This is a genomic window from Ruegeria sp. CH11 (assembly GCF_056537105.1).
The window spans coordinates 109,562-220,305 of record NZ_JBQFQX010000006.1 but is presented as its reverse complement, the minus strand read 5'-3'; the positions used below and the strand labels follow the sequence as shown (position 1 = coordinate 220,305).

At 58.8% G+C, this 110,744-nt stretch carries 115 protein-coding genes and 1 tRNA gene (2 of these 116 running past the window's edge); 61 read left to right on the top strand and 55 right to left on the bottom strand.

From position 1 onward, the window contains the following. Together ACR0LX_RS12215 and ACR0LX_RS12210 are read left to right on the top strand one after the other, a co-directional pair. Positions 1–155 carry the 3' portion of a GntR family transcriptional regulator gene (locus tag ACR0LX_RS12215; protein WP_480572483.1) on the top strand. The gene continues 556 nt to the left of window position 1, outside the view, so only the last 155 of its 711 coding nucleotides appear in the window; its start codon lies off the left edge, out of view; it ends in the stop codon at positions 153–155. 12 nt (positions 156–167) lie between these two features. Next, on the top strand, positions 168–1,265 hold the full coding sequence (locus ACR0LX_RS12210) for a Gfo/Idh/MocA family protein (RefSeq protein WP_480783949.1): 1,098 nt from the start codon (positions 168–170) through the stop codon (positions 1,263–1,265). Positions 1,266–1,343: 78 nt separating this feature from the next. Here the strand turns inward: ACR0LX_RS12210 and ACR0LX_RS12205 are convergent, their stop codons facing one another. From ACR0LX_RS12205 to ACR0LX_RS12185, 5 genes are all read right to left on the bottom strand, one after another. After that, the gene (locus tag ACR0LX_RS12205; protein ID WP_480783948.1) at positions 1,344–1,814 is read right to left on the bottom strand and encodes a putative molybdenum carrier protein; all 471 of its coding nucleotides are present in this window, start codon (positions 1,812–1,814) and stop codon (positions 1,344–1,346) included. Between the two features lie 143 nt (positions 1,815–1,957). Next, on the bottom strand, positions 1,958–4,135 hold the full coding sequence (locus ACR0LX_RS12200) for a xanthine dehydrogenase family protein molybdopterin-binding subunit (protein WP_480783947.1): 2,178 nt from the start codon (positions 4,133–4,135) through the stop codon (positions 1,958–1,960). Positions 4,136–4,140: 5 nt separating this feature from the next. Then, the gene (locus ACR0LX_RS12195) at positions 4,141–4,605 is read right to left on the bottom strand and encodes a (2Fe-2S)-binding protein (protein WP_480783946.1); all 465 of its coding nucleotides are present in this window, start codon (positions 4,603–4,605) and stop codon (positions 4,141–4,143) included. 28 nt (positions 4,606–4,633) lie between these two features. Then, positions 4,634–5,476, bottom strand: coding sequence for an SDR family NAD(P)-dependent oxidoreductase (locus ACR0LX_RS12190; RefSeq protein WP_480783945.1), 843 nt, complete (start codon positions 5,474–5,476; stop codon positions 4,634–4,636). Positions 5,477–5,499: 23 nt separating this feature from the next. Continuing rightward, positions 5,500–6,312: an SDR family oxidoreductase gene (locus ACR0LX_RS12185; protein WP_480783944.1), complete on the bottom strand. Its 813-nt coding sequence runs from the start codon at positions 6,310–6,312 to the stop codon at positions 5,500–5,502. A gap of 160 nt (positions 6,313–6,472) precedes the next feature. Here ACR0LX_RS12185 and ACR0LX_RS12180 point away from each other — a divergent pair, with 160 nt between their 5' ends. The 3 genes from ACR0LX_RS12180 (at position 6,473) to ACR0LX_RS12170 (ending at position 10,107) form a co-directional block, all read left to right on the top strand. Further along, positions 6,473–7,366, top strand: a complete 894-nt coding sequence (locus ACR0LX_RS12180) for an AraC family transcriptional regulator (protein WP_480783943.1) — start codon at positions 6,473–6,475, stop codon at positions 7,364–7,366. Between the two features lie 150 nt (positions 7,367–7,516). After that, positions 7,517–8,905 carry a bifunctional enoyl-CoA hydratase/phosphate acetyltransferase gene (locus ACR0LX_RS12175; protein WP_480783942.1) on the top strand — a complete coding sequence of 463 codons (1,389 nt, stop codon included), beginning with the start codon at positions 7,517–7,519 and terminating at the stop codon, positions 8,903–8,905. Beyond that, on the top strand, positions 8,902–10,107 hold the full coding sequence (locus ACR0LX_RS12170) for an acetate/propionate family kinase (RefSeq protein WP_480783941.1): 1,206 nt from the start codon (positions 8,902–8,904) through the stop codon (positions 10,105–10,107). Before ACR0LX_RS12175 ends, ACR0LX_RS12170 begins: the two co-directional genes overlap by 4 nt. Before the next feature lie 17 nt (positions 10,108–10,124). Here ACR0LX_RS12170 and ACR0LX_RS12165 read toward each other — a convergent pair. After that, a tRNA-Arg gene (locus ACR0LX_RS12165) sits at positions 10,125–10,201 on the bottom strand. A gap of 831 nt (positions 10,202–11,032) precedes the next feature. Beyond that, on the bottom strand, positions 11,033–12,718 hold the full coding sequence (locus ACR0LX_RS12160) for a tryptophan halogenase family protein (RefSeq protein WP_480783940.1): 1,686 nt from the start codon (positions 12,716–12,718) through the stop codon (positions 11,033–11,035). A gap of 407 nt (positions 12,719–13,125) precedes the next feature. Here ACR0LX_RS12160 and ACR0LX_RS12155 point away from each other — a divergent pair, with 407 nt between their 5' ends. Together ACR0LX_RS12155 and rpsD are read left to right on the top strand one after the other, a co-directional pair. Then, positions 13,126–13,629, top strand: a complete 504-nt coding sequence (locus tag ACR0LX_RS12155; protein WP_480783939.1) for a hypothetical protein — start codon at positions 13,126–13,128, stop codon at positions 13,627–13,629. Between the two features lie 206 nt (positions 13,630–13,835). Beyond that, positions 13,836–14,456 carry a 30S ribosomal protein S4 gene (rpsD, locus tag ACR0LX_RS12150; RefSeq protein ID WP_058275494.1) on the top strand — a complete coding sequence of 207 codons (621 nt, stop codon included), beginning with the start codon at positions 13,836–13,838 and terminating at the stop codon, positions 14,454–14,456. A 132-nt stretch (positions 14,457–14,588) separates the two neighbouring features. Here the strand turns inward: rpsD and ACR0LX_RS12145 are convergent, their stop codons facing one another. Continuing rightward, positions 14,589–15,050 carry an Lrp/AsnC family transcriptional regulator gene (locus tag ACR0LX_RS12145; RefSeq protein WP_480572530.1) on the bottom strand — a complete coding sequence of 154 codons (462 nt, stop codon included), beginning with the start codon at positions 15,048–15,050 and terminating at the stop codon, positions 14,589–14,591. Between the two features lie 102 nt (positions 15,051–15,152). On the opposite strand from ACR0LX_RS12145, the gene ACR0LX_RS12140 reads away from it, so the two are divergent. The 4 genes from ACR0LX_RS12140 (at position 15,153) to ACR0LX_RS12125 (ending at position 19,478) form a co-directional block, all read left to right on the top strand. Beyond that, positions 15,153–16,568 carry an aminotransferase class V-fold PLP-dependent enzyme gene (locus ACR0LX_RS12140; RefSeq protein ID WP_480783938.1) on the top strand — a complete coding sequence of 472 codons (1,416 nt, stop codon included), beginning with the start codon at positions 15,153–15,155 and terminating at the stop codon, positions 16,566–16,568. Between the two features lie 65 nt (positions 16,569–16,633). Next, the gene (gene hisC / locus ACR0LX_RS12135; RefSeq protein ID WP_480783937.1) at positions 16,634–17,719 is read left to right on the top strand and encodes a histidinol-phosphate transaminase; all 1,086 of its coding nucleotides are present in this window, start codon (positions 16,634–16,636) and stop codon (positions 17,717–17,719) included. Then, positions 17,716–18,630 carry a prephenate/arogenate dehydrogenase family protein gene (locus ACR0LX_RS12130; protein ID WP_480783936.1) on the top strand — a complete coding sequence of 305 codons (915 nt, stop codon included), beginning with the start codon at positions 17,716–17,718 and terminating at the stop codon, positions 18,628–18,630. The genes hisC and ACR0LX_RS12130 overlap by 4 nt, the downstream gene beginning before the upstream one ends. A 2-nt stretch (positions 18,631–18,632) precedes the next feature. Beyond that, positions 18,633–19,478 carry an extensin-like domain-containing protein gene (locus tag ACR0LX_RS12125; RefSeq protein WP_480783935.1) on the top strand — a complete coding sequence of 282 codons (846 nt, stop codon included), beginning with the start codon at positions 18,633–18,635 and terminating at the stop codon, positions 19,476–19,478. Here the strand turns inward: ACR0LX_RS12125 and ACR0LX_RS12120 are convergent. After that, positions 19,475–20,476: a DUF2125 domain-containing protein gene (locus ACR0LX_RS12120; RefSeq protein ID WP_480783934.1), complete on the bottom strand. Its 1,002-nt coding sequence runs from the start codon at positions 20,474–20,476 to the stop codon at positions 19,475–19,477. The two genes, ACR0LX_RS12125 and ACR0LX_RS12120, sit on opposite strands and share 4 nt — an antisense overlap. 67 nt (positions 20,477–20,543) lie before the next feature. On the opposite strand from ACR0LX_RS12120, the gene ACR0LX_RS12115 reads away from it, so the two are divergent. From ACR0LX_RS12115 to ACR0LX_RS12105, 3 genes are all read left to right on the top strand, one after another. Further along, complete coding sequence (locus tag ACR0LX_RS12115) at positions 20,544–21,074, top strand: gamma-glutamylcyclotransferase (protein ID WP_480783933.1); 531 nt, start codon at positions 20,544–20,546, stop codon at positions 21,072–21,074. A 69-nt stretch (positions 21,075–21,143) separates the two neighbouring features. Continuing rightward, on the top strand, positions 21,144–22,322 hold the full coding sequence (locus tag ACR0LX_RS12110) for a biopolymer transporter ExbB (protein ID WP_480572551.1): 1,179 nt from the start codon (positions 21,144–21,146) through the stop codon (positions 22,320–22,322). Between the two features lie 3 nt (positions 22,323–22,325). Then, positions 22,326–24,026 carry a peptidoglycan -binding protein gene (locus tag ACR0LX_RS12105; protein ID WP_480783932.1) on the top strand — a complete coding sequence of 567 codons (1,701 nt, stop codon included), beginning with the start codon at positions 22,326–22,328 and terminating at the stop codon, positions 24,024–24,026. A gap of 4 nt (positions 24,027–24,030) precedes the next feature. Here ACR0LX_RS12105 and ACR0LX_RS12100 read toward each other — a convergent pair whose 3' ends face one another. The 3 genes from ACR0LX_RS12100 to gloB all read right to left on the bottom strand — a co-directional run bounded on the left by ACR0LX_RS12100 (position 24,031) and on the right by gloB (position 27,997). Next, positions 24,031–24,639, bottom strand: a complete 609-nt coding sequence (locus tag ACR0LX_RS12100; RefSeq protein WP_480783931.1) for a DJ-1/PfpI family protein — start codon at positions 24,637–24,639, stop codon at positions 24,031–24,033. Positions 24,640–24,730: 91 nt separating this feature from the next. After that, positions 24,731–27,055: an ATP-dependent Clp protease ATP-binding subunit ClpA gene (gene clpA, locus ACR0LX_RS12095; RefSeq protein ID WP_480783930.1), complete on the bottom strand. Its 2,325-nt coding sequence runs from the start codon at positions 27,053–27,055 to the stop codon at positions 24,731–24,733. 174 nt (positions 27,056–27,229) lie between these two features. After that, positions 27,230–27,997, bottom strand: coding sequence for a hydroxyacylglutathione hydrolase (gloB, locus tag ACR0LX_RS12090; protein ID WP_480783929.1), 768 nt, complete (start codon positions 27,995–27,997; stop codon positions 27,230–27,232). A gap of 61 nt (positions 27,998–28,058) precedes the next feature. Here gloB and ACR0LX_RS12085 point away from each other — a divergent pair, with 61 nt between their 5' ends. The 8 genes from ACR0LX_RS12085 to ACR0LX_RS12050 all read left to right on the top strand — a co-directional run bounded on the left by ACR0LX_RS12085 (position 28,059) and on the right by ACR0LX_RS12050 (position 35,208). Next, a complete protein-coding gene (locus ACR0LX_RS12085; RefSeq protein ID WP_480783928.1) occupies positions 28,059–28,793 on the top strand; it encodes a class I SAM-dependent methyltransferase in 735 nt (244 codons plus the stop codon). A gap of 311 nt (positions 28,794–29,104) precedes the next feature. After that, positions 29,105–29,665, top strand: a complete 561-nt coding sequence (locus tag ACR0LX_RS12080) for a F0F1 ATP synthase subunit delta (RefSeq protein WP_480783927.1) — start codon at positions 29,105–29,107, stop codon at positions 29,663–29,665. After that, positions 29,666–31,204 carry a F0F1 ATP synthase subunit alpha gene (gene atpA / locus ACR0LX_RS12075; RefSeq protein ID WP_480783926.1) on the top strand — a complete coding sequence of 513 codons (1,539 nt, stop codon included), beginning with the start codon at positions 29,666–29,668 and terminating at the stop codon, positions 31,202–31,204. It abuts the gene before it with no gap. Between the two features lie 12 nt (positions 31,205–31,216). Then, a complete protein-coding gene (locus ACR0LX_RS12070) occupies positions 31,217–32,092 on the top strand; it encodes a F0F1 ATP synthase subunit gamma (protein ID WP_010441762.1) in 876 nt (291 codons plus the stop codon). A gap of 20 nt (positions 32,093–32,112) precedes the next feature. Continuing rightward, the gene (gene atpD / locus ACR0LX_RS12065; protein ID WP_170693105.1) at positions 32,113–33,537 is read left to right on the top strand and encodes a F0F1 ATP synthase subunit beta; all 1,425 of its coding nucleotides are present in this window, start codon (positions 32,113–32,115) and stop codon (positions 33,535–33,537) included. A 12-nt stretch (positions 33,538–33,549) separates the two neighbouring features. Beyond that, positions 33,550–33,960: a F0F1 ATP synthase subunit epsilon gene (locus ACR0LX_RS12060; RefSeq protein ID WP_480783925.1), complete on the top strand. Its 411-nt coding sequence runs from the start codon at positions 33,550–33,552 to the stop codon at positions 33,958–33,960. A 119-nt stretch (positions 33,961–34,079) separates the two neighbouring features. Then, the gene (locus ACR0LX_RS12055) at positions 34,080–34,430 is read left to right on the top strand and encodes an H-type lectin domain-containing protein (protein WP_480783924.1); all 351 of its coding nucleotides are present in this window, start codon (positions 34,080–34,082) and stop codon (positions 34,428–34,430) included. 85 nt (positions 34,431–34,515) lie between these two features. Then, positions 34,516–35,208 carry a nitroreductase family protein gene (locus ACR0LX_RS12050; RefSeq protein WP_480783923.1) on the top strand — a complete coding sequence of 231 codons (693 nt, stop codon included), beginning with the start codon at positions 34,516–34,518 and terminating at the stop codon, positions 35,206–35,208. Positions 35,209–35,305: 97 nt separating this feature from the next. Here ACR0LX_RS12050 and ACR0LX_RS12045 read toward each other — a convergent pair whose 3' ends face one another. Then, a complete protein-coding gene (locus ACR0LX_RS12045; protein ID WP_480572575.1) occupies positions 35,306–36,325 on the bottom strand; it encodes a ribose-phosphate pyrophosphokinase in 1,020 nt (339 codons plus the stop codon). Positions 36,326–36,433: 108 nt separating this feature from the next. Here ACR0LX_RS12045 and ACR0LX_RS12040 point away from each other — a divergent pair, with 108 nt between their 5' ends. Then, positions 36,434–37,036 carry a DsbA family protein gene (locus ACR0LX_RS12040; RefSeq protein WP_480783922.1) on the top strand — a complete coding sequence of 201 codons (603 nt, stop codon included), beginning with the start codon at positions 36,434–36,436 and terminating at the stop codon, positions 37,034–37,036. Positions 37,037–37,117: 81 nt separating this feature from the next. On the opposite strand, the gene ACR0LX_RS12035 is transcribed toward ACR0LX_RS12040, so the two are convergent. The 8 genes from ACR0LX_RS12035 to ACR0LX_RS12000 all read right to left on the bottom strand — a co-directional run bounded on the left by ACR0LX_RS12035 (position 37,118) and on the right by ACR0LX_RS12000 (position 44,323). Beyond that, positions 37,118–38,152: a threonine aldolase family protein gene (locus ACR0LX_RS12035; protein WP_480783921.1), complete on the bottom strand. Its 1,035-nt coding sequence runs from the start codon at positions 38,150–38,152 to the stop codon at positions 37,118–37,120. Beyond that, the gene (locus tag ACR0LX_RS12030) at positions 38,152–38,625 is read right to left on the bottom strand and encodes a YcgN family cysteine cluster protein (RefSeq protein ID WP_480783920.1); all 474 of its coding nucleotides are present in this window, start codon (positions 38,623–38,625) and stop codon (positions 38,152–38,154) included. Before ACR0LX_RS12030 ends, ACR0LX_RS12035 begins: the two co-directional genes overlap by 1 nt. Continuing rightward, positions 38,622–39,554 carry a bifunctional riboflavin kinase/FAD synthetase gene (locus tag ACR0LX_RS12025; protein ID WP_480783919.1) on the bottom strand — a complete coding sequence of 311 codons (933 nt, stop codon included), beginning with the start codon at positions 39,552–39,554 and terminating at the stop codon, positions 38,622–38,624. Before ACR0LX_RS12025 ends, ACR0LX_RS12030 begins: the two co-directional genes overlap by 4 nt. A 97-nt stretch (positions 39,555–39,651) precedes the next feature. Beyond that, on the bottom strand, positions 39,652–40,617 hold the full coding sequence (locus ACR0LX_RS12020) for a phosphatase PAP2 family protein (RefSeq protein WP_480783918.1): 966 nt from the start codon (positions 40,615–40,617) through the stop codon (positions 39,652–39,654). A 132-nt stretch (positions 40,618–40,749) separates the two neighbouring features. Beyond that, positions 40,750–41,193 (bottom strand): MaoC family dehydratase, encoded by a 444-nt coding sequence (locus ACR0LX_RS12015; RefSeq protein ID WP_170452686.1) that lies wholly within the window; start codon positions 41,191–41,193, stop codon positions 40,750–40,752. Positions 41,194–41,294: 101 nt separating this feature from the next. Further along, positions 41,295–42,170, bottom strand: coding sequence for an HAD family hydrolase (locus ACR0LX_RS12010; RefSeq protein ID WP_480783917.1), 876 nt, complete (start codon positions 42,168–42,170; stop codon positions 41,295–41,297). Positions 42,171–42,316: 146 nt separating this feature from the next. Next, positions 42,317–43,237, bottom strand: a complete 921-nt coding sequence (locus tag ACR0LX_RS12005) for a manganese-dependent inorganic pyrophosphatase (RefSeq protein ID WP_480783916.1) — start codon at positions 43,235–43,237, stop codon at positions 42,317–42,319. A 105-nt stretch (positions 43,238–43,342) separates the two neighbouring features. Beyond that, complete coding sequence (locus tag ACR0LX_RS12000) at positions 43,343–44,323, bottom strand: TraB/GumN family protein (protein ID WP_480783915.1); 981 nt, start codon at positions 44,321–44,323, stop codon at positions 43,343–43,345. Positions 44,324–44,451: 128 nt separating this feature from the next. Here ACR0LX_RS12000 and ACR0LX_RS11995 point away from each other — a divergent pair, with 128 nt between their 5' ends. The 6 genes from ACR0LX_RS11995 (at position 44,452) to ACR0LX_RS11970 (ending at position 50,330) form a co-directional block, all read left to right on the top strand. Continuing rightward, positions 44,452–45,126, top strand: a complete 675-nt coding sequence (locus ACR0LX_RS11995) for a DUF2161 domain-containing phosphodiesterase (protein WP_480783914.1) — start codon at positions 44,452–44,454, stop codon at positions 45,124–45,126. Positions 45,127–45,278: 152 nt separating this feature from the next. Further along, on the top strand, positions 45,279–45,566 hold the full coding sequence (gene groES / locus ACR0LX_RS11990; RefSeq protein ID WP_010441779.1) for a co-chaperone GroES: 288 nt from the start codon (positions 45,279–45,281) through the stop codon (positions 45,564–45,566). A 55-nt stretch (positions 45,567–45,621) separates the two neighbouring features. After that, entirely contained in the window at positions 45,622–47,265 is a 1,644-nt protein-coding gene (groL, locus tag ACR0LX_RS11985) for a chaperonin GroEL (protein ID WP_480572593.1), read from the top strand. A gap of 262 nt (positions 47,266–47,527) precedes the next feature. Then, on the top strand, positions 47,528–48,370 hold the full coding sequence (locus tag ACR0LX_RS11980; RefSeq protein WP_480783913.1) for a DMT family transporter: 843 nt from the start codon (positions 47,528–47,530) through the stop codon (positions 48,368–48,370). 38 nt (positions 48,371–48,408) lie between these two features. Further along, positions 48,409–49,182 (top strand): esterase/lipase family protein, encoded by a 774-nt coding sequence (locus ACR0LX_RS11975; protein ID WP_480783912.1) that lies wholly within the window; start codon positions 48,409–48,411, stop codon positions 49,180–49,182. Further along, positions 49,179–50,330: an alpha-D-ribose 1-methylphosphonate 5-triphosphate diphosphatase gene (locus tag ACR0LX_RS11970; RefSeq protein WP_480783911.1), complete on the top strand. Its 1,152-nt coding sequence runs from the start codon at positions 49,179–49,181 to the stop codon at positions 50,328–50,330. The genes ACR0LX_RS11975 and ACR0LX_RS11970 overlap by 4 nt, the downstream gene beginning before the upstream one ends. A gap of 63 nt (positions 50,331–50,393) precedes the next feature. Here the strand turns inward: ACR0LX_RS11970 and ACR0LX_RS11965 are convergent, their stop codons facing one another. The 4 genes from ACR0LX_RS11965 to ACR0LX_RS11950 form a co-directional block, all read right to left on the bottom strand. Then, complete coding sequence (locus tag ACR0LX_RS11965) at positions 50,394–51,461, bottom strand: 5-(carboxyamino)imidazole ribonucleotide synthase (protein ID WP_480783910.1); 1,068 nt, start codon at positions 51,459–51,461, stop codon at positions 50,394–50,396. After that, positions 51,461–52,219, bottom strand: a complete 759-nt coding sequence (locus ACR0LX_RS11960; RefSeq protein WP_480783909.1) for an NAD(P)-binding domain-containing protein — start codon at positions 52,217–52,219, stop codon at positions 51,461–51,463. Before ACR0LX_RS11960 ends, ACR0LX_RS11965 begins: the two co-directional genes overlap by 1 nt. Continuing rightward, positions 52,216–52,701, bottom strand: a complete 486-nt coding sequence (gene purE, locus ACR0LX_RS11955) for a 5-(carboxyamino)imidazole ribonucleotide mutase (protein WP_480572605.1) — start codon at positions 52,699–52,701, stop codon at positions 52,216–52,218. The genes ACR0LX_RS11960 and purE overlap by 4 nt, the downstream gene beginning before the upstream one ends. A gap of 64 nt (positions 52,702–52,765) precedes the next feature. After that, on the bottom strand, positions 52,766–52,990 hold the full coding sequence (locus ACR0LX_RS11950) for a YdcH family protein (protein WP_480572607.1): 225 nt from the start codon (positions 52,988–52,990) through the stop codon (positions 52,766–52,768). Between the two features lie 162 nt (positions 52,991–53,152). Here ACR0LX_RS11950 and ACR0LX_RS11945 point away from each other — a divergent pair, with 162 nt between their 5' ends. The 3 genes from ACR0LX_RS11945 (at position 53,153) to ACR0LX_RS11935 (ending at position 54,795) form a co-directional block, all read left to right on the top strand. Beyond that, a complete protein-coding gene (locus tag ACR0LX_RS11945) occupies positions 53,153–53,566 on the top strand; it encodes an Hsp20 family protein (protein WP_058275530.1) in 414 nt (137 codons plus the stop codon). A 5-nt stretch (positions 53,567–53,571) separates the two neighbouring features. Further along, the gene (locus ACR0LX_RS11940) at positions 53,572–53,796 is read left to right on the top strand and encodes a DUF1150 family protein (protein ID WP_480572609.1); all 225 of its coding nucleotides are present in this window, start codon (positions 53,572–53,574) and stop codon (positions 53,794–53,796) included. A 120-nt stretch (positions 53,797–53,916) separates the two neighbouring features. Further along, on the top strand, positions 53,917–54,795 hold the full coding sequence (locus ACR0LX_RS11935) for a PhzF family phenazine biosynthesis protein (RefSeq protein WP_480783908.1): 879 nt from the start codon (positions 53,917–53,919) through the stop codon (positions 54,793–54,795). Here the strand turns inward: ACR0LX_RS11935 and ACR0LX_RS11930 are convergent. The 5 genes from ACR0LX_RS11930 to trxB all read right to left on the bottom strand — a co-directional run bounded on the left by ACR0LX_RS11930 (position 54,792) and on the right by trxB (position 60,828). Beyond that, positions 54,792–55,640: a hypothetical protein gene (locus ACR0LX_RS11930; RefSeq protein ID WP_480783907.1), complete on the bottom strand. Its 849-nt coding sequence runs from the start codon at positions 55,638–55,640 to the stop codon at positions 54,792–54,794. The two genes, ACR0LX_RS11935 and ACR0LX_RS11930, sit on opposite strands and share 4 nt — an antisense overlap. Before the next feature lie 114 nt (positions 55,641–55,754). Further along, positions 55,755–57,470, bottom strand: a complete 1,716-nt coding sequence (locus ACR0LX_RS11925; protein ID WP_480783906.1) for a bifunctional sulfate adenylyltransferase/adenylylsulfate kinase — start codon at positions 57,468–57,470, stop codon at positions 55,755–55,757. A 198-nt stretch (positions 57,471–57,668) separates the two neighbouring features. Continuing rightward, positions 57,669–59,354, bottom strand: a complete 1,686-nt coding sequence (locus tag ACR0LX_RS11920) for an adenylate/guanylate cyclase domain-containing protein (protein WP_480783905.1) — start codon at positions 59,352–59,354, stop codon at positions 57,669–57,671. A 72-nt stretch (positions 59,355–59,426) separates the two neighbouring features. Next, entirely contained in the window at positions 59,427–59,885 is a 459-nt protein-coding gene (locus ACR0LX_RS11915) for an RES family NAD+ phosphorylase (protein ID WP_480783904.1), read from the bottom strand. Between the two features lies 1 nt (position 59,886). Further along, positions 59,887–60,828 (bottom strand): thioredoxin-disulfide reductase, encoded by a 942-nt coding sequence (gene trxB, locus ACR0LX_RS11910; RefSeq protein ID WP_480783903.1) that lies wholly within the window; start codon positions 60,826–60,828, stop codon positions 59,887–59,889. Positions 60,829–61,057: 229 nt separating this feature from the next. On the opposite strand from trxB, the gene ACR0LX_RS11905 reads away from it, so the two are divergent. Beyond that, positions 61,058–61,558 (top strand): Lrp/AsnC family transcriptional regulator, encoded by a 501-nt coding sequence (locus ACR0LX_RS11905; protein ID WP_480572623.1) that lies wholly within the window; start codon positions 61,058–61,060, stop codon positions 61,556–61,558. 133 nt (positions 61,559–61,691) lie between these two features. On the opposite strand, the gene ACR0LX_RS11900 is transcribed toward ACR0LX_RS11905, so the two are convergent. The 4 genes from ACR0LX_RS11900 to lgt all read right to left on the bottom strand — a co-directional run bounded on the left by ACR0LX_RS11900 (position 61,692) and on the right by lgt (position 65,904). Then, positions 61,692–62,474 (bottom strand): Hint domain-containing protein, encoded by a 783-nt coding sequence (locus tag ACR0LX_RS11900; RefSeq protein WP_480572625.1) that lies wholly within the window; start codon positions 62,472–62,474, stop codon positions 61,692–61,694. 723 nt (positions 62,475–63,197) lie between these two features. Then, the gene (gene pgeF, locus ACR0LX_RS11895; RefSeq protein WP_480783902.1) at positions 63,198–63,956 is read right to left on the bottom strand and encodes a peptidoglycan editing factor PgeF; all 759 of its coding nucleotides are present in this window, start codon (positions 63,954–63,956) and stop codon (positions 63,198–63,200) included. Continuing rightward, the gene (locus tag ACR0LX_RS11890; protein ID WP_480783901.1) at positions 63,953–65,020 is read right to left on the bottom strand and encodes a class I SAM-dependent methyltransferase; all 1,068 of its coding nucleotides are present in this window, start codon (positions 65,018–65,020) and stop codon (positions 63,953–63,955) included. Before ACR0LX_RS11890 ends, pgeF begins: the two co-directional genes overlap by 4 nt. Continuing rightward, the gene (lgt, locus tag ACR0LX_RS11885; protein WP_480783900.1) at positions 65,017–65,904 is read right to left on the bottom strand and encodes a prolipoprotein diacylglyceryl transferase; all 888 of its coding nucleotides are present in this window, start codon (positions 65,902–65,904) and stop codon (positions 65,017–65,019) included. Before lgt ends, ACR0LX_RS11890 begins: the two co-directional genes overlap by 4 nt. Before the next feature lie 97 nt (positions 65,905–66,001). On the opposite strand from lgt, the gene ACR0LX_RS11880 reads away from it, so the two are divergent. The 5 genes from ACR0LX_RS11880 to ACR0LX_RS11860 all read left to right on the top strand — a co-directional run bounded on the left by ACR0LX_RS11880 (position 66,002) and on the right by ACR0LX_RS11860 (position 69,207). Next, entirely contained in the window at positions 66,002–66,250 is a 249-nt protein-coding gene (locus ACR0LX_RS11880) for an accessory factor UbiK family protein (RefSeq protein WP_480572633.1), read from the top strand. A 321-nt stretch (positions 66,251–66,571) separates the two neighbouring features. After that, positions 66,572–67,072: a type III secretion system chaperone family protein gene (locus ACR0LX_RS11875; protein ID WP_480572635.1), complete on the top strand. Its 501-nt coding sequence runs from the start codon at positions 66,572–66,574 to the stop codon at positions 67,070–67,072. A gap of 38 nt (positions 67,073–67,110) precedes the next feature. Next, positions 67,111–67,926, top strand: a complete 816-nt coding sequence (gene proC / locus ACR0LX_RS11870) for a pyrroline-5-carboxylate reductase (protein WP_480783899.1) — start codon at positions 67,111–67,113, stop codon at positions 67,924–67,926. Beyond that, positions 67,919–68,257 carry a tRNA-binding protein gene (locus ACR0LX_RS11865; protein WP_480783898.1) on the top strand — a complete coding sequence of 113 codons (339 nt, stop codon included), beginning with the start codon at positions 67,919–67,921 and terminating at the stop codon, positions 68,255–68,257. Before proC ends, ACR0LX_RS11865 begins: the two co-directional genes overlap by 8 nt. Beyond that, on the top strand, positions 68,257–69,207 hold the full coding sequence (locus tag ACR0LX_RS11860) for a 2-hydroxyacid dehydrogenase (RefSeq protein WP_480783897.1): 951 nt from the start codon (positions 68,257–68,259) through the stop codon (positions 69,205–69,207). Before ACR0LX_RS11865 ends, ACR0LX_RS11860 begins: the two co-directional genes overlap by 1 nt. Here ACR0LX_RS11860 and ACR0LX_RS11855 read toward each other — a convergent pair. Beyond that, positions 69,204–69,782 (bottom strand): thymidine kinase, encoded by a 579-nt coding sequence (locus ACR0LX_RS11855; protein ID WP_480572642.1) that lies wholly within the window; start codon positions 69,780–69,782, stop codon positions 69,204–69,206. The genes ACR0LX_RS11860 and ACR0LX_RS11855 overlap by 4 nt on opposite strands. Positions 69,783–70,137: 355 nt before the next feature. Between ACR0LX_RS11855 and ACR0LX_RS11850 the strand changes: the two genes are divergently transcribed. After that, positions 70,138–70,599: a hypothetical protein gene (locus ACR0LX_RS11850; protein ID WP_480572644.1), complete on the top strand. Its 462-nt coding sequence runs from the start codon at positions 70,138–70,140 to the stop codon at positions 70,597–70,599. A 37-nt stretch (positions 70,600–70,636) separates the two neighbouring features. Here the strand turns inward: ACR0LX_RS11850 and ACR0LX_RS11845 are convergent, their stop codons facing one another. Continuing rightward, entirely contained in the window at positions 70,637–71,761 is a 1,125-nt protein-coding gene (locus ACR0LX_RS11845; RefSeq protein ID WP_480783896.1) for a beta-ketoacyl-ACP synthase III, read from the bottom strand. Positions 71,762–71,918: 157 nt separating this feature from the next. On the opposite strand from ACR0LX_RS11845, the gene ACR0LX_RS11840 reads away from it, so the two are divergent. The 3 genes from ACR0LX_RS11840 to ACR0LX_RS11830 are packed head-to-tail and all read left to right on the top strand — an operon-like array spanning position 71,919 to position 76,473. After that, the gene (locus ACR0LX_RS11840) at positions 71,919–72,386 is read left to right on the top strand and encodes a MarR family winged helix-turn-helix transcriptional regulator (protein ID WP_480783895.1); all 468 of its coding nucleotides are present in this window, start codon (positions 71,919–71,921) and stop codon (positions 72,384–72,386) included. After that, positions 72,383–73,420, top strand: a complete 1,038-nt coding sequence (locus tag ACR0LX_RS11835; RefSeq protein ID WP_480783894.1) for an efflux RND transporter periplasmic adaptor subunit — start codon at positions 72,383–72,385, stop codon at positions 73,418–73,420. The genes ACR0LX_RS11840 and ACR0LX_RS11835 overlap by 4 nt, the downstream gene beginning before the upstream one ends. An 11-nt stretch (positions 73,421–73,431) precedes the next feature. After that, positions 73,432–76,473, top strand: a complete 3,042-nt coding sequence (locus ACR0LX_RS11830) for an efflux RND transporter permease subunit (protein WP_480572651.1) — start codon at positions 73,432–73,434, stop codon at positions 76,471–76,473. Between the two features lie 19 nt (positions 76,474–76,492). Here ACR0LX_RS11830 and ACR0LX_RS11825 read toward each other — a convergent pair whose 3' ends face one another. Both ACR0LX_RS11825 and carB read right to left on the bottom strand, forming a co-directional pair. Beyond that, the gene (locus tag ACR0LX_RS11825; protein ID WP_480783893.1) at positions 76,493–76,903 is read right to left on the bottom strand and encodes a VOC family protein; all 411 of its coding nucleotides are present in this window, start codon (positions 76,901–76,903) and stop codon (positions 76,493–76,495) included. Positions 76,904–77,018: 115 nt separating this feature from the next. Further along, positions 77,019–80,363, bottom strand: a complete 3,345-nt coding sequence (gene carB, locus ACR0LX_RS11820) for a carbamoyl-phosphate synthase large subunit (RefSeq protein ID WP_480783892.1) — start codon at positions 80,361–80,363, stop codon at positions 77,019–77,021. A gap of 177 nt (positions 80,364–80,540) precedes the next feature. Between carB and ACR0LX_RS11815 the strand changes: the two genes are divergently transcribed. From ACR0LX_RS11815 to aspS, 4 genes are all read left to right on the top strand, one after another. Next, positions 80,541–81,668, top strand: coding sequence for an aminodeoxychorismate synthase component I (locus ACR0LX_RS11815; RefSeq protein WP_480783891.1), 1,128 nt, complete (start codon positions 80,541–80,543; stop codon positions 81,666–81,668). Continuing rightward, the gene (locus ACR0LX_RS11810) at positions 81,623–82,270 is read left to right on the top strand and encodes an aminotransferase class IV family protein (RefSeq protein ID WP_480783890.1); all 648 of its coding nucleotides are present in this window, start codon (positions 81,623–81,625) and stop codon (positions 82,268–82,270) included. Before ACR0LX_RS11815 ends, ACR0LX_RS11810 begins: the two co-directional genes overlap by 46 nt. Next, a complete protein-coding gene (locus ACR0LX_RS11805; RefSeq protein ID WP_480783889.1) occupies positions 82,267–82,938 on the top strand; it encodes a CPBP family intramembrane glutamic endopeptidase in 672 nt (223 codons plus the stop codon). The genes ACR0LX_RS11810 and ACR0LX_RS11805 overlap by 4 nt, the downstream gene beginning before the upstream one ends. Positions 82,939–83,017: 79 nt before the next feature. Continuing rightward, entirely contained in the window at positions 83,018–84,793 is a 1,776-nt protein-coding gene (aspS, locus tag ACR0LX_RS11800; protein ID WP_480783888.1) for an aspartate--tRNA ligase, read from the top strand. 187 nt (positions 84,794–84,980) lie between these two features. Here aspS and ACR0LX_RS11795 read toward each other — a convergent pair whose 3' ends face one another. Continuing rightward, a complete protein-coding gene (locus ACR0LX_RS11795) occupies positions 84,981–85,697 on the bottom strand; it encodes a response regulator (RefSeq protein ID WP_480783887.1) in 717 nt (238 codons plus the stop codon). 134 nt (positions 85,698–85,831) lie between these two features. On the opposite strand from ACR0LX_RS11795, the gene mce reads away from it, so the two are divergent. Together mce and ACR0LX_RS11785 are read left to right on the top strand one after the other, a co-directional pair. Continuing rightward, positions 85,832–86,236 (top strand): methylmalonyl-CoA epimerase, encoded by a 405-nt coding sequence (gene mce / locus ACR0LX_RS11790; RefSeq protein WP_480783886.1) that lies wholly within the window; start codon positions 85,832–85,834, stop codon positions 86,234–86,236. A gap of 9 nt (positions 86,237–86,245) precedes the next feature. After that, positions 86,246–86,521 carry a DUF1467 family protein gene (locus ACR0LX_RS11785; RefSeq protein WP_480572671.1) on the top strand — a complete coding sequence of 92 codons (276 nt, stop codon included), beginning with the start codon at positions 86,246–86,248 and terminating at the stop codon, positions 86,519–86,521. A 3-nt stretch (positions 86,522–86,524) separates the two neighbouring features. On the opposite strand, the gene ACR0LX_RS11780 is transcribed toward ACR0LX_RS11785, so the two are convergent. The 3 genes from ACR0LX_RS11780 to ACR0LX_RS11770 all read right to left on the bottom strand — a co-directional run bounded on the left by ACR0LX_RS11780 (position 86,525) and on the right by ACR0LX_RS11770 (position 88,186). After that, positions 86,525–87,223, bottom strand: a complete 699-nt coding sequence (locus tag ACR0LX_RS11780) for an EI24 domain-containing protein (RefSeq protein WP_480783885.1) — start codon at positions 87,221–87,223, stop codon at positions 86,525–86,527. Beyond that, positions 87,220–87,798 (bottom strand): nitroreductase family protein, encoded by a 579-nt coding sequence (locus tag ACR0LX_RS11775; protein WP_480783884.1) that lies wholly within the window; start codon positions 87,796–87,798, stop codon positions 87,220–87,222. Before ACR0LX_RS11775 ends, ACR0LX_RS11780 begins: the two co-directional genes overlap by 4 nt. A 139-nt stretch (positions 87,799–87,937) precedes the next feature. Next, the gene (locus tag ACR0LX_RS11770; protein WP_480572676.1) at positions 87,938–88,186 is read right to left on the bottom strand and encodes a hypothetical protein; all 249 of its coding nucleotides are present in this window, start codon (positions 88,184–88,186) and stop codon (positions 87,938–87,940) included. A 121-nt stretch (positions 88,187–88,307) separates the two neighbouring features. On the opposite strand from ACR0LX_RS11770, the gene ACR0LX_RS11765 reads away from it, so the two are divergent. The 4 genes from ACR0LX_RS11765 to ACR0LX_RS11750 all read left to right on the top strand — a co-directional run bounded on the left by ACR0LX_RS11765 (position 88,308) and on the right by ACR0LX_RS11750 (position 89,979). Then, positions 88,308–89,012: a M48 family metallopeptidase gene (locus tag ACR0LX_RS11765; RefSeq protein WP_480783883.1), complete on the top strand. Its 705-nt coding sequence runs from the start codon at positions 88,308–88,310 to the stop codon at positions 89,010–89,012. After that, positions 89,009–89,377, top strand: coding sequence for a YigZ family protein (locus ACR0LX_RS11760; protein WP_480783882.1), 369 nt, complete (start codon positions 89,009–89,011; stop codon positions 89,375–89,377). Before ACR0LX_RS11765 ends, ACR0LX_RS11760 begins: the two co-directional genes overlap by 4 nt. Positions 89,378–89,446: 69 nt before the next feature. Beyond that, the gene (locus tag ACR0LX_RS11755) at positions 89,447–89,698 is read left to right on the top strand and encodes a DUF6455 family protein (RefSeq protein WP_480783881.1); all 252 of its coding nucleotides are present in this window, start codon (positions 89,447–89,449) and stop codon (positions 89,696–89,698) included. A 29-nt stretch (positions 89,699–89,727) separates the two neighbouring features. Then, positions 89,728–89,979, top strand: a complete 252-nt coding sequence (locus tag ACR0LX_RS11750) for a DUF6455 family protein (protein ID WP_480783880.1) — start codon at positions 89,728–89,730, stop codon at positions 89,977–89,979. A gap of 69 nt (positions 89,980–90,048) precedes the next feature. Here the strand turns inward: ACR0LX_RS11750 and ACR0LX_RS11745 are convergent, their stop codons facing one another. After that, positions 90,049–90,291 carry a CDGSH iron-sulfur domain-containing protein gene (locus tag ACR0LX_RS11745; RefSeq protein ID WP_480572686.1) on the bottom strand — a complete coding sequence of 81 codons (243 nt, stop codon included), beginning with the start codon at positions 90,289–90,291 and terminating at the stop codon, positions 90,049–90,051. Between the two features lie 229 nt (positions 90,292–90,520). Here ACR0LX_RS11745 and ACR0LX_RS11740 point away from each other — a divergent pair, with 229 nt between their 5' ends. Both ACR0LX_RS11740 and ACR0LX_RS11735 read left to right on the top strand, forming a co-directional pair. Further along, positions 90,521–90,709, top strand: coding sequence for a hypothetical protein (locus tag ACR0LX_RS11740; RefSeq protein WP_480572688.1), 189 nt, complete (start codon positions 90,521–90,523; stop codon positions 90,707–90,709). Positions 90,710–90,822: 113 nt separating this feature from the next. Further along, on the top strand, positions 90,823–91,179 hold the full coding sequence (locus ACR0LX_RS11735; RefSeq protein WP_480783879.1) for a diacylglycerol kinase: 357 nt from the start codon (positions 90,823–90,825) through the stop codon (positions 91,177–91,179). Positions 91,180–91,185: 6 nt separating this feature from the next. Here the strand turns inward: ACR0LX_RS11735 and rimO are convergent, their stop codons facing one another. Continuing rightward, the gene (gene rimO, locus ACR0LX_RS11730; RefSeq protein ID WP_480783878.1) at positions 91,186–92,583 is read right to left on the bottom strand and encodes a 30S ribosomal protein S12 methylthiotransferase RimO; all 1,398 of its coding nucleotides are present in this window, start codon (positions 92,581–92,583) and stop codon (positions 91,186–91,188) included. A gap of 97 nt (positions 92,584–92,680) precedes the next feature. Here rimO and ACR0LX_RS11725 point away from each other — a divergent pair, with 97 nt between their 5' ends. Further along, positions 92,681–94,642 (top strand): AsmA family protein, encoded by a 1,962-nt coding sequence (locus tag ACR0LX_RS11725; protein WP_480783877.1) that lies wholly within the window; start codon positions 92,681–92,683, stop codon positions 94,640–94,642. 29 nt (positions 94,643–94,671) lie between these two features. Here ACR0LX_RS11725 and ACR0LX_RS11720 read toward each other — a convergent pair whose 3' ends face one another. The 4 genes from ACR0LX_RS11720 to ACR0LX_RS11705 are packed head-to-tail and all read right to left on the bottom strand — an operon-like array spanning position 94,672 to position 99,229. Continuing rightward, a complete protein-coding gene (locus ACR0LX_RS11720; protein ID WP_480783876.1) occupies positions 94,672–96,168 on the bottom strand; it encodes a phosphomannomutase/phosphoglucomutase in 1,497 nt (498 codons plus the stop codon). A gap of 15 nt (positions 96,169–96,183) precedes the next feature. After that, a complete protein-coding gene (kdsA, locus tag ACR0LX_RS11715) occupies positions 96,184–97,017 on the bottom strand; it encodes a 3-deoxy-8-phosphooctulonate synthase (RefSeq protein WP_480783875.1) in 834 nt (277 codons plus the stop codon). 6 nt (positions 97,018–97,023) lie between these two features. Further along, the gene (locus ACR0LX_RS11710; RefSeq protein ID WP_480783874.1) at positions 97,024–98,592 is read right to left on the bottom strand and encodes a KpsE/RkpR family capsule polysaccharide export protein; all 1,569 of its coding nucleotides are present in this window, start codon (positions 98,590–98,592) and stop codon (positions 97,024–97,026) included. Beyond that, positions 98,570–99,229 (bottom strand): ABC transporter ATP-binding protein, encoded by a 660-nt coding sequence (locus ACR0LX_RS11705; protein ID WP_480783873.1) that lies wholly within the window; start codon positions 99,227–99,229, stop codon positions 98,570–98,572. Before ACR0LX_RS11705 ends, ACR0LX_RS11710 begins: the two co-directional genes overlap by 23 nt. Positions 99,230–99,433: 204 nt before the next feature. On the opposite strand from ACR0LX_RS11705, the gene ACR0LX_RS11700 reads away from it, so the two are divergent. Next, positions 99,434–100,021: a uracil-DNA glycosylase family protein gene (locus ACR0LX_RS11700; protein ID WP_480783872.1), complete on the top strand. Its 588-nt coding sequence runs from the start codon at positions 99,434–99,436 to the stop codon at positions 100,019–100,021. Then, on the top strand, positions 100,014–100,802 hold the full coding sequence (locus ACR0LX_RS11695; protein WP_480783871.1) for an SseB family protein: 789 nt from the start codon (positions 100,014–100,016) through the stop codon (positions 100,800–100,802). Before ACR0LX_RS11700 ends, ACR0LX_RS11695 begins: the two co-directional genes overlap by 8 nt. A gap of 13 nt (positions 100,803–100,815) precedes the next feature. Here ACR0LX_RS11695 and yghU read toward each other — a convergent pair whose 3' ends face one another. Then, a complete protein-coding gene (yghU, locus tag ACR0LX_RS11690) occupies positions 100,816–101,691 on the bottom strand; it encodes a glutathione-dependent disulfide-bond oxidoreductase (RefSeq protein WP_480783870.1) in 876 nt (291 codons plus the stop codon). 246 nt (positions 101,692–101,937) lie between these two features. Between yghU and ACR0LX_RS11685 the strand changes: the two genes are divergently transcribed. After that, entirely contained in the window at positions 101,938–102,456 is a 519-nt protein-coding gene (locus ACR0LX_RS11685; protein WP_480572709.1) for a YHS domain-containing (seleno)protein, read from the top strand. A gap of 66 nt (positions 102,457–102,522) precedes the next feature. On the opposite strand, the gene ACR0LX_RS11680 is transcribed toward ACR0LX_RS11685, so the two are convergent. Both ACR0LX_RS11680 and metF read right to left on the bottom strand, forming a co-directional pair. Continuing rightward, positions 102,523–103,185: a DnaJ domain-containing protein gene (locus ACR0LX_RS11680; RefSeq protein WP_480783869.1), complete on the bottom strand. Its 663-nt coding sequence runs from the start codon at positions 103,183–103,185 to the stop codon at positions 102,523–102,525. Positions 103,186–103,328: 143 nt separating this feature from the next. Beyond that, positions 103,329–104,195, bottom strand: coding sequence for a methylenetetrahydrofolate reductase [NAD(P)H] (gene metF / locus ACR0LX_RS11675; protein WP_480572713.1), 867 nt, complete (start codon positions 104,193–104,195; stop codon positions 103,329–103,331). Positions 104,196–104,290: 95 nt separating this feature from the next. On the opposite strand from metF, the gene ACR0LX_RS11670 reads away from it, so the two are divergent. Next, positions 104,291–105,196, top strand: a complete 906-nt coding sequence (locus ACR0LX_RS11670; RefSeq protein WP_480783868.1) for a LysR family transcriptional regulator — start codon at positions 104,291–104,293, stop codon at positions 105,194–105,196. Between the two features lie 96 nt (positions 105,197–105,292). Then, positions 105,293–106,078: an inositol monophosphatase family protein gene (locus ACR0LX_RS11665; protein WP_480783867.1), complete on the top strand. Its 786-nt coding sequence runs from the start codon at positions 105,293–105,295 to the stop codon at positions 106,076–106,078. Positions 106,079–106,134: 56 nt separating this feature from the next. Here the strand turns inward: ACR0LX_RS11665 and bhcD are convergent, their stop codons facing one another. From bhcD to bhcA, 4 genes are all read right to left on the bottom strand, one after another. Continuing rightward, positions 106,135–107,100, bottom strand: a complete 966-nt coding sequence (gene bhcD / locus ACR0LX_RS11660) for an iminosuccinate reductase BhcD (RefSeq protein WP_480783866.1) — start codon at positions 107,098–107,100, stop codon at positions 106,135–106,137. Positions 107,101–107,185: 85 nt separating this feature from the next. Next, positions 107,186–108,349, bottom strand: coding sequence for a 3-hydroxy-D-aspartate aldolase BhcC (gene bhcC, locus ACR0LX_RS11655; protein ID WP_480783865.1), 1,164 nt, complete (start codon positions 108,347–108,349; stop codon positions 107,186–107,188). Positions 108,350–108,360: 11 nt separating this feature from the next. Beyond that, positions 108,361–109,332, bottom strand: coding sequence for a beta-hydroxyaspartate dehydratase BhcB (bhcB, locus tag ACR0LX_RS11650; protein ID WP_480783864.1), 972 nt, complete (start codon positions 109,330–109,332; stop codon positions 108,361–108,363). 10 nt (positions 109,333–109,342) lie between these two features. Then, the gene (gene bhcA / locus ACR0LX_RS11645; RefSeq protein WP_480783863.1) at positions 109,343–110,533 is read right to left on the bottom strand and encodes an L-aspartate--glyoxylate aminotransferase BhcA; all 1,191 of its coding nucleotides are present in this window, start codon (positions 110,531–110,533) and stop codon (positions 109,343–109,345) included. Positions 110,534–110,737: 204 nt separating this feature from the next. Between bhcA and ACR0LX_RS11640 the strand changes: the two genes are divergently transcribed. Further along, a protein-coding gene (locus ACR0LX_RS11640; protein ID WP_480783862.1) for an IclR family transcriptional regulator crosses the window boundary here: on the top strand, positions 110,738–110,744 show its start. Its footprint extends 815 nt past the window's final position; the window shows 7 of its 822 coding nt (coding positions 1–7); its start codon is at positions 110,738–110,740; the stop codon falls past the right edge of the window.

Below are 110,744 nucleotides of genomic sequence, written 5' to 3'. Positions count from 1 at the left end.
TGCCGGACTGGACCCCTGACAGCTTCACCAAACCCGCAGGTGAGATTGCGGGTTATATCGAACGTTTCAGCTGGTCCGAGAAATCCGAACCGGTTGAGTTCTCAAAAACATGGTTCGATCCGGATCGGGCCACCTATGTCCAACGTCTAAAGTAAAAGGAAGCGTGCATGACCCGGACCATCAATTACGGGCTGATTGGATGCGGCATGATGGGGCAGGAACACCTGCATAATATCGCCCTGCTGGAAGGCGCACGTGTGTCGGCGATCCATGACCCCGATCCCGGCATGGCGAAGGCAGCCAAGACGATTGCACCCGATGCCTATTTGGCGACTTCCGAGCAGGATCTTTTGGCCGTCGAGGATCTGGACTGCATCGTTATCGCCAGCCCGAACCATCTGCATGTGGATCAGCTTTGCGAAATAGCAGAGACGCGACCACTACCGTTATTGGTTGAAAAGCCATTGTTCACGGACCCGCAGGATGTTGCGCGGCTGGAGCAGGTACAGCGCAGCTACCCCTGTCCGATCTGGGTCGCCATGGAGTACCGGTACATGCCGCCCATCGCTGTGCTGATCGACAAGGCCGTCGTCACTGGCGGCATAAAGATGCTGTCGATCCGCGAACATCGTTTTCCGTTTCTGGAAAAGGTCGGCAACTGGAACCGCTTCAACCGCAACACTGGTGGCACCTTTGTCGAGAAATGCTGCCATTTCTTCGATCTGATGCGTCTGATTTTGCAATCAGACCCGGTGCGTGTCTCGGCAAGCGGTGGGCAGGCGGTCAACCACCTGGACGAAACCTATGCGGGCGAGACCCCCGATATTCTGGACCACGGCTATGTCATCGTCGATTTTGCCTCGGGCGCGCGGGCGATGCTGGAACTTTGCATGTTTGCCGAAGGGTCACGCTATCAGGAAGAGATTCTGGCCGTCGGACCCGAGGCCAGGATCGAGGCGCTGGTTCCCGGTCCCGGACGTTTTTGGCCGGACCATCTGGGCGAACCACCGGTTCCGCAGGTCATCGTCTGCCCGCGTAACCCCAAGGGCCCTGTTGCGGTCGATGTCCCCGTCGACCCCAGTTTGCTGGCCGCTGGAGATCACAATGGCTCGACCTATTACCAGCACGAAGGGTTTCTGGCTGTCGTACGCGGAGACAGGGCGCACCCAGAGGTGAGCTTGAACGATGGTCTTTGGGCCGTCAGGATGGGCCAAGCGGCGCAGCAGGCGATTATAACCGGCGAAACGGTGCATCTGACCGGCTGACTGAGCCAGGACGGTTCGAACAAACGGGGCAATTGCCCGGTGGGTCGGCCACCCGAATATGGAAGTTGCCTCAGTCTGTCACGGCCGCAGGCCAATCGGGCTGTTCTCGAGGATAGTGGTCACTATAGCCCCGATGTGAGGTGCCTCAGATTGTCGTGGGCCTGCAATGTTCAGGATCGAGATTTTGGTCTCGGACAACCATGCGGCGATCTGGTGGGTGCAGGCCGCAACTCCGGACGTGACATCGGCAACGAAATAGGGTTTGCCCAGTTCCTTCGCAAAAACAATAGTTTGGTCGGTGCCGGGGCTGGTTGAGCCATCGACGAATACAAGCGTCGCATCGCTGGAAGCGACATTCAGCCGGGTTCTTTCGGCCACGTTTGTCGACTGTGTTTCCTTCAGGCCGGTATAGCGGTCAGGAATTTTTCCATCTTCGTTGGTGCGACCCTTGGGAACCCAGCCGCCATAGGGCACACCGGTCTTGTAGGCGTATTCAAGCGCAGCCATGTCGACGCCCGTTTGACCGCCTGTCACAATTTTTGACACCATATGAACGGTTCCCACCCGCTAACGCAGTTTTCATCAGGATGTTAGCTGGTCAAGCGCGCTGATCCAATTGGGTGGGCACCCGTTCGTTCCCCGACGCGCGCAAATCCCCACCCCAATGCACAAAGCTTGGGGTGGGGGAGAGGTCAGGCGAAGGACACGCCGTTCTCGCTCATCGGAAGTTCCGACACCCGAAGATCCAACTGTGCAATCGCGTTGGCCAACGCGGGTGCGGATGGTGGCGTTCCCGGTTCACCGATCCCGGTTGGCGCTTCGGGTGAGGGCACGATATGCGTCTCGATCGCCTTGATGTCCGAGATGCGCAAGGGTTCGTAGTCCGGGAAGTTGGACTGTTCCACCGTACCGCCGTCCAGAGTGATCTGATCGCGCATGGCGTGACCGATCCCATAGCCGATGCCGCCTTCGATCTGGGCCTTGATCACGTCCGGGTTCACCGCAATCCCGCAATCAACAGCGGCGGTGACCTTTTCGATCTGAATGCCGCCTTCCGGATCGCCGGAAATCTCGACCACCTCTGCAACGTAAGAGTTGAAGGACTTATGCACGGCGATGCCCTGCACATTGCCCGCAGACGGGTTGCCCCAGTTGCCCTTTTCGGCGGCAAGTTTCAGAACGGCAGCCTTGCGCTGCTGTTCCTTTTCGTCGCCAAGATAAGACAGACGGAAGTCGACCGGATCGATGCCTGCGGCCTTGGCGGCCATATCCATCATGACCTCCATGACATAGGCGGTGTGCGTGTGCCCAACCGAACGCCACCACAGGACAGAGGTGGCCTTCGCCGTGTCCGTCAGCCCAACAGACATGCCGGGGATGGCATAGGGGTTTTCGGTGACACCTTCGACCGTGGTATGATCGATGCCATCCTTGACAACCATTGACTCGAACGCGGTGCCCTTCATGATCGACTGTCCGGCAACCTGGTGTTCCCAACCAACGATGGCGCCATCGCTGTTCAACCCCACGCGGACTTTGTGACCCGCTGCCGGGCGATAATACCCGCCACGAATGTCATCCTCGCGGTCCCAGACCAGTTTCACCGGACGAGAGCGGTCGGTCATGACAAAGGCCAGCGCAGCCTCGACCTGATAGTCCGCGTCGGGGGTTGCACGGCGCCCGAATGAGCCCCCGGCCAGCAGGGTCTTGATGTGGATCTTCTCGGGCGGAAGCTCGAAAATCTGCTGATAGGCCATATGAGGGCCGGTCGGCATTTGTGCGCCATCGTGAAGGACGATATCGCCGTCTGCGGTTTGCTCGATGGTACAGTTCAACGGTTCCATCGGGGCGTGGGCCAGTAGCGGGAAGTAGAAGGTCTTTTCAATGATCGTATCGGCACCATCCACTGCCGCGGTCACCGCGGCCTGGTCAGCCTTGTTTACATTGTAGACCGGATCGGCCGCGAGCGCCGCCATGATCTCGTCTCGGATTTCCTGAGACGAACGGGTTTCGGCGGCAGAAAGATCCCACTCGACCTCCAGCGCCTCGCGGGCCTGCATCGCCGCCCAGGTGTTTTCGGCATAGACCGCCACCCCGTGTTTGGTCGGTAGTGTCTGGGCCATGATAAAGCCCTTAACTTCTTTTGCGGCACTATCGTCAAAACCTGCGACCGTACCACCGCGTTGCGGTGTGCGCCGGACCATCACCACCATCTGATTGTCCAGATGCACATCCATGGCGAACTTTGCAGTGCCGTTCACCTTGACCGGGCTGTCCTTGCGGCGTGTGGCGGGGTTGCCGATGATCTTCCACTCGGACGGATCACGCAGGCGCGGCGTTTCGCTTGGGGCGATTTCTGCGGCTGCGGCAACGAACTCACCCAGCGGCGCGGACTGGCCGGACCCGGTGATCATCCCCTCCTGAATGTCCAGTGTTGCGGCATCGACACCCCATGCATCCGCAGCGGCTTTGATCAACATCTCGCGCGCTGTCGCTCCGGCAGAACGGTACTGAAGCCACGAGTTCGCAATAGCGGTCGAACCCCCGGTCCCCTGGAAGGGTCCCAGGAACAGATTGTTATAGACGCTCGGGTCAGACGGGGCGAATTCATAGCCGATCTGGTCCATCGTGACGCCCAGTTCTTCGGCAATCAGCGAGGTCAGGCCGGTTGCGGGCCCTTGACCCTTTTCAAAGTGCTTCACGATGGCGATGACGTTGCCATTGCTGTCGATCTTGACGAACGGGTTCAGCATTGCGTCGGCCTTGTCGGCCGCCGCCATAGCACCGCGCGCATTGGCACCAACATACAGGACCGCGCTGGCTGCGGCTGCGGTTTTCAGGAAACCGCGACGGGAAAGAGTGGTTGTCATGGGTCTCAGGCCTCCAATATCTCGGCTGCGCGCAGAACACCGGCGCGGATACGCTGGTAGGTGGCGCAGCGGCAGGCGTTGCCATACATGTATTCGTCGACGTCGTCGGCGGTCGGATTGGCGTTCTCGCGCAGCAAACCGACGGCATTCATGATCTGACCGGACTGGCAATAGCCGCACTGGACCACGTCCAGCTCAAGCCAGGCCTGCTGAACGGCTGCGCCGATCTTGTCCTGGTCCATAACCTCGATGGTTGTCACCTCGGCGTCTTCGACATCTTCGATATAGGTCTGGCATGACCGGACCGGTTCTCCGTTCACATGCACGGTGCAGGCCCCGCACGAAGCGACACCGCAGCCGAATTTCGTACCGGTCAACTTCAGTTCATCCCGGATCACCCACAGCAGGGGTGTGCCGGGTTCGGCCTCGACATTATGGGTCTGACCGTTCAGTTTGAGTGGAATTGCCATGGCGGTAGGGGCTCCCTTTGGCTAGTGGTTATCTGGATTTCTCGAATTCCGCGAAGGCGTCCACATAATCCGGATGCCAGCGCGATAGGGCAGGGCGGTTTTCCACGATGTCGCCCAACGCCCATGCGACGCGACGCTTGTCTCGTTCAGGTGTCACGTCGTTGTCCGGGCAGAGGATGTAGAAATCACCCTGCGACATATGGGTAATCAGGTGATCGACCGTCTGTTCCGAGGTCCAGGCCGCAGCCGGCTTTTCGGCAATGTGGCGCGCGATCATGCCGGTATAGGTAAAGCCCGGCACGAACAGGTGGGCCGAGATCGGCACGTCGGCCTGACGCAGATCATGGGCCAGTGCTTCGGTCAGCACTTTGATCCCGGCTTTGGACACGTTGTAGGCGGGGTTGCCGGGTGGCGTTGTGATACCCTGCTTTGAGCCGGTGTTGATCACTACGGCAGGGCGTGCGGCTTCGACCATCCGGGGCAGAAACGCCTGCACGCCGTTCAGCACGCCAAACAGATTCACCTCTATGATCTGGCGCCAGGCTTCGGGGCTCGCCCAACTGCTGCTGGGTTTGCCAATACCGGCGTTGTTCATAAGAACCGCTACGTCACCCGCTGCAAAGGCAGCGTCGGCCAAAGCTTCAACTGCGGCCGCGTCACTGACATCGGTTGGCTTAGTGAAAACCTCTGCGCCGTTCCGCGCAAGCGTCTGAACGCGGCTTTGAGCATTGTCCAAATCATCGCCCGGAAGGTCGGCAATCAGGACGCTGAGACCAGCTTGCGCGAACCGCTCAGCCGCGGCAAGACCGACGCCGCTGGCACCGCCTGTCACAACGGCAAGACCACCAGTTTCAATCGCTTGATCGTACATGTCATTACCTCCCTCCTAGGAAACTAGAGCCCCAGATTTTGCTTCAAGGCCCCGATGAAGGTTGCATCGTCTTGTGCTTTGCGGGCATCGAGCAGGGCATCGGCATCTGCCCCGGCCCGGTACCGAAGCCTGGGTGTGCCATCGGTCACGGCCTGCCAGATCACCTCGGCAACGACGGAGGGCTCGGAAGCGTCCTGCGCTTGTGACCACGCGCCAAAGAGGGCCTGCACGACGGGCTGGTACTCGGTCATGCTTTCGTCGTTGACCATGTCGAAGGACCGGCCACCGAAATCGGTTCGGATCATGCCCGGCTCGACAATCTTAACTTTGATACCCGCCGCTTCGAGTTCGAAATGCAGGGCCTCGGAAATACCTTCTACGGCGAATTTGATGCCGTGGTACAAGGTGCCCAGGGGAAATGTCATCTGGCCGCCGATCGAAGAAATGTTGACGATCGTACCGCTGCCCCGACGCCGCATATGGGGCAAAACGGCCTTGGTCGTTTCCAGTAGGCCGATGACATTGGTGTCAAACTGGCGGCGAATGCGGTCCATCGGGAACGCCTCGAGCGGGCCATAGGCCCCATATCCCGCGTTGTTCAACAGAGCGTCGATGGCCCCAAATGCTTCGATCCCCGCAGATACGGCCGACTGGATCGAGTCTGGGTCTGTGACATCCAGACGGGTGACCAGTATGTTGTCTGTACCGATCAGATCCTGTTCTTTGTCGGGGCTGCGCATCGTTGCGACAACATTCCAGCCCCTTGCAGCGAACAGTTTCGCCGTTTCTTTGCCAATGCCCGACCATGCGCCGGTGATCAGAATTGTCTGTGCCATGGGTAAGCCTTTTGCTGCCGTTGCACTAAAGGTAGCGCCTTGGACCGCAAACGCGCTGCCTTATCCTCCGAATGATCTGCCTATTCCTCCGGCGGGCCGGTGTCGGGACTTCACCCGGCACGCAATGCGGCTATATTTCCATGGAGGAGGAGCGCGCACGATGGTGTCAAAAAATCTGGTTGAGGATGTCTTTGATCTTGTGAAAACCAAGAATGCGCTGGGCGTCGGGTGCGAAACCGGTGTCGATGGGCTCTATGCGTTTGGAACGTTTGAGACCACGGAATGCGCCGCCGGTTTTTACGAACCGATCATGTGTCTGGTGCTGCAAGGCGCGAAAGAGGCGTATATCGGCGGTCGGGTTGTTCGATACAGCGGTGGCGATACATTGATCGTCAGCCACGCGGTCCCCGCCGAGGCGGCGATCAAGCAAGCAAGTCCCGAAGAACCCTATGTCGCACTGGCGCTGAAGCTGGATCTGGCATTGGCCCGCAGCCTTTATGATGAAATCGGCGATGTCGGCGAACCTGACACCAATACGCATACCTTGGCTTCCGCCGCGTCCGAGGAGGCGCTGATTGACGCCGTAACACGGCTGTTTCGACTGTCGCAGGACCCGGTTGAGGTGCGGGCCTTGGCCCCGCTGGTTCTGAAAGAGATTCACTTTCGTCTGCTACGGGCCCGCCACGGCGGCATGTTGCGCCAGTTGCTGAGGCATGAAAGCCCGGCAAGCCGGATATCCAAAACGATCGCTTTCATTCGCGACAACTACCGAGCGAGCATTCCCGTGACCGATCTTGCGGCAGAATCCGGGATGAGCCTGTCTGCCTTTCACGAACATTTCAAATCGGTGACGTCGACATCGCCGCTTCAGTACCAGAAAGAGCTGCGACTGCTCGAGGCGCGCCGCCTTTTGGTGTCCGGGAATGTCTCGGTCGCGTCGGTTGCTTATGATGTGGGCTATGAAAGCCCGACGCAGTTCAGCCGTGAATATTCGCGCAAATTCGGTTTGTCCCCAAGCGATCAGAAATCCAGCACAACCCTGTTGGCTGGATAGGACGGTCGCCACAGGTGGCCGCGGGGTTGCCAAAGATCGCGCTCGCGGAGCGCCGTTCATTCAGTTCGCGGGTTGAAACCTGTGGCAGAGGATGGTCTTCAGGGTCCATCGATCTCAGAAGAACCATCCACAGCGGCCGAGTGAATTGAGATGAAATACCACAACAAACCCTATGACCGGCTGAAGGTCGGTGACACCGCCGAATTGACCCGGATTTGCACTGAAGATGATTTTTATGTCTTCGCCAACAACTCGGGCAATCATAATCCTCTGCATCTGGCGACCGAGGACGGGGATGGGGACGGTATCGTCGAAGCCGTCGCACCCGCTTTGTTTATCGGCGCGCTTGTCTCGGCGGTGTTGGGCAATATCCTTCCAGGCGCAGGCACGCTGTACAAATCCCAGAACTTCGAGTTCGGCGAGCGTGCCCATGCCGGTGACGAACTGGTTTCCAAGGTCACGGTGACCGAGAAACGACCCAAGCGCGAGGTCGCCTTTGATACGATTGTGACCCGCAAATCGGACGGGGCCGTGATCGTCCAGGGTGAGGCCGTCGTGATCGCGCCGGAAAAAGAGATGGCCTTTGACGAGATCGACCTTCCGGGTCTGGTGGTTCAGCGTCATCGACATTTCGACGCTTTGCTGGAAAAATCGCGCCCCTTGGCTGCGATGCCAACAGCCGTTGTCGCACCCGAGGAGCCCAACTCACTGGGCGGCGCCCTCTTGGCGGCGCGTGAGACAATCATCGATCCTGTTCTGGTCGGCGACCCTGACAAGATCAAAGCCGCAGCGAACGGCATCGGAGCTTCGTTGCAGGGGGTCGAGATCATTCCGGCCAGAACGCATTTCGCAGCAGCGAGCATAGCGGTTGATCTCGTGGCTGACGGGCGCGTGAATGCCCTGATGAAAGGGCACTTGCATACGGATGAGCTGCTTCGCGCAGCTCTGCGACGCGACCGGGGGTTGCGGGCGGGTCGGCGCTTTACCCATGTATTTGTGATGGATATCCCAGGGCAGCCCTCTCCGCTGTTGGTAACCGACGCAGCGATCAATATCGAACCGGATCTGGCGACCAAAATCGATATCACTCAAAACGCGATCGACCTGGCCTTGTCGATCGGGCTGGACCAACCCAAAGCTGGGATATTGTCGGCGGTCGAAACCGTAAATCCTGCGATCAAGTCTTCGGTCGATGCCGCGCTTCTGTCAAAAATGGCCGAACGTGGGCAGATCAAGGGTGGTCTGGTCGATGGGCCGCTGGCGATGGACAACGCGGTCAGTCTGGCTGCCGCGCGCACCAAAGGCATCGTGTCCGAGGTCGCCGGGCAGGCCAACATACTGGTGGTGCCAAATCTGGATGCGGGCAACATGGTGGCCAAGCAATTGACGTTCATCGCCCACGCCGAAGCCGCCGGTGTCGTTCTTGGGGCAAAAGTGCCTATCATCCTGACCAGCCGTGCCGACGACGACAAAGCGCGGCTGGCCTCTTGCGCCGTGGCTGCGTTGCATCAGGCGCGCAGGGCCGGAGGTTCGGCATGAGCCATGTCATCACGTTGAATGCGGGCTCGTCGTCGCTGAAATTCGGGTTGTTTCAACTCGGCCCGGGCGATCCGGTTTCGCTTTGCTCGGGTCTTGTGGATCGGATTGGCACGCCGACCGCGCAAATCAAGGCCCAGGCCGCCGACGGCAGGCAGGTTGTCGATGGTGCATCAGAGCCAATTGGCGACCAGTCCGAGGCGCTTGAACGGGTGCTGAACATGCTCGTGGCGAAGTTCCCCGGCATGCATGTTTCGGCCGTCGGGCATCGCATCGTGCATGGCGGGCCTGATATTGATGGGCCGCTGCCTCTGACGGAAGACACTCTTGCCGCGCTGGAAAAGCTCTCTCCTTTTGCGCCTTTGCATCAACCGCACAACATTTCCGGCGTACGCGCGGCGATGGCACGTTTCCCCGACGCCGCTCAAATTGCTTGTTTTGATACCGCCTTTCACCGTCGCCACCCTTGGGTAAACGACGTGTTTGCGCTGCCGCGCGGCTTTTACGACAAGGGCGTGCGCCGCTATGGCTTTCACGGGGTCAGCTATGACTACATCTCGGGTCATCTGGCCGAGACCGCCCCTTTGATTCATGCAGGTCGCGTGGTTGTCGCCCATCTGGGTAATGGTGCGTCCATGTGCGCCATGGTGGATGGGCGGTCGGTTGGTTCGACCATGGGTTTCTCGGCCCTGGATGGCCTGCCGATGGGCACGCGCTGCGGCCAGCTGGACCCGGGCGTTCTGCTCTACCTGATGGATCAGGAAGGCATGAGCGCCGATGAAATCGCCGACCTGCTTTACAACAAATCGGGATTGCTGGGCCTTTCGGGCATGACCAACGACATGCGTATGTTGGAACAGGCAGACACAAGCGAATCTCGTCAGGCGATCAGCTACTACACCTTCCGGATACGACGCGAGCTTGGGGCCCTGACCGCAGTTCTGGGAGGGTTGGATGCCGTCGTCTTTACCGGTGGGATTGGCGAAAACTCGCGGCTGATCCGCGACCGGGTGTGTGGGGATATGGGGTGGTTCGGGATCGAACTGGACCCCGACGCCAATGCCGACAACAACCGTATCATCTCAACCAACCTGTCCCGCGTGTCTGTCATGGTCATCCCCACCAACGAAGAGCTGGTCATCGCACGGGCCGCCGCAGACCATCTATCGGCGCAAACGTGTCAGCAATCTGCAAAGGCCGATTGATCAATGAGCGCGGGTGGTGGCGGTCCCTGAAGGATTCGAACCCTCGACCGATCGCTTAGAAGGCGATTGCTCTATCCAGCTGAGCTAAGGGACCGTTCACCAACCCATACCTGCCGATTCCCAAGAAATAAACCCTTTACATTAAATTAGGTTCTTACTTCGAAAGACGCACCCCGCCTAACGTATGTTTTAATTTAATATCAATATTTTACGGGGCAAAAGCTGCCTGACAGCTGCTTTTGTGGCTTCAACGAATTCTTGAGAGAACTGGACCAAGTTTCCAAAGAACATGGCTTGAACAAATCCGAGCTTATTCGTGAGGCAGTAAGCCAATATCGTAGAGGAAATTTACTGATGGCTGATCAATCCAACATCGACAAAGCGCAGCCCATCGTCGCCAAGTTCAGCGAAGGCGTTGCAGAGGCCAACGACCATCAGTGGATGGCCTTCAAGAAATTGGCCGGGTAAATGCTTGCGAAGTACGCGTTGATCAAGTGGCGCAAATCGGCGAACCCGGAGCCCTTTGAATTCGCCAAGGCTATGGCCTCTTTGGCTTCCAGCCACGACGTCACGGGGAAGGCCTTCTATGACGTCTGCAATCTGGGGTCACCGTAGGCATTTGCCACGTATCGGCACAGCCTGATGGGAGGTATAGTTTGCCGACCTGCTGCTCTGGGATCGCGGCTTTGATGCTGATTGATTCAGCAAAGCCTAGGTATAGGCCCTTGTATTCCGGGCCCGAAACAACCGAAGACGACCGTCCGATACGTCAAACGGCGTAAAAACGGCGCAAACGGATCGAGATCGTGTTCGGCAGGCACAGGGATTGGCTGCGAGTGGCCAACCCGATACGACAGATGCCCAAAGGCCTTCCAATCTGCAGCCGCTCGCAGCACTCGCCCTATACTGGCTATGAGGACAGTGCTTAGAACAATTGCAAATCCTTTGCGCCGCTTTGGATTTCGGCAAGGTTCGGCATGTTCTGAACGATAACCGGTGCTGGTTTGACGCCAGGCATTGCCACTGTCGGTTTTGCCGAAACCGCTTTGCCAAAGGCTGGTCGCTCCAGTTCGCCCCTGATATCGCGCAGCAGTGTTTTATGATCGGGCATCGTCTTGAGTATCTGCGCAAGGTCCACCTTTGCGCCCTTCCACCACTGGAACCAGATCGGTTTCTTTAGCGGTCGAATGCGATCGCGAATGCCGGTGCCATAGCCGGTGTCATAGACCTGCTTGCCCAATAGAACCGTTTGATAAACACGGAAGTTGAACAGGGTCGCGAACTCGATATCGTGCTCCATTGGCAGGCGGTGCTGCCACAGTTCAAGGTTTTCGGCGAGCCGATCCGGTATCTTCATTTCGGTGCGCGCGTCGATCCAGTATTGATCATCCGTGCGGTTGCCCAGCCGATAGTGCAGACAGATGAAATCCAGAACCTCATCATAAAGCTTGTTCATCTGCCGATTGTATCTGTCGCGCAGCGCGGGCTCGATGTCCCGCGTGGGCAGATGTTCGGCGAACCAACGGATCGCATGGTCGATCATATGGATTGCGGTACTTTCAAGCGGTTCGATAAATCCGCCGGACAGGCCGATCGCCACGCAGTTCTTGACCCAGGCGTTGCGCACGCGCCCGATGCGCATCGGGATCACGCGCGGGGTCATTCCCTTACCGCTATCGCCCAGCCATTCAAGGTATTCGTCTGCCGCCTGATCATCCGTACGATGCGCGGACGAGTACACATAGCCAGTGCCCACACGGTTGTAGAGCGGCACCCGCCATGTCCAACCGGCGCCAAGCGCGGTCGAGCGTGTGACGCTTTCGATTTTCTCAGGGTCGGGATGCTCGATCTGCAATGCCATTGCGCGGTCGTTGGGCAGGTAGTCCGAGTAATCCATAAACGGCTCGCCAAGCGCCTTGTTGATGATCAACCCGCGGAAACCGGTGCAGTCTATGACCATCTCAATGTCGTGACGGCCTTTCCCCTCCAGCATCAGATGGCTGACATTGCCCTGTTCGTCCAGTTCGACCGATTGCACTTCGTCTTGAATATGCTCGACGCCGCGTTTGGTGCAGACCTTGGTCAGCATGCCCGCGAATTTCACGGCATCCAGATGATAGGCGTAGCCAAATCGTTGCTCGAACTCGGGCTGGCCGAGCTGCCGCGCGCCCTTGCACAGACGGGCCAGATCGTCATGCGGCGCGATGGATTGCGTAAAATCCCGGTCTCCGTTGCCGAAACGCAAGAAGTATTCTGCGGCCTCCAACCCTTCGAGCAGCTGACCATGCGCAAAGGGGTTCACGTAATCGATACGGTTGCCTTTGGCGTCCTTGTTCCAGTTGCAGAATTTCACCCCAAGTTTGAACGACGCGTTTGTTTCGCGGAAAAAATCGCGCTCTGAAATGCCAGCCTGTCTCAGCGTGACGGGCATACGCGGTACGGTGGCCTCTCCCACACCCACAGTCGAGATATTGGGGCTTTCGATCAGGCAGATGCGCGGGCGATCCTTGGAGGCCGAAGTGCGGGAAAACACCATCTCGAGGATCAGCGCGGTCATCCAACCCGCCGTTCCGCCGCCTACGATGGTGATTTTGCGCAAGCGATTGTTCATATTTTTCTGTCCCTGTTTGCTTAAGGGAATGTGCAGCTGCTGTCCCATTTTTTGGTTATTGGGATCGATTGCAGCTTTCCCTTTTGGCTAGGGGGAAACTATAGCAGCTTTCCCGCACCTCGCTAGGGCCTACGGCGACTTGGGAGGTCGGCTGTGGATTGGCCGCGTCAGATTGGTCGGACACGGTATCCGCTGCAATGTCACGACCGGATGGGCCGTATCCGGTAAGGGAGTGCCGATCTTTCTGTGACACGCCGCTACCACTTCATCCGGATGGGATTGTGACATTCGTTAACCTTTCAGCAACATTTTTGTGAACGCTGCATTTCGGTCTCTTTTCTGCCCATTTTTTCGTTGATAAACAGGTCACGTTAAAGGTGGGATGTTTAACAGTGCGGGCGAAAGAGATGAGAACCGGTGAAAGCGGTCGTGTAGCAGTATACTGGACCCAAACCGAACTGGATGGGCTTGAATCGGCCCCGTTGGCCGATCTGTCTGTTGGTGCGTCTTGGTCCTGGCGGGGGCCGGTTTCGAACCTGGCCGCGGCAGGTCAAATGGGTCTGGCGCATCTGCCAACCGAGAGCACAGGCCTGACGGTTTCCGGCGGCGCTGCATTTCAGCCCATTGAGGGCGCTATGACCGTGTATGCAACAATTGAGTTGTCAAATGGCGCGCAAAGCTTTGTTGCCGATCTGGTGCGGATCAAGGGTGATGAACGCGCGGTGTTGATCTTCGAGCATGGATGCCCCGCGCGCGAGCAGGAATTCTGGGTCAACTCGGTGATATTGGCTGCGGTTTCGGCGGGCTATCCGCAAGCGGATGAAACCGTTGTTTCCTTTCCCGGTCGTGGACGCAAACCCGATGCCGTGGATGTCCAACAGGATCAGGTCGCGGGCATCGCGGCCGAGTAGGTCTGCTCCCGGACCAAATCCCAACCCACAAACATTCTATTTCCGGTCGATTGGCGTGTTGACTCCGGCGCGCACGCGGCTATAAGCGCGGCTTCATTGGTGTTGGTGGCCCCCGCAAGGGGATGCCTGTCATGGGGGAAACCTCAAGAGGACAACGCCCTTCATAGTGGCCAGATATGGCCTCGACCTAACGAAGGAGATCAGCCGTGACCAAACGCACGTCTGCCAAGTACAAAATCGACCGCCGGATGGGCGAAAACATCTGGGGTCGTCCGAAATCCCCGGTCAACCGTCGTGAATACGGCCCCGGCCAGCACGGCCAGCGCCGCAAGGGCAAGCTGTCGGACTTCGGTCTGCAGCTGCGCGCCAAGCAGAAGCTGAAAGGCTACTACGGCGACCTGACCGAGAAGCAGTTCCGCCGCATCTACGCAGAAGCCGTGCGTGTGAACGGCGATACCGGTGAAAACCTGATCGGTCTGCTGGAGCGCCGTCTGGACGCCGTCGTCTACCGCGCCAAGTTTGTTGCGACCGTCTTTGCCGCACGTCAATTCGTGAACCACGGCCACGTCAAAGTGAACGGCAAGCGGGTCAACATCCCGTCCTACCGTGTCAAAGAAGGCGATGTGATCGAAGTGCGTGACAAGTCCAAGCAACTGGCTGTTGTTCTGGAAGCTGCTGCGCTGGCCGAGCGTGATGTGCCTGACTACATCGATGCGGATCACTCGAAAATGACCGCGACCTTCGTGCGCGCACCGGGCCTGGGCGATGTGCCTTACCCGGTTGTCATGGAGCCGAACCTGGTCGTCGAATTCTACGCGAAGAACTGATCTTCGCAGACCATCGAATACAAAGGGCCGCGCGTTCTGCGCGGTCTTTTTTTGTTCGGATGGCGCGTACCACCCCCATCGCGGCAGGCCGCGCGCCCACCCCAGGATATTTCTTGGCCAGATGCTTAAAGATCAGAGGGGCAGTGGCCGACCTTCGGCAATAGCCTCCATCGCGAAGTACGAGGTGACCGAATCCAGTTCGACCTTTTCGATCAGGCGCTGATAGACCCTGTCGTATGAGGCCATATCCTGGGTCACCACCTTCAACTGATAATCATAGTCGCCGCCGATCCGATGGAAGTCCACCACCTCGGGGATGGTCAGCACATGGCTGCGAAACGCCTGTAGCCATTCGGCTGAATGGTGGCGGGTGCGCAGCATGACAAAGACCACAAGGCTGAGCCCCAATTTCTCCCGCGCGATCCGCGCCGTCGAGCCCAACAGAACGCCATTGTCGTTGAGCGCTTTCAAACGTCGCCAGCAGGCATTCTGGGAGAGCCCGACCCGATCCGCCAACTCGCGTTGGGACAGGGTGGCGTCTGTCTGAAGCTCCTTCAGGATGCGTGTGTCAATTTGATCTAATTTTTGGTCCATATCTGATCATATGACACAAAAAACGAAATTCACAGGCAAAGAATGGTGAAGTTTTTGGATTCAAGATCAATCACATTGGTTCTGTAAGAAGGAGCCCATGTTATGACCTTGTCCAGATTTCGCGCAGACCTGATGGCCGCCGCTCATGATAGTGAACTGCGTGATGGATTGATCGGTGAAAATGTCCTGATCCCTGGTCTGCATGGGGACGTGCCGCTGGTCTATGCGGATTACGTCGCTTCGGGCCGCGCTCTGCGGCAGGTTGAGGACTATGTGGCCCAGCATGTGCTGCCGTTCTATGCCAACAGCCACACCGAAGCTTCTTACTGTGGGTCGTACATGACACGTTTGCGCCGCGAAGCGCGCGCAGAAATAGCCCGTATTGTTGGTGCGAGGGGAGAAGACACGGTGATTTTCACCGGGTCCGGCGCCACTGCGGGGCTCAACCGGTTGGTCAGTCTGATGGGAGTGAACGAGGCTGACCAGCCGGTTGTATTGATCGGCCCGTATGAGCACCATTCCAATATTCTGCCCTGGCGTGAAAGCAAGGCGACGGTCATTGAAATCCCGGAAGGCAAAGAGGGTGGGCCGGATCTGGCCGCGCTTGAGGATGCTTTGATCGCCAACGCGGCAGCGGATCTGGTGATCGGTTCGTTTTCGGCCGCGTCAAACGTGACAGGGATTATTACCGATCCTGATCCGGTTACCAAATTGCTCAAGGCGCACGGGGCTTTGGCTGTTTGGGATTATGCCGGTGGCGGTCCATATCTGCCGATTGACATGGGCCCGGAAGATGCGCGCAAGGATGCGGTCGTCGTGTCTCCGCACAAGTTCCCCGGTGGTCCGGGCGCGTCGGGCGTTTTGATCGTCAATGGTGCCGTTGTGCAGCGTACCTGCCCCAGTTGGCCCGGTGGTGGCACCGTTAGTTTCGTGTCGCCCTGGCGTCACGACTACAGTGAAGATCTGGCAACGCGTGAAGAAGCCGGAACGCCGAACGTCATCGGCGACATCCGTGCGGCGCTGGCCTTCATCGTCAAGGATGTCGTGGGCACCGACGAAATCGCGCGCCGTGAGGTTAAGTACAACCAGATGGCGTTGGAGGGTTGGAAAGACAATCCGCATCTGACCTTGCTCGGCGTTGAGTCCGCGCATCGCTTGCCGATCTTTTCGTTCCTTGTTCGTGACAATGCGGGACACCCCGTTCATCAGCAACTGTTTACCCGGATGCTCAGTGATATCTACGGCATTCAGGCGCGGGGCGGGTGCGCCTGTGCCGGGCCTTACGCACATCGCCTGTTGGGAATTGACCGCGAAACCTCGGAAGGGCTGCATGCGGATCTTATGGCCGGGGAAGAGATGAAGAAACCGGGTTGGGTCCGGTTGAACTTTTCATACCTGATGAGTGAGCAGACAGTGCAATTCATCATCGACAGTTTGAATGACCTGTCCTGCAGAACCGAAGAGTTTGCACCCTTCTACAACGCGGATCCGGCAACGGCGCGTTTCAAGGCGGCCTGACGGAATTGCCGCTTTTCTCAAGACGCTGAGACAGATATGAGGGGCTCCAATCAACGGAGCCTCTCATGACCAAAATCACCCCGCAACCCGGCATCATGGACATCGCGCTGTATCAGGGCGGACAGTCGCATGTGGCAGGGGTTGCGCAAGTGTTCAAACTAAGCTCTAACGAGAACCCCTTTGGTCCAAGCCCAAAGGCGATTGAGGCTGTCCGCAACAGCGCAGCCAATCTGCATCGCTATCCCAGCACCGATCACGCCAGCCTGCGTTCGGTGATCGGAGAAAAACACGGGCTCGACCCGGCGCGGATCATCTGCGGGGTCGGCAGCGACGAGGTGTTGCAATTTGTAGCGCAAGCTTATGCCGGGCCGGGGGATGAGGTCATCCATACCGAGCATGGATTTTCCATGTATCCCATCATCGCACGCATGGCGGGGGCGACACCTGTCATGGTGGCTGAAAGGGACCGGCACGTAGATGTCGATGCGATCCTTGCTGCTGTCACGTCACAAACCCGGATCGTTTTTGTCACCAACCCGGGCAACCCAACCTCGACAATGATCTCGGACGCGGAATTGACGCGTCTGGCCCAAGGTCTTCCGGGCAATTGCCTGCTGGTGATCGATGGTGCCTATGCCGAGTTTGTCGAAGGGTTCGACGGTGGTGCCGGACTGGCCGACCGTTTTCCGAACGTCATCATGACACGAACCTTTTCAAAGGTTTATGGTCTGGGCGGAATGCGCGTCGGCTGGGGATATGCCGCGCAGGATATCATCGACGTGCTGAACCGTGTGCGCCAACCCTTCAACCTATCGCTGACGGCTCTGGCTGCGGCCGAGGCGGCGGCGCAGGACGAGGAATATCTGAGCTACTGCCAGGCGGAAAACGCCCGCCTGCGCGTGTGGCTGGCGGGTGAGTTGGCAGGGATCGGCGTGCCATCGGATCCGTCCTGCACAAATTTCATCCTCGCTCGCTTTGCTGACAGGGCCGAAGCCGAAGCTTGCGATGACTATCTGAAAACGCAGGGTTTGATTGTGCGCCGCGTTGCAGGCTACAACCTGCCGAACGCCTTGCGGATCACCGTGGGCGATGAGGAAGCCTGCCGCCGTGTCGTCGCGGCGATCACCGCATTCAAAGGGGGCGCGGCATGAGCCAAATTTACGACCGTGTGGCGCTGATCGGGCTGGGTCTGATTGCATCGTCGATGTTCTGGGCGATCAAGCGAGCGGGACTGGCGGGCGAGGTCACGGGCTATGCCCGGTCCGAAGCCACCCGGGATACAGCCCGCCGGATCGGGCTGTGCGACCGGGTTTGCGATACAGCGCGAGAGGCCGTCGAGGGTGCCGATCTGGTCGTACTCTGCGTTCCTGTTGGGGCGATGGGGCCTGTGGCGAAAGATATCGCTCCGGTGCTGAAACCGGGCGCGACGGTTTCCGATGTGGGCTCGGTCAAGCGCCACGTGATCAAAGATGTCGGCCCGCAAATTCCCGAGGGTGTACATTTCATTCCGGCGCACCCCTTGGCGGGAACCGAGCATTCCGGCCCCGAGGCTGGTTTTGCGGAACTGTTCGACAATCGCTGGTGTCTGCTGGTTCCAGTCGAAGGAACTGACCCGGATGCCATCGCGCAACTGCGCGCGTTGTGGGAGGGATTGGGGTCAAATGTCGATGAGATGGACGCCGATCACCACGATTTGGTTCTGGCAGTTACGTCGCATGCGCCACACCTGATCGCATACACGATGGTGGGGGTTGCTGATGACTTGCGCCGGGTGACCGATACCGAAGTGATCAAGTATTCCGCAGCCGGTTTCAGGGATTTCACACGCATCGCGGCGTCGGACCCTACGATGTGGCGTGACGTGTTTCTGACCAACAAAGACGCGACGCTGGAAATTCTGGGCCGCTTCACCGAAGAGCTTTTTGCGCTGCAACGTGCGATCCGAACAGGTGACGGCGAGCAACTTTTCGACTATTTCACGCGCACGCGTGCAATCCGGCGCGGGATTATCGACGCCGGACAGGACACGGATGCGCCGGATTTTGGACGAGGAAAGGCATAGGCATGAGGGGCAGTCGGTGCGCAATCGTGGTTCTTGGTCTCAGCTTGTTGACCCTGCCCGCGCTGGCCGCCTCGCCCGAGACCTCTTTGTTTCCGGTCCCCAGACCCGTCGTAACCGCCAGTGTCATTACAGCTTCGGCAACCGTCCCGGTGCCTGCGGTGATCGTCAAACTGCGCCCACAAGTGCGTCCCGCGTCGCCACAAGAGGTTGCCGTGGCTGCGCGCCCGCTCGACCTGCCCTTGTTGGGGCCGGATGTTTCGCTGAAACCGATTTTGCGGCCCAAGACGCTCGAGCAGGAGGTTCTGTTCAAAAAGCGCAAGCTGCGCAAGGGCTCGGTCTGCGGGGATATCGCGATCCAGGGCAAGCCTGTGGGCAAAGTCACCAGCAAGGTGCGGGCCTGCGGGATCAAAGAGGCGGTCCAGATTACGTCCGTCTCGGGCGTTGTGCTTAGCCGACCGGCGACCATGGATTGCGGCACCGCTATCGCGCTGAATAAATGGGTCGACAAAGCGGTCAAGCCAACTTTCAAACGGCGGGGGCCGGTCGTCGAGTTACAAGTCGCCGCGCATTATGCCTGCCGCACCCGCAATAACCGCAAGGGCGCGCGCATTTCCGAACACGGTAAGGGCCGCGCGATCGACATATCCGCCTTCAAAATGGCGGATGGCGAGGTTGTGACGGTTCTGAGCGGGTGGCGTAAGAACCCCTCGCAGAAGCAGTTGAAAAAGATCTGGCGCGGGGCGTGTGGACCATTTGGTACGGTTCTGGGGCCGAATTCCGACCGCTATCACCGCGATCATTTCCATCTGGACACGGCCCGCCATCGCAGCGGGCCCTACTGCCGCTAACGCAGGATCAGCCGCGGTGCGGGCCCTAATGGCAGCGGACCCAATGCAACGTACCCGTCGCGAAAATTCAATTGCAGGTCCAGCGCCTTTGGGTTGCCCCCCAGCCCGGCCAGAAAGTTCAATGCGCGCGTCACCGGATCGACCGCCTGATCGGGCAGGGCGCCTGCCGCATTTGCCATGGCGATCATGTCGCGCCAGTTTTCGGCCTTGATTGCGATCTCTCCGCTTGGAATGCCTTGCGCGTCTACGTCCAGCGCGCCTGCTGCAAACAGGCGCAACTCGCCCCATTTCATTTCGGCCAGATTCAGATCGATCTTGGCCGGTTGCGGCCTGCGTTGCTCCAGCGCGCTCCGATCCCAGGGTTTGTCGAACGCAACCGTCATGTCCAGTTCCAGCGTCTCGAACGCTTGCGGCAGCGTGGTGGCAGATCGCATAAGCGCGCGTAGGTCGTCCCCAGGGGTAAACCCGTCAATTCGGGCTGAGATGTTGTAGACCTCGGGCAGGGCGGTCTGCTCCATGATCATGCCCAGGTTTTTGCCGCCTGCTTGCGCAACGCCATCCTCGGCCACGGACCAGGGGCCAGCGGTCAGCGCCATTTTCTCAAGCACCAACGCGACGCCCGGTTGCAATTGCAGCTCGGCCTGCATCTGGTTGGCCTGAATCGTGGCAGTCTGGTCGAAATAGGACAGGCGCTGTGGCGTATCTGCAAAGCGCAGAACCTGTCGGCCGGGCCAGATCGCCGGGCTTTCAAACTCGATCCAGTCAGCGCTCCAGGCGGTGCCGTTGACCGGATCGGCCAGCGCCGGGTTCATCAAACGCGTGATGTGGTGGGTCGGGTATCCGGCCGTTTCGACTTCTGAAAAGTCGGCCTGCCAGCCCAGTTCCTGCTGCTTGTCGAACCAACTGGTCAGCGCTGTGCGCAGACCGTAACCGGCAACAAACCAGTATGCGCTCCAGGCGACAGCAACAAAAATCAGTACTCGTATCAGTCGGCGCATGAGGAATGGCCCTTTTTCCTGCCTTGGAATTGATGTTTATAGGCGCAAACAGGCAAGGACCAGTGCAATGACGATGTGGGTATTCGGATATGGATCGCTGTTGTGGAATCCGGGCTTTCCGGTGGCTCGCAGCGAACATGCAACGCTGCATGGATATGCGCGGTCTTTCTGCATGAGCTCGATCCACCATCGCGGCACCGAAGAGTCCCCGGGCCTTGTACTGGCGCTGGACAAACAGGCCGATGCGCACTGCACAGGATTGGCGCTGTCGGTCGAGGCCGGGCATGAAGAGCGCACGTTGGATGAACTACGCGAACGCGAGTTGATTTCCTCGGCCTATCTGGAACGGATGCTGGATGTTCAGCTGAGTTCGGGCGAGGTCGTGAACGCGGTGACCTATGTGATCGACCCGCACCACGTCCAGTATTGCGGCGGTATGCCATTGGAAGAGCAGGCGCAGATCATCGCGCGCGCGGTCGGCGGGCGTGGTCCAAATACCGAATACCTCTACAATACCTCCGAACACCTGACCGAGATCGGCCTGCACGATCCGGACCTTGAGTGGTTGTCGCAACGGGTGCGGACAATAACCGCATAAACCCTTGGCGTCATCGCGGGGTTTTCGCTAGGTTTGGCCCAAAGCAGGCAAAAACCGGGAAACACGCGCATGGCGCAGGCACAGCAGAGCGCGAGACCGCATTTCTCGCATCCCATTCGTCAAATCCTGATGATGTTGATTGCAATCGGGCTGTCCGGTTTGGGTGTGTTTCTCGCGCTGCCCTACGTAATGCCCGTGTTCCAGGCGAACCTTTACCTGAACGGCTTCATCCTGCTTGTGTTCATCATTGGTGTTCTGGCCTGTTTCTATCAGGTGACTCAACTGATCGGATCGGTGCGCTGGATCGAGGCTTTTGCCGGCGGCGTTGAACGCGACGATGTGCGCCCCCCGCAATTGTTGGCACCGCTGGCCGCGCTGCTGCGTTCTCGGGGGGCCCGGTCGCATATCAGCTCTAGCTCTGGTCGGTCGATCCTGGATTCGGTGGCGGAACGGATCGAGGAAGAGCGTGAGATCACGCGTTATATCACAAATGTTCTGATCTATCTTGGGCTTTTGGGCACGTTCTTTGGTCTGGCCACCACGGTTCCGGCGATTGTCGACACGATCCGCAGCCTGAACCCGCAGGACGGTGAAGAAGGGCTGACCGTTTTCAACCGCCTGATGACGGGCCTTGAATCCCAGTTGCAGGGCATGGGCGTTGCGTTCGGCTCATCCCTGTTAGGGCTGGCCGGGTCATTGATCGTGGGGCTTCTGGAACTGTTCGCCGGTCACGGTCAGAACCGGTTCTACCGTGAGCTTGAGGAATGGCTGTCGGGGATCACTCGCGTTGGCTTTGGCGGGTCGGACGATGGCGGTGCGGAACTTGCCGTTCTGACCCCGGTTCTGGACACCATGGCCGAGCAGATGGACGCCCTGCAAGAGATGTTCACCGCGCAAGAGGCCGACCGCGCCGATGTCTCGGCCAAATTGGGGCAGCTTGTCGACGCCATCGGTGATATGAACCAGCGACAGGCGCAGGGTGAGGGCGTCACCGCCGCCCTGGAGCGTGTGGCACTGGGGCAGGATGCCTTGCTGGATCACATGCGCGATCACGGCGCGGGCGAGGGGATCGATGCCGAAAGTCGGATGCGCCTGCGGTCGATGGACGTGCAGTTGCTGCGCATCCTCGAAGAAATCTCAGCCGGGCGTCAGGACAGCATGAACGAGCTGCGCAAGGACTTCGAACTGTTGGTCAAGGCGCTGACCCTGCCACGCGGCGCGGTCCGCACCCCGCCGGAAGGAGAGTAAGGGATGGCCCTTTCCCGCCGCACCGGTCAACGGTTTCAGGGCTCGGTCTGGCCCGGTTTCGTCGATGCGATGACCGGCCTGCTGATGGTTCTGACCTTTGTGCTGACCATCTTCATGGTCGTCCAGTTCGTGCTGCGGGAAACCATTTCGGGTCAGGAAGACGAATTGACCGCGCTGTCTGATGAGGTGGCAGCCCTTGCCGGTGCGTTGGGGCTGGAAGAGCGGGAAAACAACCGGCTTCAGGCTCGGTTGGGGGCGCTGAACACGACTTTGACGCGGGTCGAGGATGATCTTGCGCAGGCGCAGGGCCGTATCACAGCTTTTGAAGCCGAAGTTGCGGCGTTGCTGGCCGATCAGGCGCGGGCACAAACTGATATCGCGGCGCTTGAGTCGCTTCGGGCAGACTTGCAGGCGCAGCGCGACGACTTGCTGACTGAACAAGAGGCGCTGAACCTGGCCCTGGCACAAAGCCGTAACGAGATCGATGCGCAGGCCGAGGCTGCCCGTCTGGCCGCCGCACGTCGTGAGGCGCTTGAGGCTTTGGTTGCCGATCTGGAAAGCAGTGATGCCACCCAGACCGCACAGATCGCCGAACTAGAGCAACAGCTTTCTGACGAAGAAGCCGCTCGGTTGGCCGAAGCTGCAGCAGCAGAAAACCTGCGTGACCGTTTGCAAAACGCCGATGCGGAACTGACCGCGATGACCCTTGCACTTGAGGCGCAGCGGCAAGAGGCCGAGGATACCTTGACCTTGTTGGCCGCTGCCCAAGCCGCCAAAGCGGAATTGGAGCGGCAGTTCGGCGAATTGAACCCCGAACAATTTAAAGCGCAGTTGCAGGCCGCGCTTGATGCGCAAACGCAGGCGCAGGCGGATGCCGCGGCACAGAGAACTCTGGCCGAAGAACGCGCCGCATTGCTGGCCGCTGCGCGCGATACTCTTGCCTCAGAGCAGGAAATCTCGACCAAGGCGCAACAGCAGACGGCCTTGTTGAACCAGCAGATGTCGGCACTACGCGGACAGCTTGGTTCATTGCAGGCGCTGTTGGATGACTATGAGGACCGGAATGAAGCGGCAGAGATCAGGATTCAAACTCTCGGGCAGGACCTGAACGCAGCACTGGCCCGCGCCGCGTCCGAGGAGCGTCGGCGCCGCCTGTTGGAAGAGGCCGAGCGTGTTCGACTGGAAGCCGAAGCCGAGGAGTTGGCCGGTCAAAACGAACAACTGACGGCGCAGGCGGAAGACCTGCAAAGGTACCGGTCTGAGTTCTTTGGCCGTCTGCGCGATGTGCTGGGTGATCAGGAAGGGGTTCGAATCGAAGGCGACCGCTTTGTCTTTTCCTCTGAGGTGTTGTTCGCCACTGGCTCGGCCGTTCTATCGCCAGAAGGGCAACTGGAAATCGCAAAGGTCGCCAACATCCTGCGCAGTGTTGCGGCAGAAATACCCGAGGGCCTGAACTGGGTGATCCGTGTGGATGGCCATACGGACAACGTGCCGCTGGGCGGATCGGGTCGCTATCGTGACAACTGGGAGCTCAGCCAGGGTCGCGCCTTGTCCGTCGTACGCTATATGGTTGATGCGCTGGGCATTCCGCCCCAGCGGCTGGCGGCCAACGGCTTTGGCGAGTTTCAGCCCGTAAACCCCGCCGATACGCCCGAAGCGCGTGCGCAAAATCGCCGGATCGAACTGAAACTGACCGAGCGATAGGCGTTCAAACCAGGCCATGAACCTTTGCAAATGGATCGTGGGCCTTGTCCTTGTGCCATGTGTATTCGCACCATGTCGCGACCTTGTCGGCGACGTTTGTACCGTGCATCAGGGCGATTGCACCCAGCGCCATATCCATGCCGGCCGAAACGCCGGATGATGTAAGGACGGGGCCGTCCTCGACCCATCTGGCCTGCGGAACCCAATCCACATCCGGCCCCTGTTCGCATACCCAGGAAAAGGCAGCCTTGTTCGTGGTGGCGCGTCGTCCATCCAAAACCCCGGCTTTGGCCAAAAGGGCGCTGCCGGTGCAGACGCTCAGGGTAAATTCCGCCTTTGCTGAACTGCGCGCAATCCATTCCAACAGGCGCGGGTTGGCGATTTCGCGACGCGTGCCAGCGCCACCTGGAACAAAGACAATGTCGTATGACCCGGGCGTATCCAAAGTCGCCTCGACGACGGCTTGAAGGTGCTGATTGCTGGCGACCGGACCTGCGGTTTCGGCGATCAGCTCTAGCGAAAAGTCATCCGGCAGAAGCCCGAACATCTCCATTGGGCCGAATAGATCCAACAGTTCGAATCCGGGAAAGATCAGGGCACCAATCTTGCGCATTCCAACTCTCCTTTCGGGAGCGAGGGTTTTGAATGAAAAGCGCCCGCCAACAGGGGTAGGCGGGCGCTTGCAATTTTGTGAGGCCGTCTGGTCAGTCCGCAGTCAGCAAGGGTGGCTTGTCGCCCGGAATGCGGGGCTGATCCGGGCCAAGGATTTCCAGATCCAACTCGCCTTTCTTGACCGAGACCCGAACAACACCACCTTTGGCCAATTTGCCGAACAGCAGTTCCTCGGCCAGCGGTTTCTTGATGTGTTCCTGGATCACGCGGCCCAAAGGACGCGCGCCCATCTTGTCGTCATAGCCCTTGTCGGCCAGCCATTCGGCGGCTTTGGGCGTCAGGTCGATGGTCACACCGCGATCCAGCAATTGCGCCTCAAGCTGCAGGACGAACTTTTCGACCACTTGCAGGATGACCTCTTTCGGCAGTGGCGCGAACGAGATCACGGCATCCAGACGGTTGCGGAATTCGGGCGTGAACATGCGCTCGATCGCGGCGGTGTCTTCACCCTCGCGACGATCCCGGGCAAAGCCGATCGCCGCTTTGGCCTGTTCCTGCGCGCCCGCGTTCGAAGTCATGATCAGAACCACGTTGCGGAAATTCACCGTGCGACCATTGTGATCGGTCAGCTCACCGTGGTCCATCACCTGCAACAGGATATTGAACACATCCGGATGCGCCTTTTCGATCTCGTCCAGCAGCAGAACACAGTGCGGATGCTGATCAACGCCGTCGGTCAGCAGACCGCCCTGATCGAACCCGACATAGCCCGGAGGCGCGCCGATCAGACGGGAAACCGCGTGTTTCTCCATGTATTCCGACATGTCAAAACGCAGCAGCTCCACGCCCAGCGTATCGGCCAGTTGCTTGGCGACCTCGGTCTTACCCACACCGGTCGGACCGGCGAACAGGTAGTTGCCGATGGGCTTTTCGGGCTCACGCAGACCCGCTCGGGCCAGCTTGATGGCGCTGGACAGCGCTTCGATGGCTTCGTCCTGACCAAACACCACCCGCTTCAACGACGCTTCGAGATCTTTCAGAACTTCGGCGTCGTTCTTAGTGACGTTCTTGGGCGGGATGCGGGCGATCTTGGCGACCACAGCCTCAATCTCTTTCACGCCAATCGTTTTGCGACGTTTGCTTTCCGCCACCAGATGCTGAGCGGCACCAGCCTCATCGATTACGTCGATGGCCTTGTCGGGCAGCTTGCGGTCATTGATATACCGCGCCGCCAGTTCCACAGCCGTTTTGATCGCATCGGCGGTGTATTTGATCTCATGATGCTCTTCGAAATAGGGTTTGAGGCCGCGCAGAATCTTTACGCTATCCTCCACCGAAGGCTCGTTTACGTCGATTTTCTGGAACCGACGGCTGAGCGCGCGGTCCTTTTCGAAATGCTGACGGAATTCCTTGTAGGTCGTCGAGCCCATGGTGCGCAGCTTGCCGCCCTGCAACGCAGGTTTCAGCAGGTTTGAGGCATCCATTGCGCCACCGGACGTGGCACCAGCCCCGATCACGGTGTGTATCTCGTCAATGAACAGAACTGCGTCCGGGTGATCTTCCAACTCGGTCACGACCGCCTTCAGGCGTTCTTCGAAATCGCCGCGATAGCGGGTGCCCGCCAGCAATGCGCCCATGTCCAGCGAGTAGATCGTGGTGTTCGACAAAACATCCGGCGACTCGCCAGCCACAATCTTGTGCGCCAGACCTTCTGCAATCGCGGTTTTGCCAACACCCGGATCACCCACCAGCAGCGGGTTGTTCTTGCGGCGGCGGCACAGCACCTGAATGCAGCGTTCCACCTCGGCGGAACGACCGATCAGGGGGTCCACATCGCCAGCACGCGATTTGGCGTTCAGGTCGACACAGTATTTACCAAGCGCGCTTTCTTTCTGTTCAGATTCAGCGGTGGTTGCCTGCGCCTCTTCTTCGACCTCGTCCGCGCCGGTCACCGGTCGGTTTTCGCCATAGGCCGGATCCTTTGCCACGCCATGCGCGATAAAGTTCACAGCGTCATAGCGGGTCATGTCCTGTTCTTGCAGGAAATAGGCGGCATTGCTTTCGCGTTCGGCGAAAATCGCCACCAGCACGTTGGCCCCGGTCACCTCGGTCCGGCCCGAGCTTTGGACATGGATCGCGGCACGTTGAATGACGCGCTGGAAAGCAGCGGTCGGCACAGCCTCGGACCCGTCTATATCGGTCACAAGGTTCGATAGATCCTCGTCAATAAATTCGACCAATGTGCTGCGCAATTCGTCCAGATCGACGCTGCATGCCTTCATCACCCGGATCGCATCGGGTTCTTCCAAAAGTGCCAGCAGCAAATGTTCCAGCGTTGCAAATTCGTGTCGCCGTTCATTCGCAGCCGCCAGGGCTGCGTGGATGGCTTGTTCCAATGTGCTCGAGAATGAAGGCACGCGGGTGCTCCTCTAAATTGGGCCGGAAGGGGGTCGAGTATCGGCCGGATCCCCATCCCAACCATGTCCTCATACTATTAGAGTTTGGTTGATCGTGGCCCGGCTTCAAGGGTTTTCTTGCTCTTGACAGTCACATTTCTTGTGACCGTGGCCGTGAACAGTGCGAAATATGCGCTAAAAGCGGTCTTTTCTGGCCCTGATTTCGGCAAAGACAGCGGCCGGATCGACATTTCCCAACCCCAATCGGGCTTGAATCTCTGGATTCTCGGCGCGCAAAAACGGGTTTGTTGCTTTTTCCAGTGCGAGAGTTGACGGCACAGTAGGCTCTCCGGCAGCTCTGGTCCGGTTGATATCGGCGACTCGATCCAGCAAGGCAGCATTGTCCGGATCGATCGTCAGCGCGAATTTCGCGTTCGATTGGGTGTATTCATGTCCCGAGCACACGATTGTCTCATCCGGGAGCGCCGCCAGCTTGCACAGCGATGCCCACATCTGCGCCGGAGTCCCTTCAAACAGGCGGCCACATCCCAGCGCCATAAGGCTGTCTGCGGTGAATACTGCATTTGATTGAGGCATATAGAACGCGATGTGGCCAATGGTGTGACCGGGTACGTCGAGAACCTCGACGGGTTCCCCACCGACATAAAATGTGTCGCCTTCAACGACCGCCTGATCCAGCTTTGGTAGCCGCGCTTCGTCGGCCTTCGCGCCAATCACCCGCGCTGGGTGCGTTTCCAGAATACCCGGCAATCCGTCCACATGATCCCAATGATGATGTGTCAGCAACACGTGTGTCAGGCGCCAGCCGCGGGCATCCAGCTCCGCTAGAATCGGCCCTGCCTCAGGCGCGTCGATCAATGCGGTCTCGCCGCTGGCGGCATCATGCGCCAGAAAGGCATAATTGTCGCTGAGGCAAGGAATGGTGACGATCTCAAGAGGCATGGCCTTTTGCCCTTTCGTTGCTAGACTGCGCCCAGCTAAGCCGATTGACCGGGTGTCCGCAATGCATCTTGATGTGCAGGATCTGAGGAATTTCTACTACCGCAGCACGTTGGGCCGTGCGGCGCAGGCAGCCATCCGCGGTCGTCTTGTCGATCTGTGGCCCGAGGCCAAGGGCCAAACCGTTGTCGGGTTCGGATTCGCGGTTCCGTTGCTGCGACCCTACCTTGCCGACGCGCGCCGTGTGATCGGGCTGATGCCCGGACCGCAAGGCGTGATGCCATGGCCTGCCGGAATGCCCAACGTGTCGGTTCTGACCGAAGAGACCCTCTGGCCGATTGAGACCGGCCATGTGGACAAGCTGGTTGTCATGCATGGGCTGGAGACGACCGAGCGGCCCAGTCAGTTGCTAGAAGAATGCTGGCGCGTGCTGGGGCCGGGCGGGCGGGTGTTATTCGTTGTCCCCAACCGCGCCGGTCTGTGGTCGCGATCTGACCGCACGCCGTTTGGATTTGGCCGTCCCTATTCAGCGACGCAGTTGGAAAGCCAGCTTCGAGAACACCATTTCCTGCCTGAAAACCATTGTTCGGCGTTATACCTGCCACCGTCCTATCGCCGCTTCTGGCTCAAATCCGGTGGGTTGATCGAGAAAACCGGACAGCGCTTGCCAACGGTCATGGCGGGCGGGGTTCTGATGGTTGAGGCCAGCAAACACATACGTCCTCGCAGTGGGAGCGTCACAAAAGACGCCGCCAAACGCCCAATAAAGGCGCTGGACGGGCTGTTGAAACCAGCCTGAATGACGTGGTGCCTTGATCTCAGATGCAAGGGGTAAATTGCGGGAAAAAGGTCACAGGAATCGCAAAAAGCTGCAGTTCGGTAACATTTTTCACCCATTCTGATCGGTGCAAAGGGACGCACTTTTCTTAACATGTTGAAATTAAACATTTTGTGGATAAATGCGCTGCCGCTATATTATATTGCTAGCTTGGTTCGGCTCTGCTACATCCCCGGTGATTTTGATCCCCGGCCTTCTGGACGGGGTTTCTTCACGCCCCCGAGGTGGCTGCGCGGGCAGTTTTCGGGGCCTAAAATATCGGAAGGGTGGACGTGTCCGAACCAGCTTCGATTTCCACTGGCATTGCCGAGCGCTATGCCACCGCGATCTTTGAGATCGCCAAAGAGAATAATGACCTTGCAGGTCTGGAAACCGGAATCAACGATCTGGCAGCAGCATTGGGCGACAGCGCCGAACTGCGCAACCTGATTGCATCGCCTCTGGTTTCGCGCGCCGAACAAGAAGGCGCGATCACCGCAATCGCTGACAAAATGGGTCTGCACGCGATCCTGCGCAACACGCTGGGTCTGATGGCGCAAAAGCGTCGTCTGTTTGTCGTGCCGCAACTGGTGCAGGTTCTGCGTGACATGTTGGCTGAGGAACGAGGCGAAGTGACCGCCGATGTTGCGTCAGCCAAGGCGCTGACCAAAACCCAACTGGATAAACTGTCCAAGACGCTGTCCGAGCGTGTGGGCAAGACCGTGACAATCAATGCGACCGTTGATGAAAGCCTCATCGGCGGTCTTGTCGTTAAAGTGGGCTCGAAAATGATCGACAGTTCGATCCGTTCGAAGCTCAACTCCCTACAGAATGCAATGAAAGAGGTCGGATAAATGGGAATCCAAGCTGCAGAGATTTCTGCAATCCTGAAGGACCAGATCAAGAATTTTGGTCAGGAAGCCGAAGTGGCCGAGATCGGCCGCGTGCTGAGCGTCGGTGACGGGATTGCCCGTGTATACGGCCTGGACAACGTGCAAGCCGGTGAGATGGTCGAATTCCCCGGTGGCATCATGGGCATGGCGCTGAACCTGGAAAGCGACAACGTCGGTGTCGTTATCTTCGGGTCCGACCGTGACATCAAAGAAGGTGACACTGTCAAGCGTACCAACTCGATCGTGGACGTTCCGATTGGCGACGAACTGCTGGGCCGCGTTGTTGACGGCCTGGGGAACCCGCTGGACGGCAAAGGCCCGATCAATGCGTCGAAGCGTGGCGTTGCTGACGTCAAAGCCCCCGGCATCATCCCGCGTAAATCTGTACACGAGCCGATGGCAACCGGCCTGAAATCGGTTGACGCGATGATCCCGATCGGCCGTGGCCAGCGTGAGCTGATCATCGGTGACCGTCAGACCGGTAAAACCGCTGTGGCTCTGGACACCATCCTGAACCAGAAAGTTTACAACGACGCAGCAGGCGACGACGAGTCGAAGAAACTGTACTGCATATACGTGGCGGTTGGTCAGAAGCGGTCGACTGTTGCGCAGTTGGTGAAGAAACTGGAAGAATCCGGCGCGATTGAATACTCGATCGTTGTGGCCGCAACCGCATCCGACCCGGCACCGATGCAGTTCCTGGCACCCTACTCGGCGACCGCAATGGCCGAGTACTTCCGTGACAATGGCCGCCACGCGCTGATCATCTACGATGACCTGTCGAAACAGGCCGTATCCTATCGTCAGATGTCGCTGCTGCTGCGCCGTCCGCCCGGACGTGAAGCTTACCCGGGTGACGTTTTCTACCTCCACTCGCGCCTGCTGGAACGTTCGGCGAAGCTGAACGAAGATTTTGGTGCTGGCTCGCTGACCGCTCTGCCGGTTATCGAAACCCAAGGCGGCGACGTTTCGGCGTTTATTCCGACCAACGTGATCTCGATCACCGACGGTCAGATCTTCCTGGAAACCGAACTGTTCTATCAGGGCATCCGTCCTGCTGTGAACACCGGTCTGTCGGTTTCGCGTGTGGGCTCCTCGGCTCAGACCGATGCGATGAAATCGGTTGCTGGCCCGGTGAAACTGGAACTGGCTCAGTACCGTGAAATGGCGGCCTTTGCGCAGTTTGGCTCCGACCTCGACGCCGCAACTCAGCAGCTGCTGAACCGTGGTGCGCGCCTGACGGAGCTGATGAAACAGCCGCAGTACTCGCCGCTGACCAACGCGGAAATCGTCTGTGTCATCTTCGCAGGCACCAACGGCTATCTCGACAAAATCGACGTATCTGACGTTGGCCGCTATGAGGCTGGCCTGCTGGCGCACCTGCGCGGCAAGCACGCTGACCTGCTTAAGTGGATCACCGACGAAGATCCGAAGATCAAAGGTGACGCAGCGGACAAACTCAAGGCAGCGATCGACGAATACGCCGCGACCTTCGCTTGATAGGGGGTTCCGATGCCTAGTCTGAAGGACCTTAAAAACAGGATCGAGTCGGTCAAATCGACCCGCAAGATCACCAAGGCCATGCAGATGGTCGCGGCTGCAAAACTGCGCCGCGCCCAGGAATCTGCCGAAGCCTCGCGCCCCTATGCCGAACGGTTCAATGCCGTGATGGCGGGGCTGGCGGCGTCGGTCGGGGGCAGCGACAGCGCCCCCAAGCTGCTCCGGGGTACGGGCAGTGATGATGTCCATCTGCTGGTTGTCATGACAGCTGAACGCGGCCTGTGTGGCGGCTTCAACGCGAACATCGCCAAGCTGGCCCGCGCCAAAGCGGACGAGCTGCGCGGCAAAGGCAAGACGGTCAAGGTTCTGACCGTCGGCAAGAAAGGCCGCGACGCGCTCAAGCGTGATTTTGGCGATCTGTTCGTTGGGCATATCGACCTGAGTGAGGTCAAGCGCATTGGCTACAACAACGCGCAAGACATCGCGAAGGACGTCCTGTCCCGCTTTGACGGGGGTGAGTTCGACGTTGCCACGATCTTCTACTCGAAGTTCGTCAACGTGGTGACCCAGATCCCGACGGCACAGCAGGTCATCCCCGCCTCGTTCGAGGAAACCGAGGGTGACGACAGCGGTGCGGTCTTCGATTACGAGCCCAGCGAAGAGGCCATCTTGGCCGACCTGCTGCCCAAGGGGGTTGCGACCGCGATCTTCTCGGCTCTGCTCGAAAACGGAGCGTCCGAACAGGGTGCACGGATGTCCGCAATGGACAACGCAACACGCAACGCGGGTGAGATGATCGACAAGCTGACGATCCAGTTCAACCGCTCGCGTCAGGCCGTGATCACCAACGAGCTGATTGAAATTATTTCCGGCGCCGAAGCGCTGTAGAGACATACCGGAGACGAAACATGGCGAATGCAAAAGGCAAAGTCACACAGATCATCGGGGCCGTCGTCGACGTGCACTTCGAAGATCAGCTGCCTGAAATTCTGAACGCGCTGGAAACCACCAACAACGGCAAGCGCCTGGTGTTGGAGGTTGCTCAGCACCTGGGTGAAAACACCGTCCGTACCATCGCGATGGACGCGACCGAAGGTCTGGTCCGTGGCGAGGCAGTCACCGACACCGGCGCACCGATCTCGGTTCCGGTTGGTAACGCCACCCTGGGCCGCATCCTGAACGTGGTTGGTGAACCGATCGACGAAAAAGGGCCGGTTGAAGCATCTGAGGCCCGCGCGATCCACCAGCCTGCACCGACCTTCGACGAACAGTCGACCGAGTCGGAAGTTCTGGTAACCGGCATCAAGGTTGTTGACCTGCTGGCCCCCTACGCCAAAGGCGGTAAAATTGGCCTCTTCGGCGGTGCCGGTGTGGGCAAAACCGTTCTGATCATGGAACTGATCAACAACATCGCAAAAGTGCACTCGGGCTTCTCGGTGTTTGCGGGTGTTGGTGAGCGGACCCGTGAAGGGAACGACCTGTACCACGAGATGATCGAATCGAACGTGATCAAGCCGGACAACCTGTCGGAATCGCAGGTGGCCCTGGTTTACGGTCAGATGAACGAACCTCCGGGAGCACGTGCACGTGTTGCTCTGACCGGTCTGACGCTGGCCGAGCAGTTCCGTGACCAGTCCGGTACCGACGTTCTGTTCTTCGTCGACAACATCTTCCGCTTCACGCAGGCGGGCTCCGAGGTTTCGGCTCTGCTGGGTCGTATTCCTTCGGCGGTGGGCTACCAGCCGACCCTGGCCACCGACATGGGCGCCCTGCAGGAACGCATCACTTCGACCAAGTCGGGCTCGATCACGTCCGTGCAGGCGATCTACGTGCCTGCGGACGACCTTACCGACCCTGCGCCGGCAACCTCGTTTGCACACTTGGACGCGACCACCGTTCTTAACCGTGCGATCTCGGAAAAGGGTATCTACCCGGCGGTTGACCCGCTCGACTCGACCTCGCGTCTGCTCGACCCGGCCATCGTTGGTGAAGAGCACTACAAGGTTGCGACCGACGTTCAGCAGATCCTTCAGCGCTACAAGTCGCTGCAGGACATCATCGCCATCCTCGGCATGGACGAACTGTCGGAAGAGGACAAACTGACCGTGGCCCGTGCCCGTAAGATCGAACGCTTCCTGTCGCAGCCGTTCGACGTGGCCGAAGTCTTCACCGGTTCGCCGGGCGTTCAGGTTGCTCTGGATGTCACCATCTCGTCGTTCAAGGCGGTTGTGGCCGGCGAATACGATCACCTGCCCGAAGCGGCCTTCCTGATGGTTGGTGGCATCGACGAAGTGATCGCCAAAGCCGAGAAGATGGCAGCAGAAGCCGCCTAAGGAGTATCCCTGATGGCAAACACGATGCAATTCGACCTCGTCAGCCCCGAGCGGAGCCTAGCTTCGCTTGAGGCGACGGCGGTCCAGATTCCCGGCGCGGACGGGGACATGACGGCGATGCCCGATCATGCCCCCACAATCACCACGCTGCGCCCGGGCATCCTGAAGGTCGAGGCGCCTGCAGGAGCCAGCGAATACCTGGTCACCGGCGGGTTTGCCCAGATCAACGGAGATGGCCTGTCGGTTCTGGCAGAAAAGGCCATTCCGGTAGCCGAAGTGACACGGTCGCATATCGATGACCTGATCGCCGAAGCACGCGCCTCGCACGAAGCAGCCAAGGCAGGAGACGATCAGACCATCGTCGATGATGCCGCCAAGCTGCTGGCCGACATGGAGGCCCTTGGGACGCATATGAGCCTGTAACGGCGTCAATGGATCCCGGATTTTCGAAACGGCCCTGCCCAAGCGGGGCCGTTTTTTTGTCGTGCTATTGTTTGATTTCCAAAGTAAGTTTTGGATATTCAAAGAAAAAAGACGACAGAATGAAAAAATTTCAAACACATCCGATTGGGATCGACCAGGGTGAGGAAGTCCTGTTTTCCGAATTTGCTGATGGCGGCGAAATGTGGACAGGCACCGGCGCCCGCGAACGCAAGGTGGCAATTCGATTCAGCGAACCATTCCGGAGCCCACCGCTGGTGCAGATCGGCGTATCGCTGTGGGATGTGGACACGTCCTCAGCCCTGCGCGCCGAAGTCCAGGCCGAAGATATCACGACCACGGCATTCAATGCGGTCTTTCGGACATGGTCCGATACGCGTATCGCGCGCATTCGCGTGGCCTGGATGGCAATAGGTGAAGTCGCGCATGCGGATGACTGGAACATTTCCTGATCCAGCAGCCAATCGAACATGGCCAATGATCGCGGCGACGTCCATAAAGAAGACGCATCAGAGAACATTCTGAACGAGGTACGCTGTGTTTGCCAAAGAGCATATCGAATACCAAGCCATAGACCTGCCGGACCGGGCGGAATTGACCGACGCTGACATGATGGATGCGGCATTGGCGTTCTATGAAACGATGAAGCGCCGACACACAGTGCGGGACTATTCCGGTCGCCCTGTTTCCAAAGCGGTGATCGAAGAATGTATCCGTACCGCTGGCACAGCCCCTTCAGGCGCAAACCATCAGCCCTGGCACTTTGTGGCGGTTTCGAACCCAGCGTTGAAGAAACGCATCCGCGAAGAAGCCGAAGAGGAAGAAAGAAAATTCTACGATGGCGGAGCGGGCGATGAATGGCTCAAAGCTCTTGAGCCGATCGGCACCAACGATCACAAACCGCATCTGGAGGAGGCACCGTGGCTGATCGTGATTTTCGCGCAGCGTTGGGGCCATTTTGACGACGGAACACGGTTCAAGAATTATTACGTACCTGAAAGCACGGGGATCGCGACCGGGTTTCTTTTGGCGGCTCTGCATCATGCCGGATTGGTTTCGCTGACCCATACGCCGAACCCTATGAAGTTTCTGAACAAACTTCTGGACCGCCCGGATCACGAAAAACCGATCATGATCGTAGCTGTGGGTCATCCGCACAAGGACGCAAAGGTCCCGAAGGTTGCCAAGATGAAAAAATCGCTGGACGAGATTATGACGGTCGCAGAATAGGTTCTGCGGTCCGTCATCTTTGTCGGCCCCTGTTGCGAGACGGGTTGTCAGTACCCCCAAGGGGACGTCAGCACTGTGCCCCACATCCCGCGCCGGGTCAGCCCGCGTGGTACAGCGATTCGTATATCGGCGTCAGCGTTTTGTCCTCAAACAGTGACGAAACGCTGGTCCCGTTCCAGATGTTCAGGATCGCCTGCGTAAAGATCGGTGCGGTGGGCACGATGCGGATATTCTCAGCCTTGGCAACCTCGGGCGTCGGCTGAATGGTGTCGGACAGAACCAGCGATTTCATGACAGAGTTTGTCACGCGCTCAACTGCAGGGCCGCTCATGACGCCGTGCGTGATATAGGAATGCACCTCTTTCGCGCCGTTATCCATCAGAACCTGCGCCGCCTTGCACAAGGTTCCGGCCGTGTCGCAGATATCGTCGACAATCAGGCAGATCTTGTCTTTTACATCACCGATCACCGTCATCTCGGCCACTTCACCGGCTTTTTCGCGGCGTTTGTCGACGATCGAAAGCGGTGCCTCGATGCGTTTGGCCAATTCGCGCGCGCGGGCGACGCCGCCGACATCGGGTGACACGACCATCAGATCGTCCATTTGGGTCTTGAACTGTGTCTTGACGTCCAGCGCAAAGATCGGCGAAGCGTACAGGTTGTCGACCGGCATGTCGAAAAAGCCCTGAATCTGGGCCGCATGCAGGTCCATCGTCAGAATACGTTCGATCCCGGCGCCGGTCAGCATGTTGGCAACCAGCTTGGCGCTGATCGGGGTGCGTGCCTTCGTGCGGCGGTCCTGGCGGGCATATCCAAAATACGGGATCACGGCGGTGATCCGCTGGGCTGACGAGCGGCGCAAGGCGTCGGCGATGATCAGCAGTTCCATCAGATTGTCGTTGGCCGGGTTCGAGGTCGGCTGGATGATGAACATATCCTCGCCGCGCACATTCTCGAACACTTCGACGAAGATCTCGCCGTCGTTAAACCGTTCGACTCGCGCGTCGACCAGACCCTGATCCACTCCGCGATGCAGGCTCATGCGGCGGGCGATGGTTTCGGCAAGCGGAAGATTGGCGTTCCCAGCGATAAGCTTGGGTTCGTGAAGTGTCGGCATCGGCTGTAGGTCCCCGGGCAGCGTTGGCAATGTGACAGATTCGTGATGTTGACACCGCTTAGCATGGGTCTACCGTCGCGCATAGATGACGCTGCGGAGAAAGTGAACATGGCCCAGATTGACTACTTTTTTGCGACACTCTCGCCCTTTTCCTACCTGGCAGGTACGCGGCTTGAGGAGGTCGCAGCAAAGCATGGTGCGACGATCAATTACAAACCGCTTGATATCATAGCATTGTTCGGTCGTACCGGTGGCGTCCCGCCCAAGGACCGACATATCTCGCGCGTGGAGTATCGAGCGCAGGAACTGACGCGACAGGCAAAGAACCTGGGGATGGACCTCAACCTTCAACCGGCTCACTGGCCAACCAATGCGGCGCCGTCGTCCTACGCGGTCATCGCGGCGACAAAGGATGGGTCAGGGGATGTCGGCAATCTGTGCCATTCCATCCTGCGGGCCTGCTGGGCAGAGGAAAAGGACATCGCCGAAGACAGCGTCATTCGCGACTGTCTTGAAAGGGCGGGGTTCGATCCGAACCTGGCCGACAGCGGCCTGCTTGTCGGGGCCGAAACCTATGCCGCCAATCTCGAAGAAGCTGTGGATCGCGGTGTATTCGGGGCGCCGTTCTACATCACGCCAGATAATCAGCGGTTCTGGGGGCAGGACAGGTTGGACGATCTCGACCGCCACCTGGCGACGCTAAAAGACTAGCCGCAACCGCCTGCTTCAACTGGCTAATAATATCCCGGGGGGAGGCGCAGCTTGCTGCGACTGGGACAGCGCCCAATGTGCTTAGAGCAAGGCCAGGAATTGATCGATCTGATCCGCAGAGGTGGACCAGTCACAGACCAATCGGCAGGCCAGCATTTCGTCCTGGTCATTCCCGTCCAGCACTCCACCCCACAGGTGGTAGACCGCGCCGGCATCATGGAGTTCCCGATGCTGTCGGCGCGGGAAGCTGGCAAAGATCAAGTTGGCCTGGGGGGGGTGCAGGAACTCGGCCCCTGCCGCGCGCAAACCCTCTGCCAGTCGCGCGCAGCTGGCATTTGCCTGCCGTGCCGATCGCAGCCACAAATCCTCGTGCAAATAGGCCGCCATCTGAGCGGAGAGAAACCGGTGCTTCGAGAACAGATGCGCCCCGCGCTTGCGGCGCAATTCAAACTCCCAAGCCTTGCTTTCGTCAAAGAAGATCACGGCCTCGACCCCGATCAGCCCGTTCTTGGTGCCACCAAAACTGACCGCGTCCACTCCGGCCTTCCAGGTCATTTCAGCCGGAGAACAGTCAAGCGAAACCAGCGCATTGGCAAAGCGGGCGCCATCCATATGAACGGGCAGCCCAAATTCCTTGGCAACAGCACACAGCGCCTGCAATTCGGTCAGCGTATAGACAGATCCCCGTTCCGTCACCTGTGTGATCGACACCGGGCCGCGCTGCGGACCATGCACGCCTCGGGTTTCTTCGTTTTGGATCGCACCACGCAGTGCCTTGGCGGTCATTTTGTCACCACCCGGCACTAGGGTCAGCTTGGCCCCGCTGAAGAACTCCGGCGCGTTGCATTCGTCCTCGTGGATATGCGCAACGGGCGAGCAGAACACGGTCTCCCATGGCTGTGACAACGTCGCCAGCGCCAGAGAATTCGCCGCCGTGCCTGTCGCTACCAGATAGACCGCCGCACCGGGCGCTTCGAAAACCCCTCGTATCTGATCTCGCACTTCGTTCATCAAAGTGTCCGCGCCATAGGCCATCTGATAGCCCTGATTGGCTTCGGACAACGCTGCCAAAACTTCGGGGTGTACGGGCCCTGAATTGTCAGAGGCAAAGTGCATCAGCTCGGCTCCTCGATGATATAGTCTTCCCACTCTTCCATGGGGGTCTCGAATTCCGAGACGGTACGGTCCTGAACCGAAACTCCGGCGGCATGAACACTGTCCGGCGTTCCGGACAAAAGCGGGTGCCAATCGTAGAGGGGTTTCCCCTCCCACAGCAGCCGGTAGGCACAGGTTTGAGGCAGCCAATAGGCGTGATCGTCAATGTTTTCCGGTTTCATCACGATGCACTCGGGCACGAATTGATGACGGATATCATATTGCGTGCACCGGCAGGTTTCCTCGTCCAGCAACCGGCAGGCGACACAGGTCAGCGCGACCTCGCCGCTATCCTCGTCCTCCAGCTTGTTCAGGCAGCATTTACCGCAGCCGTCGCACAGCGCCTCCCACTCCTGTGGGTTCATCTTGTGCAGGGGCTTACGCTCCCAGAACCGCTTGGGCAGGCCTGATCGGACAATCGGATCGCGGCTCATACCGCCGCCAATATGTCGCGCGCACGGTCGCAATCGACTTGCATCTGCGCGATCAATTCGTCCAAGCCGTCAAACGTCATTTCGGGGCGCAGGTAATCAACCAAGCCGACAGACAGGGTTGCACCGTAAAGGTCGCCGGAAAAGTCGAAGAGATAGGTTTCGATATTGGGCACTTCGCCGTTGAACATCGGGCGTGTACCGACCGAAGCCGCCCCGCGATAACTGCCTTTGTGGGGGCCATCCAAGACGTCGACCAAAACCGCATACACACCAAATTTCGGTGGATGCAGCCCTTCGATCGACATGTTTGCCGTCGGAAAACCCAGTTCGCGCCCGCGCTGTTCCCCGCCGATCACCTCGCCTTCGATGCGGTGCCAGTGGCCCAGCATTGCGGCGGCGTCCCGAGGGCGACCTTCGGACAGCGCATCTCGGATCGCAGTCGACGAAACGACATTTTCCGACTTTTCCATCAGCGGTGCGATGGTCACGCCAAATCCCATTTGTTCACCAAAGCACAGCAAGTCTTCGGCGGTGCCAATCCGGGCTTTGCCAAAGCAGAAATCCGCGCCGACAACAACATGAGACAACCCCAGGCCGCGGGAGATGACGTTTTCGGCAAACTCTTCGGGTGCCAGCCCGGCAAGAGCCGCGTTGAACGGCAACTCATAGAGCTTTTGCACACCCAGTTTTTCAAGCCGGTGTGCTCGGGCATTGCCACGCATCAGACGGAACGGCGGGGTGTCTGGGGCAAAGTGTTCACGTGGGTGGGGCTCGAATGTCAAAACGCCCAGAGGCGCTGCAGGCACAGCATTCCTCGCCAGGTCAATGACGGACTGGTGGCCAACATGAACGCCGTCGAAATTACCGATCGCAACACTGGCGCCTCGGTCCTCGGGATTGACAAATTGATAGTCGCGGATGATCTGCATAGGCTGTGCCTAGCGGGACATCCCGGCAGGTTCAAGCGCCCTATGGCAGTCGACCAAGTGGGCGACATCGAATTTCAAAGCGGCTGTTTTGCCCAAATTAAACCAAAGCCAGGTTTTGCGGCGATGTTGCGCGATGCTTTTGCCATGCCCAAATTGTCGTTAGAACAATGATCGAGGCGTACCCATCGATTGCGTAGTGCCACCCATTATAGATCGAACAGAACAGCACGGCGGCGAGAAAGATCAGTCCTGGGGCAAGCAGATAGGAGCGCCGTTCGGCTAAGTACAGCGCAATGACAGTTGCGACCCCAACATGTACCGACGGAAAGGCGGAAATACCGGCTCCAATCGCTTGTGACCGATTGCTGTAGTCATCCCATAGAAAAGCCTGCGCCTCGCCAATTTTACTGGTTGAGATCCCAGATGCCTCTAGGGCTCCGATGAGGCCTGAAAAGCGATCGCCTCCAAGGAGTAGATCATAATATACCGGGCCCACAGAACTAAATAGAAGAGCAAGGACGTTGCCTAGTACAATCCAGCATGAGCAATAGAGGACCATGAATCGATTGTTGCGAGTTTCGTCATCGTCCGTCAGTGCAATGAATACTGGCAGGAAAAATGCTGGCAGCACCCAGAGGGTAAAATACACCATTTCGACTAGTTCGACCGGAACATAAGGCGAGAACTGATGTACGATTTCCCATGGATCTGTTCCAAAATGGAGAGCCTTGTCCAGATTCGCGAGCATCTCATCCGCGTAGAACGGAACAACATAGGGTATCGTGGTTTTTGTAATCGAAAAGGCTGACGTAAACATCAGGCAGCCAAAGAACGCGAGTATCGCGTTGACGATTTTGGTTTTGAGATTCTGATTCCGCGAAAAGTACAGAAGCAGCAATAGGACGACTCCGACATACTTTAGATACGCCACGAACCGCCACGCGCGCGAAAAAAGCTTGACCAATTCAAAATCAAGCAATGCAACGGCATTCTGACGAAGAAGTAGAGCCAAAATGGCCGAAAGAATCAAATAAGCAGCAGAAAAGAAAAAGAACTTTTTCATACACGTCTGACCTGGCACTCTGAATTCTAGTTTATCTAAGTGACCAATTTGGCAACAATGTGACCCATATTCGCCGACAATCCGCCGGCGATTTATTTACATACATCGCTATCAACGCAGGCGCTGTCGGTCTCAGTCAAACTTGCGGCTTGGTGCCAATACCATTGCTTCACCGATCAAAACTTTCTTGCCATCGACCGAACAATGGCAGTCCAGTTTGACGCGGCGTTTGGCAAAGTCGATGTCGATGACCTTAACCTCGGCATAGACCATGTCGCCGGGGCGTACTGGTGCCAGAAACTTGAGCGATTGGCCCATATAGACCGTGCCGTGACCGGGCAATTGCTCACCAATGACGGCCGAGATCAAGCCCGCTGTCAGCATGCCATGGGCGATGCGGCCCTCAAAGATGGTGTCGCGCGCATAGTCATCGTCCAGATGGACCGGGTTTCGGTCTGTCGATACTTGCGCAAACATCTCGATATCTTCGTCCGTCACCACTTTGCGCAAGTGGCGGGACATGCCCATTTCGATGTCTTCGATACAGATCGTTCCGCGTGGAAGATTATCCAACATGTTGCCCTCATCAAAGATCGGTCGGGCAACAAAAGACCGTCAGATGCGCCCGCTTGGCAACTTTATTACTTCGCAAGCGCAGAAAATCAAGTATTTTCTGACTACCGCAGGCGGCCGATTGAATAGGTCGGATTGATATTTTCTTTTTCGTTATGGGATCTTAACGCATCCTCATCGGGGTGGTGCGACGTTTTGGTCTCGGCTGCGGCCAAGCCGCCGGTGATGAACAGAGAATCGAGCCCCTCTCCCATACCGCCCGCAATGTCGGTCTGCGGCCCGTCGCCAATGACCAGAATGTCTGAATCAGCGATGTCGGCCCCAAGTTCGATCAGCCTGCGGCGGGCCAGATCGTAGATCGGCGGGTGCGGTTTGCCAAAGTACAGGCTCTCGCCGCCCATCTCGGTGTATAGCCGCGCCAGCGCGCCCGCACACCATTCGCGCACTTCGCCCCGATCCACCACGATATCGGGATTGGCGCAGAGCAATTTCATGCCCTTCTGTTTGGCATATAGGAAATCTGGTCTGTTCACCGCCGGGTCCGCCATCGGATCAAAAGGTCCGCAGCAGACGATGCCTTCGGCCTGATCCAGCGGCACACGTTCAATATGGATCGGGTGGTGCAACAGCTTCAAAGGCTCAAAGAACCCGGCATCCCGTTGCCATTCGCCCATGAAATACACCTTCTCGCCGACAGCGCCGCGAAACATCGCGGACCGCGCTGAATCTCCGCTGGTTGCGATAGTGTCATAGGCATCTGCTGGAACGTTGAACTGTTCCAGCTGTTCAGCCACGCCCGCGCGCGGTTTCGGGGAATTGGTGACCAGAACAACCAGACCACCGTTTTGGCGATAGACCTGTAGCGCAGCAACAGCCTCGGGGTAGGCGGTGATGCCGTTGTGAACACAGCCCCAAAGGTCAACGAACAGCGCCTTGTAGCGGTCGGAAACGTCGGAAAGCGCGTGGATGATCCGGGTCATGGAGCCCTCGATGTCTGAGAAAGATCGAATGCTCATCCCTATGGCAGAGGTGACCAGCTTTGGCCAGAGGGCGCGCTTGCCCCGTTGCTGCAAGCCGCGCCTCGTTTTGAGAAAAGCGCCCGTTCAGGGCGCTTCTGAAAATCTATTTAGACCTTGAGGTTCGGAATGATCTGTTTTTTGCGGCTCATGATGCCGGGCAGGACCACCGCGTCACCGTCAACAGATGCGCCAAAGCTTTTCTCGGCGACGGATTTGACCAGATCGTTGGGGACCAACAGGGTGGCCTCTTCGTTCAGAATGTCGACCACGAACAGCAGCACCTGATCGACACCGTCTTCGCTGGCAACATCCGTCATCGTGGTTGCGAGGCTGTCTTTGCGGTCCAGAACAACGCCCGGCGCAGTGGTCTCCAGAACCGATACGCGGAATTTTGTACCGTCGACCTCGTATTCCTTGCTGTCCATGCGGATCAGTTCCGCATCCGAAAACGACGACACATCCGATTTTGCCGCGAACATGTCGGCGGCATATGCGGAGACGTCCAGACCCAGATCGGCGGCCAGTTTCTCGGCCACAGCACGGTCATGCGCGGTGGTGGTGGGCGAGCGGAATTCCAGCGTGTCCGACAGGATGCAGGTCAGGGCGGCGCCTTTGATGGCGTCGGGCATTTTGGCCGCGTCGTCGCCCATAAGATCGATCAGGATGGTCGCGGTGCAGGCCAGCGGGCGCACGGTGATGTCGATCGGACCCTTGGTTTCCAGCCCGCCGACCAGCTTGTGGTGGTCGATAATCGCGCGGATATCGGCGCTGTTGATGCTGGCTGGCAACTCGGCCGGGTTGTTGGTGTCGACGATAACAACTGGCGCATCCTCGGCCACATCATCGATGATCCGCGGCTTTGGCAGGTCCCAGCGTTGCAGCATGAACGCGGCTTCGGTGTTGGGCTCGCCCAGCAAAACAGGTTCGGCCTGTTCGCCATTGACGGTGTTCAGATACCAGGACCAGACAATGGCTGAGCCGGTCGAGTCGGTATCGGGAGATTTGTGGCCAAATACTTGAATGGTCATGTCTGCGTCCTGCGGATTGAAGATTTGCGCGCCTTATAGGGCTGGCATCCGGGCTTGTCACCCGCTTGACGTCGGGTTGCGACGGTTCGTCAGAATGCAGCCTGCCTAGAACCCGGCGCGCGTCAGGGTGTACCCGGCCATTTGCAACTGATTCAGCAAACCGAAATTGTCTGCCAAGTGTCCGGCACCGACAGCAATAACTGCTGTTTGGTCCTGAAGCGACAGAATGGTGCGCATCCAGTTGTCGTTGCGCTGTGACAGCAACCGGTCTTCGAAATCTTGCCATTCGGTGGCGAACTCCTCGGGCGTCAATCCCGACGCTTCGAGCCCCTGAATTTTGGCGAGTTGGATGATCTCGGCGTGTTTTTCCTCGAGATAGGCATTGGCCATCGTGATCAATTGATCGTCCCCGGCCTGCAATGCGCCCGCAAGCCGGACCAGAGACTGCACCTGATCCTCAAGCGGGTGACTGTCAAACAGCGTGATCAGTTCCTCAATGCTTTCCAGCGAGTATCGGGGAATGTCGTGCGTCTGGGCCAGTTCAGACAAGCGCGCATCCATTCCGTGGTCGAAATCCGGTGTATCCATCAAGCACGGGGGAATGCCCAGCATCATGCTTAGAAACCAGGGGCGCAGTTTGGCGGCCATCCAACCAGGGATGCCGCGTTCAGCCAGAGTCGCCGAGAGCGTGGCCCAGTCCTCGTCGGGCATAAGGTCAATCAGGGTCGGGCCCGAGGTGATCATCACCGGGCTGAAATCCTTTGCCAGATCGCGCTCGAACGCCTTCATCTCTTCCTTGGTGATCTCGAAATAGAAAGCATCGGCCTGCGACAGGACAGGTGCCAGCCTTTCGACGACGTCGCCCATCCTCTCGTCATTGGTGTGAAGGGTGCCAATCAGGTGCAGAACCGTATTACCCTTGCGCGCGATCCAGTGGTTGCCTTCTGGGAACACTATATCGGCAACGGCGTCATTCAGGGCAGCCCGCTGATCTGCAGTCATATCCTGCCGAAGATCGCGCCCTTCGCAGGCCGCGTGTGCCGAAAACGGCAAGAGCAGGAAGAAAAGCAGGCAGAGAAGGCGCATGGGTCGGCTTTCGCTATGGTAAGGATCAACTCAATGAAAGTGATAACCCTGCGGGTTTGGTACAGGCAAGGCGGCAATTTCCTCATGCGGCGGCTGGCAATCCGCTTCAATCTGCCTAGCATGGCGGCATGAACCGCGAGCAGGACCTCTACCCCCCGATCAAAGCGCTGTTGGAGCGTCAGGGTTATACCGTCAAAGGTGAAGTTGGCGCGGCCGATATCGTCGCTATACGAGAAGGCGAAGAACCTGTGATCGTCGAATTGAAGCTCAGGTTCACGCTTTCGCTTTTTCATCAGGCGGTCGCCCGCTTGAAAGTGACCGATCAGGTTTACATTGGGGTCTGCAAACCCAAGGGCCGGTCTGCGCGCCGCGCCTTGCGGGACAATCTGGCCATGTGTCGGCGACTGGGGCTGGGCCTGATCACGGTCAGACCTGATGGCCGCGTGGAGGTCCAGTGTGACCCCGGGCCCTATGCGCCGCGCAAGAACAAAGCCAAGGCCGCACGTCTGTTGCGCGAGTTTGACAGGCTGGAAGGCGACCCCAACGCCGGGGGTGCGACTCGGCATGGGATCGTGACGGCCTACAGGCAGGACGCGCTGAAATGTGCGGCGCATCTGGCCGAATGCGGTGCCTGCAAAGGCGCGGACGTGGCCAGGGCCACCGGCGTGCCTGCGGCCACACGATTGATGCGGGAAAATCACTATGGGTGGTTCGATAAAGTTGAAAAGGGTGTCTATGCGCTGTCTGAAACAGGCTCGGACGGGTTGAAGCACTGGGCCTATAGCTGGGAACAGGGCGACTGAACTGGAATGCCAAAAAATCCATCACTTCTTGTTGACTCGGGGGTTTGGACTCCCTAGCTATGCGTCGTTATCACTCACACACCCCGAGTGCTAACGCCTCGTCGGATGGCGAGGGGAGGATAAACAAACTTTGAGCCCAAGGAGCTGCAAAGATGGCATTGAAACCGCTACATGACCGTGTGCTGGTCCGTCGCGTCGAAAGCGAAGAAAAAACCGCAGGCGGCCTGATCATTCCTGATAGCGCAAAAGAAAAGCCCAGCGAAGGCGAAGTCGTCGCAACCGGCGAAGGCGCACGCAAGGACAGCGGCGAACTGATCGCAATGGCTGTTAAGGCTGGCGACAAGATTCTGTTCGGCAAATGGTCGGGCACCGAGGTTCAGGTCAACGGCGAAGAGCTGTTGATGATGAAAGAAAGCGACATCATGGGGATCATCGAGTAAGCCCGCGCGCTTCCTCTGATCTTCATTCCAATACATTTTCTCAAGGAGAAACGACATGGCTGCTAAGGACGTCAAGTTCGACACCGATGCCCGCAACCGTATGCTGTCCGGTGTGAACATCCTGGCCGACGCGGTAAAAGTGACCCTGGGCCCCAAAGGCCGCAACGTGGTTCTGGACAAATCCTTCGGCGCACCGCGCATCACCAAAGACGGTGTTTCGGTTGCCAAGGAAATCGAACTGGAAGACAAGTTCGAAAACATGGGCGCGCAGATGGTGAAAGAAGTCGCCAGCCGCACCAATGACGAAGCCGGCGACGGCACCACCACAGCAACCGTTCTGGCTCAGTCCATCGTAAAAGAAGGTCTGAAGCAGGTTGCAGCTGGTCTGAACCCGATGGACCTGAAGCGCGGCATCGACCTGGCAACTGCCAAGGTTGTTGAAGGCATCAAGGCAGCATCGCGCGAAGTCAAAGACAGCGCAGAAGTTGCACAGGTTGGCACCATTTCGGCCAACGGCGAAGCTGAAATCGGCAGCCAGATCGCAGACGCGATGCAGAAGGTTGGCAACGAAGGCGTTATCACCGTCGAAGAAAACAAAGGTCTGGAAACCGAGACCGACGTTGTCGAAGGTATGCAGTTCGACCGTGGCTACCTGTCGCCTTACTTCGTCACCAACGCAGACAAGATGATCGCAGAGCTCGACGACTGCATGATCCTGCTGCACGAAAAGAAACTGTCCTCGCTGCAGCCGATGGTTCCGCTGCTTGAGCAGGTGATCCAGTCGCAAAAGCCGTTGCTGATCATTGCTGAGGACGTTGAAGGCGAAGCGCTGGCCACCCTCGTGGTCAACAAATTGCGCGGCGGCCTGAAAATTGCTGCTGTCAAAGCACCGGGCTTCGGCGATCGCCGCAAAGCCATGCTGCAGGACATCGCAATCCTGACCGGTGGTCAGGTGATCTCCGAAGATCTGGGCATGAAGCTCGAGTCCGTCACCATGGACATGCTGGGCACCGCCAAGAAAATCGAAATCACCAAAGACGAAACCACCATTGTCGACGGTGCTGGCGAGAAAGCCGAGATCGAAGCACGTGTTGCTCAGATCCGCACTCAGATCGAAGAAACCTCGTCGGACTACGACCGTGAGAAGCTGCAAGAGCGCGTTGCCAAACTGGCAGGCGGTGTTGCTGTTATCCGCGTCGGCGGCATGACCGAAGTGGAAGTGAAAGAGCGTAAGGACCGTGTGGACGATGCTCTGAACGCAACGCGCGCTGCTGTGCAAGAAGGCGTAGTTGTGGGCGGCGGTGTAGCTCTGGTTCAGGCCGGTAAAGCACTGGAAGCACTGGAAGGTGCAAACGCTGACCAGAACGCAGGTATCAACATCGTTCGTAAAGCAATCGAAGCGCCGCTGCGCCAGATCGCCGAGAACGCAGGTGTTGACGGTGCAGTTGTGGCGGGCAAGGTCCGTGAATCGGCTGACGCTGCATTCGGCTTCAACGCGCAGACCGAAGAATATGGCGACATGTTCTCGTTTGGTGTGATCGACCCGGCCAAAGTTGTCCGTACCGCTCTGGAAGATGCGGCATCGGTTGCTGGCCTGCTGGTCACCACCGAAGCCATGGTTGCCGACAAGCCCGCCAAAGAAGGCGCGGCACCTGCCGGCGGCATGCCCGACATGGGCGGCATGGGCGGCATGATGTAAGCACGTCGAATTCGCCCAGGCGAATTCTGACGACCCCGATAGGCGCTTGGCCTGTATGCCAGGCTGCCGTAAGGGGCCGCACAGAGAAATGAGAGCGGGGTCGCCTTCGGGCGGCCCCGTTTCGTTTGGACCGTTTCGCGTGGAATGCCCGCTGCGCGGCCATGCCTCCGGTGGGAGTATTTACAAAAAGATGAAGTTCTGGTCGGATCTGCCTTCGGGAAAGTGAGTGTGCAAACGAGGCTGAAACGGCTATGCGGTTGATATGCGACTGTTTCTGCTCACCGCTTTGACCATGTGCGCCTTTGCGGCGAATTCCATCCTGAACCGGTTGGCGATCGACGGTGGTTTCAGCGACCCTGCCGCGTTTGCCGTCGTACGTGTGCTGTCCGGCGGGTTGGCGCTGTCTGTTTTGGTACTTTGGAAGGGCGGGCGGCTGCCCTTGCGCAGCCAGCGACGGTTTTGGGGCGCGGGGTCGCTGTCGCTGTATATGATAGGTTTTTCGCTGGCCTATTTGACCTTGGACGCCGGGCTTGGTGCGTTGATCCTGTTCGGCGTTGTTCAGGTCACTATGTTTGCAACCACGGCAATAACGGGCACTCCGCCCGCGCCCCGGCAAGTGCTGGGTGCAGGTATCGCGTTGGCCGGGCTTGCCTATGTGCTTTGGCCAGCCGGAGACGTTAATGTCGACGCCACAGGTGCGCTGTTGATGACATCTGCAGGGGTCGGTTGGGCGATCTATTCGCTGGTCGGGCGGTCCGAGCCGGATGCTCTTTCAGGCACGGCTGCAAACTTTGTCGTCGCGCTGCCGATTACGGCTCTGGTCATGCTCTTCTCGGGGGCGATCTGGCAAATGACGGGACCGGGCTATGTTTTGGCGATCCTGTCCGGTGCGGTGACGTCCGGACTGGGTTATGCGCTTTGGTATCGTGTTCTGCCGCAGCTTTCCCCCACGGCGGCGGCCGTCGTGCAACTGAGTGTACCAATTATCGCCATCGTTGCCGGTGTGCTGTTGCTGAGCGAACAAGCGTCTTTCAGCCTGCTTTTTGGCGCGGCCCTCGTTCTGGGCGGTATTGCGCTGGCAGTGGTGCGTATTCCAGGCCGCTAGGGGTTTTCTCGCCCCGAATTAGTCCTTAACTAGCGCGCATGAAGTACGGTCTTGCCTTCGTCCTGTGCCTGATCCCGTTTGTGGCCAACGCGAAATGCGTTGTCTTGCTGCATGGTTTGGCGCGGACCGAGGCATCATTTTCGGTGATGGAGCAGCTCTTCAAAGCCCACGACTATACTGTCGTGCGACCCGGATACCCGTCGACCGATCTGCCGATCGATCAATTGGCCGAACAGACTCTGCCGGGCGCGCTAGCAAGCTGCGGCGAAGACAAGGCGAACATTGTTGCGCATTCGATGGGTGGCATTCTGTTGCGGTATTGGTTGCAGGATAACCAACCGAAAAACCTAGGTCGCGTCGTCATGCTGGGGCCGCCCAATCAGGGCAGCCAATTGGTTGATGAGCTCGGCGATTGGGAGGTTTTCGGGCTTCTGCACGGCCCCGCTGGTCTGGCCCTTGGAACAGGACCCGAAGGCGTTCCGAGAAGCCTGCCGCCGGTCGATTTCGAGCTTGGCGTGATTGCGGGCGAGAACTCATTGAACCCCCTGTTTTCGTCCCTGATCGATGGGACGGATGATGGCAAAGTCTCTGTCGAAACGACCAAAGTCGAGGGTATGACGGATCACATCGTTCTGCCCGTGACGCATACGTTCATGATGAACAATCCGCGCGTCATGGCGCAGGCGCTCCATTTCATCGAATTCGGCCGTTTTGATCCTCAGATCACCTGGTTGGATGGCGTTACGGATATCATTGACGAAATCTGTATCGGGCAGAATTGCGATGCCCCTGAATCGGAATCCACCAGATGACATCACTGAACCTGACCTTTTCGGGTGCAGAGGTCCTGTTGCCCAACGATGGGGTGATGCAGGCCGACCTCAGCATTGGCGACGGCGTGGTACAGCCCGAGCCTGTGGGACGGCAGATAGACCTGACCGGCTACCTGATCCTGCCGGGTATCGTCGACCTGCATGGGGACGGGTTCGAACGTCATATTGCGCCACGTCGCGGGGCCATGAAGCAGATGGCCGAAGGTATTCTGTCGGTCGAGGCTGAACTGGCGGCAAACGGAATAACAACAGCCGTACTGGCGCAGTTTCACAGTTGGGAAGGGGGCGTGCGCGGACCGGAGTTTGCGGCGCAGGTGTTTGATGGCATTGCTGCGGTCAGAAGCAGTGTGGTGACCGATCTGATCCCGCAATTGCGGTTCGAGACCCATATGTTGGACGACTATGCCGATCTGCCAGACCGGATCGCAGAATGGCAGGTGCCCTATGTCGTCTTCAATGATCACTTACCGCATGATCGCTTGTCGCAAGGGCGGACCCCGCCTCGCCTGACTGGGCAGGCGCTAAAGGCAGGCCGCAGTCCCGAAAGTCACCTTCAGATGCTGCGGACCATGCATGATCGAAGCGCTGAGGTTCCGGCAGCACTTGATGCGCTTTGCGCGACATTGGCGCGCCGTGGGATCCGTATGGGTAGCCATGATGATGGCACGGCTGAAACGCGTGACAGGTGGCGCATTCGGGGTGCTAAGATTTCCGAGTTTCCTGAAACGCTTGCTGCGGCCGAGGCTGCGCGCGCTGCCGGAGATCACGTTATCCTGGGCTCACCCAACGTGGTGCGCGGTGGATCGCACAAAGGGAATGTCAGTGCATTGGACCTGATAACGATGGGCCTGTGCGATGCGCTGGCATCCGATTACCACTATCCCAGCCCGCGTCGCGCCGCTTTGATGCTGACCAAAACCGGTCTGCTGGATCTGGCCGCAGCGTGGGACTTGGTATCCTCGGGGCCTGCCCGAGTGCTTGGCCTGATGGATCGCGGAACCCTGTCGCCCGGAAAACGCGCCGATCTTGTCATACTCGACGCGGCCACCCAACGCGTTGCGCTTACAATGGCTGCGGGCCGGATCAGCTATCTCAATGGCGCAATCGCTGACCGGCTAGTGGGCTGATCCACAGTTCATCCGAACAAGCAACTCTCTGCCGGTGGAATCGCGCTGCAGGCGCGATGTCCCTTATCGAACGATACGATTGAAATGAGCCATCTTGCGGCCTGGCTTGACCTCGGCCTTGCCGTAAAGATGCAGGGCTACATCGCGCTCCCCGGCCAATTCTGGAACCCGGTCCATGTCCTCACCGATCAAGTTCTCCATCACCACGTCCGAATGCCTTTGGCCATCGCCCAAAGGCCAGCCCGCAACGGCACGGATATGTTGCTCGAACTGATCAACGGCACAGCCATTCTGTGTCCAGTGTCCCGAATTGTGCACGCGCGGCGCGATCTCGTTCACGATCAGCCCCTCGCGCGTCACGAACAGTTCAACGCCCATGACGCCGACATAGTCCAGCGCATTCAGAATGTTGGCCGCCAACAGAACGGCGTCGGTTCGTTGCGTCGGCGCAAGACGGGCCGGGACGGTTGTGGTGTGCAGAATACCATCGCGATGAACGTTTTCGCCCGGATCGAAACAGGCCACCTGACCATCCAGCCCACGGGCGGCGATGACCGACACTTCGTGAGAGAAGTCGACAAACCCTTCCAGGATGGACGGCGCCCCAGCCATCTCGGCCAGTGCGTTATCGGCATCTTCGGGGGTTTTCAGGCGGGCCTGGCCCTTGCCATCATATCCAAACCGACGCGTCTTGAGGATCGCGGGCGCGCCGATCTGCGCAATTGCCGCGTGCAGGCTGTTCGGGTCGGTTATGTCGGCGAACGGGGCGGTTTTCAGGCTGAGACCCTGCAAAAACGTCTTCTCCGTCAGACGATCCTGACTGACGCGCAATGCTTCACGGCCTGGACGGATCGGGCGGTGTGCCTCCAGAAGATCAAGTGCTGCGGTGGGGATGTTTTCGAATTCATAGGTGATGACGTCGACCGACCCGGCAAAACGTTTCAACGCATCGGTATCGTCATAAGCAGCAGTGGTTACGCGATCGGCCACTTGCCCGGCAGGCGGGTTCGCGCCCGGTTCATAGATGTGGGTTACAAACCCAAGCCGGGATGCGGCGACAGACAGCATGCGGCCCAGCTGACCGCCACCAAGAATCCCGATCGTCGCACCAGGGGCGAGCATATCCGCCATCATCCATTCTCCAAACGTTTGCCAATTTCCGTGAGCGCCGTGCGCAATGCATCATGGGCACCCTTGTCGCGCAGGGTGTCGGTCATTTGCAGGCTCAGAGTGCCTTCAGTCGCGAGCGCATCACGCTCTTGCGCCAGACGCCCGGCACCGTCTTTTTCCATTGCTGCCAGAAAGCCCGAGATCAATTGAGCGGTGTAGAACTCGGAACTGTCCGGGTCACCGGTTTGCTCGGCCAGCCAACCGGCCCCGGTGGCCATCAGGTCCAGAAGACCCGGAACCATGGCGCAGATCGCAAAATGTGCGTTCAGCGCGGCTTCGTCGGCGACTTTGACGACCGGGTTTTCGGGTTCGAAAAGATCAGCCAGCAACCTGTCATTGCCGTAGGCCGCCAACGGACACCCCCCGGTTTGCAGAAAGCCCAGCGGGATCGTCTGCACGAAATCCGCAGCCGGAGCACACAGTTTCCCAAGTTGCGCGGACGTGACCGCCGCCATCACGGATACGACCCGCTGATCGGGCCGGAAGGTCAGCGGGGCCAGAACCTCGGCTGCAATCTGCGGGCGTAGGCACAAAAAGACGATGTCAGAGGCATTGACCACCTCTTGCGGGTCCGCAACGTCAGCGCCCAGTTCGGCCCGCAACTGGGCGGACACCTGATGGTTTCGCCTCGACACGGTGATGTCATGGTCCTTGGCGTCCATCAATCGCGCAATCGGGGCAGCGATATGCCCGGTTCCAAGAAAGCCTATTCGGCTCATCCCTCAGGTTCCTCGGGGATCGAGGCAGACAATGCGTTACGCCATGCATCCAACCGTGCCGCCAAATCGTCATCCTGAAGGGCCAGGATCCCTGCCGCCATCAGGCCCGCATTCGCACCGCCAGCCGAGCCTATGGCCATGGTTGCGACCGGGAATCCCTTTGGCATCTGTACGATCGAATACAGAGAATCGACGCCAGACAGGGCGCGGGTCTGAACCGGAACTCCGATCACCGGCACCCGCGTTTTAGACGCCATCATACCCGGCAGATGCGCGGCCCCTCCGGCTCCGGCAATAATCACCTGCAATCCACGCGAAACGGCGGTTTTTCCGTAGTCCCAAAGCCGGTCGGGTGTGCGGTGGGCAGAGACGATCCGTTTTTCGTAGGCAACGCCCAGATCGTCCAAAATATCTGCGGCTTCTTTCATGGTTGGCCAGTCCGACTGGCTGCCCATGATGATCCCGACCTTGACCTCGCCCATACGCCTGTCCTTTGCCGCTTGAAAGAGCGCGCACTATAGCCAAATCCGTCTTTGTGGCAATGCGTCAGGCGATGATATCCGGGGTCAGACGGTCTTCGATCTGGCGGATGATGTCCTTGAGGCGCAGTTTCTGCTTTTTCAGCCGTTTGATCGTCAATTGATCCGAGGTTCCCTTGGCCTGCAACGCCTCGATGGCTTCGTCCAGATCACGGTGCTGGCGACGAAAAACCTCTAACTCGACCCGCAAAACTTCGTCGGTTTTCATTGAAAGGTCGGTAGGGGCATTCATGGGCGACTCATGGCTTAGGCTAAGATTTGCACACAAGATAGTGTGTTGCGGTGAATCGGGCCAGACCTTGTGGACAGCCACATTTCGTCCCATATTCTATGATACGCGGTTGCCGATACGGGACCGCACCCCACGTCGCTTTACAATCAAGGACGAACATACGTGTCGAAACTTACCTTAGGCTCATACCCGCATCTTTTGGGGTTCGAGCAACTGGAGCGCCTTCTGGAGCGGTCTGCCAAGGCCGGGAATGAAGGGTATCCGCCCTATAACATCGAACAGACCTCGGATTTTTCTTATCGCATCACCCTGGCCGTGGCCGGGTTTGCAGAAGAGGACCTGTCGATCACCATCGAGGATCGCCAATTGGTGATCCGGGGCCGTCAGCGCGACGACAGCGAAGGGCGCATCTTCCTGCATCGCGGCATCGCAGCGCGGCAATTCCAGCGCATGTTCGTGCTGGCTGATGGTGTCGAGGTGGGCGAGGCGATCATGGAGAACGGCCTGCTGCACGTGGATCTGACCCGCGCGGTGCCGGAAACCGTGGTCCAGACAATCAACATAAGAAAGGGGTAAGAGCTATGAATACACCGATTGAAATCAACACCGAAGGTGATCGCATCGTCTATGTCAAAACGGTGCATGTAGCCGATCTGCCGCGTGACCTGCGCGAGCAAGCAGGCGATCTGGATCAGCTTTATGCCGTTCACGACGCCGACGGGCAGCAACTGGCGCTTGTGGCGGACCGCAAGCTGGCCTTTGTTCTGGCGCGCGAACATGATCTTTCGCCAGTCGCCGTGCATTGATCCCGCAGTTAACCCGGTCAAAATCCTGGAATTGACGTGACAACCCCGTTTGCCCGCGCGTAGGTCGGGACCTGCCGGGGGTGCGACACCCTAAATTGTGACGAAAGCGGAGCCGCAGCGATGAGCTGGTTTGATTTTGACTGGGTGGATGCCTTCACAGATCGCGCGTTTGGAGGGAACGGATGCGCCGTTGTACACGGCGCAGCGCATCTGTCGGACGATGTGTGCATGTCTTTTGTGCGCGAGACCTCTTTGGTCGAATGCACGTTTACCGGTCCGTCCAAGGTTGCCGATATCCGCGTTCGCTATTTTCTGGCCAGCCGTGAAATTCCTTTTGCCGGGCATCCAACGATTGCCACCGTTGCGGCGATGCAGTCCCGGGGCCTGTTCTCGGGGGACAGTCTGACGCTGGAAACCGGCGCGGGGCTGGTTTCGATCCATCTGAACGGCGATGACATCGAAATGACGCAGGTTGCGCCCGAGTTCGGCGTGCATGTCCCGACGGAACTGGTCGCCGCTGCAATCAGCCTGCCTGCGGATGCAATAATTTCACCGCCGCAAATGGTATCGACGGGTTTGCCGTTCTGCGTCACGGTTCTGCGCGATCATGACGCCCTTCGCGCGGCCCGTTTGGCGGTAGAGCCATTGCAGGACATGGTGCGCGCCGCAGGTTACTCGGGCTCGGATATGGCCGAGCCGTTTCTGGTGACGCTGAAGGGTGCGACCGAAGCAGGCGATACGTTCTCGCGCTTGTTGCTGGCCCCACCGAGCCCGCCTGAGGACCCGTTTACCGGTTCGGCAACGGGTGCAATGGCGGCCTATCTGTGGCGTCACGGGTTGATGCAAAAGGACAGTTTCGTGGCCGAGCAGGGGCACGACATGGGGCGACCCGGACAGGCGACGGTTACGCGGTTGGGGTCGCCTGATGCGATCACCGGCGTCAAGGTCGCTGGGCGTGGTTTTGTTCTGATGCGTGGTCAGACCGACCTGCCGGACTAGGATTTCGGCACCATCCAATCCAGCTGTTTGATCGGGTTCTGCCGTGGATCAATGCCGTGCCGATGGCAAAGTCGATCCAGGTAAGACCCGCGCAGCGGCAGGCCCGACTTGGCATTCGCCAGCCATTTTTTCTGATGGCCGTAGAAATGAACGGAATAAGTTTCCGGAGTTTCGATCTCTGACAATTGCACCTTTGTGTCGTGTAATCTCCACAGTTCTTCGGGCGGTAAAGGATAAAAGGCGCTGGGCGGCTGTGCCAAAGCGCATTCACCCGTTTGTTCCAAAAAATGCCCCAGCGCCTTGGGGCCTGAGCACCCCCAGGGCAGGGCTTCGATCCCCCAGCGCTCGCCGCTTTCCTGACGCGCAGCGTTGGCGCGATGCAATCGCTTTCCCCGCCACGGCTGTGTCGGATTTGCGCTTGTCACAAACTCCAGCAGGTGCGCCAGCGCGGGCGAATCCGCAGGCAGGCGCAGAACGCCGTTCGGATAGGTGCCCGACCTCTCGCGTCCAAAAACATGAACAGTGTCAAACGCAAAGGGCCGCAGGCAGTAGGCATCCAGATCGACCCAGATGAAATCGGTCTTTTGGCAAAGGCGCAGGCGGAACACATCCGAAAACACCGCCACGCGATGGCGGTCGTTGCCCTTCAGGTCAAACGGGGGCGGCCACGATATATCGGATGCCGGGCGACGCTCGACGCCCTTCGGGATGCCGTCCACCGGATGCGCGGTATAGAGGACAAAGTGATGCCCGTGATCCAGATAGGACCGGATGCAGAGGATTTCGAACCAGGACAGGTCCGATCCGTACCAAAAACTGGCAATTGTCGGCAGGGCATTTGTCATTTCCCGAACCTACTGAAACGTCGGCTCAAAACCAGCGTGTTCTGTCCGAGTTTCTCAACGTGAACAAACCCCAGCAACATGCAGGGGCTTGTTCACGTAAATTCGGGGGCGCGCTTATCCGGCGATCAGCCCCATGCTCTCCAGCTTCAACAGAACCTGATGGGCGCAGTTGTCGACTTCGACATTTTCGGTCTCGACCCGCAGTTCCGGATCCGAGGGCACATCATAGGGGTCGGAAATGCCGGTAAATTCCTTGATCTTCCCTTCCCGCGCCAGTTTGTACAGGCCCTTGCGGTCGCGACGCTCGCATTCCTCGATGCTGGTCGAGACATGGACCTCGCAAAAGGCACCGAACTGCTCGATCTCTTCGCGTACGGCGCGGCGGGTCGTCTCGTAGGGTGCGATCGGCGCACAAATGGCGATGCCGCCGTTCTTTGTGATTTCGGACGCCACATAGCCGATACGGCGGATGTTGAGGTCGCGATGCTCTTTCGAGAAGCCGAGTTCGGACGACAGGTTCTTGCGAACGATATCGCCATCCAGAAGGGTCACGGGGCGGTCGCCTGTCTCCATCAGTTTGACCATAAGCGCGTTGGCGATGGTTGACTTGCCCGAGCCGGAGAAGCCTGTGAAGAACACGGTGAAGCCCTGTTTCGAACGCGGCGGGAACCGGTTGCGCAGTTCCTGTACCACTTCGGGGAACGAGAACCATTCGGGGATCTCCAGCCCCTCGCGCAGACGGCGGCGCAGTTCGGTGCCCGAGATGTTCAGGATCGTGACATTGTCCTTGTCTTTGATCTCGTCGTTGGGCTCGTACTGGGCGCGTTCCTGTACATAGACCATATGCTTGAAGTCGACCATTTCGACGCCGATTTCGTCTTGGTATTTGCGGAACAGGTCCTGCGCGTCATATGGGCCGTAGAAATCCTCGCCAGCCGAGTTCTTGCCCGGACCCGCATGGTCGCGGCCTACAATGAAATGGGTGCAGCCGTGGTTGGCGCGGATCAACCCGTGCCAGACCGCCTCGCGCGGGCCAGCCATGCGCATCGCCAGGTTCAGCAACGACATCGAGGTGGTCGAGGCCGGATATTTGTCCAACACCGCCTCATAGCAGCGCACGCGGGTAAAGTGATCGACATCGCCCGGCTTGGTCATGCCCACGACCGGATGGATCAGCAGGTTGGCCTGTGCCTCTTTTGCGGCGCGGAAGGTCAGTTCCTGATGCGCGCGGTGCAGCGGATTGCGCGTCTGGAACGCCACGATGCGGCGCCAGCCCAGCTTGCGGAAGTAAGCGCGCAATTCGTTCGGCGTATCGCGGCGGGCGCGGAAGTCATAGTGTACGGGCTGCTGAATGCCGGTCACCGGGCCACCCAGATAGACCTTGCCCGCGACGTTGTGCAGGTAGTTGACCGCCGGGTGGGCCTGATCGTCTGCACCAAAGACCTTCTCGGCCTCTTTCGCCTTATCCGGTGTCCAGCGGTCGGTGACGGTCATGGTACCCAGAATGACACCCTCCAGGTCGCGCAATGCGATGTCCTGCCCCAACTCGACCTGTTCGGCGAATTCTTCGCTAACGTCCAGCGTGATGGGCATGGGCCAAAGTGTGCCATCGGCCAGCCGCAGGTTTTCGACGACGCTGTCATAATCGGCCTGGGTCAGAAAACCCTTCAAGGGGTTGAAACCGCCGTTCATCAGCAGTTCCAGATCACAGATCTGCCGCGGGCTCAGGTCCCAGCTGGTCAGGTCCGCGGCTTCGGCCTTGAGCTTTTGGGCCGAGTCATAAGACACGTAAAGTTCGGGGATTGGGGTCAGGTTATTCAAAATCGTCATCGAAATACTCTTGTCAGCGTTGTTTGTGCACGATTCCAGGGTTATGCAGAAGCGTCTGCCCCAGTCGCCGGGCAATGTCCAGAGAGGCCCGGTAACTAAGGAGGAAATGCACGGGTTTCACGGAGTGTGGAAGAAAATTCCGGCTTTTGCGATCAAGCAGGGTCAACATTCCGGATCGTCGAGTTGGCGGCAACGATTTCAGGCAATCTGTTCTGCAGGGTTCATCCGCGATTCAACCTCTGCCGCGCGCTCGACAGGCAGGGCGGGGACTGGGGCTGACACGCCGCGCAGACTGAAATCTCGTAGCTCACCGGGCTCGGTGATGATCCCGGCCGTTGTCAAAACCGCCTGCGAAACCAGCAGTTCGACACCCAAGGCCTTTGTCTCTGCCTCCAGTCTGCTGGCGACGTTGACCGCGTCCCCGATGATGGTGCGGGGGGCGTGTTTGGCGGCCCCGATCTCGCCAAGAACCAAATCACCCAGATGCAGGCCCATGCCGATGCGGATCGGTGGGCTGCCTTCGGCTTCGAGTTGTTGGTTGAACCTGTCCAGCGCATGGCCGACCCCTGCCGCAGCATGCAGCCCAGCCAGCGCCGAACTGGCGGCATCGCGGGTTTCGAACATCGCCAGCAGACCGTCGCCCATGTATTTGTCGACCGTCCCACCCTGTGCCGTGATTGCCGGAACGATCGCGTCAAAGAAACGGTTCAGAAGGAAAACGACGTCATAGGGCAATTGTCCGGTTGTCCGCGCTGTGAAGCCGCGCATATCAAGAAACAGCACCGCCAGTTGTCGCTCTTGCCCCTGGCTTGCATGCGCCCGGTCGCGTCCGCCATCCGGACGGAACACGCGAAAGACCGTTACCGGGTTCGTCGGTCGCACCTGACAGGCCAGCCGCGTTCCATCGGGCGCGCCAACGGCGGCCAGGCTGCGGGCCTCGACCTCACCGGGCGAGTGCAGCTGGTCAGCCCCGTTCTCGACAACAACGCGGCAGGTTGTGCAGCGGCCCTTGCCGCCGCAAAGCGCCGTATGAGGGATGCCGTTCGCCTGCGACATCTCAAGCAGCGTCATTCCCTTTTCCGAGACGACTTCGGGGCCGTCTACGTAACGGACCCGAACCGAATGCCGTCTGCGCCATAGCTTACGGCCCAAATAGACACACGCGGTCAGCGCAAGGGCTGTCCAGAACACTGTCTTCGCGGTGTCGGTGACGCTGAAAAGGGCCTGAAACTCTTCTGAGGAAGGCCAGTTGTAGTGCTCGATATACTGCTCACGCAGGAACGGGTCCGCGAAGTCTGCCCACAGTCGCCGCCCTTCGGTCAGTGCGCCTGCCAGCGCAAAACCCGGAACAAAAACCGCGCATCCTATCAGATAGGGAACCGCTGCGCGCCACCAGCTGGTCAGGCGCAGCCACATATGAAGCCCGATGCAGCCATGTACCCAGACCAACAGGACAAGCAGGCTTTGCATCCATATTGCCGTGCTGGGCCACATCAGGATGATGATGTACCCCATCTCGTCATTGACGCCATAGATCTCATGCGCATAGCGCGTCTGCACAATATGCGCGATCAGCTGTATCGGGATCAGCAGGCCAAGAACGGCTTGCAACGCCATGCTGAACGGCATGCGCAGCGTGCGGCGCTGGGCCAGCGAATACAGCGCCAGCCCTGCATGGGTGAGCAATGCGATGTAAAGGATCAAGCTTATCAGATTGTGGCGCGTGATGAATTTGCGGCCATCCTGCATCCCGTGCAGCAGGTCGGTGTGAAACAGGCCCAGACCGATATTGATGAAATGGAAAAAGGCAAAGACGAACAAGATCAGGCCGCTGGCGATCCTAAGCCGTTGCACCCATCCGCCGCGCCAAAGAGCACTTTCCAAAAGCTTACCCGTCTTTCGTCTTGCCTCAATTGATTCTGATACGCCATTGCCCGGCGGTCAAGACAAGTGCGTTCAACAATGCGGGTCCCACAACTGGGCCTCACCCCTCGGGACGATCAGATCATGCGGTGCGTGAAACAGCACAAGATGGCTGAGATCCGGGCGAGAGCGTGAGCTGTAGCGCAGCCCGTCAACCCCTGTTCTGCGGGCCAGATCGGAATATTTCCAGGTTGGGGAAGGGTGCCCTTTGGCGCGGGTGTCCTGCCAGATCGCTGACACCTCGGGGCGGTTGCGAAAGTCCATCAACCGCGCCTCCGAAATGTCGAACTGCTGAATGACACGCAATGGGTCGTCTGGAGACACATAACGCCGGATGGCGATTCCGGCCCCTTCGGAGCTGAGCGAGGCATAAAGCGCGAATTGACCGGTGTGATGGAACCGGCCTTCGGGCGCACGGGCAGGGGCCAGCGGCACGCCTGATCGGGACTGGAACAGAATTCTCCAGACCGGGCCGGAGAATTCCGCGATCATGTCAGTCGTTCTCCGCCAGAAAACGCTCGGCATCCAGCGCGGCCATGCAGCCCATGCCGGCGCTGGTCACGGCCTGTCGGTAAATGTGGTCGGTCAGGTCACCGGCGGCGAACACGCCCGGCACCGAGGTCTCTGTCGAGCCCGGTTTGGTCACCACATAACCACCCATATGGGTTTCCAGCGTGTCCTTGACCAGTTCGTTCGCGGGCGCATGGCCAATTGCGACAAAGACGCCCTTGCACGGGATCTCGGTGATCTCACCGGTTTTGACGTTTTTGACACGGACACCTTCGACGCCCAACGGTGCGTCGGTGCCGATGACTTCGTCAAGCTCGTGGAACCAGAGCGGTTCGATCTTCTCGTGTTTCAGCAGGCGGTCCTGAAGGATTTTCTCGGCCCGCAGCTCGTCGCGGCGGTGGATCAGGGTGACCTTGCTGGCAAAGTTTGTTAGGAACAGGGCTTCTTCCACGGCAGTATTGCCGCCACCGATCACGACGATTTCTTGTCCGCGATAGAAGAACCCGTCACAGGTTGCACAGGCTGAGACGCCAAAGCCCTTGAACTTTTCTTCCGACGGAAGGCCCAGCCATTTTGCCCGTGCACCGGTGGCCAGAATCACGGCGTCGGCGGTGTAGACCGTGCCGCTGTCGCCTTTGGCGGTGAAAGGACGCTTGCTGAGGTCCAGATCGTTGATGATGTCGCCGATCACTTCGCATCCCATGGCCTTGGCGTGATCCTGCATCCGCACCATCAGGTCGGGCCCCTGCACTTCGGTGTCGCCGGGCCAGTTTTCGACCTCGGTCGTGGTGGTCAGCTGCCCACCGGGTTCGATGCCCTGCACCAGAATGGGATTCAGCATAGCGCGGCTGGCATAGACGCCCGCAGTGTATCCGGCCGGTCCCGATCCGATGATCAGAACCTTTGTGTGTCGTGTTTCGGCCATGGTGCCCCCAATTCAATCCATCTGCAGCGGGCGTTCAGCCCTTCGCGGTTGGATATAGCGACGGCGACAGGGCGCTTAAACCCCTATTGGCGCATGTATCGGACTTGCGTTGCCGTCATGGCGCGGTCGGCAAAAATGTGATCTGAATGCAGAATGTTGCGTCAGCGCGAAAGATTATTGCGCATCAGCAGGGCGCTGATATAAGAACCGAAAAAATCAGGAGTCATCGATGGTCACGACCCGGCTGGATGAGATCGACCGCAAGATTCTGGCGGAATTGCAGGCCGATGGCCGCATGACGAATGTCGAACTGGCAAAACGCGTGGGAATCTCGGCCCCTCCGTGCCTGCGCCGGGTTAGAACGCTTGAGGACGCGGGCTATATCCGGGGCTATCACGCCGACGTAAACGCCCGCGAACTGGGGTTCGAAGTTCAGGTCTTTGCCATGGTCGGCCTGGAAAGCCAGGCCGAATCGGAACTCAGCGCTTTTGAGGAACGCTGCCGCGAATGGCCATTGGTTCGCGAATGCCACATGTTGAACGGCGAAGTGGACTTCATCCTGAAATGCGTCGCGCCCGACCTAAGCAGTTTTCAGCAGTTTCTGACTGGCGAATTGCTGACCACACCGAATGTGGCCAGCGTCAAAACATCGCTTGTCATCCGAGGCGCAAAAGACGAGCCAGGCGTACCATTTGACGTGCTGGAAGACCGGATGAACCGGACGGCCTGACGGCCAACCGCGTTTCGTTTGCATTGATTGGTGGAAGAATCGCAACCACCGTCAGGTAAGCTGCCCAACCTAATAAAATCTGCATCATGCCCCCAACATTCGCAGTACCATTTAACACTCTACACGTCACAGATTACGCAGTGATCGCGTCGATTTCGCCATCTCCGGCGCGCGGCATCAGCAGCGGGCCAAAATCACTCAGCGATTCTATATGGTAAAATAGGTTGAGATAGACAGAACGCAAGGACTGGCTGATCAACCGAACTGCATTTGTGCCTGGGTGATAGGTTTCGAACTGCAACCCGTCCACGCGAATCACGGAATGTTTGCGCAGGCAGATGTGAAACAGCTCGACCGGCGTAGGTGGCAGGGTCTCGATCACGCCCATTCCATCCTGAAATTCGGAAACCGGGGTCAGCATCTGCTGGCCTCCATAGAGGTGACGCAGATGCGCGGGCGTGCCAAGCAGCCGGGCCGCCGGACCGGTGATGACACCGGACATCGGTTTCTGCATTCCGAAGGTGTCCGCCATGATGCGGGTCAGAGGGCGCATGCGACCACGCGAGTCCTCGCGCCCTGGAACAAGGGTAACCGATCCTTTCCAAAGGACTGTTTCGGATGATCCGTCCTGGGTCAGCACCTGGTCGCCGGGCAGCAGGTCTTCGATGGCCATCGGCCCCTGCGCTGTCTCCACCAAAGACCCGCGCGTGAAGGCGCAAAAGGCGTCTTCGAACATTGGCAGGGCGGGCGCGATATGGCGTGTTTGCGAGACATCGCCGTTTTTCAGCAATGTGCTGACCTCATAGCGCCGCAGCTGCGCCTTTTTCTGTGTCGCTGGTCGCGGAGCTTCGCGCAGCAGTGTAGATGTCTCAACAGCGTTTCTGGCCGCGCGGGCCAGTGAATTTGGAATAGTCATGTATTCCGTCCCCTTTTAGTCTCCGTACCGGCGGGGTGAACCCCCGTGCATTCCCGCCAGACGGTCTTGTTCTTTGCCTTTCAGATACAGGGCAGACGCAGGACGGAATTCGCACAGATTCCGCGCCGCGAAAGAAATTTAATTGTTTTGGTCAACTGTATGACCCCCCAGACAAACTCGTAACCACAGGCAACAACGCCTGCACACACACTCCTGAAACATGCGGCGCAAACCCATCTGCGACGCTACGCATCAGACCGGAGCCTTTCTGATGCGCATATTGCCCGCCGGAACCGGCAGCTTGGTTCCGTTGGAGTTCTGTGTCAGTGCCGGTCGGCCAAACGGCGCGCGACTCTGACGGAATGACTTGAAACCCGCTTCCATGGCATCTCAGGTTCATGGGCCTGCACAGCCGCAACGATCGCGTTCAAAAAGCGTGATTTCGACTTCATTTCTGGTCCTGCTCTGTTTTGGGGCTGACGCCCTGGTTCCCGTTACATATTCAAATCTGACGACGCTTTGCGGCGCGGATAAGGCTGATCCGGGATGAATTGAGGACAAAATGAAGGTTTCGCGTACTCCTCTGGTTAACCTGATCAGGACAGAGCGGCTGAGGGCCGCAACCACACCCTGATTACTGGTAAAAACTGAAACGATTCTGAGTCTGATAAACACAAAAATTGTGGCGGAAAGGTGGCAATACTGCCTTATTTCAGCCCAAGATCAGAGTCTTATGGCCGAGATCAGGCGTCCGTAGTCCGCCTCTTTTGCATGGGTTGCCCTGCGGTAGGAAAAGAACCTGTCCGGGTCCGAATAGGTGCAGTGACGGGTCCATTCGGACTGTCCGACACCTGCCGCGCGTAAACGATGCAGACCAAAGGCGGGCAGGTCGAATTGCAGTCGATCATCCTGTCCATTCGCAAAAAATCGCGCGTTTTCGGGAGAGTCCGCCAGAAATTCATCCATGAACTCGGGTCCGACCTCATAGGCGCGCTGCGAGATTGACGGGCCGATCACGGCACAGGTCTTGCTGCGGCTTGCGCCCAGTGCTTCCATCGCCTCGAGCGTTGCCTCAAGAACACCGTCCAATGCGCCGCGCCACCCAGCATGGGCTGCCCCGATCACTTTTGCGTCAGGGTCGGCAAACAAGACCGGCTGGCAATCGGCCGTCAGGATCGTCAGGGCGAGCCCGGGCGTCGCCGTGACCACCGCGTCTGCTTTTGGCTTATCGCCGTCCACCGGGCCCTCGACAGTCAGAACGGTCGGAGAATGCACCTGATGCACGCCGACCAGTGCCTCGGGCGTCAGCTCCATCGCTTCGGCCACGCGGCGGCGATTCACCGCGACAGCTTCGGTCAGATCAGATGAACCATGGCCGCAGTTCAGTCCTGAGAATATTCCGGAAGAGGCGCCGCCACGCCGAGTAAAGAAACCATGTTTTACTGGGGACAACAGATCCGAGGTCAGAATTTCCAGAGTCATGGTTCAAGTCCCGGTGGTGGTGCGGTGTGGGCCGGGTACAGCCCCAGCACCTTGAACAGGTTTCCCATTTCCTGTGGATGCGTCAACCTTCGATGTGCGGCAATCAATGTATCCAATGCCTGACCGTCCAAAGACGCGGCTAGGCTTTGCGCGCGCGCGGTGATTCCCAACCGCTCGAGAAACACGCCCTGCGGGGTGAGGCGGGTGCAGGCGCATCCGGCTGCTTGCGCCGCGCTGAACAGCGGTTCGAAATCCACATGCGCCGTCAGATCAGACTGTCCGGGCGCGTCCAGCGGATCGGTCCGTTCGTGGGATCGCAGCGCTTGAAGCGTATCCCCCAACGAGCGCCAATCCCCGTAATCAATGATCAACGCCGTACCGCCATGTCGGGATAAGCGGTCCGCGATTTCGGACACAATCGGAACTGCGGCGGCGCAAAGTTCGACCAGATCGCCCTCTTGCGTGTCGGTGAGCCTGTCTTTCAGGGCGGGCTGCGGCATCGCTGGGCCGCGACCAAAGCGAAGCTGCGCGCCTTGCGTACCGATCAACCGTTCGCACCAACCGTCGCCGTCCCGCAGGAATTGCCGGATGGGTAGGGCGTCGAAGAACTCGTTCGCGATCAGGAACAGCGGCAGCTGGGGCAGATCCGTGATCGTATCAAGCCAATTGGGGTCATGGGGCTGCAACGTGTCAGCCTGGATTGCGCGCAGGACCGGGGACGCCTCTAGCAGCACGATCTGGGCTGCGGCGTGAAACCCCTTAACCTGCCGCGTGGCGCGCAGGATATCTGCCATCAAGGTGCCGCGACCCGGGCCCAACTCGGCCAGAACGAATGAGGCCGGGCTTCCCTGATCCATCCAGCATTGCGCAACGCTCAGTCCGATCAGTTCCCCGAACATCTGGCTTATCTCGGGCGCGGTGACGAAGTCCCCGCGCGCACCCAGCGGATCTCGGGTCGAGTAATACCCCAGTTCCGGATGGAGCAGGCATTCAGTCATGTAATCCGCCACTGTCATCGGACCCGCCTCGGCAATCCGGGCCATCAGCAGGTCCTTGAGGGTCATGTCGCCCGCCGGGTGCGCAGCACGAACCACAGGCCAAGTGCGATCATCGGCAGCGACAGTAACTGCCCCATCGTCAGCCCATAGCCGCCAACATGCCACGCCAGACCCAGTGGATTGCCCGGCGCAACAAACTGGGCGTCCGGCTGGCGGACAAATTCGACAACGAACCGTGACGCGCCGTAGCCCGCCAGAAATACGCCCATGATCAGGCCTGGCTTGCGAAACGCGCCACGGCGGTAGGCCAGCCAGAGAAGCAGAGCGCCTAGCAGCAGCCCTTCCAGCACGGCCTCGTAAAGCTGCGAGGGGTGGCGGGCGCACATGCCTGCGACCACACCGGAACAATCCTGCGCAGCCGCGCCGGGAAAGATAACGGCCCAGGGCAATTCACTGGGCCGACCCCAAAGCTCGGCATTGGTGAAATTCGCCAGCCGACCCAGAAACAGACCGGGTGGGACGGTATGCGCGACCAGATCGCCCAGCGACAGAACAGATATACTGTGCCGACGCGCATAAAGATAAGTGGCTACGATGACGCCCAGCAACCCGCCGTGAAACGCCATGCCGCCCTGCCAGACCTTCACGATTTCAAGAGGATGAGCAAGGTAATAGCCGGGCTGATAAAACAGCACAAAGCCCAGCCGCCCGCCAAGGATCACGCCAAGAATGATCCAGGTCACCAGATCCTCCAGCCGTTCAGGTTGCATTGGCGCGGTTTCACTTGGCCAGAGGCGCGGGCGTCGCAACGCTGCAACCGCCATACGCCACGCGATCAGAATGCCGGCAATATAGGCCAGCGCGTACCAACGTAGCGCAAGCTCGAACCCGAAGACGGGAATCGAGAAAACGTCTGGTGACAAATCGGGGAAGTTCAGAACAGCCTGCATGTGCGTCTCATTGCCCGGGGAGAATGGCACAAGTCAACCTTGAGCCCGGCGCTTTCTTTACCCATATAGAGGTCAACGACGAAATCGGAGTAACGCCATGCAGACCCGCAACAAAATTCTGGACGATATGTCTCAGCTGATGACCAACGCGATGGGGGTGGCTCAGGGCGCACGTCAAGAGGCCGAGACAGCGATGAAATCGATGCTGGATCGTTGGCTGGCGGATCGCGACTTTGTCACGCGCGAGGAATTCGATGCTGTCCGCGCCATGGCACAAAAGGCGCGCGAAGAGAACGCGGCGCTCGAAGCGCGTATTGCCGCGCTTGAGGCGAAGCTGGGCGACTAACGTCGGATCAGCGCAGAAATCGAATAGCAGATGCCGATGGATGCACCGCGTGATCCGCTGCGGGATTGGGCGGTGCCGCGTATGATGACGCGTTGCAGCAATTAATCAAGCTAAAGCTGGCTTTACCGCCAATATTTTGATCGCCGTTGCCATCTGTCCACAACTTATTGCCTTTATCCCCAAAAATGGGGGTTGTCAGAGTCCCGGCCACATCGCACCATATTTAGTACAGGCCCAAGGGGGAAGCCCGGCTTGTAGAGCAGGCAACTAGCGCTGGGGCGCTGCCAGCCCCGGAATGCTAGAGATTAGTGAGGTGGCATTATGGCCCTTTCCGAGCAGTATCTCGAAGAAGACCTTCATCCGATCGACATTGTTGAACATCTTGCAGAACACCACGACTGGGACTTTGACCGGATCGGTGATGATCAGATTGCCATGGCTGTGGAAGGCCAGTGGCGCACCTATTCGATCACTTTGGCATGGTCCAACTACGACGAAACACTGCGTCTGGTGTGTTCCTTTGAAATGGAGCCACCCGCCGAGCGTGAGACCGAGTTGTACGAACTGCTCAACCGGATGAATGATCAATGCTGGGCCGGGGCCTTCACCTATTGGGCCAACCAGAAGCTGATGGTCTATCGCTACGGGCTGGTTCTGGCCGGTGGCCAGACGGCAAGCCCAGAGCAGATCGACACCATGATCAACGCTGCGGTGTTAAGCGCCGAGCGTTACTATCCCGCGATCCAATTGGTTACCTGGGGTAACCGCGATCCCGAAGACGCGATACAAGTCGCCATTGCAGAGGCTTACGGCCGCGCGTAAAGCTTTGCCCCGAACCAAATCGCAGGGGAGGGGCAAAGATGGACATGTCACGCGTCGCCGAACAGGGCCTTGTGCTGTTGGGCTGTGGCAAGATGGGGTCTGCGATGCTAGCCGGTTGGCTGGATCATGGCCTGCCCGCATCCAGCGTTTGGGTGATCGATCCCTACCCATCGGATTGGGTGAAAGCGCAAGGCGTGAACGTAAATGTCACGCTACCAGCCTCTCCGGCCGTCGTTCTGGTTGCTGTCAAACCACAGATGATGGGCGAGGCGCTGCCTGCGATTCAGGCGCTGGGCGGTGGTCGCAGCCTGTTCATCTCGGTCGCGGCGGGCACATCGATCGGGACGTTCGAGGCCGTATTGGGGCAGGGCACGCCGATCGTCCGCGCGATGCCAAACACGCCAGCAGCGATCCGGCAAGGTATCACCGCCCTCATCGGAAACAGTCATTCTACTGATAGCGATATCGCGCTGGCCGAAAGCCTGCTGTCGGCCATTGGCGAGACGGTCAGGCTGGAAGACGAGACGCAGATGGATGCGGTTACAGGCGTCAGCGGGTCCGGCCCGGCCTATGTGTTCCACCTGATCGAAGCTTTAGCAAAAGCGGGTGAAGCGCATGGCCTGCCGCACGATCTGGCAATGAAACTGGCCAAATCGACGGTGGCTGGTGCAGGTGCGCTGGCCATGACTGCCGAGGAGGACCCGGCCCAGTTGCGCATTAACGTGACCTCGCCCAATGGCACGACGCAAGCCGCGCTTGAGGTCTTGATGCACGAAGAGCAGGGATTTCCCGATCTGTTGCATCGGGCCGTAAAGGCAGCCACTGACCGATCCAAGGAGCTGTCGCGTGAGTGAGATAACCTTTGACGACTTTCTTAAGGTCGATATCCGCGTGGGCGAGGTGACCCGCGCCGAACCCTACCCCGAGGCGCGCAAACCGGCGATCAAGATGTGGATCGACTTTGGCGGCGAGATTGGCGAGCGAAAAACCTCGGCTCAGGTGACGGCGCATTACAACCCGGCAGGGCTGGTCGGAAAACAGGTCATGGCCGTTGTCAATTTTCCGCCCCGCCAGATCGGCAGATTCATGTCCGAGGTTCTGGTGCTGGGCCTGCCGGATGAAAATGGCGAGATTGTTCTGATTGGCCCCGACGGCAAGGTGCCGTTGGGTGGAAGGATGCACTGATGAAGCTTTGGATCACGCGCCCCATGACCGACGCCGTAGAGGCGCGGGCAATGGACGAATTTGATGTCGACATTCGCAGCAGCACTGCTCCGTTGAGCGAGGCCGAGATGACGAGGGCGCTGACAGATTACGATGTGGTCGTGCCGACACTGGGCGACCTGTTCTCGGGCGATGTTTTCGCCGCTGTTGCCAACCCGCGCTGCAAGTTGCTGGCCAATTTCGGCGTTGGTTACAACCACATTGATGTGAGCGCGGCGCAGGCGGCCGGGGTCGTGGTCACAAACACACCCGGGGCTGTTACGGATGCCACTGCCGACATTGCAATGACCCTACTTCTGTCCACAGCCCGGCGCGCGGGCGAGGGTGAGCGGTTGGTCCGCGCAGGTAGCTGGCAGGGTTGGCACCCGACACAGATGCTTGGGCACCATGTCTCGGGCAAGCGCGTTGGCATTGTCGGGATGGGCCGCATCGGTCAGGCGATTGCCCGGCGCTGTCACTTTGGGTTCGGGATGCAGGTGGCTTATCAGTCGCGCTCGGCCAAGGACGTCGATTTTCCGGTGCAATTTGTTCCGGATCTTGAGGCGTTGGCGGCGCAGGTCGATTTCCTTGTGCTTGCCGTTCCGGGTGGTGCCGATACCCGCCATCTGATCGACGCGCGGGTGTTCGAGGCGATGAATACTTCGGCGATTCTGATCAACATTGCACGCGGTGAGGTCGTCGACGAATCTGCCCTGATCGCGGCATTGCGTGCAGGTCAGATCGCGGGCGCAGGCCTGGATGTCTATGAATTCGAACCGGACGTTCCGCAGGCGCTGCGCGACATGGAAAACGTCACGTTGCTGCCCCATCTGGGCACTGCGACCGAAGAGGTCCGCACCGGAATGGGCCATTTGGCGCTTGATAACGTAGCGGCTTTTGTCGCGGGTCGCCCGTTGCCCAATCCGGTCTAACCGCCCACGGCATCTCGCCAATGTTTGCGGCAGAGCGAAACGTAGGTCTCGTTGCCGCCGATCTGTACCTGTGCGCCTTCGGTGATCGTCTGGCCATTCTCGTCCTGACGGATCACCATGGTGGCCTTGCGTCCGCATTCGCATATGGTGCGCACTTCGCGCATCTCATCGGCCAGCGCCAACAGGGCCGCTGATCCGGGAAACAGCTTGCCCTGAAAGTCGACCCGCAGACCATAGGCCAGAACGGGGACGTTCAAATCATCGACCGCACGGGCCAGTTGCCAGACCTGATCTTCGGTCAGAAACTGCGCCTCATCCACGAAAACGCAGGCCAAAGGGCTGGCGTTCAGGCGGGTCTCGATCATCGCGAAAACGTCGTCATTTGTTCGGAACGTGTCTGCTTGTTCCGAGATCCCGATCCGAGAGGCGATCCTGCCTGATCCCGCACGACCATCTATCGCTGCCGTCAGCAGGTAAGTGTCCATGCCGCGTTCGCGATAATTGTGTGAAGCCTGCAGCAACACGGTCGATTTGCCCGCGTTCATGGTCGAATAATTGAAATAGAGCTTAGCCATGAAGCGGGTCTAGAACGCGAAAGCGGTCCGGGCAAGCCAACAGTTTCGGGATTGGTGCGACGCCGCCGTTACAATAGCCGAGGCCGAGCGTGAACTCTTGGGGATGGAAACCCCTGCCACCGCAACAGCAGCGCCGCAGGCCACCATGAGGCCCAAACAGAGCAGGGCGAAAATAGTGCCCTGCAATTACTCATTACCGGCACGAACGGCCGCCACTCACTCACAAAATCCCTGCATTTCTGAGGGATAGTCAATTTATGGCATTTCAATTATGATTCAAATATGGGAAATTTCCCTACCCTTTCCCCCGCTGGGACAAGCTTGGGACAGGAGCGCAGGTAACAAAGGTAAAACAATGGCAGATATCGGGGCCTATCTGAAGAAGCACACCGAAGCGCTGGTCAAGGATGTCGGGATCGAAGCCGCGTGCGAAATCACCGGCAAATCCAAGGCGACGCTGGGCCGGTACTATTCGGATAACGCGGAGCATTCGGATCGGTTCATGCCGGTTGATGCGGTTGCACGCCTCGAGTCGGTCTCGGCCTATCCGCATGTGACCTCGGCGCTGGCAGACCTGTTGAACATCACGCTGTCTTACGATGGCCGCAACTCGACCAGCCCGCGCACCGGTGGCGTCAATGCGGATGTAATCGCCTTGAGCCAGCGGTTTGCCATGCTGATGACCGAATATCAGGCCGCGATCGAGGATGGGATCATTACAGTGAACGAGGCCAAGCGCCTGCTGAAAGAGACCAGTCTTCTGCAACAGGTGCTGATCGAGATGAAGCTTCATCTCGAGGAAGAAAGCGTCAACTAGGCCGTAGCTTTCTGGCCGTAATTCGGCTGGCGCGGCGTCAAACGTGCCGTTTGACGATCACAGAGCCAACCGAATATCCCGCCCCGAACGAGCAAATAAGGCCGATGTCGCCCTGCTGCAAATCGTCGGAATACTGTGAAAACGCAATGATCGACCCAGCGGACGAGGTGTTTGCGTAATCCTGAAGAATATTGGGTTGTTCTCCGTCCTCGGGCGTGCGCCCCAGAACTTTTTTGCCGATAAAATCGTTCATTGTCTTGTTGGCCTGATGCAGCCACAGGCGTTTGAGGTCGGTACTGGCCACGTTCTCGCCGGTCATGTGATCCGCGATGTGGCGGCTGACCATGGGCAGTACCTCTTTGAACACCTTGCGCCCGTTCTGCATGAACTGCATGTCGCGGCGATCGACCAGGCCAGCGGGTCGGGATCGGCGCAAGAACCCGTTATTGTTGCGGATATTGTTGGAGAACTGCGTGGCACAGCGGGTCGAGATTACCTCGAAATGCGGGCCTTGGGCGTCTTCGATGCGTTCAATCAGCGTGGCAGTTGCGACGTCGCCAAAGATAAAGTGGCAATCGCGGTCACGCCATTCCAGATGGCCCGAGCAAATCTCGGGGTTGACGACCAATGCCGCCCGCACCGACCCAGATCGCACCATATCGGCCGCCGCCTGTATGCCAAATGTGGCCGACGAACAGGCGACGTTCATATCGAAACCAAACCCGTTGATACCCAGCGCCTGCTGAATTTCGATGGCGATCGCGGGATAGGCCCGTTCATGGTTTGACGCAGCACAAATCACCAGATCGACATCAGCCGCGGTTCGACCGGCCTGATCCAACGCTTTGGTGCAGGCATCCACGGCCATTTCGGTCATGATGCCAGGTTCATCATCGGACCTCTGGCGCAGGGCGGGGTGCATGATTTCAGGGTTCAGCACTCCGGTCTTGTCCATCACATAGCGGTTTTCGATCCCAGATGCCTTGACGATGAACTCCTCGGACGAATGTTGCAAAGGCTCGGCTTCACCCGCGGCGATGGCCTCTGCGTTCTCGGCATTCATGCGGTCGGCATAGGCATTGAACGCCAATACAAGCTCGGCATTGGTAATGACGTTTGGGGGCGTGAAAACTCCGGTACCGGTGATGGCGGGCGTATACATAGGGTGTCCTGAACATTTCGAATTAGAACAAGATGCAGGTACGGATCGGTTTGATCAAGATATCTTGACCTAAGGGAATGTGCGTTAGATTCGCCATTTCACATCTTGAATAGTTCAGAAATTGAAGTATATGGCGGTCACATCGACGGAGCCCCACATGTCAGATGATACCAGCCGCAGCCTTAGCCGCATGAGCCCTGAGATACAGGCAATGATGGGCGTCTACGCTCTGTACTGGAAGCTGGAAGAAAGCTTTGACAGTATCGAAACCGACCTGAGCCATCAGGAATGCCACATGCTGATAAAACTAGATCAGCCCAAACGCATGGGTGTTCTGGCGACTGATATGTTAAGCGTTCCGTCCACGATCACCGCTACGGCGGATGCGTTGGAAAAAGCTGGCTACCTGTCCCGCCAGCGCGACCCTGAGGATCGGCGCGCCTGGCTTTTGTTGCTGACCGAAAAAGGCGAAGACGCGCGCAATATGCTTGTGACAACAGCCGGAGAGCTGTTTCACCGCGCCTCTGGACTGAATGAAGCCGAAACAGCCGAATTTGCCAGTCTGGCGTGCAAGATCCGCAATAACATCTTGAAAACCGGAATTCCCGAGGGATTGAAGAAATGAAACTCCTGACCTCTCTGGTCCTGTCACTGACCATTCTTGCAGCGCCTGCCGTTGCTCAGGACACCCCGAAGCCTGTGAAGTTGATACAGGTAAAGGAGACGGCGCCGGGCTTCTCGCGCCAGTTTTTTGGACGTGTCGCAGCGCGGCAAACCGTCGATCTGGCCTTTCAGGTCGCCGGACAGATCGTCGAAATGCCGGTCAACGAAGGTTTCGTGATCCCAAAGGGCGAATTGATTGCCCATCTGGATCAGGAACCGTTTGAACTCAAGCTGGATCGCGCGCGTCTCCAGAAGGGCCAGGCGGATCGCACTGTCGCGCGCCTGTCGCGCCTGCGCGGCACCGCAGCCAGCCAGGTGGCTGTGGATGATGCGGAAACGGCAGCGCAATTGGCGGCCATTTCGTTGCGCGACGCTGAATACGAGTTGGAACACGCGACGCTGACGGCACCGTTCGACGCGTTGGTCTCGAGCCGCGCGGTCGAGGCATTTACGACCGTCTCGGCAGGGACGCCCATCGTGCGCATTCACGATATGTCCGAGCTTCGGATCGAAGTGGATGTGCCAGAAATTCTGTTCCAGCGGTCGAGCCAGCAAAACGAAATCACGATCACCGCCAAGTTCCCCGTCAGTGATGAGATTTTTCCGCTGGAAATCCGCGAATTCGACGCTGAATCGTCGAGCGTGGGGCAAACCTTTCGCATCCAGTTTGGTCTGACCCCACCAGAAGGGCTGCAAATTCTTCCCGGTTCGTCGGTCACCGTCAATGTTCAGGTTCAGGATCGGCGTACGGGCATCATCGTGCCGGCCACCGCGATCGTCGCGGATGCCGGGGGTGATCTGGGCGTTATGGTTTATTCTCCGGTCGGGGCAGATGAGGGTACCGTTCAGCGTGTTCAGGTAAAAATTGAACCGACTCAAACAGGCGATGTGCGTGTCCTTGAAGGGCTATCCGAAGGTGATGAGATAGTGGTCGCTGGTGGCGGTGCCCTGGTCGATGGCCAGAAAGTACGCCGCTTTGTCGGCTTTTCCAACTGAGGGGCGGACAGATGAACATCGCACGCGCCTCGATTGATCGGCCGCTCTATACGTGGCTGATCATCCTGATTGCCCTGTTCGGCGGCATCTGGGGCTTTCTGTCGCTGGGTCGGCTTGAAGACCCGGCCTTCACCATCAAGAACGCGGTCATCATCACGCAATACCCCGGTGCCACGGCGGAACAGGTGGCGCTGGAAGTTTCCGAGCCGCTTGAATCGGCCATCCAGCAGATGGGAGAGGTCGACAAGATTACCTCGATGAACCAACCCGGCCAGTCGATCATCGAGGTCGAGGTCAAATCCACCTATGACGGGACCGAGCTACCCGACATCTGGACCCGGTTGCGTGCCAAGGTCGGCGACGCCGCGCGGGCCTTGCCGTCGGGCGTTGGAGAGCCCTTTGTCAATGACGGCTTCGGGGACGTTTTCGGGCTGTTCTACGCGGTCACGGCCGAGGGGTATTCGGATGCGGAAAAGCATGAGCTTGCGACGTTTCTGCGCCGCGAACTTCTGACGGTTGACGGGGTCGCAGATGTCGAAGTTCAGGGCCTGCCGGACGAAGCGATTTTCATCGAACCCGATCTGGCGATCTCGGTGAATCAGAATGTGCCATTTCAGGCGATCAACGATGCGATTGCAAACGCCGACTCGGTCAATTCGTCGGGCTCCTTGCGCTCGGCCGATGACCGAACGACGATTCTGACGGCAGAGGGGTCCGACAGCGTGTCTGCCATCGCCGGGCTGTCCGTTGGCTCGCAGGGGCAGGTCGTCAATCTGTTCGACATGTCCAATGTCTACAGGGCGCGGCAAAGTGATCCGTCGATCATGATCCGCTATAACGGGGTCGAAGCATTCACGCTTGGGATTGCGGGCCTTTCCGACGAGAACATCGTCGAAGTCGGCAAGCGTGCGGACCAGAAATTTGCCGAACTGGATGCGGACATTCCCTACGGCGTCGAGATTCTGCCCGTTTACCAGCAGCACGTGGTGGTCGAGCAGGCATCGAACGACTTTCTTGTTAACCTCGCCATGTCGGTCACGATCGTGGTCATTGTCTTGGCCATTTTCATGGGCTGGCGCGCCGCGATTGTTGTCGGGTCCACCCTTTTGCTAACCGTGGTGGGCACGCTGTTGTTCATGTCGATGTTCTCGATCGAGATGGAGCGTATCTCGCTGGGTGCATTGATCATTGCCATGGGGATGCTGGTGGACAACGCGATCGTTGTCGCCGAAGGGATGCAGATCGCCATGCTGCGTGGCAAATCCTCGCGCGATGCAGCCGAAGACGTGGCCGGGAAAACGCAAATCCCGCTGCTGGGTGCAACCGTGATCGGCATCATGGCCTTTGCGGGTATCGGTCTCAGCCCGGACGCGACCGGAGAGTTTCTGTTCTCGCTGTTTGCCGTGATCGGTATCTCGCTGCTGCTCAGCTGGGTACTGGCGATCACCGTGACGCCAATGCTGGGGCACTACTTCTTCAAGCAGGGGACTGGTGAGGACACAGACGCCTATGGTGGCCCGCTGTTCCGTATCTATGGTGCGATCCTGCGCGGAGCATTGCGGCTTCGCTGGCTGGTTCTGGCCGGTCTGATCGGTGTCACCGTGGTTTGCTATGCGGGCTTTGGCCTGATGAAGCAGCAGTTCTTCCCGGACTCGAACACGCCGCTTTTCTTTGTGCACTACAAACTGCCGCAGGGAACACCGATTGCGCGGACCGCCGAAGACATGGCCGTCTTCGAAGAATGGCTTGAGGCGCGCGACGACGTCGTATCTGTCACCACGTTTGTCGGGCAGGGGGCAACGCGGTTCATGCTGACCTATTCGGCCGAAAAGCCGAATCCAAGCTATGGTCACATGATCATCCGGACCGAAAGCCTCGAGGATATTCCCGCCTTGCAGGCCGATCTCGAAACCTTTGGCATTGCCCGTTTCCCCGAAGGAGAGTTTCGCACCAAACGACTGGTTTTCGGACCGGGCGGCGGTGACCCGATCCAGGCCCGGTTTTCCGGCAGTGACCCGGCGGTATTGCGGGGGCTTGCGGATCAGGCCATTCAAGTGATGAAGAACGCGTCGCCCAACGCGCTGAATGTGCATCACGACTGGCGCGAAAAGGAATTGGCCGTACAGCCGATCTACGCCACCGAACGGGCGCAAACAGCGGGCGTCACGCGCGAGGACATCGCGGCGACCCTGCAATTTTCGACCGACGGTATCACAGGTGGTGTTCTGCGGGAACGCGACCGGCTGATCCCGATCATTCTGCGCCGCCCGGCAGACGGGGATTATTCGATTGTCGATCAGGTCGTCTTTTCCGATCAGTCCGAAAGGTTCGTGCCGATCGAGCAGATGGTGGACGGGTTCGAATATCAGGCACTCAATACGCTGGTGCATCGCCGCGATCGGGTGCTGACGATCACTGTGGGTGCCGACATCCCATCCGACCTGACGGCCGTGCAGGTCCATTCCGAAGTACGCGCCGCCGTCGAGGCAATTGACCTGCCGCCGGGCTACAAGATGGAATGGGGTGGCGAGTATGAAAACTCGCGGGACGCGCAGCAAAGTCTTGGACGGCAATTGCCGCTGAGCCTGCTGATCATGGTGTTGATTTCGGTCATGCTGTTCAATGCGTTGCGCCAGCCGATCATCATCTGGCTGCTGGTGCCCATGTCGGTCAACGGTGTCGTCATCGGGTTGCTGGGAACCGGTCTGCCCTTTACGTTTACAGCTTTGCTGGGGCTTCTGAGCCTGTCGGGCATGTTGATCAAGAACGGCATCGTTCTGGTCGAGGAGATCGACCTGGTGCGGGCGACGGGCAAACCGTTGCAGCCTGCGATTGTCGAAGCCTCGGTCTCGCGTCTGCGCCCTGTAATGCTGGCGGCGATTACCACGATCCTGGGCATGGCGCCGTTGCTGACAGACGCGTTCTTTGTCTCGATGGCTGTCACGATCATGGGCGGACTGGCCTTTGCCACCATTCTGACGATGGTTGCGGCGCCGGTCCTCTACATGCTGCTATTCGCGCGCGAGGAAAGGCGACGGCTGGCCGCAGCCTGATCTGCTTTGGGCGGCTGTTTCAGCCGCCCTTATCTTTCTCCGGATCGTAGTGATAGCAAAAACACGAAATCTTGTTGCCGTCGGGGTCACGAAGATACGCGACATAGAAATCCGGTTCGTACCTGTCACGCGTGCCGGGGCCGCCTTCGTCGGTCCCACCATTTTCCAAGCCAGCCGCGTAAAACCGCCGGACGTGATCCGCCGTTTCAACCGGAAACGCAATCATTGTTCCATTGCCAACAGAGGCCGGTGCCGCGTCATAGGGTTGGCATATCCAAAATCCTGTCCCCTTTTCCGGATCGTTGCCCCATCCCGCCCAGGTATCGGACCACCCCGGAAGGCGTTGCTGTCCCAGAACCGCGAAAATCGCGTCGTAGAATGGAATGGCGCGCTGTATGTCGTTGGTTCCGTAGGTAGTGAACAGGTTCATGGGCGTTCTCCGGTGCTCAGCCTTCCGCAGATTGCGATGACAACCGGTGAAATCAAACAAAAAAGACCCCGGCCAAAACCGGGGTCGATTGGCAATTGAGCAGCTTTGACTGAAATCAGCCTTGCAGCGATTTCACCTCGACCTCTTCTTCGGCCTGCGCCTTGATGGCCAGCGCAGCGGCGTGGCTGGCGGCGGCTGTGGTAAAGTAGGGGATCTTGTCATAGAGCGCGATCGAGCGGATCGCCTTGCTGTCCTCGACCGCCTGCGCGCCTTCAGTGGTGTTCATCACCAGTTGCACTTGGCCGTCTTTCAGCATGTCGACCACGTCGGGGCGGCCCTCATACACTTTGTTGACCAGATCGCAGGCTACACCCTGATCCGACAACCATGTCTGGGTGCCGCGGGTCGCCACCAGAGCAAATCCTTGCTCGGACAGAACCTGAGCGGCTTCAAGCATCGCTGGACTCTTGTCGGCATCCTTGATCGAGATGAAAGCGCGGCCCGAGGACGGCAGGACCATGCCCGCCCCCATCTGCGCCTTGAGGAAGGCGCGCGGGAAGTCGCGATCCCAGCCCATGACCTCGCCGGTGGAACGCATTTCAGGGCCTAGAATGGTATCGACGCCGGGGAACCGGGCAAAGGGCAGAACCGCCTCTTTCACCGAGAACCACGGCATGTCCGGGTCGGCCAGTGTCATCTGGTCGGCGATCTTGGTGTCATCCACGGTCTTGTAGGCCGGGCGCTGCGGGAAGGCCGTCAGCTTTTCACCTGCCATCACACGGGCGGCGATGGACGCAATCGCGCTATCGGTGGCCTTGGCGACAAAGGGCACAGTACGGCTTGCGCGGGGGTTTACCTCGATCAGGTAAATCTCATCATCCTTGATCGCAAACTGGACGTTCATCAGGCCGACGACATTCAGCGCCTTGGCCAGCTTGAACGCCTGAACCTTGATCTGTTCGATGATCTCTTTCGACAGCGAATAGGGTGGCAGCGAACAGGCCGAGTCGCCGGAGTGAACCCCGGCCTCTTCGATATGCTGCATGATGCCTGCGACGTGCACGTCGGTGCCATCGCACAGCGCGTCGACGTCCAGCTCAACCGCACCGGCAAGATAGCTGTCCAGCAGGACGGGGCTGTCACCGGAAACCACCACGGCCTCGTTGATATAACGTCTCAGTTGATCCATATCGCGCACGATTTCCATCGCGCGACCACCCAGAACGTAAGAGGGGCGGATCACCAGCGGGAAGCCGATCTCGTCGGCGATCTCAAGCGCCTGCTCATCGGTCGAGGCGATACCGTTCTTGGGCTGTTTCAGGCCCAGATCATTGACCAGCGCCTGGAAGCGTTCCCGGTCTTCGGCAAGGTCGATGGCGTCGGGCGTGGTGCCAAGGATCGGGATGCCCTCAGCCTCTAACGCGTTGGCCAGTTTCAGCGGGGTCTGGCCGCCGAACTGAACGATCACGCCGTGCAGGGTGCCATTTTCCTGCTCTTTCGTCAGGATTTCCATGACATGTTCAAAGGTCAGCGGTTCGAAATACAGCCGGTCCGAGGTGTCATAGTCGGTCGACACGGTCTCGGGGTTGCAATTGATCATGATGGTTTCATAACCCGCCTCGGTCAGCGCAAAGCAGGCGTGGCAGCAGCAGTAATCGAACTCGATGCCTTGGCCGATCCGGTTGGGGCCACCGCCGAGGATGACGACCTTTTTGCGGTCGCTCGGACGGGCCTCGCATTCGACTTCGCCCATCATCGGGGCTTCGTAGGTCGAGTACATATAAGGCGTCTGCGCCTCAAACTCGGCAGCGCAAGTGTCGATGCGTTTGAAGACCGCGTTGACGCCCAGATTGCGGCGGGCACGGCGGACATTGTCTTCGTCGCGACCAGTCAGGTTGCCCAGGCGCGCGTCGGTGAAGCCCAGCATCTTCAGCTTGCGAATGCCGTCTTCGGTGACGGGCAGGCCATCCTTGCGCACCTGCCGTTCAGCATTGATGATCTCACGGATACGAGCCAGGAACCACGGGTCGAACTTGGTGACGCCGAAAATCTCATCGTCGGTCAGGCCGTGGCGCATCGCCTGAGCAATCGTGCGCAGTCGGTCCGGCGTCTGCTGGCTGATCGCCTTGATGATGGCGGCCTTGTCGTCGGCTTCGTCCCAGACACCCACATTCAGGCCGGGGATTTCAACCTCATCAAAGCCGGTCAAACCCGATTCCATCGATGCCAGTGCCTTTTGCATCGATTCGTGGATGGTACGGCCGATGGACATGGCCTCACCCACCGACTTCATTGCGGTGGTCAGGTAGGGTTCCGAACCGGGGAATTTCTCGAATGCGAATTTCGGGATTTTGGTGACAACATAGTCGATGGTCGGTTCGAACGAGGCAGGCGTGACCTTGGTGATGTCGTTGTCCAATTCGTCCAGCGTATAGCCCACGGCCAGCTTTGCCGCGATCTTGGCAATCGGGAAACCGGTCGCCTTCGACGCCAGCGCAGATGAGCGGGACACACGCGGGTTCATCTCGATCACGACCATGCGGCCGTCAACAGGGTTGATCGCCCATTGCACGTTCGAGCCGCCGGTTTCGACGCCAATCTCGCGCAGCACGGCAATCGAGTGATTGCGCATGATCTGGTATTCTTTGTCAGTGAGCGTCAGGGCAGGGGCGACGGTGATCGAGTCCCCGGTGTGAACGCCCATCGGGTCGACGTTCTCGATCGAACACACGATGATGGCGTTGTCGGCGGTGTCGCGCACCACCTCCATCTCGTATTCTTTCCAACCCAGCAGGCTTTCGTCGATCAGGATCTGACCAACGGGCGAGGCATCCATGCCCGAGCGGCAAATATGGATATAATCCTCGCGGTTATACGCTACGCCCCCGCCAGTGCCGCCCAACGTAAAGGCTGGTCGGATGATCGCGGGCAAGCCCACGGTTTCAAGCGTGTCCAGCGCCAGCGCGACACCAGCATCCAGGTCTTTCTTGCCGGAGTCATCCTTGGGCGCTGTTACGATCTCGGCCTTGGGGTTTTCAATGCCCAGCCGGTCCATCGCTTCGCGGAACAGGGCGCGGTCCTCGGCCATTTCGATGGCGTCGCGCTTGGCGCCGATCATTTCGACACCGAACTTTTCCAACACGCCCATTTCTTCCAGCGCCAGCGAGGTGTTCAGGCCGGTCTGTCCGCCCATGGTGGGCAGCAGGGCGTCGGGGCGTTCCTTTTCGATGATCTTGGCGACAACCTCGGGCGTGATCGGCTCGATATAGGTGGCGTCTGCCAGACCGGGGTCGGTCATGATTGTCGCGGGGTTCGAATTGACCAGAATGACCCGGTAGCCTTCTTCTCGCAGTGCCTTGCACGCCTGAGCGCCGGAATAGTCGAATTCACAGGCCTGACCGATAACAATGGGGCCCGCCCCGATGATCATGATCGACTGAATGTCGGTTCTTCTCGGCATGGCCTTGTTCCTTCGATTGTCCGCGAGTCAGGGCACCGCCCCAGCGCCCAAATTGTCCTGCGTTATAGGGACCGCGCGAAAAGGTGCAAGAGGTATCGGAAACAAGGCTGAAATTGCCGCTTTCCCCCCTTTCGCTTGCTGGCGTATCCTCTATATCGCGCAGCACGGCCAAAGAGGATGCACTTGCGTATTCGTTTCGATCAAGGACCAGCCGGGCGCGGAACCCGGTTCGAGTGTCCATCCCGGATCATCCGCGCGGATGATGCCCAGGACGTGCCCCAGGCTCTGGCGGCGCTTGATCAGGCGCGCGCGGAAGGAGCGTGGCTGGCAGGATACGCCAGCTATGAGCTGGGTTACGTGCTTGAGCCGCGTTTGGTCGAGCGACTAACGGGCAATCGACGCCTGCCTCTGTTGTGTTTCGGCGTATATGACGAACCGGATCGCGTTGGCCTCTCGAAGGACATTGGCGCAGTTACAGCGTTTCAGCCGCGCTGGGACGAGACGCGGTACACCGACTCATTCCGCGTGGTGCATGACGCCATCGGCGCGGGTGACATCTATCAAGCAAACCTGACCTTCCCCATCGACCTTGAGGTGACCGGTGACAGTGCAGCCCTTTATGCGGCGCTTGCGGCAGGCCAGCCCGTCGGTCACGGAGCGCTGGTCGAGCAGGACGGTCTGCCCGATCTGCTCAGTCGATCTCCCGAGCTGTTTTTCCGCACCGACGCCGAAGGCCGGATCGAAACGCGCCCAATGAAGGGCACACAGCCGCGCAGCGAGGACCCGGTCGAAGACGAACGCCGCCGAACGTTCTTGTCTTCGGATGAAAAGAACCGCGCCGAAAACCTGATGATCGTTGACCTGCTGCGCAACGATATCAGCCGGGTTGCGCTGGCCGGATCGGTTAAGGTGCCCGAGCTTTTCAAGGTCGAAACCTATGCGACCGTTCACCAGATGGTGTCGCTGGTGCAAGCACAGCTGCATCTTGGCGTCGGCCTGTCGGATATCCTGACGGCCCTGTTCCCCTGCGGATCGATCACCGGGGCGCCGAAGATTCGCGCCATGGAGATACTGTCTGAACTGGAACCCTGGCCCCGCGATGTTTACTGCGGCACCATTGGCTGGGCAGCGCCTGACGGGCGATCGGAATTCAACGTGGCCATTCGAACGCTGATGGTTGAAAACGGCAAAGCGACCCTGAATGTCGGCGGCGGTCTGGTTTGGGACAGCACCGCCCCGTCGGAATATGAGGAGGCGTTATGGAAAGCCCGCTTCGCCCACCAACTGAGCCTGATTTCCGTCTGATCGAAACGCTGGCCTTTCGGCCCGAGCAAGGATTTGTTCGCTGCGACCGCCATCTGATCCGCATGGCCCACACGGCCAAGACGCTCGGAATTCCTTTCGACCGGAGTGCCGCGCAGGCGGCGTTGAACGCGGCCTTGGGCGATGAGGCTTTGCGCTGCCGCTTGACGCTCGATGCAAAGGGCAGTCTTGCGCTGACGACTGGAACTTTGGCACCTAATCCGGACGTCTGGCGCGTGGGCATCGCACCGCAGAGGGTGTCGTCGTCGGATATCTGGCTGTATCACAAAACCACGCGAAGGGCCGTTTATGATTCCGCTCGTGCGAATCTGCCGCAGGATGTTGACGAAGTGCTGTTTCTGAACGAACGCGATGAGCTGTGCGAAGGCACGATTACAAACCTGTTCCTGACCATGCCGGATGGCGGGCAACTGACACCTTCGTTGCGATGCGGCCTCCTCCCCGGCATCCTGCGCGAGGAATTGCTGGACAATCAGCAGGTTACCGAATCCGTTCTGACCTTGACCGATCTGCAAAATGCGCGATCTTTCTACTGTGGCAATTCCCTGCGGGGACTGATCCGGGCGGAGATCGTAGCACCTTGAGCAAGAACACCGAATGGCTGGAAGCCCCGGCAACCAATGCGCGCCTCAGGATCGAGTTTGGGCTGTTCTTTGTGGCGGTCCCGGTGCTGATCGCGACTCTGTTCCCGCCAAACTGGATGTTCCCATCGCTTTTTGCCTTTACCGGGCTGGGCATACTCCTGTTGCAGAACACGCCTGGGTTTTCGTGGTCCGAGCTTCGCTTTGGCTGGCGAAACTGGTCTTGGTTGGAAGTGATCGGATTCACCGTGTTCATGGCCGCCTTCTGTTCGGCCCTGGTCTTATGGGCACGGCCCGGGGCTGCTTTTGCGCTTCTTCTGCACCGGCCGGAAATGCTGATATTCATCTCTGTTGGCTACCCTTTGCTGTCGGCCCTTCCGCAAGAGCTGCTGTTCCGGTCGCTTTTTTTCCGGCGCTACCATGCGATCCTGCCTGAAGGGCGCGCTGCGTATCTGCTAAACGCCGGGCTATTTTCACTGGCCCACCTGATGTATTGGAGCTGGGTCGTCGCAATCATGACCTTCGCCGGAGGCCTGTTGTTCACCTGGGCCTACCGCAAGCGCGGGTCATTCTTTTACGCGGTTCTGCTGCATGCAATTGCGGGCAACATCATCTTTGCTGCGGGGCTTGGGGTTTATTTCTACTCGGGCAATGTGCAAAGGCCGTTTTGACGGTGCGACCTGCCTTGACTTTCCGGGCCTGACGGGGTGTATCGGCGCGACGAATTCTGCGCCCGAAGGGATATGATCCATGCACGCCTATCGCAGCCACACCTGCGCCGCTCTGACTGCCGCCAATGTTGGTGAAACCGTCCGCCTGTCTGGTTGGGTGCATCGGGTCCGAGATCACGGTGGCGTGCTGTTCATCGACTTGCGCGACCACTTTGGTGTGACGCAGGTTCTGTGTGATGGCGACAGCGCGGCGTTTGCCGAGTTGGAAAAGGTGCGGTCCGAATGGTGCATCCGTATTGATGGCACCGTCAAAGCACGCGACCCAGAGTTGGTGAACCCGAAACTGCCAACCGGTGAGATCGAGGTCTACGTGCGCGAGCTGGAAGTGCTGGGTGCCGCAGATGAGCTGCCGTTGATGGTGTTTGGTGATCAGGAATACCCTGAGGAAACCCGCCTGCGTTACCGCTACCTCGACCTGCGCCGCGAGGCGATGCAGCAGAACATGACTCTGCGCTCGGACGTTGTCGCATCCATGCGCCGCCGGATGTGGGATCAGGGTTTCCGCGAATATCAGACGCCGATCATCACCGCGTCCTCGCCGGAAGGCGCGCGCGATTTTCTGGTGCCCTCGCGCCTGCATCCCGGCAAGTTCTACGCGCTGCCGCAGGCCCCGCAGCAGTTCAAACAGCTGATCATGGTCTCGGGCTTCGACAAGTATTTCCAGATCGCGCCGTGCTTCCGCGACGAAGACCCGCGCGCGGACCGTTCGCCCACCGATTTCTATCAACTCGACCTCGAGATGTCGTTTGTCGAGCAACAAGACGTGTTCGACACGATCCAGCCCGTTCTGACCGGTGTGTTTGAAGAGTTCGGTGGCGGCCGCAAGGTCGATCAGGACTGGCCGCAAATCTCCTACAAGGACTCGGCACTTTGGTACGGCACCGATAAGCCTGACTTGCGCAACCCTATTAAAATGCAAGTGGTCTCCGACCACTTCCGCGGGTCTGGCTTCGCGATTTTCGCGAAGCTGCTGGAGCAAGAGGGCACCGAAATCCGTGCCATACCAGCGCCGAGTGGTGGCAGCCGTAAGTTCTGTGACCGTATGAACGCCTTTGCGCAGAAAGAGGGTCTGCCCGGCATGGGTTATATCTTCTGGCGCGATCAGGGTGAGGGGATGGAGGCCGCCGGCCCGCTGGCTAAGAACATTGGCCCCGAGCGCACTGAGGCGATCCGTCAGCAACTGGGGCTGGGTGTTGGTGACGCGGCGTTCTTCCTGGGCGGCAAGCCGAAAGCCTTTGAAAAGGTCGCGGGCAAAGCGCGCGACGTGATCGGCGACGAATTGAACCTGACTGAAAAAGATCGCTTCGCGTTCGCCTGGATCGTCGACTTCCCGATCTACGAGCAGGACGAAGAAACCGGCGCGATCGATTTTGAGCACAACCCGTTCTCGATGCCCCAAGGGGGTATGGACGCGCTGAACGGCGATCCGCTGGACGTGCGCGGATACCAGTACGATCTGGCGTGCAACGGGTACGAATTGGTTTCGGGCGCGATCCGGAACCACAAGCCAGAGATCATGCTAAGAGCCTTTGAGCTGGCAGGCTATGGCGAAGACGAAGTGAAGTCCCGCTTTGGTGCGCTGTTCAACGCGTTTCACTATGGCGCACCGCCGCACGGCGGCTGTGCTGCGGGGATCGACCGGATCGTGATGCTGCTGGCTGATGAGGCCAACATTCGCGAGGTCATGATGTTCCCGATGAACCAGCGCGCCGAAGATCTGATGATGGACGCGCCGTCCGATCCGACCTCGGATCAATTGATGGAACTGGGGCTGCGGCTCATTCCGCAGGAATAGGCGCCGGATCGCCCGCGCTGGCGCGGGCGATATTTCATCCGCCTGGTACGCGGGCGCGGTTCATTCGGTGTCGAAGGATATCGTGTGGTTTCGTCGGCTGTTTCGGATCCTTTTGGCCGAGCGCCGCGTTTGGCGATACATCCAGATGCTCAGCAGGGACGCGGTCACGAAATAGGCGATCTCCACGTCAGATCGCCTCCTGCCGCTGCAATCTGTTTTGCACCAGCCCGGCCAACCGGGCCGCCTGCGCGGTTACCGGAGCGCCCTGTGCGCGAGACATCGCCAATTGCTGCGCCGCTTCGGCCAATACGTTGTCGTCCGCATCGCGGGCCACACCGCGCAGGAATTGGGCCGCGTAGTCCAACGTATTCTGATCCGCCGGTCCCGCCAGCACATCGGCGATATGGGCCATGTCGTCCTGATAAGCCATCGGGTCCGGATGTACGGTGTCATCGCGCACCGCGTCCAAGCCGCTGGGTCGTCGATCTTCGGGCAGCAGCGTCAGAATCGCGGTTTGAAAATGGGCCAGCGATGTCAGCGGCTTGGCCAAAAACCCGTCAGCCCCGGCCTGCATTGCGGCAGCCTCGGCCCCGTCATCACCAGACAGGCCCAGAATGGCGTCGATCCTTGGCATTTCGTCTGTCAGCTCGGCAATCAGATCGGCCCCCGATCCGTCGGGCAGGCCCATATCCACAATGATCACCGAGGGGCGATAGATCTGTAAATGCCGCCGTGCCGATTTCAGGCAATCCGCGCGCCGGATCCGAGCGCCGCTGTGCAGGCACATCAACCTGATGGCATCGCAGGCAAAGCGGCTATCCTCGACAACAAGGATGGTTTGACCCAACAGCGGCCGCAGCCTTGTGGGCATCGGATAAGAGGCGAATGGTCCCGAATCGTCCATGGCAGAACTCCTAATCAGCAGATGACCAAGGCTAGGAACTCCTGGCTAACACAGGGTTAACGGGCAATTTGGCGCACTTGCCCTTTGACCAGGCAGCCTCCATAACCGCTGCAACGCAGAACGGAGGAATACCGATGATCGGACGCCTGAACCATGTTGCCATTGCCGTGCCGGACCTCGAGGCCGCTTCGGCCCAATACCGCAACGCTTTGGGCGCCAAGGTCGGCGCACCGCAGGACGAGCCCGACCACGGCGTAACGGTCGTGTTCATTGAGCTGCCGAACACCAAGATCGAACTGCTCTACCCGCTGGGCGACGATAGCCCGATCAATGGTTTTCTGGAAAAGAACCCCGCAGGTGGCATTCACCATGTCTGCTATGAGGTCGAAGATATCCTCGCCGCCCGCGACCACTTGCAGGAGACCGGCGCCCGCGTCCTGGGAACCGGTGAGCCCAAAATCGGCGCTCATGGCAAGCCGGTCCTGTTCCTGCACCCCAAGGACTTCAATGGCTGTCTGGTCGAGTTGGAACAGGTCTGAGGCACCCCGATGACCATTACCGCCGCACTGGTTCTGTTCGCCGTCATCTGGTTTCTGACCCTGCTGGTTGTGCTGCCGGTGCGGATCAAGACGCAGGGTGATCTGGGTGATATCGTCCCCGGCACCCACGCGGGTGCGCCAGAGGTACACCACATGAAAAAGAAATTCTGGATCACGACCGGAATTTCTTTGGTGTTATGGGCGATCATCGCCGGGACCATCATCTCGGGCGTGATCACGGTCCGGGATTTTGATTGGCTCAATCAGTTGGAGCCGCGCGAATAGGGATCAGCGCCGGGATTCTGACAGGCGGTGATAGATGTGGGTGAATGTGGCTGCCCCAAGGATCGGAATCACCAGATTCACCAGCGGTACGGACAAGGGAATCGCCATCAGTGTGCCCGCAGCCCAGATCGTTGTCGCATGTTTGGCGCGCAATTTACGCGCTCCGTCCCGTCCCAGCCGCCGCATCGCTGCCAGCGTAAAATACTCCCGTCCCAACAGAAACCCGTTCATCGCCCAAAAGATGAAGGGGGCCAGAGGCGTAAAGATCGCATAGAGGATCAGCGCCAGCAGGTTTGCGACAATCAGCACCCCCAGAAAGCCCAGGGCGTCGCGCAGGGCGTCGGCAATCGGAATGCCGGGAACCCGGGGCAGGGAAGGATAATGCTTGTCCTCGACCGCCTGTGCGACCTCGTCCAGAAACATCGATGTAATCGCCGAGGCAACGGGCACCATCAGAAAGACCGGCAGGATCAGCACCAAAAGGATGCCGGAATAGTTCAGAACGTCGTTCAGCCATGGCACGGTTCCGACGAAGGGCAGGGAAATCTCGCCACCCGCCAGCCCATTGATCACCCAGATCGCACCCGCGCAGGCCAGGATCAGCAATATCACCGTCAATCCAACACCGCGCAAAAGGACGGAACGGAATTTGGAATCCCCGATCTGACCGAGCGCGGCAAAGAACGCATTGAGAATGATCATTCCGAAACCCATTGCGTCAGGGCGGCAATATCAGGGCGCGGGCGTTCCGGCGGAGCGGTCTGTTCCGTGGCGATGTGGATGAACCCGGCAACGCGTTCGTTTTTGGCCAGTCCCAAAGCCTGTTCACAGAACTCGCGATCATGAGCTTGCCAGCCCGTCAGCCAGTTGGCGCCCCAGCCCGCGGCCAACGCCGCATTGAGCAGCGCAAGGCAGACCGCCCCGGCGGAATACGTCTGTTCGATGGCAGGGATCTTTTCCGAGGGTTTCTGTACCTCGATCACCGCGACCGCCAGCTGACCCATATCGAACTGGTTGCGGGCCTTGGCGATGTCATCTTCGCCCTTGCCCAGAGCGAGCGCGCGCTTTTCGGTCAGATCAGCCAACCGCGACATGGCACCTTTTTCAAGGACGACAAAGCGCCAAGGCTCAAGCTTGCCATGATCCGGGCTGCGTGCCGCAGCGGTCAAAAGCGGCATAAGCTCGTCCCGCGTGGGTGCAGGGCCGGTCAGCGTTTTTGCAGGTCGCGACCGGCGGGTCAGCAGAAATTCAAGCGCTGCGGGATTCTTGAGGGACATATGTTAACTCTCTTTACATGGGGCGAGCTTTATCTCGGCCCGTATGGGTCGGGTTTCAAGGGCGAAATGAACGAAATAACGCCGCAAATTCAATCGCAACCCCTGGGTCAGTCCAAGCGGGCAGGCAAATGGCGAAGGCTTAAGAATCCTGAGGGTCGGTTTCGCGAATTTGATAGACACCTTCGGGCAAATCCAGCGCAGCGGCCAGATCACGGACCTGTTCGGGCGACAGGGTTATCTTTTGGATCTTGTCGGTGCGCGGATCGAATTGCTCGAGCGTAACGCATTCGGCAAAGCTGTTGATAACGATGTCCTCTTGCAAAGGCTTGGGGCCTTCGTCCACCAGCGTAATCACCGTCGAGTCGAATTCATGCTCAATAGAAAACATGAGGTCACACTGCCGGGCGACGGGCGGTATTGCAACCCGTTGCGGTCGAATTCGACGGTGGCCCCTCTGTGAAGGCCGCGTTATGGTTGCTTGCTGGCAGGACTGACTGAAAGGAAATGGAATGCGCCGTCTGGCCCTGATGCTGGTCCTGTTTCTGGCGGCGTGTGACACAACGTCGGTTGTAGCCATTCCGGTGCAAGAGTGGACCCCTTCGTCTCCGGATCTGCGTGCTGTTGCACCTGCTTTCAAACAGGTGAGCACTTCGGTTGGCGCTGCGTCTCGTTCAGAATGCCAGCGTCGCACCCGCGCAGTGAACTGCGATTTCGTGGTTCTGGTGGACTTGGATCCGCGCGCGCCTGCAAACGCCTTTCAGACATTGGATGAAAATGGCCGCCCACTGATCATCTTCACTCAGGAAATGATCCTGTCTACCCGAAACGCCGATGAGATGGCTTTTGTCATGGGGCACGAGGCAGCACATCACGTTCTGGGCCACATCGCGCGACAGGCCGAGAACGCCAAGGAAAGTGCGCGGATTTTTGGGGATCTGGCACGCAGTCAGGGCAAGGACGCCGCCGAGATCGAGCGCGCCCAGGAAATCGGAGCCGAGGTTGGCGCGCAGTATTATTCGCGCGCGTTCGAGCTGGAGGCCGATCAGCTTGGCACCATCATCACCAATTCTGCCGGCTACAATCCTCTGATCGGGGCCGAATATTTCCAGCGTATCCCCGACCCCGGCGACCGGTTTCTGGCTTCGCACCCGCCCAATGCTGCGCGGGTTCAGGCGGTTCTGCAGACGGCGACCGAGTTGGGGCTGACGCGATGACAAACATGGCGCGCCTTGGGGTGATACTGACGGATCGAGGGTCGAAATACGCGGTCTCTGGCGGGACCGCCAGCAGCCGCGCTGATGTTGATGCGATGCTGGCCGAGCTCAAATCCGACAAGGCCTATGCCAAGGCTACGCATAACACCTGGGCGGCGGTTCTGCCGACAGGCGCGCTCAAGGCGGATGACGGAGAGGCAGGGGCAGGAATGGTCATTCTGCGAATGATGGAACGGGCCGAGCTTGCAAATCATCTGATCGTGGTGACCCGCTGGTATGGTGGCAAAAAGCTGGGCGGGGACCGGTTCCGCCGCGTTCAGGACGCGACGCGGGCGTATCTGGATCACCTCGATTCCGGTCCTTGACCTGAATCAAAGGCGCAATCCCCAAACCCCGATACCTTTCCCCTGTAGGCAAAACGGAAAGGACTGCGCATGCCTGACCGCAAACAACTGAAGCATCACGCGGGTCTTGTCGATCGAATGGCCCAGAAACTTGGTGTCGACCTGCAGGACGCAGCGATCGCCGGTGCCATTGAAATCGACGAGATCTCTGAGGCCGTATTGCAATGCACCAAATGCCCCAATCCGGGGCACTGTGAGACGCTTCTGGATCAGGCACAGCCCTCGCGCCGCACCCCGGAATATTGCCGCAACCAGGAATTGCTGCACAGGCTACAACCCTAGTGCTGCGGACGCCGCAACTGGGTCGTGTCATGATCCATCTCCGACTGGTGTTGCGTATGGGGCAGGCCACCGGCAGCGATATCGTCGCTGCGTATCAAGACGGACACCTCACACAGCAGGAATGGGCCGAGATGGTTCAATCATGCCGGGGATGCGAATGGGCCCGGCATTGCCCGGACTGGATGGACCGGAACGAAACTTTGAAACAAACGCCAATGGAGTGCGCGAACCGGGATATGTTTGCGACCCTCCGGGTCAGACAGTCGCGGGTCGGTGGCTGACGCAAACCGATTCTCCAGAGTGGGCCTCATTTGCGGCGAAAAACCACTCAACCACCGGATTTGATTGGATCAAAGCTTGGCATGCGTGCCGTCGCAAAGTGGTGGTTTGCCGCAGTGTTTGCAGCCGCAAAAAAACACTTTCTTGCTGGCCTCGGCGGTGTATTTCACCGGCTCGAACCCGGTATCCTTATGTGACCCATCGCAAAACGGTTGTCGCTTGGATTTTCCGCATGCGCACCAGAAATAGGATTTACCTTCGACAACATCGACAGGATATGGGGTCTTTTGGGCAATTACCGGGGGTTCGGACATGTGGCTACTCCGTCTTTTGCTGATGTCACGGGCAAAGTGTAAGCCGGTGATCAAAAATTGGTAGCCTGCCGTAAGATTTCTGGCCCTTCGGATCGTCGATGCAGCGTGGTTTCGCCTTAAATCACGGTGTTGTGATCAACGCTGTTGCCAGAGCGATAACTTGCGCCTATCCTGATCGCGGCCCCGAAAAACTGGGCAATATCAGAAAAGTAATAGAGGACTGACGGACATGAAACTCAAATTCGCTGCCATCTGCGCTACGGCCTTTGTACTGACCGCTTGCTCGCAGCAGGAAGAGCCGACCCCGGTGTACATCACACCTGAGTATGACAAATACGGCTCGCCAAGCTGTCCGGCTGGTTACGATGTGGCCACGACCGAAGCAGGCCAGACCGTCTGTAACCCGGCTGCTCAATAAACAGTTTCGCAGGCGGTCCCATTTCGGGCCGCCTGCCTCCGCCAGACGAGAAACCGCCCACTGGGCGGTTTTTCTTCGTCAGACAAAGGCACGCACAATACAGGAGCTGGAAGATGCGCAATTTCTTTGTCCGGCTGCGTGACCGCACCCGCTGGAGCTGGCAGGGACTGGCAGCGACGTTCCAAGAAGAGTATTCGTTTCGGACCTGGGTTTGGGCCAACGTGATCTCGTCGGTGCTGGTGATCTGGTTGCCCATTGATGGGGGTTTTCGGGCGTTGATCCTTGTTCTGGGTCTGCTGGTTCTCGTGGCTGAACTGTTCAACACCGCAATCGAGCGCGCAGTTGACCATACTTCGACCGACCATCACACGTTGGCGGGGCAAGCCAAAGATGCCGCAAGTGCTGCGGTTGCTTTGACCGCCATCGCTGCGGGCGTGGCATGGGCCGCGGCGTTGCTCAGCCTGATCTGATCGAAGCTATGCGCCGCCGGACAGGCGGCCCCAAAGGTCGTACTCGCCCGCCTCGTCAACCTCGACCGTCACGATGTCTCCGGGGTTCAACCCTTCAAAGCCCTCGTCAATAAACAGGTTGCCGTCGATTTCGGGCGCATCTGACTTTGTGCGGCAAGTTGCGGCCTCAGCATCGACCTCATCGACGATGACCTGCAGGGTCTGGCCGACCTTGGCCGCCAGTTTGGCCCCGGAAATGGCCTGCGCCTTTTCCATGAAACGCTCCCACCGGTCCTGTTTGACTTCGGCCGGGACGTGATCGGGCAGATCGTTTGACCGCGCGCCGTCGACGTTTTCGTACTGAAAACAGCCTACGCGATCCAACTGCGCCTCATCCATCCAATCCAACAGGGTTTGAAATTCAGCATCGGTCTCGCCGGGGTAACCCACGATGAAGGTCGAGCGCAGGGTGATGTCCGGGCACACCTCGCGCCATGCGGCGATTTCATCCAGCGTCTTCGCTGCGGCCGCAGGGCGGGCCATGCGTTTCAAGACATCCGGATGGGCGTGCTGGAACGGGATATCCAGATAGGGCAGAACGTTGCATACGGCATCCGCCATCAGTGGGATCAACTCGCGCACATGGGGGTAGGGATAGACGTAATGGAGACGCACCCAAGCGTCGAACTGGCCCAACTCGCGCGCCAAATCTGTGATGTGGCTACGTACCTTACGGTCTTTCCACGGGTTCACATCGTACTTGCGATCCAATCCATAGGCCGAAGTATCCTGCGAGATCACCAGCAACTCGCGCACGCCGTTTTCGACCAGCTTCTCGGCCTCACGCAGAACTGCATGGGCTGGACGGCTGGCCAGTTTACCGCGCATGTCCGGGATGATGCAGAACTTGCACTTGTGGTTACAGCCCTCGGATATCTTGAGATAGCTGTAATGGCGCGGTGTCAGCTTGACGCCGGAGGCTGGCAGCAGATCGACAAACGGATCGGGATCGGGCGGCACGGCAGTATGAACCGCGTCCAACACCTGTTCATACTGATGCGGTCCGGTAACGGCCAGAATGCGGGGGTGATGTTCGCGGATGTAATCCGGTTCTGCCCCAAGACAGCCTGTCACGATGACCTTGCCGTTTTCGACCAAAGCCTCGCCGATCGCGTCCAGCGATTCGGCTTTGGCGCTGTCGAGAAATCCGCAGGTGTTCACGATCACGGCATCCGCCCCTGCGTAGTCGGGTGAGATGCCGTACCCTTCTGCCCGCAGGCGGGTCAAAATACGCTCGCTGTCGACCAGAGCCTTGGGACAACCAAGGGACACCATACCAAGGGTGGGCTGGCCGCGGCGCGGCGCATCGGTGATCCGGGCGGCTGGTGCCAGATCGGGGCGGAGGTTCGGCGGGTTCGTACTCATGGCCGGGCATATAGTGGGGAAAGCTTCCCCTTGCAAATGTCGCGCTCTGGGCCGACCCTGAACACGAGCAGAAAAGCCGAAAAGGCAGGTGGCGGATATGAAGTGGCTGATACGACTCCTATTCATTCTTGTTGCGGTGTTTGGACTGGTCATCGGTGCCTTGCTGCTGATGCCCGCCGACAAGCTGGGCAAGATCCTTGCAGAACAGGTCAAGGCGCAGACCGGACGCGATCTGACGCTGTCAGGTGAAGTCAAGCTCTCCATCTGGCCCGTACTGGGAATGGAAACCGGACCTGTGACTTTTGGCAACGCATCCTGGGCCGGGCCGGAACCGATGCTGAGTGCGCAAAGCCTTTCGGTCGGCGTTGACGCATCGGCGCTGCTGTCCGGTGAAATGCGGATCAAGCGTGTTGTCGCCGACAATCCCGTTCTGCGGCTTGAGGTGTCGGACGGGCGCGGGAACTGGGTGCTGGGCAATCCGACGTCCGGCACGGTGGCAACGTCGGGCGGAACCTCTGCACCTGCAGCTGAAAGCAAGCCGGTTACGCTGGACCGGTTGGAACTGACCGACGCCAGGCTGATCTACATCGAAAACGGCGCCACCAGCATGGATTTTGCCGAGGTCGATTTGTTCGCCAGCTGGCCCGACGTGTCTTCGCCGATGGAGATGCAAGCGCAGATGCCGGTTCCCGGAGGCACGGTGCAGGTGGATATGACAATCCCGGACCTGCCGGCGTTCTCATCAGGCGTCGTGACGCCTTTGCAGGTGTCTCTGCTTGCGCCGGGTGGAAGTGTCGAATTTTCGGGCCGTGTTAATCTTGCTGGCGAAATGGACGGCAAGATGACCGTTACCGCCAAAGACACGCATAAGATGCTTGCGGCTTTCGGGCAGGGTGGCGTCAGCGTTCCCCAAGGGTTGGGCCGGGTCGCAAAGGTCGACGGCCAAATGACCTATACGCGAGAGGGGCGCATTGCGCTGCGGGAAATGACAGCGCAACTGGATCACAACCGTCTGACGGGAGAGGCCGACATTGTCATTGCGGATCCGCCGCAGGTCACCGCGCGCCTTGATGCGGGGGACCTTGATTTGTCGCGCGTCGCTGATAGCGAAAGCTCTGGTACTGGCTCGGGTGGCGGCGCTTCCGGTGCCAGCGCTCCGGATGGATGGTCGAAAGACCCTATTGATGCCTCGGCGCTGGCGCTGGCAAATGCGTCAATCCGGTTACGTGCGGATTCGATCGCAGTGCCAGACATGACGCTTGGAAAAAGTGATCTTACGCTGTCTCTGGACCGATCGCGCGCGGTTCTGAAAATGCATCCCGCGACGCTGTTTTCCGGTCAGTTGAACGGTCAGGTCGTGGCGAACAACCGCAATGGGTTGTCGGTCGGCGGTGATCTGACGGCCAAAGACATCGATCTGAAACAGGCGCTGGAAACATTGGGAGACATCAAGCGGCTGTCTGGCAAAGCCTCTGGGTCTTTGCAGTTTCTGGGCGTTGGCCAGACCGAGGATCAGATCATGCGGTCCCTTAGTGGCAAGGGGGATATTGCGGTGGGCAAAGGCGTGATCTCGGGGTTTAACCTTGACCGACTGATGGGCCGGGGCGGCGGTTCGGGCGGCACTACCGTGTTCAACAGCCTGACGGCCAGCTTCACGATGACAGATGGCGATCTGAAGAACGATGATCTGCTGATGAAGCTGGACAATTTCCGGGCCGACGGCAAAGGCCGGGTCGGGATCGGCAAGCGCGACATCGACTATCTGTTCACACCGGTCGCATTGCGCGCCAATTCGGGCGAGGGCATCTCGGTTCCGGTGCGCATCAAGGGACCGTGGAGCGACCCGTCGATCAAGCCAGACCTGACCAAAGTGATCGAAGCGGCAGCTGAGGGTAAGGTCAAAGAACTGGAAGATGACGCCAAACAGAAGGTTCTGAAAAAGGTCGGGAAGGAATTGGACACAACAATCACTGACAGTGATCAGATCGAGGATGCGCTGAAAAACAAACTTGAGGACGAGGCCAAGAAAGGGTTGCTGAAACTGTTTGGCGGCGACTGAAGGGGCGCGTGGGTTGCGCCCCGGCCTGTTCAGATCGTCTGGTCGTAGTCACCGACACCGGGTTCGGTGCGGATGACCGCATCGATATCGGCAAAGATCGCGCGCATTTCCTGCTCGCTTTCACTGCTTTCGCAGACCACCACAAGATTGGGCGTGTTCGAGGACGCGCGCACCAGACCCCAGCTTCCATTGTCCAGGATCACCCGCGCACCGTTGACGGTCACGACCTCTTTGATGGTGCGCCCGGCAAAACTCTCTCCGGCCTCTGCCTTGGCAACCAGCTTGTCGACCAGCCGTTGCAGAATGTCGTATTTTTCGGTGTCAGACGCGTAAGGAGACATGGTCGGAGTTGACCACGTTTTCGGCAGGGCTTTGCGCAGATCAGACATGCTCTGATCCGGGTTGCGGTCCATCAGTTTGCAAATCTCGACCGCCACGCGCATTCCGCAGTCGTAGCCGCGCCCGATGGGTTCGGCCAGAAAGTAGTGACCGGACTTTTCAAAGCCCGCCAATGCGCCGATTTCCTTGACCCGTCGCTTCATGTGGCTATGACCGGTCTTCCAGTAATCCGCCGTGACGCCCTGCGCCTGCAGCTCTGGGTCGCTGGCGAAAAGCCCGGTGGATTTCACGTCCGCCACAAAGGTTGCGCCTGGATGCAGTTTGGACAGATCTCGGGCCATGATGACGCCAACCTTGTCGGCAAAGATTTCTTCGCCCTCGTCATCGACAACGCCGCAACGATCGCCGTCGCCATCAAATCCCAGCGCCAGATCGGCACCGCTGGATTTGACCGTATCGGCCATGTCGTGCAGCATCTCCATCGCTTCGGGATTGGGGTTGTAGTGCGGGAAGGTATAGTCCAGCCGGTTGTGGCTAGGTACAACCTCAACGCCCATACGTTCGAAAATCTCGGGCGCAAAGGCCGACGCGGTGCCGTTGCCTGTGGCGCAGACAACCTTGAGGGGCCGGGTCATTTTGAAGTCGCCGACCAGATCGTCGATATAGGCGTCCTTCACCCCATCAACGAATTCATAAGATCCGCCCTCGCGTGCGACGCCTTCGCCGTTCAGGACGATGTCGCGCAGCTCGGACATCTCATCCGGGCCGTGGGTTAGCGGACGCTCGAAACCCATCTTGACCCCGGTCCAACCGTTCGGGTTGTGGCTGGCGGTCACCATGGCGACGGCAGGCACATCCAGATGGAACTGAGCGAAATACGCCATCGGGCTGAGCGCGGGACCAATGTCTTTGACCTGAATGCCCGCTTGCATCAGCCCAAGGATCAGCGCGTTCTTAACGGATAGGGAATAATCACGATAATCGTTTGCAACCGCGATCACCGGCGCAATGCCGCGCTTGTGCATCTGGGTTCCAAGCCCCAGACCCAGCGCAGTCATGCCGGGCAGGTTGATCTCATCCGGGTACTTCCATCGGGCATCATATTCACGAAAGCCGGTGGGCTTGATCATGGGGTCACGCAGGAAATTCCAGGTGTTCGGGGTCACCTCGGGGGCTGGTTTGGTCATAACAATTCTCGGTCGTTAAATCTGAACAGGATTGGCTTTCGCCAGCGCATCAAAGCGCATCAATGTGTCAATCAGTTGGCCCATTTGGTCCAGCGGGATCATATTTGGCCCGTCCGACGGGGCGGTGTCGGGGTCCTGATGCGTCTCGATAAATACGGCCCCGACGCCCAGCGATACCGCCGCGCGCGCCATGACCGGAGCGAATTCGCGCTGCCCGCCCGACGATCCGCCTTGGCCGCCCGGTTGTTGCACCGAATGGGTCGCGTCCATAACCACCGGGTAACCGGTCTTGGCCATCTGCGGCAAAGACCGCATATCCGCCACCAGCGTGTTGTAGCCGAACGAGGTTCCACGCTCGGTCAGAAGGATGTTCTGATTCCCGGTGCTTTCGATCTTGGTGACGATGTTTGGCATCTCCCACGGGGAAAGGAACTGCCCCTTTTTCACGTTCACCGCTTTACCGGTGCTTCCAGCGGCCAGCAGCATATCTGTCTGGCGGCACAGGAATGCAGGGATTTGCAGGATATCCACGGCTTCAGCGGCGATGGCACATTGTGCTTCGGTATGAACATCGGTCAGGACCGGGATGCCCATACCCGTGCGGATATCATCGAGAACCTTGAGGCCCGCATCGATCCCCATGCCGCGCTTGCCGGAAAGTGAGGTGCGATTGGCTTTGTCGTATGAAGCCTTGAAAACATACTGCGCGCCTACGGCCTCGCAGGCTTCTTTCATTGTGCCCGCGATCATCTGCGCGTGATCTGCTGTTTCAAGCTGGCAGGGACCGGCAATGACGGTCAGCGGAAGATCGTTGCCGACGGTGATGTCGGCGATTTTTACATGTTTCATGTGTCTTTACGAGGATACCTGTTCACGAAGGACCGACGCGGTAAGCGAGATCATCAGGTAGATACCAGCAAACAACAGGAAAGCCAAAATCGTATTTTCGAACTTGCGCGGATAGGTGGGCGACTGACTGGCAACGGGGTTCACCGAGACGGTCAGATAGCGCACCTTGCGGTTCGCTTCGGTCCGCGTGGTTTCCACTTGCTGCATTGCCGATTGCAGCATCATGTCCCGCGCAGCAAGGTCCGCCTGCGCCATCTGAATCCGGACGTTCAGGCGCGCCAGCGAGTTTTCGCCGGCAGAGACATCCAGCATTTCGGCATTCAATTCTGCTAGAACCGCCTCGAGGCGTTCAATATCGGCGCGAACACCATCCACCTTGGCCTGATTGGGCCGCAGATTGTCCAACAAAGCCGCCAGTTGCAGCTCTTTGTCCTGAAGCTGAAGCTCGAACTGGTCGATACGGGTCCGCAGGCTGAGAATCACACTTTGCGGATCCAGCACCGCGCCTTGCAGTTGCAACTCGATCAGGTCCTCCTGCGCCTGTTTGCGCGCGGCCTGCGCATTCTCAAAGCTGTTGAGCGCTTCGCGCATCTGATCCTCGCGTTTCAGCTCGGACAGGTTGTTGATGGTTTCTTCTGCGTATTGGATCAGGCGTTGTGAAACCTCGACCGAATAGTCCGGGTCTGGCGTCGCCACCTCCATGCGGACGATGCCGTCCGAAGGGTCATATCCGATGGTGACCACTTTCTTATAAAGCTTGTATTCTTCTTCGAGCGTCGCGTCGGGCGACAGGCGCTGGATCGGGTCGATCCAAGATTGTTTGAACACGTCCTTGAACCCAAGGTCACTGTTCAGTCGTTGGAGCGCATCCTTGGACTCCAGAAACTCCTGACTGGCAACTGAGTCCTGCGCCGTGGCGTATTGGGTGCCAGATAGAAACCCGCCAATCGCGCCTGCGGCCCCATCCGCCTGAAGAATTGAAAATGCTGAAGAGCTGGCATACATCGGGGTCGCCACGCGATAGAAGTAATAGCCGACAACAATGGTGGGCAGAAAAACAAACACCGCCAGTCGCGCGAACATGGCAAACAGTTTGCGCTTGCGCCGCCGGGCGATGTCCTTCTGGATCTGGCCGATTTCGAATTCCCGGCGCTGGCTTGGGCTCAGCTCGGGGCCGGGCAGATTTTTGGGCGCATCACCCATCGTCTGCGGCAATTGAACCTTGACCTTCGCCGCGTCCGATTTTGGTTGGTCATTGGCTGCCAGATCCAGCAGGTTCGCCCGCTGAAACGGATCAATGCCCTTTTGCCGCAACAGGCGCACCGCGTCATAGTCCGAGGTGGCCGGCAACCCGTTCTTTTGCGCTAGCCGCCGTGCGACGCGTAATTGTCGCCCAGTCAGACCTTCGCGTTTGATTGCGTCGATATCGGTCGCGGGGCTGACCTCTTGCGGCTGGTCGTGATCCTGTGTTGCACGCCTGATCCGGGCAATTGCGTCGGAACGCGCCTCTGCCGTGCCTTCACCGCTGGGCGAGCGGTTGGGGTTGTATTTTCTAGCCTTGGGTTTGGTAGTCATAAAGCTGCTTCGCCTCTTCCAAGGAGTCAAACATATACAATTGCCCGTCCAGCAAAACGGCTGCCTGACGGGCAAATTTTTCCAGAACCGAGGGGTTGTGGGACACGAGTACCAATGTTGTCGTGCGCAGCCGTTCCCGCAGGATGTCGCCCGCCTTTTTGTTGAATTCGACATCCGTAGTCGACGGCATTCCTTCGTCAATCAGGTACATGTCGAAATCCAGCGCCAGCATCAGCGCAAACGTGAACCGGGCTCGCATCCCTGACGAGTATGTGCCCAGCGGTTGATCGAAATACTCACCCAGATTGCACAGCCACTTGCAATACGCTTCGACGTAATCAGGGTCCATGCCGTAGATATTCGCGATATAGCGCGCGTTTTCCAGCGCGGACAGACGTTTGGCGACGCCGCCCGTAAAGCCCATCGGAAAGGACACGCGACATTCGCGGCGGATCACGCCTTCATCCGGTTTTTCCAGACCGGCCATCATGTTGATCAGCGTCGTCTTTCCTGTACCGTTCGGGGCCAGCACACCCAGCGAGGTGCCAAGTTCAACGCGAAACGAGACCCGGTCCAGAATCACCTTGCGGCGCGTTCCGGTCCAGAAGGACTTGCTGACATTCTCAAATTCCAGCATGCGAGGCCTGTTTTTCTTTGTTTTGCGCCGCTTTGAAGACGTGGGTTCTACCGATCCATGTTGGCTACATTATGTCGAATTATGAAACAAATGATCAATGCGCATCCGCAAGCCATCAGGCAGGTGTGATCTCGGGATGGTTCTGAACGTAGTAGTCTGGGGTTATATGTTCATCCGATAGCCGATGGAACGCGCGACCGAGACATGACCAACCTGAACAAAGACATTGAATCCTGCCGGATCTGCGAAGACCGGTTCGCCCGGACCGCAACAGCGCATCAGCCGCGGCCGGTTGTCTGGTTTCGACCCGGCGCGCGTCTGCTAATTGCCGGGCAGGCACCCGGGGCGCGCGTGCACGAGTCTGGCCGGCCCTTCACCGATCCCTCCGGGGATCGGCTGCGCGACTGGCTTGGTTTGACCGAGCAGACTTTTTACGACCTTTCCGTTGTATCAGTCGTCCCGATGGCATTTTGCTTTCCCGGCTACAACGACCGAAAGGCCGACTTACCGCCGCCTGCGGTTTGCCGCCGAACCTGGCATGACAAGGTGATGGCCACGTTGGGCGAGGTGCCCTTGACCGTCCTGGTCGGCGGGCACGCGCATACCTATCATCTCGGCACCAAAACATCGGTAACGGAGACAGTGCGGAACTGGCGGGACCATGCGCCGCGGGTCTTTGCCTTGCCTCATCCGTCCTGGCGCAATACGGCTTGGCTGAAGAAAAACCCCTGGTTCGAGGCCGACCTGTTGCCGGTTCTGCGGGCCCGGGTGCAAGAGGTGCTGAATGACTGACACAACCGCATTAGACAGGGCGCATGCTGCGATGGAAGCTGCGCCGCAAGACGACGCGGCGCGGTTGCGGTTTTTCGAGCGCCTGGCAGATTCCGAGCTGTTTTTGATGCTGACCAAAGAGGCGCGGGACGAAAACATCTCGCCAGAATTGTTCGAAGTGGCGGATGGACGGTTCGTTCTGGCCTTTGATCGTGAAGAACGTCTGGCACAATTTGCCGGACGTCCTGTACCCTACGTTGCTTTGTCGGGCCGGGTGTTGTCTTCGATGTTGTCAGGGCAAGCGGTCGGGCTGGGCCTGAACCTTGAAGTGGCGCCGTCATCGATGCTGATCCCGTCCGAGGCGTTGGGCTGGCTGTCGGAAACACTGCAACACGGGCCAGAAGAGGTGCAGCAAGAGTTCGCCGCGTTTCTGCCACCGGCGGGTTTGCCGGAAACCTTGCTGAAGGCTTTGGACGCCAAATTGGCGACAGCAGCAGGATTGGCCGCTGCGGCTTTTCTTGTGGGAACCAAATCCAAGTCCGGCGGACAAGGCCACCTGTTGGGGTTTGTGGCCACGGTCGAGGGCGCAGAACCGGCTTTGGCCCGCGCCGTATCCGAGGCGCTTACGTTCTCTGGGATAGAAGCTGGCGCGCTGGATGTGGGGTTCTTTGCGGCAGACGACCCTGCAGCACAGGCTCTGGCTCGGGTCGGTTTGCGGTTTGATCTGCCGCAGCCACATGCACCAGCGATGGAAAGGGCCGCCCCGGGCAGTGATCCCGCGCGGCCCCCAATTCTAAAATAGAAATTCCGGCTGCTTAGTCCGCGGGCTCAAGCTTGTCCTGGGTGCGGGTCTCAAAGTCACTGGCATCGTGGCGTTCATGCAGTTGGGTGTGCAGCTCGCCAAACGGCCGGTTGACCATGCGTCCACGCTGAACTGTCGGACGGGCGTCGATGGTCTTGGCCCACCGCATAACGTTCTTGTACGATTCGACGTCCAGAAATTCTGCCGCCTCATAAAGACGGCCCAGAACCAATTGCCCGTACCAGGGCCAGATGGCGATATCAGCGATCGTATACTCGTCACCTGCGATATAGGTCTTGTTTTCCAGTTCCCGATCCAGGACGTGCAATTGGCGTTTGGCTTCCATGGCAAATCGATCAATCGGATATTGCCATTTTTCCGGTGCGTAGGCGTAGAAATGGCCAAACCCGCCACCCAGATAGGGCGCGCTGCCCATCTGCCAGAACACCCAATTCATCACTTCGGTGCGTTCCGGGCCCGCTTCGGGCAGGAGCGCGCCAAACTTTTCTGCCAAATGAAACAGGATCGAGGCGCTTTCGAATACCCGGACCGGGTTTTCGCCTGACCGGTCCCACAACGCGGGAATCTTCGAGTTCGGGTTGGCATCGACAAAGCCCGAGCCAAATTGATCGCCCTCACCGATGTTGATAAGCCAGGCGTTGTATTCGGCCTCGGAATGACCCAAGGCCAGCAACTCCTCGAGCATGATGGTTACTTTGACCCCGTTGGGTGTCGCCAGCGAATAAAGCTGAAGCGGGTGCTTCCCGACCGGCAGATCCTTGTCATGCGTCGCCCCGGCGATTGGCCGGTTGATATTGGCAAACTGCCCACCGCTTTCGCTGTCCCAGGTCCAGACCTTCGGAGGGGTGTAGGTGGATTGATCGCTCATGTCCTGCATTCCTTATCAAAGCCCGGTCAGCGGGCGGCTGTTCTGACAGCTAATATTGCAATCGGCAAAGTCCAACCCCTGATGATCGACAGGTTTTGTAACAATCCGGCCCTTTCGCCCTCACGTTTGCTGTTTGATGGTCACAGGGGCGCGAGGTGCACTTCGCGTATCCTCAGAATCACCTATTGTCTGTTCAGACCCGCAGTTCGGGCACCCTGAAACCGTAAGGATACGAAGGATTACCACATGAAACGCTTTGCGCTGACCACCGCATTCGCCCTTGCATTTGCTGCACCCGTTTTCGCTGGGGACCAATATGTCGATGGAACCGGATTTGCAGTCTCGGGCTACGATGTCGTCTCGTATCGCAGTCTGGATCAGTCAGCGATTGGCCAGTCGCAGCCTGCGCCAGTGCGCGGTCGTGCGGACATCACTGCCGACTACAACGGCGCCACCTGGGCTTTTGCCAGTGAAGAAAACCGTGACAAGTTCCTTGAAAACCCAGCCTTCTACGCCCCCCAGTATGACGGTCACTGCGCCTATGGCGTCTCAAAGGGTGGCAAGGTTCCGGCCAATCCAAACCTGTGGCGAATTGTTGATGACAAGCTGTATCTGAACATCACTGATGTGGTTGTTGGATTCTGGGAAGAGGACGTGCCCGGCAACATCAATCTGGCCGAAGGCAACTGGCCTGGTATTGAATCGGATGCCGCATCGACCAGCGTGATCCCGAAATTTACCTCGGAAGGTCCGATCTCGAACTAATCAGGACGGATAGTATGAAAGCCCGGTCCCAATTCGGCCGGGCTTTTGTCTGTCATATGGCCGTATCTACGAGGCGAGCCAGAACGCGTCGCGCATGCTCTGATCCGCTTCGAACCGGATTTTGACACTCTTGGCCCCGGGGAATTTCCGCTCGCGGATGGTGTCGGGGACGATGACTTCGCCCGGACCTGCGTTCTTGGACTGGAACGACAGGATTTCGGGGTCGGACTTTCGACCACTGGCCAGGACCGACGTGGGCAAAGCCACGCGGTTCGAACCCTCGCAGACCGGCGTTGTGACAAAATACGTCAATTCTCGCCCGAAACATCCGATGGCGTCCGGCACGTGATCCGCAATTTCTGAGTCGACGGCACCCGGAGCTTCGTCCTGATTGCCCCGCATGTGGCACAGCGCCTGATCCGGGCGCAGCATGCCGCGGCAAATTTCGATTTCTGACGCGGCCAGATCGATCAATCGCTTTTTCAGTGTCGGACGCTTCGGTGTGGCCGGACCGTCTGGGCCTGTCGTTGTCAGACCCTCTTTGCGCAGAAAATCATACGCGGTCTTGGCCTTCGAGAAATCGGAATAATCCCCGCCGGTGTGGTCGGGATGTGCATGAAAGGCGATGTCGCGCCAGGCATTGCGAATGTCTCTGGCTGTTGCGCCTTGGGATAGCCCGAGGGCTTGCAGGGCCTCGGCCCGTGCATTCACTTTGTTTACTGGTTCCATAACTCGGAAAACTCTTCAAAACTTAACCAAGGCCAGTTTGCCATCGGTCACATTTTTGTCAAATTTTCCCGTGTATTGGCAGTGGTTTGGCGCACAGTCGCTACGCCAAACCCGGATTGTTGCGAAAGTCGAATCCCAAGGCGTCAGGCAACGTTCTGCAAGGCGGTGCGCGGCGTGATCCCCAACGCAAAGCAAACGTCACGGGTCAGTTCCGGGCGGTTGAGCGTATAAAAGTGCAGCTTGTCCACACCACCGTCGATCAGGTCGGAACACAACTCGGTGCAGAGCGCTGTTGCCAACAGCTCTTCGCGGTCGTCGCGCAGTGCCTTCTCAAACGCTTGCTCGACCCAGTCCGGTATGCGCGTCCCGCAGCGCCGTGCAAAGTTCCGCGCACCTTTCCAATTTTCGATGGGCAATATGCCCGGGACGATCGGCTTGTCGATCCCGGCTTTGGCGCAGGCGTCGCGAAAGCGGAAGAAAGTCTCGGCCTCGAAAAAGAACTGCGTCAGCGCCTCGTCCGCACCGGCGTCCAATTTGGCCTTGAGCCAATCGATATCCGTGCGCGCGTTTTGAGCTTCGGGGTGGATGTCAGGGTATGCGCCAACGCGGATATTGAACATCTCGGTTTCGGCCAGCGCCGAAATCAGCTCGACAGAATTGGCGAAACCGTCCGGGTGCGGCTCAAAGCGGTCGGTTCCTTTCGGGGGATCGCCCCGCAAGGCAACAATGTTCTCGACCCCGGCGCGCGCAAAACTATCGGCGATATCCAGGGTTTCCTGACGCGACGCATCCACGCATGTCAGATGCGCGGCCACCTTGAGACCAGATGATTTGTGCAAAGTCGCAACCGCATCGCGCGTCAATTCACGCGTTGTTCCACCCGCGCCGTAAGTCACCGACACAAACCGGGGTTCCAGCGGCGCGAGTGTCTGAACCGTATCCCAAAGCCGGAAGGATGCCTCAAGCGTCTGGGGCGGAAAGAACTCAAAGGATATCTCGGGCTGGGTCATCATGGCCTCTCGGGTTGTCGTTTGTGCCCTTGTGCCATGTCTGGCAATGTGAGACAAATTCATATTGCTCAAGAACAACATGAGTCATGTGAAAGATGCATATCGAATTCCGGCACCTGCGCACCATCAAGGCGATCCATGAATGCGGCGGTCTGGCCCGGGCTGCGGATCAGCTCAACATCACGCAATCGGCGCTGAGCCATCAGATCAAGGGGTTGGAGGATCAGGCCGGGGTCGAACTGTTCCTGCGTCGGTCCAAACCGATGAAACTGTCGGCTGCGGGGTTGCGTCTGTTGCGTTTGGCCGAACAGATATTACCGCAGGTCGAGGCGATGCAGGATGAGTTTTCGTCGCTGCGCGACGGCAAGACCGGGCGCATGCATATCGCGATCGAATGCCACGCTTGTTTCGAATGGCTGTTTCCCGTGCTGGAAAACTTTCGAAAATCCTGGCCTGACGTGGATGTCGACATCCGCCCCGGACTGGCCTTCGACGCCTTACCGGCCCTGCAAAAAGAAGAGGTGGACCTGGTCGTTTCATCCGACCCCGAGAATTTGCCGGGCGTCGAATTCGTGGAGCTATTTGACTATAACGCGGTTTTTGTCGCGGCTTCGGCGCACCCGCTGGCCAGGAAGACCTATATCGAGGCCGAGGATTTTCGCGGGCAGACCCTGATCACCTATCCCGTCGAACGCACGCGTCTGGACGTGTTCAGCCAGTTATTGATCCCCGCGCGGGTGGAACCGGCGACGATCCGACAGGTTGAACTGACCGCAGTAATCCTGTTGCTCGTCGCCTCGAACCGGGGCATATCGGTCCTGCCCGACTGGGTGGTGCGCGAGGTCAAGTACAACTCGGACTACGTCACACGGCCCCTGACCAAAGACGGGATCACGCGCAGGCTCTACGCCGCTGTGCGGTCCGAGGATCTGGAAAAACCCTTTGTTCAGGAGTTGGTGAAACTGGCCCGGACCGAGGCGCGCAAGTTGCAGTCGGAATAGGCGTAAATTGCGGGTCTGCTATGCGCATCATTCCTCTTGGCAAGGACGCATTGCCCCAGTATACGCGCGGTTTGACCGGACAGGAGCCTTTGGACAATGGTTGGCAGTGCAAATCTCAACATCATGATCAAAGCCGCGCGCAAGGCGGGGCGGTCTCTGGTCAAGGATTTTCGTGAAGTCGAGAACCTGCAAGTGTCGATGAAAGGCGCGGGGGACTTTGTTTCCAAGGCCGACATCGCCGCCGAGGCGATCCTGAAAGAGGAACTGCTGGGCGCGCGTCCCACCTATGGCTGGCTGGCCGAAGAGGGCGGATCCATCGATGGCGAAGACCCGACCCGCCGCTGGATCGTCGACCCGTTGGACGGCACCACCAACTTTCTGCACGGTCTGCCGCACTGGGCCGTTTCGATTGCGCTGGAACACAAAGGCAAGATCGTAGCCGGTGTGATCTATGATGCTGCCAAGGATGAGATGTTCTTTGCCGAAAAGGGCGAAGGCGCGTGGATGAATGACACTCGAATTCGTGTCTCGGGCCGCCATCGCATGATCGAATCGATCTTTTCGACCGGTCTGACGTTCGGAGGTCGCTCGGACCTGCCGGCGACATTGCAGGACTTGGCCCGCCTGATGCCCGCCTGCGCCGGCGTGCGCCGCTGGGGCGCCGCGGCGCTGGACATGGCCTATGTGGCCGCCGGTCGTTACGAAGGGTTCTGGGAACGCCGCCTGAATGCCTGGGATCTGGCCGCCGGTATTATCATCGTCAAGGAAGCCGGAGGCTTTGTTCAGCCGCTGAACCCCGAGGGCAGCGTGTTGGACGATGGCGAAGTGATCTGCGCCAATGAGCCGATCTTTGACACGTTCGCCAAGGTTATCCGCGGCTAAGCACTCCGCTTACCTGAAAGCGAAAGGCGCGCCCCGTTTGAGGCGCGCTTTGTTGTTCAGAAGTCAACTTCAATCGCGATGCCTTGCTTCACGGCCAGATCAACAACCGCGCTTGCGACGGCCAGATCCTGTAAGCCGACGCCTGTACCATCGAACAGAGTCACTTCGTCGTCCGACTGTCGCCCGGGATGCGTGCCGTTGATCACCTCGCCAATTTGCCGAATATCGGCTTCGGTCTTCGAGCCTGCGGCGACCGCGTGCTGACATTCGCCTAGCGTTATCGATTGCGCAACTTCGTCGGTAAAGACGCGCGCACGGGCGACCAGATCGGTGGCGATCTCTTGTTTGCCAATGGTGTCAGTTCCCATGCAGGCGATGTGCGTGCCGTCCGAGACATGCTCTGACATCAGGGACGGGGCAAAGGAAGAGGTGATGGTGATTATGACATCCGCCTCTGTCAGTCCCGACAGGTCCACGGCCTCAAATGGCAATCCCGCTTCGTCTGCGACTTCGGCAATGTTTGGCAGCATCTCGGGATGCAGGTTCCAACCGATGACCTTTTCAAACGCGCGCTGTTCCAGCGCGGCCCGTAGCTGGAATTTGGCCTGATGCCCCGCTCCAACCATCCCGATGACCTTGGCGTCCTTACGCGCCAGATGATTGATCGAAACCGAAGAGGCCGCAGCGGTTCTGAGCGCAGTCAGAAGGTTGCCACCGACCACCGCCTTGACCCGTCCTGTGTCCGGGTCAAACAGAAATACGGTCGACTGGTGATTGATCAGCCCATGTGTTTCAAGATTGTTGGGCCAATACCCACCGGCCTTTAGGCCCAGCGTCATGCCCGCCCGGTCAAACCCACCTTTGAATCCATAAAGCGCATCGGCGTGACCAATGGCCTCGCGCACCACCGGAAAGTTATACGCATCGCCCGAGGCCATCGCGGCAAAAACCTGCTCGACCGCCTCGTAACTTTCCGTCCGCCCCAACAGGGCGCTGATTTCCTTTTCAGGTACGATGATCATCGTTTGTGCCTTTCTCGTGCCGTGATGGCCGCAATGCAAACGGGGCGGGTGGAAACGCCGCCCCGTTGATCAACAAAAACCGTGTTCAGTACGCTTTGCCGCGTGCCGAAACCGGCCAAAGGGCTTCGACCTTGCCGTTTCGAACACCGACATACCAATCGTGGACATTGCAGGTCGGGTCGCAATGGCCGGGCACGAGACGCAGCTTGTCGTTGACCTTCAGAACAGCGTCAGGATCGCCGATCACGCCGTGCTCGTCCGAGCATTTGAGGTATTCGACATCGTCGCGACCATAGATGAAAGGCAACCCACTATCGACCGACTGCGCCTTGAGGCCTGCGTCGCAGATGGCTTTATCCGCTTTGGCGTGGCTCATAACGCTGGTCAGAATGAACAGCGCGTTCTCCCATTCGCCCTGATCGATCCGCTTGCCGTTCTCGTCCAGAATTCGACCATAGTCCGCATCCATGAACGCGTAGGAGCCGCACTGAAGCTCGTTATAAACGCCCGAATTGCTTTCGAAATAATACGACCCGGTACCGCCGCCCGAGACCAGTTCGCAGTCGATCCCTTCGGCCTTGAGCCCATCAACCGCGTCCTTGACCATAGCGATGGCAGTGTCCAGCTTTTCCTTGCGGGCCTCATAGGTGTCGAGGTGCTGCATCGCGCCCTGATAGGCTTGAATGCCGGTGAATTTCAGGTTGGGTGCTTCTTCGACAGCCTTGGCGATCTCAATGACCGCTGGGGTGGTGGTCACGCCACAGCGGCCAGCGCCGCAGTCGATCTCGACAAAGACCTCAAGCTCTGTTCCGTGGTTGACCGCGGCTGCCGACAGATCGGCGACGTTGTCAACGTCATCGACACAGACAATCGTGCGGGCACCAAGCTTTGGCAGCTGCGCCAGCCGGTTGATCTTGGCTGGATCACGCACCTGATTGGATACCAGAATGTCCTTGATGCCGCCGCGCGCAAAAACCTCGGCCTCGGATACTTTCTGGCAACACACGCCAACCGCGCCACCCAGCTTTTCCTGCAGCTTTGCGACATCAACCGATTTGTGCATCTTGCCGTGCACGCGGTGACGCATCCCGTGCGCCTTTGCATAGTCGCCCATCTTCTTGATGTTCCGCTCGAGCGCGTCCAGATCAAGGATCAGGCATGGGGTTTGGATCTCGCTCTCGTCCATGCCGATCGCGGCAGGGATATCGAAACCGACGTCCAGTTCATTGATGTTTACGGGTTTGTTCATCTCGTTCCTCCTTACCCTTTCAGCCAGGGCAGTTTGTCCAGATCCACGTTGCCGCCGGTGACAATCACGCCAACGCGTTTGCCGCGGAATATGTCCGGGTTCTTAAGAATGGTCGCGAGGGGCACTGCCGAAGATGGCTCCATCACCACGCGTAGATATTTCCAGGTCAGCTTCATCGCATCGACGATTTCGGCATCCGATGCAGTGAAAATGTCCGTCACGTTCTTGGACACAAAATGCCAGGTGTTTTCCTTGAGCGGCACAAGCAACCCGTCGGCTATGGTTTTCGGCGCGTCATCAGCGATGATGTGGCCCGCCTTGAACGACCGATATGCATCATCCGCCTGCTCGGGCTCTGCCGCATAGATCGCGGTTTCAGGGGCCAGGTTAGAAACCGTCAGACAGGTGCCCGAGACCATCCCACCGCCACCAATCGGCGCAATAACCGCGTCAACGCCGCCTGTCTGTTCCAGCAATTCGGCCGAGCAGGTTGCCTGACCCGCGATCACTCTGGGATCGTTGTAGGGGTGTACGAATTCGCCGCCGGTCTTTGCCTGAACTTCGGCAAAAGTGGCCTCGCGCGATGAGGTCGACGGCTCGCATTCGGTGATCGTGCCCCCATACCGGCGAACCGCATCCTTCTTGGCCTGTGGCGCAGTGCGCGGCATAACGACGTTGCACGGTATGCCCCGGCGACCGGCAGCATAGGAAAGAGACAATGCGTGATTGCCACTCGAATGCGTACAGACGCCCTTTAGGGCCTTGTCATCGTCAAGGCCGAACACCGCATTGCATGCGCCGCGCACTTTGAAGGCGCCGGCCTCCTGAAAGTTCTCGCATTTGAAAAACAACTGGGCTCCGGCCAGATCGTTCAGATAGTCCGAGTGCAGAACCGGAGTTTGCCGGATATACGGCCTGATCCGATCCTGTGCAGCGCGCATATCGTCGACCGTCAGGTCGGCAGCGGGAATATGGTCCAACATCAGAAGCTCCTTATGCCGCGGCTTGCGCCCGGCCATGCGGGCCAGAGCGGTAGTATTCCTGTGCCGCAGCCACGCCGCTACCCAACTGAATCGGGTAGTTCAGATCGGCCATCGCCATCTCGATTGTGGCCAGCCCGGACAGAACCATAACATCCGTCAGACTGCCGAGGTGCCCGATACGAAAGGCCTTGCTGTTCAACTGCCCCAGACCGATGCCAAATGAGACGCCATAGGCGTTGAATGCATGATCCGTTAGGGCATTGCTGTCGAACCCTTCGGGAACGTAGATCGCGCTGACAGTGTCCGAATACAGCTCGGGCGAGTTGGCAACCAGTTCCAGCCCCCAGGCATCAACGGCGCGGCGGACACCTTCGGCCAGTCGGAAGTGGCGGGCATATACATTGTCCAGACCCTCTTCGAACAGCATCTTCAGGCTTTCTCGCATGCCGTAGATCAGTTGCAGCGGCGGGGTGTAGGGAAACCCGCCTGACGCATTCGCCGCAATCATGTCGCTGAAATCAAAAAACGTACGCGGCAGAGTGGCGGTGTCCATCGCAGCCAAAGCCTTTGGGCTGACGCAAAGGATTGCCATACCCGTCGCAAGCATGAACCCCTTTTGCGATCCAGAAACTGCAATATCGACACCCCATTTGTCGAACTCGAAGGGCATTGAGGCCAGCGAACTGACGCAATCGACAAACAGCATCGCCGGATGGCCTGCCGCATCGATGGCCTGCCGAACCGCACCGATGTCAGAGCGCACTCCGGTCGCTGTTTCATTATGCGTGACCAGAACCGCACGGATGTCATGGGCTGCGTCGTCCGACAGGATGTTCTGGAACGTATTGGCGGGTGCGCCATCGCCCCAGGTGCATTCAACGACCTGAACGTCCAGCCCATGCCGTTCACACAGGTCAATCCAGCGGTGGCTGAAAACCCCATAACGCGCAACCAAGACCTTGTCGCCGGGGCTGAGCGTGTTTGTAACGGCAGCCTCCCACCCTCCGGTCCCGCTGGACGGGAAGGTGACAATCTGACCGCTCTGGGTGCCAAACACCTTTTTGGTATCTTCAAGAACGGGCGCAAAGGTTTCGACGAAATCCGGCGCGCGGTGATCCTGAGTCTGCACCTGCATGGCAAGGCGTAGCCGATCAGGGATGTTCGTTGGGCCGGGAATAAAGACCGGGTTCTGATTTGACATCGCTGTGTCCTCCGCTTTGAGGATAAGTGTCGCCGGAAATGGTGGATTTCGCAATTTTCTTGAAAAATATTTTCATTTTTCGAATTTACCCGCTAATATGCTGTTAAGAAACGCGTTCCTGTTTTCCATTCCTGCGGGTGGAGATTGGGGCTGAAAATAAACTTCAGCGCCGAAGGGCGATTTGACGTCAAGGATGGGACCAAAATGGAGA

Coding starts and splice junctions, on each gene's coding strand:
- ACR0LX_RS11765 (WP_480783883.1), top strand. CDS start 88,308: ATGCGCCGTCTGGCCCTGATGCTGGTCCTGTTTCTGGCGGCGTGTGAC.
- ACR0LX_RS11855 (WP_480572642.1), bottom strand. CDS start 69,782: ATGGCTAAGCTCTATTTCAATTATTCGACCATGAACGCGGGCAAATCG.
- ACR0LX_RS11840 (WP_480783895.1), top strand. CDS start 71,919: ATGTCAGATGATACCAGCCGCAGCCTTAGCCGCATGAGCCCTGAGATA.
- ACR0LX_RS11900 (WP_480572625.1), bottom strand. CDS start 62,474: ATGACTATTCCAAATTCACTGGCCCGCGCGGCCAGAAACGCTGTTGAG.
- ACR0LX_RS11960 (WP_480783909.1), bottom strand. CDS start 52,219: ATGAGCCGAATAGGCTTTCTTGGAACCGGGCATATCGCTGCCCCGATT.
- ACR0LX_RS11815 (WP_480783891.1), top strand. CDS start 80,541: ATGCACTTGCGTATTCGTTTCGATCAAGGACCAGCCGGGCGCGGAACC.
- rimO (WP_480783878.1), bottom strand. CDS start 92,583: ATGAGTACGAACCCGCCGAACCTCCGCCCCGATCTGGCACCAGCCGCC.
- ACR0LX_RS12035 (WP_480783921.1), bottom strand. CDS start 38,152: ATGCACTTTGCCTCTGACAATTCAGGGCCCGTACACCCCGAAGTTTTG.
- ACR0LX_RS11965 (WP_480783910.1), bottom strand. CDS start 51,461: ATGGCGGATATGCTCGCCCCTGGTGCGACGATCGGGATTCTTGGTGGC.
- bhcB (WP_480783864.1), bottom strand. CDS start 109,332: ATGTTGGACCATATTCCCGCTGCCGACCTGACGGTCGACGATATGCGC.
- ACR0LX_RS11745 (WP_480572686.1), bottom strand. CDS start 90,291: ATGTCCGAACCCCCGGTAATTGCCCAAAAGACCCCATATCCTGTCGAT.
- lgt (WP_480783900.1), bottom strand. CDS start 65,904: ATGCAGGCTGTTCTGAACTTCCCCGATTTGTCACCAGACGTTTTCTCG.
- groL (WP_480572593.1), top strand. CDS start 45,622: ATGGCTGCTAAGGACGTCAAGTTCGACACCGATGCCCGCAACCGTATG.
- ACR0LX_RS12210 (WP_480783949.1), top strand. CDS start 168: ATGACCCGGACCATCAATTACGGGCTGATTGGATGCGGCATGATGGGG.
- kdsA (WP_480783875.1), bottom strand. CDS start 97,017: ATGAAACATGTAAAAATCGCCGACATCACCGTCGGCAACGATCTTCCG.
- ACR0LX_RS11930 (WP_480783907.1), bottom strand. CDS start 55,640: ATGACAAATGCCCTGCCGACAATTGCCAGTTTTTGGTACGGATCGGAC.
- trxB (WP_480783903.1), bottom strand. CDS start 60,828: ATGGCCGAAACACGACACACAAAGGTTCTGATCATCGGATCGGGACCG.
- ACR0LX_RS12120 (WP_480783934.1), bottom strand. CDS start 20,476: ATGCGCCGACTGATACGAGTACTGATTTTTGTTGCTGTCGCCTGGAGC.
- ACR0LX_RS11735 (WP_480783879.1), top strand. CDS start 90,823: ATGCGCAATTTCTTTGTCCGGCTGCGTGACCGCACCCGCTGGAGCTGG.
- ACR0LX_RS11670 (WP_480783868.1), top strand. CDS start 104,291: ATGCATATCGAATTCCGGCACCTGCGCACCATCAAGGCGATCCATGAA.
- ACR0LX_RS11740 (WP_480572688.1), top strand. CDS start 90,521: ATGAAACTCAAATTCGCTGCCATCTGCGCTACGGCCTTTGTACTGACC.
- ACR0LX_RS11925 (WP_480783906.1), bottom strand. CDS start 57,470: ATGACGATTTTGAATAACCTGACCCCAATCCCCGAACTTTACGTGTCT.
- ACR0LX_RS11700 (WP_480783872.1), top strand. CDS start 99,434: ATGACCAACCTGAACAAAGACATTGAATCCTGCCGGATCTGCGAAGAC.
- ACR0LX_RS12110 (WP_480572551.1), top strand. CDS start 21,144: ATGGCGCAGGCACAGCAGAGCGCGAGACCGCATTTCTCGCATCCCATT.
- ACR0LX_RS11710 (WP_480783874.1), bottom strand. CDS start 98,592: ATGACTACCAAACCCAAGGCTAGAAAATACAACCCCAACCGCTCGCCC.
- ACR0LX_RS11915 (WP_480783904.1), bottom strand. CDS start 59,885: ATGATCGCGGAATTCTCCGGCCCGGTCTGGAGAATTCTGTTCCAGTCC.
- mce (WP_480783886.1), top strand. CDS start 85,832: ATGATCGGACGCCTGAACCATGTTGCCATTGCCGTGCCGGACCTCGAG.
- groES (WP_010441779.1), top strand. CDS start 45,279: ATGGCATTGAAACCGCTACATGACCGTGTGCTGGTCCGTCGCGTCGAA.
- carB (WP_480783892.1), bottom strand. CDS start 80,363: ATGCCGAGAAGAACCGACATTCAGTCGATCATGATCATCGGGGCGGGC.
- ACR0LX_RS12005 (WP_480783916.1), bottom strand. CDS start 43,237: ATGACCATTCAAGTATTTGGCCACAAATCTCCCGATACCGACTCGACC.
- ACR0LX_RS11810 (WP_480783890.1), top strand. CDS start 81,623: ATGGAAAGCCCGCTTCGCCCACCAACTGAGCCTGATTTCCGTCTGATC.
- metF (WP_480572713.1), bottom strand. CDS start 104,195: ATGACCCAGCCCGAGATATCCTTTGAGTTCTTTCCGCCCCAGACGCTT.
- ACR0LX_RS11980 (WP_480783913.1), top strand. CDS start 47,528: ATGCGACTGTTTCTGCTCACCGCTTTGACCATGTGCGCCTTTGCGGCG.
- ACR0LX_RS11880 (WP_480572633.1), top strand. CDS start 66,002: ATGCAGACCCGCAACAAAATTCTGGACGATATGTCTCAGCTGATGACC.
- ACR0LX_RS12040 (WP_480783922.1), top strand. CDS start 36,434: ATGGCCCAGATTGACTACTTTTTTGCGACACTCTCGCCCTTTTCCTAC.
- ACR0LX_RS11755 (WP_480783881.1), top strand. CDS start 89,447: ATGCCTGACCGCAAACAACTGAAGCATCACGCGGGTCTTGTCGATCGA.
- ACR0LX_RS12125 (WP_480783935.1), top strand. CDS start 18,633: ATGAGGGGCAGTCGGTGCGCAATCGTGGTTCTTGGTCTCAGCTTGTTG.
- ACR0LX_RS11785 (WP_480572671.1), top strand. CDS start 86,246: ATGACCATTACCGCCGCACTGGTTCTGTTCGCCGTCATCTGGTTTCTG.
- ACR0LX_RS12030 (WP_480783920.1), bottom strand. CDS start 38,625: ATGAGCCGCGATCCGATTGTCCGATCAGGCCTGCCCAAGCGGTTCTGG.
- ACR0LX_RS12055 (WP_480783924.1), top strand. CDS start 34,080: ATGAAAAAATTTCAAACACATCCGATTGGGATCGACCAGGGTGAGGAA.
- gloB (WP_480783929.1), bottom strand. CDS start 27,997: ATGCCTCTTGAGATCGTCACCATTCCTTGCCTCAGCGACAATTATGCC.
- ACR0LX_RS12015 (WP_170452686.1), bottom strand. CDS start 41,193: ATGTTGGATAATCTTCCACGCGGAACGATCTGTATCGAAGACATCGAA.
- ACR0LX_RS12070 (WP_010441762.1), top strand. CDS start 31,217: ATGCCTAGTCTGAAGGACCTTAAAAACAGGATCGAGTCGGTCAAATCG.
- ACR0LX_RS12180 (WP_480783943.1), top strand. CDS start 6,473: ATGGTGTCAAAAAATCTGGTTGAGGATGTCTTTGATCTTGTGAAAACC.
- ACR0LX_RS11975 (WP_480783912.1), top strand. CDS start 48,409: ATGAAGTACGGTCTTGCCTTCGTCCTGTGCCTGATCCCGTTTGTGGCC.
- ACR0LX_RS11950 (WP_480572607.1), bottom strand. CDS start 52,990: ATGAATGCCCCTACCGACCTTTCAATGAAAACCGACGAAGTTTTGCGG.
- ACR0LX_RS12105 (WP_480783932.1), top strand. CDS start 22,326: ATGGCCCTTTCCCGCCGCACCGGTCAACGGTTTCAGGGCTCGGTCTGG.
- ACR0LX_RS11845 (WP_480783896.1), bottom strand. CDS start 71,761: ATGTATACGCCCGCCATCACCGGTACCGGAGTTTTCACGCCCCCAAAC.
- ACR0LX_RS11860 (WP_480783897.1), top strand. CDS start 68,257: ATGAAGCTTTGGATCACGCGCCCCATGACCGACGCCGTAGAGGCGCGG.
- ACR0LX_RS12160 (WP_480783940.1), bottom strand. CDS start 12,718: ATGAACAATCGCTTGCGCAAAATCACCATCGTAGGCGGCGGAACGGCG.
- ACR0LX_RS12170 (WP_480783941.1), top strand. CDS start 8,902: ATGAGCCATGTCATCACGTTGAATGCGGGCTCGTCGTCGCTGAAATTC.
- ACR0LX_RS11825 (WP_480783893.1), bottom strand. CDS start 76,903: ATGAACCTGTTCACTACCTACGGAACCAACGACATACAGCGCGCCATT.
- ACR0LX_RS11850 (WP_480572644.1), top strand. CDS start 70,138: ATGGCAGATATCGGGGCCTATCTGAAGAAGCACACCGAAGCGCTGGTC.
- ACR0LX_RS11905 (WP_480572623.1), top strand. CDS start 61,058: ATGGTCACGACCCGGCTGGATGAGATCGACCGCAAGATTCTGGCGGAA.
- ACR0LX_RS12155 (WP_480783939.1), top strand. CDS start 13,126: ATGAGAACCGGTGAAAGCGGTCGTGTAGCAGTATACTGGACCCAAACC.
- ACR0LX_RS11685 (WP_480572709.1), top strand. CDS start 101,938: ATGAAACGCTTTGCGCTGACCACCGCATTCGCCCTTGCATTTGCTGCA.
- ACR0LX_RS12140 (WP_480783938.1), top strand. CDS start 15,153: ATGACCTTGTCCAGATTTCGCGCAGACCTGATGGCCGCCGCTCATGAT.
- ACR0LX_RS12190 (WP_480783945.1), bottom strand. CDS start 5,476: ATGTACGATCAAGCGATTGAAACTGGTGGTCTTGCCGTTGTGACAGGC.
- ACR0LX_RS12045 (WP_480572575.1), bottom strand. CDS start 36,325: ATGCCGACACTTCACGAACCCAAGCTTATCGCTGGGAACGCCAATCTT.
- ACR0LX_RS11935 (WP_480783908.1), top strand. CDS start 53,917: ATGAGCTGGTTTGATTTTGACTGGGTGGATGCCTTCACAGATCGCGCG.
- proC (WP_480783899.1), top strand. CDS start 67,111: ATGGACATGTCACGCGTCGCCGAACAGGGCCTTGTGCTGTTGGGCTGT.
- ACR0LX_RS11750 (WP_480783880.1), top strand. CDS start 89,728: ATGATCCATCTCCGACTGGTGTTGCGTATGGGGCAGGCCACCGGCAGC.
- yghU (WP_480783870.1), bottom strand. CDS start 101,691: ATGAGCGATCAATCCACCTACACCCCTCCGAAGGTCTGGACCTGGGAC.
- ACR0LX_RS11795 (WP_480783887.1), bottom strand. CDS start 85,697: ATGGACGATTCGGGACCATTCGCCTCTTATCCGATGCCCACAAGGCTG.
- bhcD (WP_480783866.1), bottom strand. CDS start 107,100: ATGATCATCGTACCTGAAAAGGAAATCAGCGCCCTGTTGGGGCGGACG.
- atpA (WP_480783926.1), top strand. CDS start 29,666: ATGGGAATCCAAGCTGCAGAGATTTCTGCAATCCTGAAGGACCAGATC.
- ACR0LX_RS12175 (WP_480783942.1), top strand. CDS start 7,517: ATGAAATACCACAACAAACCCTATGACCGGCTGAAGGTCGGTGACACC.
- ACR0LX_RS11680 (WP_480783869.1), bottom strand. CDS start 103,185: ATGGAACCAGTAAACAAAGTGAATGCACGGGCCGAGGCCCTGCAAGCC.
- ACR0LX_RS12185 (WP_480783944.1), bottom strand. CDS start 6,312: ATGGCACAGACAATTCTGATCACCGGCGCATGGTCGGGCATTGGCAAA.
- ACR0LX_RS11665 (WP_480783867.1), top strand. CDS start 105,293: ATGGTTGGCAGTGCAAATCTCAACATCATGATCAAAGCCGCGCGCAAG.
- ACR0LX_RS11890 (WP_480783901.1), bottom strand. CDS start 65,020: ATGACCCTCAAGGACCTGCTGATGGCCCGGATTGCCGAGGCGGGTCCG.
- ACR0LX_RS12085 (WP_480783928.1), top strand. CDS start 28,059: ATGCATCTTGATGTGCAGGATCTGAGGAATTTCTACTACCGCAGCACG.
- aspS (WP_480783888.1), top strand. CDS start 83,018: ATGCACGCCTATCGCAGCCACACCTGCGCCGCTCTGACTGCCGCCAAT.
- ACR0LX_RS11940 (WP_480572609.1), top strand. CDS start 53,572: ATGAATACACCGATTGAAATCAACACCGAAGGTGATCGCATCGTCTAT.
- ACR0LX_RS12020 (WP_480783918.1), bottom strand. CDS start 40,617: ATGAAAAAGTTCTTTTTCTTTTCTGCTGCTTATTTGATTCTTTCGGCC.
- ACR0LX_RS11770 (WP_480572676.1), bottom strand. CDS start 88,186: ATGTTTTCTATTGAGCATGAATTCGACTCGACGGTGATTACGCTGGTG.
- ACR0LX_RS12060 (WP_480783925.1), top strand. CDS start 33,550: ATGGCAAACACGATGCAATTCGACCTCGTCAGCCCCGAGCGGAGCCTA.
- ACR0LX_RS12100 (WP_480783931.1), bottom strand. CDS start 24,639: ATGCGCAAGATTGGTGCCCTGATCTTTCCCGGATTCGAACTGTTGGAT.
- ACR0LX_RS11720 (WP_480783876.1), bottom strand. CDS start 96,168: ATGACCAAACCAGCCCCCGAGGTGACCCCGAACACCTGGAATTTCCTG.
- ACR0LX_RS11995 (WP_480783914.1), top strand. CDS start 44,452: ATGAACCGCGAGCAGGACCTCTACCCCCCGATCAAAGCGCTGTTGGAG.
- ACR0LX_RS12000 (WP_480783915.1), bottom strand. CDS start 44,323: ATGCGCCTTCTCTGCCTGCTTTTCTTCCTGCTCTTGCCGTTTTCGGCA.
- ACR0LX_RS12115 (WP_480783933.1), top strand. CDS start 20,544: ATGACGATGTGGGTATTCGGATATGGATCGCTGTTGTGGAATCCGGGC.
- ACR0LX_RS11875 (WP_480572635.1), top strand. CDS start 66,572: ATGGCCCTTTCCGAGCAGTATCTCGAAGAAGACCTTCATCCGATCGAC.
- ACR0LX_RS11695 (WP_480783871.1), top strand. CDS start 100,014: ATGACTGACACAACCGCATTAGACAGGGCGCATGCTGCGATGGAAGCT.
- hisC (WP_480783937.1), top strand. CDS start 16,634: ATGACCAAAATCACCCCGCAACCCGGCATCATGGACATCGCGCTGTAT.
- ACR0LX_RS11725 (WP_480783877.1), top strand. CDS start 92,681: ATGAAGTGGCTGATACGACTCCTATTCATTCTTGTTGCGGTGTTTGGA.
- ACR0LX_RS11970 (WP_480783911.1), top strand. CDS start 49,179: ATGACATCACTGAACCTGACCTTTTCGGGTGCAGAGGTCCTGTTGCCC.
- ACR0LX_RS11830 (WP_480572651.1), top strand. CDS start 73,432: ATGAACATCGCACGCGCCTCGATTGATCGGCCGCTCTATACGTGGCTG.
- bhcA (WP_480783863.1), bottom strand. CDS start 110,533: ATGTCAAATCAGAACCCGGTCTTTATTCCCGGCCCAACGAACATCCCT.
- ACR0LX_RS12025 (WP_480783919.1), bottom strand. CDS start 39,554: ATGCAGATCATCCGCGACTATCAATTTGTCAATCCCGAGGACCGAGGC.
- bhcC (WP_480783865.1), bottom strand. CDS start 108,349: ATGAACAAACCCGTAAACATCAATGAACTGGACGTCGGTTTCGATATC.
- ACR0LX_RS11760 (WP_480783882.1), top strand. CDS start 89,009: ATGACAAACATGGCGCGCCTTGGGGTGATACTGACGGATCGAGGGTCG.
- ACR0LX_RS11775 (WP_480783884.1), bottom strand. CDS start 87,798: ATGTCCCTCAAGAATCCCGCAGCGCTTGAATTTCTGCTGACCCGCCGG.
- atpD (WP_170693105.1), top strand. CDS start 32,113: ATGGCGAATGCAAAAGGCAAAGTCACACAGATCATCGGGGCCGTCGTC.
- ACR0LX_RS11835 (WP_480783894.1), top strand. CDS start 72,383: ATGAAACTCCTGACCTCTCTGGTCCTGTCACTGACCATTCTTGCAGCG.
- ACR0LX_RS12010 (WP_480783917.1), bottom strand. CDS start 42,170: ATGACCCGGATCATCCACGCGCTTTCCGACGTTTCCGACCGCTACAAG.
- ACR0LX_RS12200 (WP_480783947.1), bottom strand. CDS start 4,135: ATGACAACCACTCTTTCCCGTCGCGGTTTCCTGAAAACCGCAGCCGCA.
- ACR0LX_RS12130 (WP_480783936.1), top strand. CDS start 17,716: ATGAGCCAAATTTACGACCGTGTGGCGCTGATCGGGCTGGGTCTGATT.
- purE (WP_480572605.1), bottom strand. CDS start 52,701: ATGGGCGAGGTCAAGGTCGGGATCATCATGGGCAGCCAGTCGGACTGG.
- ACR0LX_RS11705 (WP_480783873.1), bottom strand. CDS start 99,229: ATGCTGGAATTTGAGAATGTCAGCAAGTCCTTCTGGACCGGAACGCGC.
- ACR0LX_RS12145 (WP_480572530.1), bottom strand. CDS start 15,050: ATGGACCAAAAATTAGATCAAATTGACACACGCATCCTGAAGGAGCTT.
- pgeF (WP_480783902.1), bottom strand. CDS start 63,956: ATGACTCTGGAAATTCTGACCTCGGATCTGTTGTCCCCAGTAAAACAT.
- ACR0LX_RS12195 (WP_480783946.1), bottom strand. CDS start 4,605: ATGGCAATTCCACTCAAACTGAACGGTCAGACCCATAATGTCGAGGCC.
- ACR0LX_RS12205 (WP_480783948.1), bottom strand. CDS start 1,814: ATGGTGTCAAAAATTGTGACAGGCGGTCAAACGGGCGTCGACATGGCT.
- ACR0LX_RS11780 (WP_480783885.1), bottom strand. CDS start 87,223: ATGATCATTCTCAATGCGTTCTTTGCCGCGCTCGGTCAGATCGGGGAT.